The organism is Natrinema pellirubrum DSM 15624, from assembly GCF_000230735.2.
In the GTDB taxonomy this organism is placed as follows: Archaea; Halobacteriota; Halobacteria; order Halobacteriales; family Natrialbaceae; genus Natrinema; species Natrinema pellirubrum.
The window spans coordinates 1,512,910-1,623,285 of record NC_019962.1 but is presented as its reverse complement, the minus strand read 5'-3'; the positions used below and the strand labels follow the sequence as shown (position 1 = coordinate 1,623,285).

At 64.9% G+C, this 110,376-nt stretch carries 111 protein-coding genes and 1 tRNA gene (1 of these 112 only partly in view); 56 read left to right on the top strand and 56 right to left on the bottom strand.

The features are described from left to right. The first annotated feature begins 197 nt into the window (after positions 1–197). Positions 198–1,280 (top strand): hypothetical protein, encoded by a 1,083-nt coding sequence (locus NATPE_RS07905; protein WP_006182121.1) that lies wholly within the window; start codon positions 198–200, stop codon positions 1,278–1,280. Here NATPE_RS07905 and NATPE_RS07900 read toward each other — a convergent pair. From NATPE_RS07900 to NATPE_RS07890, 3 genes are all read right to left on the bottom strand, one after another. Beyond that, entirely contained in the window at positions 1,277–2,200 is a 924-nt protein-coding gene (locus tag NATPE_RS07900; protein WP_006182120.1) for a dihydrodipicolinate synthase family protein, read from the bottom strand. The genes NATPE_RS07905 and NATPE_RS07900 overlap by 4 nt on opposite strands. Positions 2,201–2,295: 95 nt before the next feature. Further along, positions 2,296–2,976, bottom strand: coding sequence for a helix-turn-helix domain-containing protein (locus NATPE_RS07895; RefSeq protein ID WP_006182119.1), 681 nt, complete (start codon positions 2,974–2,976; stop codon positions 2,296–2,298). A gap of 296 nt (positions 2,977–3,272) precedes the next feature. Further along, positions 3,273–4,571, bottom strand: a complete 1,299-nt coding sequence (locus NATPE_RS07890) for an HAD family hydrolase (protein ID WP_006182118.1) — start codon at positions 4,569–4,571, stop codon at positions 3,273–3,275. Between the two features lie 164 nt (positions 4,572–4,735). Here NATPE_RS07890 and NATPE_RS07885 point away from each other — a divergent pair, with 164 nt between their 5' ends. Both NATPE_RS07885 and gfcR read left to right on the top strand, forming a co-directional pair. After that, positions 4,736–5,860, top strand: a complete 1,125-nt coding sequence (locus NATPE_RS07885) for a glucose 1-dehydrogenase (RefSeq protein ID WP_006182117.1) — start codon at positions 4,736–4,738, stop codon at positions 5,858–5,860. Further along, on the top strand, positions 5,857–6,510 hold the full coding sequence (gfcR, locus tag NATPE_RS07880; protein ID WP_006182116.1) for a transcriptional regulator GfcR: 654 nt from the start codon (positions 5,857–5,859) through the stop codon (positions 6,508–6,510). Before NATPE_RS07885 ends, gfcR begins: the two co-directional genes overlap by 4 nt. A gap of 166 nt (positions 6,511–6,676) precedes the next feature. Here gfcR and NATPE_RS07875 read toward each other — a convergent pair whose 3' ends face one another. Then, positions 6,677–7,639 (bottom strand): transcription initiation factor IIB, encoded by a 963-nt coding sequence (locus NATPE_RS07875; RefSeq protein ID WP_006182115.1) that lies wholly within the window; start codon positions 7,637–7,639, stop codon positions 6,677–6,679. A gap of 162 nt (positions 7,640–7,801) precedes the next feature. Here NATPE_RS07875 and rnhA point away from each other — a divergent pair, with 162 nt between their 5' ends. After that, a complete protein-coding gene (rnhA, locus tag NATPE_RS07870) occupies positions 7,802–8,395 on the top strand; it encodes a ribonuclease HI (protein WP_006182114.1) in 594 nt (197 codons plus the stop codon). Between the two features lie 104 nt (positions 8,396–8,499). After that, complete coding sequence (locus NATPE_RS07865) at positions 8,500–9,144, top strand: DUF7108 family protein (protein WP_006182113.1); 645 nt, start codon at positions 8,500–8,502, stop codon at positions 9,142–9,144. Here NATPE_RS07865 and NATPE_RS07860 read toward each other — a convergent pair. Continuing rightward, positions 9,138–9,497, bottom strand: coding sequence for a PadR family transcriptional regulator (locus tag NATPE_RS07860; protein WP_006182112.1), 360 nt, complete (start codon positions 9,495–9,497; stop codon positions 9,138–9,140). The genes NATPE_RS07865 and NATPE_RS07860 overlap by 7 nt on opposite strands. Before the next feature lie 204 nt (positions 9,498–9,701). Between NATPE_RS07860 and NATPE_RS07855 the strand changes: the two genes are divergently transcribed. From NATPE_RS07855 to NATPE_RS07825, 8 genes are all read left to right on the top strand, one after another. Continuing rightward, a complete protein-coding gene (locus NATPE_RS07855; protein ID WP_006182111.1) occupies positions 9,702–10,232 on the top strand; it encodes an inorganic diphosphatase in 531 nt (176 codons plus the stop codon). Between the two features lie 139 nt (positions 10,233–10,371). Continuing rightward, the gene (locus NATPE_RS23220) at positions 10,372–10,506 is read left to right on the top strand and encodes a hypothetical protein (protein ID WP_006182110.1); all 135 of its coding nucleotides are present in this window, start codon (positions 10,372–10,374) and stop codon (positions 10,504–10,506) included. 167 nt (positions 10,507–10,673) lie between these two features. After that, positions 10,674–12,017 (top strand): alkaline phosphatase family protein, encoded by a 1,344-nt coding sequence (locus tag NATPE_RS07850; RefSeq protein ID WP_006182109.1) that lies wholly within the window; start codon positions 10,674–10,676, stop codon positions 12,015–12,017. Positions 12,018–12,080: 63 nt separating this feature from the next. Next, a complete protein-coding gene (locus tag NATPE_RS07845) occupies positions 12,081–12,455 on the top strand; it encodes a hypothetical protein (protein WP_006182108.1) in 375 nt (124 codons plus the stop codon). Between the two features lie 60 nt (positions 12,456–12,515). Continuing rightward, the gene (locus tag NATPE_RS07840; protein WP_006182107.1) at positions 12,516–12,929 is read left to right on the top strand and encodes a DUF371 domain-containing protein; all 414 of its coding nucleotides are present in this window, start codon (positions 12,516–12,518) and stop codon (positions 12,927–12,929) included. 75 nt (positions 12,930–13,004) lie between these two features. After that, complete coding sequence (locus tag NATPE_RS07835; RefSeq protein WP_006182106.1) at positions 13,005–13,823, top strand: endonuclease III domain-containing protein; 819 nt, start codon at positions 13,005–13,007, stop codon at positions 13,821–13,823. A 99-nt stretch (positions 13,824–13,922) separates the two neighbouring features. Continuing rightward, on the top strand, positions 13,923–14,657 hold the full coding sequence (bluB, locus tag NATPE_RS07830) for a 5,6-dimethylbenzimidazole synthase (protein WP_006182105.1): 735 nt from the start codon (positions 13,923–13,925) through the stop codon (positions 14,655–14,657). 306 nt (positions 14,658–14,963) lie between these two features. Further along, positions 14,964–16,661 (top strand): sensor histidine kinase, encoded by a 1,698-nt coding sequence (locus NATPE_RS07825; RefSeq protein WP_006182104.1) that lies wholly within the window; start codon positions 14,964–14,966, stop codon positions 16,659–16,661. Between the two features lie 117 nt (positions 16,662–16,778). On the opposite strand, the gene NATPE_RS07820 is transcribed toward NATPE_RS07825, so the two are convergent. Beyond that, positions 16,779–18,713 carry a beta-CASP ribonuclease aCPSF1 gene (locus tag NATPE_RS07820; protein ID WP_006182103.1) on the bottom strand — a complete coding sequence of 645 codons (1,935 nt, stop codon included), beginning with the start codon at positions 18,711–18,713 and terminating at the stop codon, positions 16,779–16,781. Between the two features lie 298 nt (positions 18,714–19,011). Here NATPE_RS07820 and NATPE_RS07815 point away from each other — a divergent pair, with 298 nt between their 5' ends. Further along, on the top strand, positions 19,012–19,494 hold the full coding sequence (locus tag NATPE_RS07815) for a hypothetical protein (protein ID WP_006182102.1): 483 nt from the start codon (positions 19,012–19,014) through the stop codon (positions 19,492–19,494). Here NATPE_RS07815 and NATPE_RS07810 read toward each other — a convergent pair. After that, the gene (locus NATPE_RS07810) at positions 19,491–20,084 is read right to left on the bottom strand and encodes an OmpH family outer membrane protein (RefSeq protein WP_006182101.1); all 594 of its coding nucleotides are present in this window, start codon (positions 20,082–20,084) and stop codon (positions 19,491–19,493) included. The two genes, NATPE_RS07815 and NATPE_RS07810, sit on opposite strands and share 4 nt — an antisense overlap. 120 nt (positions 20,085–20,204) lie before the next feature. On the opposite strand from NATPE_RS07810, the gene nucS reads away from it, so the two are divergent. Continuing rightward, positions 20,205–20,948 (top strand): endonuclease NucS, encoded by a 744-nt coding sequence (gene nucS, locus NATPE_RS07805; protein ID WP_006182100.1) that lies wholly within the window; start codon positions 20,205–20,207, stop codon positions 20,946–20,948. A gap of 147 nt (positions 20,949–21,095) precedes the next feature. Here the strand turns inward: nucS and NATPE_RS22640 are convergent, their stop codons facing one another. The 3 genes from NATPE_RS22640 to NATPE_RS07795 form a co-directional block, all read right to left on the bottom strand. Further along, entirely contained in the window at positions 21,096–21,239 is a 144-nt protein-coding gene (locus tag NATPE_RS22640; RefSeq protein ID WP_006182099.1) for a hypothetical protein, read from the bottom strand. A gap of 108 nt (positions 21,240–21,347) precedes the next feature. Then, positions 21,348–24,080, bottom strand: a complete 2,733-nt coding sequence (mutS, locus tag NATPE_RS07800; RefSeq protein WP_006182098.1) for a DNA mismatch repair protein MutS — start codon at positions 24,078–24,080, stop codon at positions 21,348–21,350. 79 nt (positions 24,081–24,159) lie between these two features. Further along, a complete protein-coding gene (locus NATPE_RS07795) occupies positions 24,160–24,507 on the bottom strand; it encodes a CHY zinc finger protein (RefSeq protein ID WP_006182097.1) in 348 nt (115 codons plus the stop codon). A gap of 628 nt (positions 24,508–25,135) precedes the next feature. Here NATPE_RS07795 and NATPE_RS22145 point away from each other — a divergent pair. Then, positions 25,136–25,915 carry a hypothetical protein gene (locus tag NATPE_RS22145; RefSeq protein WP_015298890.1) on the top strand — a complete coding sequence of 260 codons (780 nt, stop codon included), beginning with the start codon at positions 25,136–25,138 and terminating at the stop codon, positions 25,913–25,915. A 302-nt stretch (positions 25,916–26,217) separates the two neighbouring features. Here NATPE_RS22145 and gvpO read toward each other — a convergent pair whose 3' ends face one another. Genes gvpO through gvpA form a run of 3 tightly spaced genes read right to left on the bottom strand, consistent with a single transcriptional unit; the run spans position 26,218 to position 28,107 of the window. Next, entirely contained in the window at positions 26,218–26,751 is a 534-nt protein-coding gene (gene gvpO, locus NATPE_RS23215; RefSeq protein WP_006182096.1) for a gas vesicle protein GvpO, halophile-type, read from the bottom strand. Between the two features lie 39 nt (positions 26,752–26,790). After that, positions 26,791–27,816 carry a gas vesicle protein GvpN gene (gvpN, locus tag NATPE_RS07785; protein WP_015298889.1) on the bottom strand — a complete coding sequence of 342 codons (1,026 nt, stop codon included), beginning with the start codon at positions 27,814–27,816 and terminating at the stop codon, positions 26,791–26,793. Positions 27,817–27,822: 6 nt separating this feature from the next. Further along, the gene (gene gvpA / locus NATPE_RS07780; protein ID WP_006182094.1) at positions 27,823–28,107 is read right to left on the bottom strand and encodes a gas vesicle protein GvpA; all 285 of its coding nucleotides are present in this window, start codon (positions 28,105–28,107) and stop codon (positions 27,823–27,825) included. A 229-nt stretch (positions 28,108–28,336) separates the two neighbouring features. Here gvpA and NATPE_RS07775 point away from each other — a divergent pair, with 229 nt between their 5' ends. From NATPE_RS07775 to gvpM, 8 genes are all read left to right on the top strand, one after another. After that, on the top strand, positions 28,337–28,960 hold the full coding sequence (locus NATPE_RS07775; RefSeq protein ID WP_006182093.1) for a GvpL/GvpF family gas vesicle protein: 624 nt from the start codon (positions 28,337–28,339) through the stop codon (positions 28,958–28,960). 2 nt (positions 28,961–28,962) lie between these two features. Next, positions 28,963–29,217, top strand: a complete 255-nt coding sequence (gene gvpF, locus NATPE_RS07770) for a gas vesicle protein GvpF (protein ID WP_006182092.1) — start codon at positions 28,963–28,965, stop codon at positions 29,215–29,217. Further along, positions 29,217–29,816, top strand: a complete 600-nt coding sequence (locus tag NATPE_RS07765; RefSeq protein ID WP_006182091.1) for an Hsp20/alpha crystallin family protein — start codon at positions 29,217–29,219, stop codon at positions 29,814–29,816. Before gvpF ends, NATPE_RS07765 begins: the two co-directional genes overlap by 1 nt. Next, positions 29,813–30,745 (top strand): hypothetical protein, encoded by a 933-nt coding sequence (locus NATPE_RS07760; protein ID WP_006182090.1) that lies wholly within the window; start codon positions 29,813–29,815, stop codon positions 30,743–30,745. Before NATPE_RS07765 ends, NATPE_RS07760 begins: the two co-directional genes overlap by 4 nt. 101 nt (positions 30,746–30,846) lie before the next feature. Beyond that, positions 30,847–31,443: a gas vesicle protein GvpJ gene (gene gvpJ / locus NATPE_RS07755; protein WP_006182089.1), complete on the top strand. Its 597-nt coding sequence runs from the start codon at positions 30,847–30,849 to the stop codon at positions 31,441–31,443. Further along, entirely contained in the window at positions 31,440–31,784 is a 345-nt protein-coding gene (locus NATPE_RS07750; protein ID WP_006182088.1) for a gas vesicle protein K, read from the top strand. Before gvpJ ends, NATPE_RS07750 begins: the two co-directional genes overlap by 4 nt. Then, positions 31,781–32,725 carry a gas vesicle protein GvpL gene (gvpL, locus tag NATPE_RS07745; protein ID WP_006182087.1) on the top strand — a complete coding sequence of 315 codons (945 nt, stop codon included), beginning with the start codon at positions 31,781–31,783 and terminating at the stop codon, positions 32,723–32,725. Before NATPE_RS07750 ends, gvpL begins: the two co-directional genes overlap by 4 nt. Continuing rightward, the gene (gene gvpM / locus NATPE_RS07740) at positions 32,722–33,075 is read left to right on the top strand and encodes a gas vesicle protein GvpM (protein WP_006182086.1); all 354 of its coding nucleotides are present in this window, start codon (positions 32,722–32,724) and stop codon (positions 33,073–33,075) included. Before gvpL ends, gvpM begins: the two co-directional genes overlap by 4 nt. 82 nt (positions 33,076–33,157) lie before the next feature. Here the strand turns inward: gvpM and NATPE_RS07735 are convergent, their stop codons facing one another. The 5 genes from NATPE_RS07735 to NATPE_RS07715 form a co-directional block, all read right to left on the bottom strand. After that, positions 33,158–33,373, bottom strand: coding sequence for a hypothetical protein (locus tag NATPE_RS07735; protein WP_006182085.1), 216 nt, complete (start codon positions 33,371–33,373; stop codon positions 33,158–33,160). 399 nt (positions 33,374–33,772) lie between these two features. Then, entirely contained in the window at positions 33,773–34,816 is a 1,044-nt protein-coding gene (locus NATPE_RS07730; protein ID WP_015298888.1) for a Gfo/Idh/MocA family protein, read from the bottom strand. A gap of 365 nt (positions 34,817–35,181) precedes the next feature. Continuing rightward, the gene (locus tag NATPE_RS07725) at positions 35,182–36,243 is read right to left on the bottom strand and encodes a zinc-dependent alcohol dehydrogenase family protein (RefSeq protein WP_006182082.1); all 1,062 of its coding nucleotides are present in this window, start codon (positions 36,241–36,243) and stop codon (positions 35,182–35,184) included. A 692-nt stretch (positions 36,244–36,935) separates the two neighbouring features. After that, complete coding sequence (locus tag NATPE_RS07720) at positions 36,936–38,243, bottom strand: MFS transporter (RefSeq protein WP_006182081.1); 1,308 nt, start codon at positions 38,241–38,243, stop codon at positions 36,936–36,938. Positions 38,244–38,936: 693 nt separating this feature from the next. Continuing rightward, positions 38,937–41,192 (bottom strand): NADP-dependent malic enzyme, encoded by a 2,256-nt coding sequence (locus NATPE_RS07715; RefSeq protein ID WP_006182080.1) that lies wholly within the window; start codon positions 41,190–41,192, stop codon positions 38,937–38,939. 524 nt (positions 41,193–41,716) lie between these two features. Here NATPE_RS07715 and rdfA point away from each other — a divergent pair. Together rdfA and NATPE_RS07705 are read left to right on the top strand one after the other, a co-directional pair. Beyond that, positions 41,717–42,343 (top strand): rod-determining factor RdfA, encoded by a 627-nt coding sequence (gene rdfA / locus NATPE_RS07710; RefSeq protein WP_015298887.1) that lies wholly within the window; start codon positions 41,717–41,719, stop codon positions 42,341–42,343. Positions 42,344–42,404: 61 nt separating this feature from the next. Next, complete coding sequence (locus NATPE_RS07705; protein WP_015298886.1) at positions 42,405–44,360, top strand: archaea-specific SMC-related protein; 1,956 nt, start codon at positions 42,405–42,407, stop codon at positions 44,358–44,360. Positions 44,361–44,783: 423 nt separating this feature from the next. Here the strand turns inward: NATPE_RS07705 and NATPE_RS07700 are convergent, their stop codons facing one another. Then, on the bottom strand, positions 44,784–46,241 hold the full coding sequence (locus NATPE_RS07700; RefSeq protein WP_006182076.1) for an MATE family efflux transporter: 1,458 nt from the start codon (positions 46,239–46,241) through the stop codon (positions 44,784–44,786). 167 nt (positions 46,242–46,408) lie between these two features. Here NATPE_RS07700 and NATPE_RS07695 point away from each other — a divergent pair, with 167 nt between their 5' ends. Then, on the top strand, positions 46,409–46,822 hold the full coding sequence (locus tag NATPE_RS07695; protein WP_015298884.1) for a hypothetical protein: 414 nt from the start codon (positions 46,409–46,411) through the stop codon (positions 46,820–46,822). A gap of 9 nt (positions 46,823–46,831) precedes the next feature. Here NATPE_RS07695 and NATPE_RS22635 read toward each other — a convergent pair whose 3' ends face one another. Beyond that, positions 46,832–46,972, bottom strand: a complete 141-nt coding sequence (locus tag NATPE_RS22635) for a hypothetical protein (protein WP_006182074.1) — start codon at positions 46,970–46,972, stop codon at positions 46,832–46,834. 192 nt (positions 46,973–47,164) lie between these two features. Between NATPE_RS22635 and NATPE_RS07690 the strand changes: the two genes are divergently transcribed. Further along, a complete protein-coding gene (locus NATPE_RS07690; RefSeq protein ID WP_006182073.1) occupies positions 47,165–47,650 on the top strand; it encodes a metal-dependent transcriptional regulator in 486 nt (161 codons plus the stop codon). 116 nt (positions 47,651–47,766) lie between these two features. Here the strand turns inward: NATPE_RS07690 and NATPE_RS07685 are convergent, their stop codons facing one another. The 3 genes from NATPE_RS07685 to NATPE_RS07675 all read right to left on the bottom strand — a co-directional run bounded on the left by NATPE_RS07685 (position 47,767) and on the right by NATPE_RS07675 (position 49,298). Continuing rightward, on the bottom strand, positions 47,767–47,976 hold the full coding sequence (locus NATPE_RS07685; RefSeq protein WP_006182072.1) for a hypothetical protein: 210 nt from the start codon (positions 47,974–47,976) through the stop codon (positions 47,767–47,769). A gap of 150 nt (positions 47,977–48,126) precedes the next feature. After that, entirely contained in the window at positions 48,127–48,477 is a 351-nt protein-coding gene (locus tag NATPE_RS07680) for a DsrE family protein (protein WP_006182071.1), read from the bottom strand. 158 nt (positions 48,478–48,635) lie between these two features. After that, complete coding sequence (locus NATPE_RS07675) at positions 48,636–49,298, bottom strand: helix-turn-helix domain-containing protein (protein WP_006182070.1); 663 nt, start codon at positions 49,296–49,298, stop codon at positions 48,636–48,638. A 388-nt stretch (positions 49,299–49,686) separates the two neighbouring features. Between NATPE_RS07675 and NATPE_RS07670 the strand changes: the two genes are divergently transcribed. From NATPE_RS07670 to NATPE_RS22135, 4 genes are all read left to right on the top strand, one after another. Further along, on the top strand, positions 49,687–49,974 hold the full coding sequence (locus NATPE_RS07670) for a hypothetical protein (protein ID WP_006182069.1): 288 nt from the start codon (positions 49,687–49,689) through the stop codon (positions 49,972–49,974). A gap of 585 nt (positions 49,975–50,559) precedes the next feature. Further along, positions 50,560–51,534: a hypothetical protein gene (locus tag NATPE_RS22140; protein WP_015298882.1), complete on the top strand. Its 975-nt coding sequence runs from the start codon at positions 50,560–50,562 to the stop codon at positions 51,532–51,534. 34 nt (positions 51,535–51,568) lie between these two features. Next, complete coding sequence (locus NATPE_RS07665) at positions 51,569–52,792, top strand: IS701-like element ISNpe1 family transposase (protein ID WP_015298669.1); 1,224 nt, start codon at positions 51,569–51,571, stop codon at positions 52,790–52,792. 129 nt (positions 52,793–52,921) lie between these two features. Further along, the gene (locus NATPE_RS22135; RefSeq protein WP_157557351.1) at positions 52,922–53,359 is read left to right on the top strand and encodes a hypothetical protein; all 438 of its coding nucleotides are present in this window, start codon (positions 52,922–52,924) and stop codon (positions 53,357–53,359) included. Between the two features lie 365 nt (positions 53,360–53,724). On the opposite strand, the gene NATPE_RS07660 is transcribed toward NATPE_RS22135, so the two are convergent. Next, positions 53,725–53,799: transfer RNA gene (locus NATPE_RS07660), tRNA-Val, on the bottom strand. A 40-nt stretch (positions 53,800–53,839) separates the two neighbouring features. Then, positions 53,840–54,115, bottom strand: coding sequence for a DUF7553 family protein (locus NATPE_RS07655; RefSeq protein WP_015298881.1), 276 nt, complete (start codon positions 54,113–54,115; stop codon positions 53,840–53,842). 135 nt (positions 54,116–54,250) lie between these two features. On the opposite strand from NATPE_RS07655, the gene NATPE_RS07650 reads away from it, so the two are divergent. The 3 genes from NATPE_RS07650 to NATPE_RS07640 all read left to right on the top strand — a co-directional run bounded on the left by NATPE_RS07650 (position 54,251) and on the right by NATPE_RS07640 (position 57,015). Further along, positions 54,251–56,020, top strand: coding sequence for an adenine deaminase C-terminal domain-containing protein (locus NATPE_RS07650; RefSeq protein ID WP_006179298.1), 1,770 nt, complete (start codon positions 54,251–54,253; stop codon positions 56,018–56,020). Positions 56,021–56,255: 235 nt separating this feature from the next. Then, positions 56,256–56,672 (top strand): DoxX family protein, encoded by a 417-nt coding sequence (locus NATPE_RS07645; RefSeq protein WP_006179299.1) that lies wholly within the window; start codon positions 56,256–56,258, stop codon positions 56,670–56,672. Between the two features lie 154 nt (positions 56,673–56,826). Further along, a complete protein-coding gene (locus tag NATPE_RS07640) occupies positions 56,827–57,015 on the top strand; it encodes a hypothetical protein (protein WP_006179300.1) in 189 nt (62 codons plus the stop codon). 106 nt (positions 57,016–57,121) lie between these two features. Here NATPE_RS07640 and NATPE_RS07635 read toward each other — a convergent pair whose 3' ends face one another. Then, positions 57,122–57,655 carry a cob(I)yrinic acid a,c-diamide adenosyltransferase gene (locus tag NATPE_RS07635; protein ID WP_006179301.1) on the bottom strand — a complete coding sequence of 178 codons (534 nt, stop codon included), beginning with the start codon at positions 57,653–57,655 and terminating at the stop codon, positions 57,122–57,124. A gap of 92 nt (positions 57,656–57,747) precedes the next feature. Between NATPE_RS07635 and NATPE_RS22630 the strand changes: the two genes are divergently transcribed. Further along, entirely contained in the window at positions 57,748–57,924 is a 177-nt protein-coding gene (locus tag NATPE_RS22630) for a DUF7838 family putative zinc beta-ribbon protein (RefSeq protein WP_015298880.1), read from the top strand. Between the two features lie 76 nt (positions 57,925–58,000). On the opposite strand, the gene NATPE_RS07630 is transcribed toward NATPE_RS22630, so the two are convergent. From NATPE_RS07630 to gcvPA, 4 genes are all read right to left on the bottom strand, one after another. After that, complete coding sequence (locus tag NATPE_RS07630) at positions 58,001–58,435, bottom strand: hypothetical protein (protein WP_006179303.1); 435 nt, start codon at positions 58,433–58,435, stop codon at positions 58,001–58,003. Positions 58,436–58,437: 2 nt separating this feature from the next. Then, a complete protein-coding gene (locus NATPE_RS07625) occupies positions 58,438–58,905 on the bottom strand; it encodes a hypothetical protein (protein WP_006179304.1) in 468 nt (155 codons plus the stop codon). A gap of 192 nt (positions 58,906–59,097) precedes the next feature. Then, positions 59,098–60,600, bottom strand: a complete 1,503-nt coding sequence (gcvPB, locus tag NATPE_RS07620; RefSeq protein WP_006179305.1) for an aminomethyl-transferring glycine dehydrogenase subunit GcvPB — start codon at positions 60,598–60,600, stop codon at positions 59,098–59,100. After that, positions 60,597–61,934, bottom strand: a complete 1,338-nt coding sequence (gene gcvPA, locus NATPE_RS07615; RefSeq protein WP_006179306.1) for an aminomethyl-transferring glycine dehydrogenase subunit GcvPA — start codon at positions 61,932–61,934, stop codon at positions 60,597–60,599. The genes gcvPB and gcvPA overlap by 4 nt, the downstream gene beginning before the upstream one ends. Before the next feature lie 214 nt (positions 61,935–62,148). Between gcvPA and NATPE_RS07610 the strand changes: the two genes are divergently transcribed. Beyond that, positions 62,149–62,862 (top strand): DUF2270 domain-containing protein, encoded by a 714-nt coding sequence (locus NATPE_RS07610; protein ID WP_006179307.1) that lies wholly within the window; start codon positions 62,149–62,151, stop codon positions 62,860–62,862. Positions 62,863–62,878: 16 nt separating this feature from the next. On the opposite strand, the gene NATPE_RS07605 is transcribed toward NATPE_RS07610, so the two are convergent. The 3 genes from NATPE_RS07605 to NATPE_RS07595 all read right to left on the bottom strand — a co-directional run bounded on the left by NATPE_RS07605 (position 62,879) and on the right by NATPE_RS07595 (position 67,457). Then, positions 62,879–63,994, bottom strand: coding sequence for an AI-2E family transporter (locus tag NATPE_RS07605; protein WP_006179308.1), 1,116 nt, complete (start codon positions 63,992–63,994; stop codon positions 62,879–62,881). 73 nt (positions 63,995–64,067) lie between these two features. Beyond that, on the bottom strand, positions 64,068–65,405 hold the full coding sequence (hmgB, locus tag NATPE_RS07600; RefSeq protein ID WP_006179309.1) for a hydroxymethylglutaryl-CoA synthase: 1,338 nt from the start codon (positions 65,403–65,405) through the stop codon (positions 64,068–64,070). A 147-nt stretch (positions 65,406–65,552) separates the two neighbouring features. Beyond that, entirely contained in the window at positions 65,553–67,457 is a 1,905-nt protein-coding gene (locus NATPE_RS07595) for a hypothetical protein (RefSeq protein WP_006179311.1), read from the bottom strand. Between the two features lie 178 nt (positions 67,458–67,635). Between NATPE_RS07595 and NATPE_RS07590 the strand changes: the two genes are divergently transcribed. Further along, the gene (locus NATPE_RS07590) at positions 67,636–69,114 is read left to right on the top strand and encodes an IS66-like element ISNpe8 family transposase (protein ID WP_015298760.1); all 1,479 of its coding nucleotides are present in this window, start codon (positions 67,636–67,638) and stop codon (positions 69,112–69,114) included. Between the two features lie 168 nt (positions 69,115–69,282). On the opposite strand, the gene NATPE_RS07585 is transcribed toward NATPE_RS07590, so the two are convergent. Together NATPE_RS07585 and NATPE_RS07580 are read right to left on the bottom strand one after the other, a co-directional pair. Next, a complete protein-coding gene (locus NATPE_RS07585) occupies positions 69,283–69,861 on the bottom strand; it encodes a DUF2150 family protein (protein ID WP_006179317.1) in 579 nt (192 codons plus the stop codon). A gap of 178 nt (positions 69,862–70,039) precedes the next feature. Next, positions 70,040–70,882: a TatD family hydrolase gene (locus NATPE_RS07580; RefSeq protein WP_006179319.1), complete on the bottom strand. Its 843-nt coding sequence runs from the start codon at positions 70,880–70,882 to the stop codon at positions 70,040–70,042. 298 nt (positions 70,883–71,180) lie between these two features. On the opposite strand from NATPE_RS07580, the gene NATPE_RS07575 reads away from it, so the two are divergent. Then, positions 71,181–72,734, top strand: coding sequence for a Na+/H+ antiporter NhaC family protein (locus NATPE_RS07575; protein ID WP_006179320.1), 1,554 nt, complete (start codon positions 71,181–71,183; stop codon positions 72,732–72,734). Then, positions 72,731–73,003 carry a DUF7513 family protein gene (locus NATPE_RS07570; protein ID WP_006179322.1) on the top strand — a complete coding sequence of 91 codons (273 nt, stop codon included), beginning with the start codon at positions 72,731–72,733 and terminating at the stop codon, positions 73,001–73,003. The genes NATPE_RS07575 and NATPE_RS07570 overlap by 4 nt, the downstream gene beginning before the upstream one ends. On the opposite strand, the gene NATPE_RS07565 is transcribed toward NATPE_RS07570, so the two are convergent. Continuing rightward, on the bottom strand, positions 73,000–73,464 hold the full coding sequence (locus tag NATPE_RS07565) for an NYN domain-containing protein (protein WP_006179323.1): 465 nt from the start codon (positions 73,462–73,464) through the stop codon (positions 73,000–73,002). The genes NATPE_RS07570 and NATPE_RS07565 overlap by 4 nt on opposite strands. Positions 73,465–73,789: 325 nt before the next feature. Between NATPE_RS07565 and NATPE_RS07560 the strand changes: the two genes are divergently transcribed. Both NATPE_RS07560 and NATPE_RS07555 read left to right on the top strand, forming a co-directional pair. Further along, entirely contained in the window at positions 73,790–75,463 is a 1,674-nt protein-coding gene (locus tag NATPE_RS07560; protein ID WP_006179325.1) for a S8 family serine peptidase, read from the top strand. A gap of 261 nt (positions 75,464–75,724) precedes the next feature. Then, positions 75,725–77,356 (top strand): S8 family serine peptidase, encoded by a 1,632-nt coding sequence (locus NATPE_RS07555; protein ID WP_006179327.1) that lies wholly within the window; start codon positions 75,725–75,727, stop codon positions 77,354–77,356. A gap of 232 nt (positions 77,357–77,588) precedes the next feature. Here the strand turns inward: NATPE_RS07555 and NATPE_RS21060 are convergent, their stop codons facing one another. Together NATPE_RS21060 and NATPE_RS07540 are read right to left on the bottom strand one after the other, a co-directional pair. Then, the gene (locus tag NATPE_RS21060) at positions 77,589–78,224 is read right to left on the bottom strand and encodes an IS6-like element ISNpe4 family transposase (RefSeq protein ID WP_015298873.1); all 636 of its coding nucleotides are present in this window, start codon (positions 78,222–78,224) and stop codon (positions 77,589–77,591) included. Positions 78,225–78,897: 673 nt separating this feature from the next. Next, positions 78,898–80,379: an aldehyde dehydrogenase family protein gene (locus tag NATPE_RS07540; protein WP_006179329.1), complete on the bottom strand. Its 1,482-nt coding sequence runs from the start codon at positions 80,377–80,379 to the stop codon at positions 78,898–78,900. A 209-nt stretch (positions 80,380–80,588) separates the two neighbouring features. Here NATPE_RS07540 and gcvT point away from each other — a divergent pair, with 209 nt between their 5' ends. Both gcvT and gcvH read left to right on the top strand, forming a co-directional pair. Next, positions 80,589–81,686, top strand: coding sequence for a glycine cleavage system aminomethyltransferase GcvT (gene gcvT / locus NATPE_RS07535; RefSeq protein WP_006179330.1), 1,098 nt, complete (start codon positions 80,589–80,591; stop codon positions 81,684–81,686). After that, positions 81,683–82,066, top strand: coding sequence for a glycine cleavage system protein GcvH (gene gcvH, locus NATPE_RS07530; protein WP_006179331.1), 384 nt, complete (start codon positions 81,683–81,685; stop codon positions 82,064–82,066). Before gcvT ends, gcvH begins: the two co-directional genes overlap by 4 nt. Before the next feature lie 30 nt (positions 82,067–82,096). Here the strand turns inward: gcvH and NATPE_RS07525 are convergent, their stop codons facing one another. Both NATPE_RS07525 and NATPE_RS07520 read right to left on the bottom strand, forming a co-directional pair. Next, on the bottom strand, positions 82,097–84,304 hold the full coding sequence (locus NATPE_RS07525; protein WP_006179332.1) for an amino acid permease: 2,208 nt from the start codon (positions 84,302–84,304) through the stop codon (positions 82,097–82,099). A gap of 347 nt (positions 84,305–84,651) precedes the next feature. Next, positions 84,652–85,362, bottom strand: coding sequence for a helix-turn-helix domain-containing protein (locus tag NATPE_RS07520; RefSeq protein ID WP_006179333.1), 711 nt, complete (start codon positions 85,360–85,362; stop codon positions 84,652–84,654). 185 nt (positions 85,363–85,547) lie between these two features. On the opposite strand from NATPE_RS07520, the gene NATPE_RS07515 reads away from it, so the two are divergent. Both NATPE_RS07515 and NATPE_RS07510 read left to right on the top strand, forming a co-directional pair. Next, positions 85,548–87,116, top strand: coding sequence for an ABC1 kinase family protein (locus tag NATPE_RS07515; RefSeq protein ID WP_006179334.1), 1,569 nt, complete (start codon positions 85,548–85,550; stop codon positions 87,114–87,116). 78 nt (positions 87,117–87,194) lie between these two features. Next, complete coding sequence (locus NATPE_RS07510) at positions 87,195–87,836, top strand: metal-dependent hydrolase (RefSeq protein WP_006179335.1); 642 nt, start codon at positions 87,195–87,197, stop codon at positions 87,834–87,836. Positions 87,837–87,893: 57 nt separating this feature from the next. On the opposite strand, the gene NATPE_RS07505 is transcribed toward NATPE_RS07510, so the two are convergent. After that, positions 87,894–88,643, bottom strand: a complete 750-nt coding sequence (locus NATPE_RS07505; RefSeq protein ID WP_006179336.1) for a competence/damage-inducible protein A — start codon at positions 88,641–88,643, stop codon at positions 87,894–87,896. Between the two features lie 211 nt (positions 88,644–88,854). Here NATPE_RS07505 and NATPE_RS07500 point away from each other — a divergent pair, with 211 nt between their 5' ends. The 4 genes from NATPE_RS07500 (at position 88,855) to NATPE_RS07485 (ending at position 92,728) form a co-directional block, all read left to right on the top strand. Further along, the gene (locus NATPE_RS07500; protein WP_006179337.1) at positions 88,855–90,204 is read left to right on the top strand and encodes a hemolysin family protein; all 1,350 of its coding nucleotides are present in this window, start codon (positions 88,855–88,857) and stop codon (positions 90,202–90,204) included. A gap of 137 nt (positions 90,205–90,341) precedes the next feature. Next, the gene (locus NATPE_RS07495) at positions 90,342–90,827 is read left to right on the top strand and encodes a hypothetical protein (RefSeq protein WP_006179338.1); all 486 of its coding nucleotides are present in this window, start codon (positions 90,342–90,344) and stop codon (positions 90,825–90,827) included. A gap of 85 nt (positions 90,828–90,912) precedes the next feature. Further along, complete coding sequence (locus NATPE_RS07490; RefSeq protein ID WP_006179339.1) at positions 90,913–92,409, top strand: replication factor C large subunit; 1,497 nt, start codon at positions 90,913–90,915, stop codon at positions 92,407–92,409. 121 nt (positions 92,410–92,530) lie between these two features. Next, positions 92,531–92,728 (top strand): hypothetical protein, encoded by a 198-nt coding sequence (locus NATPE_RS07485; RefSeq protein WP_006179340.1) that lies wholly within the window; start codon positions 92,531–92,533, stop codon positions 92,726–92,728. Between the two features lie 14 nt (positions 92,729–92,742). Here NATPE_RS07485 and bioD read toward each other — a convergent pair whose 3' ends face one another. From bioD to NATPE_RS07460, 5 genes are all read right to left on the bottom strand, one after another. Next, positions 92,743–93,429 (bottom strand): dethiobiotin synthase, encoded by a 687-nt coding sequence (bioD, locus tag NATPE_RS07480; protein WP_006179341.1) that lies wholly within the window; start codon positions 93,427–93,429, stop codon positions 92,743–92,745. Beyond that, positions 93,426–94,649 carry an aminotransferase class I/II-fold pyridoxal phosphate-dependent enzyme gene (locus tag NATPE_RS07475; protein WP_006179342.1) on the bottom strand — a complete coding sequence of 408 codons (1,224 nt, stop codon included), beginning with the start codon at positions 94,647–94,649 and terminating at the stop codon, positions 93,426–93,428. Before NATPE_RS07475 ends, bioD begins: the two co-directional genes overlap by 4 nt. Positions 94,650–94,801: 152 nt before the next feature. Beyond that, positions 94,802–95,911: a hypothetical protein gene (locus NATPE_RS07470; RefSeq protein WP_006179343.1), complete on the bottom strand. Its 1,110-nt coding sequence runs from the start codon at positions 95,909–95,911 to the stop codon at positions 94,802–94,804. 30 nt (positions 95,912–95,941) lie between these two features. Beyond that, positions 95,942–97,045 carry a biotin synthase BioB gene (bioB, locus tag NATPE_RS07465; RefSeq protein ID WP_006179344.1) on the bottom strand — a complete coding sequence of 368 codons (1,104 nt, stop codon included), beginning with the start codon at positions 97,043–97,045 and terminating at the stop codon, positions 95,942–95,944. Positions 97,046–97,231: 186 nt separating this feature from the next. Further along, complete coding sequence (locus NATPE_RS07460) at positions 97,232–98,206, bottom strand: hypothetical protein (RefSeq protein ID WP_015298877.1); 975 nt, start codon at positions 98,204–98,206, stop codon at positions 97,232–97,234. Positions 98,207–98,420: 214 nt separating this feature from the next. On the opposite strand from NATPE_RS07460, the gene NATPE_RS07455 reads away from it, so the two are divergent. After that, entirely contained in the window at positions 98,421–99,320 is a 900-nt protein-coding gene (locus tag NATPE_RS07455; RefSeq protein ID WP_006179346.1) for a haloalkane dehalogenase, read from the top strand. A gap of 59 nt (positions 99,321–99,379) precedes the next feature. Here NATPE_RS07455 and NATPE_RS07450 read toward each other — a convergent pair whose 3' ends face one another. Then, complete coding sequence (locus NATPE_RS07450) at positions 99,380–99,877, bottom strand: hypothetical protein (RefSeq protein ID WP_015298876.1); 498 nt, start codon at positions 99,875–99,877, stop codon at positions 99,380–99,382. Positions 99,878–99,937: 60 nt separating this feature from the next. Continuing rightward, positions 99,938–100,078, bottom strand: coding sequence for a ribulose bisphosphate carboxylase type III (locus NATPE_RS07445; RefSeq protein ID WP_006179348.1), 141 nt, complete (start codon positions 100,076–100,078; stop codon positions 99,938–99,940). 255 nt (positions 100,079–100,333) lie between these two features. Between NATPE_RS07445 and NATPE_RS07440 the strand changes: the two genes are divergently transcribed. Continuing rightward, the gene (locus NATPE_RS07440) at positions 100,334–101,389 is read left to right on the top strand and encodes a hypothetical protein (RefSeq protein WP_006179349.1); all 1,056 of its coding nucleotides are present in this window, start codon (positions 100,334–100,336) and stop codon (positions 101,387–101,389) included. A gap of 85 nt (positions 101,390–101,474) precedes the next feature. On the opposite strand, the gene NATPE_RS22625 is transcribed toward NATPE_RS07440, so the two are convergent. From NATPE_RS22625 to sucC, 3 genes are all read right to left on the bottom strand, one after another. Then, on the bottom strand, positions 101,475–101,627 hold the full coding sequence (locus tag NATPE_RS22625) for a hypothetical protein (RefSeq protein ID WP_015298875.1): 153 nt from the start codon (positions 101,625–101,627) through the stop codon (positions 101,475–101,477). Between the two features lie 147 nt (positions 101,628–101,774). Beyond that, on the bottom strand, positions 101,775–102,647 hold the full coding sequence (gene sucD, locus NATPE_RS07435; RefSeq protein WP_006179351.1) for a succinate--CoA ligase subunit alpha: 873 nt from the start codon (positions 102,645–102,647) through the stop codon (positions 101,775–101,777). Continuing rightward, a complete protein-coding gene (sucC, locus tag NATPE_RS07430; RefSeq protein WP_006179352.1) occupies positions 102,644–103,795 on the bottom strand; it encodes an ADP-forming succinate--CoA ligase subunit beta in 1,152 nt (383 codons plus the stop codon). Before sucC ends, sucD begins: the two co-directional genes overlap by 4 nt. A gap of 286 nt (positions 103,796–104,081) precedes the next feature. Between sucC and NATPE_RS07425 the strand changes: the two genes are divergently transcribed. Next, positions 104,082–104,954, top strand: a complete 873-nt coding sequence (locus NATPE_RS07425) for a UbiA family prenyltransferase (RefSeq protein ID WP_006179353.1) — start codon at positions 104,082–104,084, stop codon at positions 104,952–104,954. A gap of 70 nt (positions 104,955–105,024) precedes the next feature. Here the strand turns inward: NATPE_RS07425 and NATPE_RS21055 are convergent, their stop codons facing one another. Continuing rightward, entirely contained in the window at positions 105,025–105,660 is a 636-nt protein-coding gene (locus NATPE_RS21055; RefSeq protein WP_015298873.1) for an IS6-like element ISNpe4 family transposase, read from the bottom strand. Positions 105,661–105,762: 102 nt separating this feature from the next. On the opposite strand from NATPE_RS21055, the gene NATPE_RS07415 reads away from it, so the two are divergent. Then, complete coding sequence (locus tag NATPE_RS07415) at positions 105,763–105,999, top strand: hypothetical protein (protein WP_006179355.1); 237 nt, start codon at positions 105,763–105,765, stop codon at positions 105,997–105,999. Between the two features lie 90 nt (positions 106,000–106,089). Here the strand turns inward: NATPE_RS07415 and NATPE_RS07410 are convergent, their stop codons facing one another. Next, on the bottom strand, positions 106,090–106,317 hold the full coding sequence (locus tag NATPE_RS07410; protein WP_006179356.1) for a DUF5795 family protein: 228 nt from the start codon (positions 106,315–106,317) through the stop codon (positions 106,090–106,092). Between the two features lie 313 nt (positions 106,318–106,630). Further along, positions 106,631–107,428 (bottom strand): helix-turn-helix transcriptional regulator, encoded by a 798-nt coding sequence (locus tag NATPE_RS07405; protein WP_006179357.1) that lies wholly within the window; start codon positions 107,426–107,428, stop codon positions 106,631–106,633. Positions 107,429–107,564: 136 nt separating this feature from the next. Here NATPE_RS07405 and NATPE_RS07400 point away from each other — a divergent pair, with 136 nt between their 5' ends. Beyond that, the gene (locus tag NATPE_RS07400; RefSeq protein WP_006179358.1) at positions 107,565–107,894 is read left to right on the top strand and encodes a hypothetical protein; all 330 of its coding nucleotides are present in this window, start codon (positions 107,565–107,567) and stop codon (positions 107,892–107,894) included. Here NATPE_RS07400 and NATPE_RS07395 read toward each other — a convergent pair. Beyond that, positions 107,888–108,661, bottom strand: a complete 774-nt coding sequence (locus NATPE_RS07395) for an MOSC domain-containing protein (protein WP_006179359.1) — start codon at positions 108,659–108,661, stop codon at positions 107,888–107,890. The two genes, NATPE_RS07400 and NATPE_RS07395, sit on opposite strands and share 7 nt — an antisense overlap. A 104-nt stretch (positions 108,662–108,765) precedes the next feature. After that, the gene (locus NATPE_RS07390; RefSeq protein WP_006179360.1) at positions 108,766–109,026 is read right to left on the bottom strand and encodes a HalOD1 output domain-containing protein; all 261 of its coding nucleotides are present in this window, start codon (positions 109,024–109,026) and stop codon (positions 108,766–108,768) included. A gap of 339 nt (positions 109,027–109,365) precedes the next feature. On the opposite strand from NATPE_RS07390, the gene NATPE_RS07385 reads away from it, so the two are divergent. Further along, positions 109,366–110,376, top strand: partial view of an ABC transporter substrate-binding protein gene (locus NATPE_RS07385; protein WP_006179361.1) — the 5' portion only. The gene runs 300 nt beyond the window's last position; only the first 1,011 of its 1,311 coding nucleotides appear in the window; its start codon is at positions 109,366–109,368; its stop codon lies off the right edge, out of view.

Below are 110,376 nucleotides of genomic sequence, written 5' to 3'. Positions count from 1 at the left end.
CGAGCAGTTCCCGCGCGATGACCCTCTTCTGAACCACTCACGGACGGTCTCGCGGACCGCTTTCTGTTCGTCGGTGAGTTCCATGGCGGCCGTTCGACGCCGGCGTAATAATTCCCGGACGGCGCTTCGGACCGTGACCCGCGAGCCACCAGTTAGTATCAGAACACTTTTTGAGCGGCCATCGGCTGGTGGGAACGATGACGAACGGGCAGACGCGGAGAGGGATCCTCCGACGCGGCGGTGCCGGACTGGCGGCGATCGGAACGACTGCACTAGCCGGCTGTGCGAGCGAGTTGCCGCTGATCGGCGACGGCGACGGCGATGAGGACGACTCGGAACCGGCGATCGAGGCGTGGCTCACGGATCCGGAACCGGCCGACTTCCTCCGCGAGAGCTACGAGGTCCGCGATCGGGAGTTCCGGGAGCGGAACTTCCGATATCAGGACCCCTCGGTGGTGTTCGACAACGACGACCGACTCTCCTACGACGACCTCTGGGGCCGGCTGGTACGGGACGCCGTCAACGTTCCGGCGATGGACCTCGACTGGCAGCTCGTCCAGCACGTCGACTGGTGGCTCGACCTCGTCCACACCGACTCGGGGGCCAACGTCACCGAACGGGTCCGCCCCGAGGTCCACGTTCTCGCGGGATCGCTCGACCCCGACGCGATCGCGGCCCACCTCGAGGACGAGTCGACCGGCGACGTGGTCGCGGCCGGGACCGCACATGGGTTCGACCTGTACGAACTCGGGAGCTTCAGGTTCGCCCTGCGGGATGACTTCGCGGTGCGAACGCTGAGCGACGTCTGGATCGATTCCGACGCAGTACTCGAGTACGTCCTCGCGGCCCGCTGGGACGGGGGCGACTCCGACGGCCCTCGCCGGTGGGCCGACGATGACCACGCGGGCCCTCTCCTCGCGGAGCGGGGATCGGGCCAGTTCTCGAACGCGGCCGTCTTCCCGCCGCGGGACCCGACCGAGGAACCGGCCTACGACTGGGAGTGGCAGACCGGCCTGGTCGGGACGGCGCGATCGCTCGCGGTCGACGGCGAGACGACGACTGTGACCGACGCGTTCTGCTACGAGTCGGCCGACGACGCCGCGCTCGATGCGCTCGAGGGGTTCGTCGAGACGAACCGCGATATCGACGACGGCGCCTTCCCGACGCTCGAGGAGTACACCGTCGAGCGGTCGTCCGACGCCGAGTCCGTACTCGTACTGACGGGGACGGCGCGGACGAGCGCCATCGTCGGCTCGAACGGCCCGGAACCGGACGCCTAATGGCTTTCGAGGGGAACGTCGAGGTCGCGAAGCCGGTCGCGCATCTCGGCAGCGGACTCGTCGTCCGCGAGCCGCAGCGGACTCCGGAGCGGTCCGGCGTCGAAGTCCCGCATGCGAAGCGCCGTTTTCACGCCGGACATGTAGGAATCGCCGGTCTTGAGGGCGTCCCGAACGGCGAAGATATCGCTCTGTAGCTCGCGGGCCCGTTCGCGTTCGCCGGCGTCGTAGGCCTCGTAACAGTCGACGACCAGTTCCGGGAAGACGTTGGCGACGGCGCTGACCGCGCCCGAACAGCCGACCGCGAGGCCGGTAAAGACCAGCGAGTCCGACCCCGCGAGGAAGGTCAATTCCGGGTGGGCGTCGGCCGCCTGTGCGAGCCACGGGACGTCCTTGCTCGAGTCCTTGACGCCCGCGAGGTTGTCGATCTCGGCGAGGGCAGCGAGCGTCTCGAGGGAGAGTTCGTTGCCCGTCTTGCTCGGGATATGATAGACGTAGACCGGCAGGTCGACGGCCGCGGCGACCCGGCGGTAGTGTTCGATCGCACCCTCGTGGTCGAGCGGATAGTAGTAGGGCGTGACGACGACGATGCCGTCGGCGCCGACCGATTCGGCGTGTTCGGCGCGGGCGACGGTCCGGTAGGTACTCGGTGCGCCGACGCCGGCGATAACCGGTACCTCGTCGCCGACCTCGTCGACGACCGCCTCGATCACGCGGTCGCGTTCCGCCCCCGATAGGAGGGGGAACTCGCCGTTGGTCCCGAGCGGAAAGACGCCGTGGGCACCGCGATCGACGACGAACCGTGCGTGTGCGGCCGTCCGCTCGTAGTCGACGGACTCGTCGTCTCGGAACGCGGTGACCGTCGGCGGGACGACGCCGCGAAGCGACAGCGGATCCCCAGCGCCGGGGTCGTGCTGAGCCATGGACGACCGTCCGCCCGGCACGGGCAAAAAAGGCGCGCCGTCCGCTGCGCTCGGTGGTCAACAGCGGTGGCGCGTCGCTTGCGGCGCGACGCGATTCAGTCCGGCGTCGCCACCTCGCCGGCGGGCTCGTCGAGCTGTTCCCCCGCGAGGACGCGGTTCGCCCGACGGAGCCGTTCGGACAGCGCCTGATGGGAGATATCGAGTTCGTTCGCCAACTCCTCGAGCGAGATCTCGCGGGGGACGTCGTAGTAGCCCTGCCGGTAGGCCTCGGCGATGGCCTCCTGCTGGGGTTCGGTCAGGGCCGCCGTCGTCTCGAGGTCCTCGTCCGTGCCGGCCTCGACCATGCGCCTGACGTCGATCCGGACGCCCTGTGCCTCGATCCCGGAGACGGCGTCGGACAGTTCCTCGCGGTGGGGAAAGAGCAATCGGAGGGTCCACTGCCCGTCCGCGACGCGGGCGTCAAGGACCGTCCCGCCGTGTTCGTACACACAGCAACAGACCGACCCGACCGCTTCCGTGTACGTGACGCGGTAGAACAGGTCGCCGTCCGCGGTGTTCTCGAGGAGTTGGCGGTACTCGTCGACGGTCGCGTCGGCCTCGAGCGCCGCCTCGAGGCTCTCGCGGTCGACCTCGGAAAACCAGACCAGCGGGACGGTCCGGGTCGGCCCCTCCGCGACGACGCTTTCGACGCGGACCTCGAGGGCCGGTAGTTCCTGAAACGTCTCTGCGAGTGCGAACTCGTCCGTCGAAAGCGAGAGTTCTGCGATCGTCGTCATTGGACGGTCACCTCGGAACGTGCGGTCGAACCCGTTCGGCGACCGCTGTCGCCGTCAGGGGAGCAGTGTGACTCGAGTGGTCTCATTCGTATCCAGCCGATCCGCAGCGGCGTGGGACGCGGCGTCGAACGGCTCCGACAGCCGCTGACGACCACGCTCGACCGGATCGTGCTGGGAGAACGGAGGACTCCAGGACGCTTGATGAGCGGCCCTTCCGATTCCGGCCGTTTAAGTCGGCACGTCACCGGTTGAGACGGTCAAAACCACGTGGCGGAACGGCGATCGCGACTGTTCGCTCAGCCCAGTCGGGCCAGCCGATTGAGCGCGTACACCGTCCGAAGGACGTCGACGCTTTTCCCCCGATCGAAGACGAGTTCGTCCGTCTCGAGGACGTGTTCCAAGGTATCCCGCGAGGCGTGTTCGGGGGCGGCCGCGATGCCGGCGTCGGTGTCGGCGACCCACTGCATTACCCGCAGATCGCTCTTGGAGTCGCCCATCACCAAGGCGAACGGGTCGTCGACGCCCAGCACGTCCAGCGCGCGCTCGACACCGATCACCTTGTTCAACTCGAGGCTGCCGATCTCGGCCGCGTCGGCCTCGTAGTAGGCGACGTCGATGCGCTCCAAGACCGCCGCGAGGGAGTCGGGCACGGCGTCGGCCGCGAGATCGGGATAAGCCCCCTCGCTCTCGAGGACGCTCCTGATCTCGGGGTCCTGGGCCGCGTAGAACGCGCGGGTCCAGGCGGCGACGGTCTGCCCGTCCAGCGTCAGCCCGTCGCTTTCTCCCGCTGCATCGATGCCGGCGTCGGTCGCCGCCCCCTCGAGTGTCCGTCCGACGGCGTCGGCGAGCAGGTCGATGAGATAGACCAGCGCCTCGTCGATGGTGTCGCGGGCGTCCGCCGAGCCGGTCTCGTAGTTGGGCTTCATCGTGACGTTGAACTCGTTGCCCTGCAGGTGACAGCCCCGGCGGAGTTCCTCCGGGGCCTCCGGCAGGACCCGCGACCGCACGTCGTCGAAGACCGAGCGGATGGTCTCGTCTAGGTCCTCGTAGAGCAACTGTTTCGTCGCCGCGCCGTGGCCCGGTGTGAACACGCCGGTCCCGGCCTCGTAGACGATCGAGAGGTTCCCCGAATGGACGATCTCGCTGCCCAACCCTTGAATCGCGAAGCCTTTGACGTTCTCCAAGGTCTGGCCCGTACAGATGACGATCGGGACGCCGGCGTCGTGAAACTCCGTCAGGAGGTGCAGCGTCTCCCGGGGGATCTCGTTGTCCGTGCCGCCGGCCGACCGCAGCGTCTCGTCGACGTCCAACACGAGGACGTTGACCGCCCGGCCGTACTTCGTCTCGAGGTCCAGGGCAGTAAAGGCCTGATCACGGGTCGCCCGCGCGGCGATCTCGGCGAAGGTCTCCCCGGCCGCGAAGTCCGACCGGATCTCGTCTTTCCGGGCCTCGAGTTCCTCGGTCGCCTCCTGCCAGTGTTCCAACGCGACTCGGGAGTCGACGGCGGGGAAGACGTCGACGAACTCCTGGTACTCGCGGAGGGTCTTCGTGTCGTACTCGTCGTAGAGTCGGTAGACGAGATCGTACCGTTCCATGTGGGTTACAGGCATGGGCAGGCGGATAACCGTTTCCGGTGTCGGTCAGTGCGAGACACGGTTCGGACTCGTTCGTGTGAGCGTGAGCGTTCGATCATCCGATAGTACGGTAGTTTACTCGGATAGGAATAAATATTTATCCACACGGCCCCTACCGAGTTCACATGAAAGCCATCGCAGTCCAGCCCGGAGCGGGCGGCCCCGACGTCGTTTCTCGACCCGTTCCCGAACCGGCTCCCGGCGAGGCCCTCGTCCGAATCCATCGTGTGGGCGTCGATGGCACCGACTACGAGGTCATCGAGGGAACGCACGGCGGCGTCCCCGACGGTGACGATCGGCTCGTCCTCGGTCACGAGGCCGTCGGCGTCGTCGAGGACCCGAACGGCACCGGACTCGAGGCGGGCCAGTACGTCGTGCCGACGGTCCGCCGACCCCCGCCGGGCGTCGAGACCAACGACTACTTCGAGCGCGGCGACCCGGACATGGCCCCCGAGGGGGAGTACGTCGAACGCGGCATCGTCGGGGCCCACGGGTTCATGGCCGAGTACGTCACGAGCCCGGCAGCGTATCTCGTCCCGATCCCCGACGAACTCGCGCCGTGGGGCTTTCTCGTCGAGCCGATCAGCATCACCGAGAAGGCGATCGAACACGCCCGCGCGTCCCGGTCGGCGTTCGACTGGCGGCCCGAGTCGGCGCTCGTGTTGGGAACCGGCTCGCTGGGGCTGTTGACCGCCGCGATGTTCACCGAGACGCTCGGCTACGAGCGGGTCTACTGTCTCGGCCGGAAGGACCGCCCGCACCCGACGATCGATATCGTCGAGCGACTCGGCGCGACCTACGTCGACTCCCGCGAGACACCGGTCGACGAGGTCGCCGCCGCCCACGAGCCGATGGACGTCGTCTACGAGGCGACCGGCCACGCCAAACACGCCTTCGAGGCGATCGACGCGCTGGCACCCAACGGCGTCGCCGCCCTGCTCGGCGTTCCCACCGACTGGACGTTCGAGATCGACGGTGGCCGCCTCCATCGCAACCTCGTCCTCTCGAACAAGGCCCTCGTCGGCAGCGTCAACTCCAACCGCGGCCACTTCGAGGCCGCCATCGATACCCTCGCGGCGCTGCCCGACTGGCTCCTCGAGTCGATCGTGACCGGGATCTACGGACTCGACGAGATCGAGCGAGCGTTCCCATCGGCGACGGCCCCCGCCGCGACGACCGACGGCGGTTCGGGTGTGGGCCCCGATGACGATACGACTATAAAAACGGCGGTCGAATTTATGCCCATATGAAAAACGTCGACGACCTGATCGAGAGCGCGGCCGAACTCGCGGCTCGTGGCCTCTCGAAGGGCGAGATCGCCGACGAGTTGAACGTCTCGCGGGAGACCGCGAGCTGGCTCGTCGAGCGCAGCGGGACGACGCCCCAGCCGGCCGACCAGCCGACGGCCCAGCCCGACAACGGGGCAAGCGGGCCACAGGACATCCACGTCGACTGGTCGGCGATCGGCCGGGACAGCAAACGCATGAGCGCCATCGCGGAAGCGATGGCCGACATGCTCGCCAAACACGGCGAGGACGTCGATCTCACGATCGGCATCGAGAAAGCCGGCGGCCCCATCGCGACGCTGGTCGCCCGGGAACTCGAGACCGATCTCGGGACCTACACCCCCGCGAAACACCAGTGGGAGGAAGGCGACATCGACGAACTCGGCGGAACCTTCTCCCGGAACTTCGCCGGAATCCGCGACCGCGAGTGTTACGTCGTCGACGACACCATCACCAGCGGGACCACCATGCGCGAGACCATCGAAGCGATCCGCGCCGAGGGCGGCACACCGCTGGCCTGTATCGTCCTCGCGGACAAACAGGGCCTCGAGGAACTCGCGGGCGTCCCCGTCTACTCGTTGTTGCAGGTCATCAGCGTCGGCAAGGACGACTAGACGACCGCCGGCCGCTGCCGTACGACTCGTTCGGCTTGCCCGATACGTACTCGAGTGACGGCTCGGTCCGGCGGGCCGATGCCCGCTCCGTGCGTCTCGTGACCCCGGGCTGACCGGTCGCTGTCGAGTGAGTGACCCAAAAAAGCGAATCGGAGACGGCGAACCCCTACCCGTGAATGCCCATCGCTTCGATCTGTTCCTGATACCGGTTGCGGATCGTCACTTCGGTCACCTGCGCGACGTCGGCGACCTCGCGCTGGGTCTTTTTCTCGTTACAGAGCAGCGAGGCGGCGTAGATCGCGGCCGCGGCGTACCCCGTGGGCGACTTGCCCGAGAGCAGTCCTTCCTCGGCCGTCTTCTCGATAATCTCGTTGGCCTTGGTCTGGACTTCCTCGGAGAGTTCGAGTTCAGAACAGAAGCGCGGGACGTATTTCTTCGGGTCGACGGGACGCATCTCGAGGCCGAGTTCCTGCGAGATGTATCGATACGTGCGACCGATCTCTTTGCGTTCGACGCGGGAGACTTCCGAAATTTCCTCGAGGCTTCGCGGGATGCCCTCCTTTCGACAGGCGGCATACAGCGCCGAGGTCGCGACGCCCTCGATCGAGCGCCCGCGGATGAGGTCTTCCTTGAGCGCGCGCCGATAGATCACCGACGCGACCTCCCGAACCGACCGCGGGACGCCGAGCGCCGAGGCCATCCGGTCGATCTCGCTGAGCGCGAACTGAAGATTGCGCTCGCCGGCGTCTTTGGTGCGGATGCGTTCCTGCCACTTGCGCAGGCGGTGCATCTGACTGCGTTTCTTCGAGGAGATAGAGCGGCCGTAGGCGTCCTTGTCCTTCCAGTCGATCGTCGTCGTCAGTCCCTTGTCGTGCATCGTCTGGGTCGTCGGCGCACCGACGCGGGACTTCTCCTGTCGTTCCTGGTGATTGAACGCCCGCCACTCCGGGCCAGGATCGATCTGTTCTTCCTCCACGACGAGCCCACAGTCTTCACAGATGAGCTCACCCCGGTCGGAGTCCTTAACGAGATTATCCGATTCACATTCGGGGCAGGCACGTACCCCCTCTTGTTCCTCGGTCTCGTCCGTCTCGCGCGTTCGCTCCCGCTGGCGGGTGGACCGTGTCATCGCACTTTTATAGTAGTATCACGACGGCATATAAACTTTTGGACGGTCGTTTCGGCCGACTACCCAAAACACCCGAAAACAGGCAATACGGGTGTCGAGAGTCGAGGTTTACCATTCGGAATCGGAAACTCTTTATCCGGCTCTGCCCCACCTCGGGGACGAATGCCGGTCATCGAGTGCGACGTCGAGACGGCTCGCGAACGGCTCGAGGAAGCGGGGGTACCCGTCGAGTCGGGCAACACCGACCACGAACGCTGGCGGGCGAGCCGCAGCTCCGCGACCGCCGTCGCATACGACGACAAGGTCGTGATTCAGGGGGCAGAGCCCCGCGAAATCGAGGCACTGCTCCGCGAGGGCGGGGGCCGTGCCCACGTCTACTTCGACGGCGGCTCGCGGGGCAACCCCGGCCCGGCCGCGATCGGCTGGGTGATCGTCACCGGCGACGGCATCGTCGCCGAGGACGGCGAGACCATCGGCACGGCGACCAACAATCAGGCCGAGTACGAGGCGCTGATCGCGGGACTGGAAGCCGCCCGGGACTACGGCTACGACGAAGTCCACGTCCGCGGCGACTCCGAACTCATCGTCAAACAGGTCCGCGGCGAGTACGACACCAACGACCCCGACCTCCGCGAGAACCGCGTTACCGTCCACGAGTTGCTCCGAGCGTTCGACGAATGGACCCTCGAGTACGTCCCCCGCGAGGTCAACGACCGCGCGGACGGGCTGGTCAACGAGGCGCTGGATCGGGCCTGAATCCGTCCGAGATATAGTATCGGCTCGGGCGAGCGATCTAGGATGGCGCGTGCTGTCGAAGCGGATCGGCAAGCGGAAACCCGCCCGCATCCATACACACCCCTATGACCGATCCGAACGCGATCGATGCCGACGGTGCGGCCGACGAGCGGGACGAAGACGCTACCGACAACGAACCCGACGGGGACCTCCCGCGCGGCGTCGTCGACGAAGTCGAGCGACTGACCCGCCTCGAGCGCACCGCGGTCGACGACAACGAGATCGAGGCCTACGAGCGGCGTCGCGAGGAACTGCTCGAGAACCACGACTTCACGTCGCGAATCCGGGACGACGACGGCGACGACGTCCTCGTCTGCCACCCCGCGGAGTGGCACGACGAAGAAGCCGGCGTCATCAGGACCGACCGCATCGAGGATATCGACCGTGCGGTCGAGATCCCGCTCGAGGGGACCGAAGACCCCGACGACTGGGCGGCCGTCGACGAGCGCAACCGGGATCTCGTCGCCGCGGTCAGGGAGGCCCACGGTGACGTTCACGGGGACAACGCGGCGCTGCTTGCGGACTTCGCGGGCAATCACTACGCGAAACCGATCGCGTCACTGACCGCCGACGAACTCGCGGAGTTTCGGGAAGAGTACCTCGTCAGGAACGCCTGGCCGTCCGAAAAACAACGGGAAGTGATCGCGGAGTCGATCGAACTCGTCTTCGAGGCCACCGGTGAATCGGCCCCGAACGGCGGCTCTCAGTAGCTCTCGTCGACGATCTCGCTGATCTCGTCGGCGCGGTCGTCGCCCGTGACGACCTTCGAGAGGGTCCACTGGATGCCGTCGAGGACGGCGTCGTAGCCGTCGTCGGTCAGCGAGTACTGGTTCGTTCGCTTGTCGAGTTCGCTCTTTTCGACCAGCCCCAGATCGACCAGTTCGTCGAGGTTGGGGTAGAGTCGACCGTGGTTGACCTCCGTCCCGTAGTAGTCCTCGAGTTCGCGTTTGATCGCCAGGCCGTACATCGGCTCCTTGGCGAGGATCACGAGGATGTTATTCTGGAAGGCTGTGAGTTCGCGCGCAACACTCTGCTCGTCGGTGATTGATTGTGCCTCTGACATGGCTATGTAAATGTCACCAGACTATTTAAGACTTGTCAACCATTCCGTCGTTTCAGCGGGTTGGATGGGCCGTACGGCCGCGATGCGGCCGGACGCCGGTGAAACGGGCCCGTTCGTCGTCTGTTCCATAGCTGGCAACCGTCAACTGACTAGTGACACTCGATTACGAAAGTACTTTTTGATCGACCGTCGATCCTCCGGTACATGGTCAACCTCTGGGAAGACCTCGAGACCGGACCGAACCCGCCGGAAGAGATCTACGCCGTCGTGGAGTGTCTCAAGGGCGAGCGAAACAAGTACGAGTACGATAAGGACGTCCCGGGCGTCGTGCTGGACCGCGTCCTCCACAGCAACGTCCACTACCCGAGCGACTACGGCTTCATCCCGCAGTCGTACTACGACGACGAGGACCCCTTCGACGTTCTCGTCCTCGTCGAGGACCAGACGTTCCCCGGCTGTGTCATCGAGGCCCGACCGGTCGCGCTGATGAAGATGGACGACGACGGCGAACAGGACGACAAGGTCATCGCCGTCCCCTCCGAGGACCCGCGCTACGATCACATCGAGGATCTCGACGACATCCCACAGCAGCAACTCGACGAGATCGACGAGTTCTTCGCGACCTACAAGAACCTCGAGGAGGGCAAGGAAGTCGAGACGCAGGGCTGGGAGGACAAGCAGGCCGCCTACGACGCGATCGAACACGCCCAGGACCTCTACGACGAGAACTTCTAGACGGGACCCGCCGCACTCGCGGCGTCACCGTTTTCTCTCGCTGCCGCGAACGGATACCCGAGAGTTATCCGCGGCCGACCGGCTGATTCGTTATGAGCATGGGTAATTTTATCCCCGTTCCTGCCGTAGTCGTTCCTGTATGGCAGCATCCGACTCCGCCCCGAGAACGTCATCGTCGGCCGACGGCACAGACGAGTCCGCCGCCGGTATGGCCCATCTCACGGTCGTCCCGGCCAACTTCGACCCCGACGACTCGAGCGCGACCGACGAGTAGGACTGCGGTCCACGACCCGTCTACACCGCGTCTAGCACTCCGGAGACACCGCGTGTATCACCCCACTGTGTCCTCGCCCAGCGGGTACCGCCGGTTCGTGCCTCAGCCGTTCGGAAAACAGTGTCTCGAAACGAACCTTCTTGTATGCGGTCGAACTACGTCCGTCTATGGGTCTGTTCGACCGATTACGGGGCGACGGTGACCCCCGGGTCGCGTTTATCGGGGTCGACGGCGTACCGTATAGTCTCCTCTCGGAGAACGAGGAACTGTTTCCCAACTTTGCTGCGATCGCCGCGGACGGAACCGCCGGCGAAATCTCGAGTATCGTCCCGCCGGAATCCAGCGCTTGCTGGCCGTCGCTGACCACCGGGATGAACCCGGGCGAAACCGGCGTCTACGGCTTCCAGGATCGTGAAAACGGCACCTACGACACCTACGTTCCGATGGGACGTGACGTCCAGGCCGACCGCGTCTGGGACCGCGTCCAGGAGAGCGGCCGCAAGGCCACCGTGATGAACGTCCCCGTTACCTTCCCGCCCCAGCGGGACGTCCAGCGGATGGTCTCGGGCTTTCTCTCGCCCGGCCTCGACAAGGCCGCCTACCCCGACGACGTCCGCGACTACCTCGAGACGCTCGATTACCGGATCGACGTCAACCCGAAACTCGGCCATCAGGACGACAAATCCGAGTTCATCGAGGACGCCCACGCGACCGTCGACGCCCAGTACGAGGCCTTCCAGCACTACATCGAGGAGGACGACTGGGACCTGTTCTTCGGCGTCTTCATGACGACCGACCGGGTCAACCACTTCCTGTTCAAAGACTACGAGCGCGACGGCGAGTACAAAGACGAGTTCATCGAATTCTACAAGAAAGTCGACAACTACATCGGCCGCCTCCGGGAGTCGCTGCCCGACGACGTCACGCTAATCGTCGCCTCCGACCACGGCTTTACCAGCCTCGACTACGAGGTCCACTTCAACGAGTGGCTTCGGGAGGAGGGGTGGCTCTCCTTCGGGACGGACGACCCCGAGGAACTGGGCGACATCTCCGACGATACCAAGGCCTACTCGTTCATTCCGGGCCGGTTCTACATCAACCTCGAGGGACGAGAGCCCCGCGGTGCCGTCCCCGAAGACGAGTACGACGCGGTCCGCGACCAACTCAAGGCTGACCTCGAGGCGCTCGAGGGCCCCGACGGCAACAAGGTCGTCGACCGCGTCGTCGAGAAAGAAGAAGCGTTCCGCGGCGATCACGCCGACATCGCGCCGGACTTGGTCGCGATCCCGAACAACGGCTTTGACCTCAAATCCGGCTTCAAAGGCGAGGGCGAGGTCTTCGACACCGGCCCGCGCAACGGGATGCACAGTTTCGACGACACGTCGCTGTACATCGACTCGCCGGACGCGACGATCGAGGACGCCGACCTCTTCGATATCACGCCGACGATCCTCGACCTGCTGGACCTCGAGTACAGCCGCGGCGAGTTCGACGGCGCGAGCCTCGTCTGACCACGGCTCGTCGCATTGACGACCGACGAAAGAGCTATTTTCGTCGCGGAATGATCAGAACGTATGAAGGACGCACTCCTCGTTGGGGGTTGCTTCGTCTTGACGCTGCTGTGTGCCGCCGTCGCGAGCGCGATCACCGAGAGCCCGGCCCTGCTCGGGATCACGCCGATCGGGATCGCGATTTACTTGATCGTCGGCGTCGGCCTCCCGCAGTCGCTGTTAGCCCGCCGGACCGGGTCCGATCTCCAACTCGGGCTGGCCGCGCTGGCCGTCGCCGGCGGGGTGGTCGCAGTGATCGTCGGGATCGCGACGGGCTCACCGAACGCCGAACTGAGCGGTGGCATCGTCGCAATCTTGCTTTTCGTCGTTCTGGGCAACGCCATCGGGGCAGTCGTTCGACAGTTTCGCGACGGCTATCGGTCGACGGCCGGCGAGTGAGACCACCGCTTCCCCGCCCCGATTCGATCCCGTTTTCCCGGCGGCGACGAACCGCCGTCCATGGAAGAGGTCATTCACGCTCGCGGCCACGAGAACGTCACCGCCGAACACGCCAGCACGTTCGAGGTGACGACCGACGACTACCTCACGCCCGCCGGCGACTGCATCCTCGCGATCGAGGCTGACCGCGCGCCGGCCGACTTCGATCCCGAGTTCGTCGCAGCTTGTCAGGACTCCAACGCGACGATTACCGTCACGCTCGAGGCCGACGGCCACACGGCGTCCGTGACCGGACGGGGCGATCCCGCCCTCGAGTTTACGAACGAACGCAGCGCGGTCGGGCGAACGAGCGACTACGTCGACGACCGGACGATCGTCAACAGTGCCGAGTTCGCAGCCGAGGGGTTCGACCGCGACCTCGTGGCGGCGCTTTCCGACGGTGCCGAGGCGACGGTGACGATCACCGTCGAGTAGGCGGGTCCCGGGCCACAACCGTCGGTCCGCCGACCGTCCGCCGCGGTTTTGGGGTCGAAGTCCGAACGGGGCAGTATGAGCGACGACTCGGAGCCAGCGGTCAACATCAGCGGCGGGACGGCCGGCGGCGGCCGCGCCGCCGAGTTCGATCCGGCGACGGCCGATACCCGTGCCGAGGAGGTCGTCGACCGGCTGGGCGAACTGTTCTGGCAAAAGGAGTACGGCGGTCGGGACGCCTTCACCTGTCTCGTCCGGACGATCCTGAGTCAGAACACGAGCGACAAGGCCAGTCAGCCGGCCCACGACGCGCTGATCGAGCGCTACGATGGCGACGACATCGACCTCGTGGAATCGCTCGCAGCCGCCGAGCAGTCGACGCTCGCCGAGACGATCAGCGGCGCGGGCCTGTACAACCAGAAGTCCGAGACCATCATCGACACCGCCGAGTGGGTCCTCGAGGAGTTCGGCTCCGCCGCGGCGTTCGACGCGTTCGTCAAGGACGAGCCACCGGCCGAGGTCCGCGAGACGCTGCTCGAGGTCCGTGGCGTGGGGCCGAAGACCGCCGATTGCGTCCTGCTTTTCGCCGGCGGTCGCGGCGGCGTCTTCCCCGTCGATACCCATGTCCACCGGATCTATCGGCGCATGGGGATCGCGCCGCCGGATGCCGACCACGAGGCCGTCCGCGAGGTTCTCGAGCGCGACGTGCCCGCAGCCAAGTGTGGCTTCGGACATACGGCGACGATCCAGTTCGGCCGCGAGTACTGCCGGGCGCGCACGCCGGCCTGCCTCGAGGACCCCGACGCCTGTCCCATGGCGGACCGCTGCGATCAGGTCGGCGTCTATCCGGAAACGGGCGAGGTCGTCGACCCGGCCGAGGCCCCCGAGGCGGAGTGACGGACCCGGCCACGACACGGTCCCGACCCGTCTCGCTCGAGTCGATGACGTAACCGGCAGTCAGCGCCTTTATACAATCGAACTTTCATTCGTGAAACAATGGTTGCGTTCAGCGACGCGGAACGGGACGCAGTGTACAAGGCGATCTTCACACGGCGGGATATCCGGCGATTCCGCGACGACCCGATTCCCGACGGCGTCCTCGAGCGACTCCTCGAGGCCGCCCATCACGCCCCGAGCGTCGGTTTCTCCCAGCCGTGGGACCTCGTCGTGGTCCGTGAGACGGAGACGAAAGCCGAGATCGCCGAGATCGCCGATCGCGCTATCGCGGCCGCCCGCGAGGGGTACAAGGAACCGCGGCGAAGCGAGTTCGCCGAGCTGAAACTCGAGGGAATCCGCGAGTCGCCGGTCAACGTCTGCGTGACCTGCGATCCGACCCGGGGCGCACCCCACGTGTTGGGGCGAAGTTCGATGCGGCGGACCGACGTATACTCGACCTGTCTCGCCGTGCAGAACCTCTGGCTGGCCGCCCGTGCGGAGGGGATCGGCGTCGGCTGGGTAAGCGTCCTCTACCCTCACGAGGTCCGGGAGGCTCTCGACATTCCGGCCCACGTCAAGCCGATCGCGTATCTCTGTCTGGGCTATCCCGAGGACGGGTTCCCCGACGAACCCGTCCTCCAGCAGGAAGGCTGGCGCGAGCGACTCGACGTGGAGACGCTCGTCCACGAGGGAGGGTGGAACCCGGATCGGGCGACCAACGCTGCCCGCGAGCATGGCACTGACAGCGATCGCGGCCACGAGCCGCGTTCTCGCTCCGAACCGCAGCCACGGTAGCCGCCGTCCGGCAGTGGATGGCGGCCGAGAGTACTCGCTGGGACGCCGACGTGTGACGACAGTCGAGAACGATCCCCTACGAGCGGCGGTGCGACTCCATCATTGCCACAACGTTAATGCAACTCGACGGTTGATACTCGGTGTCAAACGAAAAACACCGTGTTTTACGTTTCCGCTTTCGGCCGGTCCACCGCGAGGATGTCCGCGTCCGAACCGCCAGTGCTGTCACCCGACCGACGGAAACGCGCGACAGCTGTCGCCCCCTCGAGGAGACGAAACTGACCAATACAGGTCCGCTACCGAAATATGACGTACGAATACACGCCGATAGCGCTCCCGTATATCACCGCGGCGGTCGTCTGTACCGTCCTGTTGAGTACGATCTGGCAACGCCGCGACCGGCGGGGAGCCAAAGGGTTCCTGTTGGACATCGCTGGCGTGATCATCCTCTCCGTGACGGTGTCGTTGCAGTTGTTCGCGACGGCGGAGTCGACGAAGCTCTTCTGGTGGAACTGGCGGTTCGTCGCGGGGTCGTTCATGGGGATCGGCTATCTGCTCATGGCGATCGAGTACACCAACAACGAGGAGTACATAACGTATCGAAACGGGGCCGTACTCGCCGTCGTTCCGGTCTTGATCCAGTTTGCGGCGTGGACGAACTATCGTCACGAGTGGGTGTACACCGCGTCGATCGACCCGGCGACCGGACTCCTCGTGCCCACGTTCGAACCGCTGTACTGGATCTACGCCGTGACGATGTTGGCGTATCTCGGGCTCGCAGTCTACCTGCTGATCCGACTGCTCCGCTCGCTTCCGGGGTTCGAAAAGCAAGCGGGCGTCCTCATTGCGACGATCCTGTTCGTTACGGTCGGGCTGCTCGTCTGGTGGCTCGGGTACGTCCCCGTCGATACGCTTGCCCTGACGAGTACGGTGAAGGTCGTCGGCTTCTACGTCGCAGTGGATCGCTTGCAACTCCTCGATATCGTTCCCGTTGCGCGGACGAAAGTGATCGACAACATGCAGGACGCCGTCCTCGTCGTCAACGCGGCGAATCGGATCGTCGATGCGAACCCCTCGGCCAAACGACTCGCCGACACCGAGATCTCGATCGGTGACTCGCTCGCGGCGGCGTTTCCCTCGGCCCCGTTTGCCGAGTGTACCGACACCGCCGACGCCCGAACGGAATGGGCGTTCGAAACCGACGGTGAGACGCGACACTTCGCCATCCAACTGTCGCCGCTCACGGACTCCCGAGGGAACCAGACCGGCCAGTTGATCGTCCTCCGAGACATCACGCAACTGAAAAACCGGGAACGGGAACTGACCGTCCTCAATCGGATCGTTCGCCACGATATTCGAAACGAAATGAACGTTATCATCGGTCGTGGCGACCTCCTCGCCGATTACGTCGACCCCGACGGCGAGGAACACCTCGAGTTGATGCTCGAGAGTAGCGATCATGTCGTCGACCTCACGCAGGTCATCGGTGATCTCGTTGAAACGCTAACGACTGACGGCGATCTGGACCTCGAACCCGTTCACCTGCTGCCCGTCGTCTCGAATCAACTCGAGAAAGCACGAACCAGCTACCCCGACGCGTCGTTCCGTCTCGATGACGAACCGCCGGCCGACGTGACGGTACGGGCCAACGAGATGTTGTCGTCCGTGTTCACGAACCTCCTCAACAACGCTGTGCTACACAACGACGCGGACGACCCACGCGTGGTGCTTTCGATCACGGACCGGGACGAAACCGTCGCGATCCGCGTCGCGGACAACGGCCCCGGTGTTCCCGAGGAACAACGCGACGAAATCTTCGGGCGCGGTCAGAAAGGCCTCGAGAGCGAGGGCACCGGAATCGGTCTCTATCTGGTCGATACCCTCGTCGAAGGCTACGGCGGCGACGTGTGGGTCGAAACTGCCGAGGAGGGTGGCGCGGCGTTCGTCGTGGAACTCCCGAAAGTCGAGGCTCGACGGGAGCGTCCAGCGCCGCTCGGGGACTGACCGGCGACGGTCGTGTCACGGACTCGAGCGGGTACTGCCCCGGGAAAGGCGGCACAATCACGGAGCGAACACGCGCGGCCCCGAAAATCGCGACGTGATTTCTGTTTTCGAAGCCGATCAGAGGAAGCGGAAGGTCTCCAAGTTCTTCGGCGCGAAGGTCCGCATATCGTACTCGTGGTAGAGTGCCGACGAGAGGTCCTGCGTGGAGCGTTCGTCGCCGTGAACACACAGCACCTTCTCCGGACGGGGGTTCATCGTCTTGACGAAGTTCTCGAGGCCGGCGCGGTCGGCATGGCCGGAGAAGCCGTCGACGGTTTCGACGTTCATGTTCAGCGAGAGGGTGCCGCGGCCGCCGCCGTTGCCCATGGCACCGACCTCGCTGGTGGGGATCTCGTCCCAGCCGTTCTGGATGCGACGACCAAGCGTTCCCTGAGCCTGGTAGCCAACGAAGACGAGCGAGGAGTCCGGATCGGGGCCGATGTGGGAGAGCCAGGACATGATCGGACCGCCGGTGACCATCCCCGAGGTCGAGAGGATGATACAGGGCTCGCCGTCGGCGACGTCCTGCCGTTCTTCCTCGCCGCCGTCGATGTGGTTGAACTCGTCGGCGAGGAACGGGTTCTCGTCTTCGTGGAAGATCCGGTCGCGCAGGTCGTCCCGGAGGTACTCGGGGTAGGTCGTGTGGATCGCAGTCGCCTCCCAGATCATCCCGTCGAGATGGACCGGCATCGACGGAATATCGCCGTTGCGCATCGCCTCCTCTAAGACGAGCATGATCTCCTGTGATCGCCCCACGGCGAAGGCGGGGATGACGACCTTGCCGTCGCGCTCGTAGGTCTCGTTGATGACCTCCTTGAGGTTGCGCTCGGAGTCTTCCTGATCGGTCTGGTAGTCGTTGCGACCGCCGTAAGTCGACTCGAGGACGAGCGTCTCGACGCGGGGGAAGTCGTTGACTGCGCCGTTGAACAGGCGGGTGTCGTCGTAGTGGATGTCGCCGGAGAAGGCGACGTTGTAGAGGCCGTCACCGATGTGGAAGTGCGAGACGGCCGAGCCGAGAATGTGGCCCGCGTTGTGGAACGTGAGCTTGACGTCGGGCGCGATGTCGGTGACGTCGCCGTACTCGAGCGGGATGCAGTGTTTGATCGCCTCGCGGACCTGCTCGCTCTCGTAGGGCGGGCTGCGGCCCTCCTTGGCCGCGACGTCGAGGTAGTCGAGCGTCAGCAGCCCCATCATGTCCCGGGTGGGCTCGGTACAGTAGATCGGGCCGTCGTAGCCGTACTTGAACAGGAGCGGGATCAGTGCGGAGTGGTCGAGGTGAGCGTGGGTCAGCACGACCGCGTCGATGGTCTGTGGGCCCGCGCCGAGCGCCTCGGGCGCGTGGAGGTACGGCACTTCGCCTTCCGCGCCGGGCTTGTCCCCGCAGTCGATGAGGATCCGCGTCTCGGGCGTCGAGAGGATGAAGGAGGCGCGACCGACCTCGCGACAGCAGCCCAGCGTGGTGATGCGGACGTACTCGTCGTCGGACATCTCCTCGCGGTGGATCTGTCGGCCGACCTTCTCCAGAATGTCCCGGCGCTCGTCGCGTTCCTGCTTGAGGAAGCTCCGAACGTTCGAGACGGTCGAGGACTCGATCGGCGGCGTGCGGACAACTTCGGGCGTCCAGCCGACGTTTTTCGTGATTTCCCGGAGCGTCGACCCGTGACGGCCGATGACCATGCCGGGCTTTTCGGCCTCGATGACGACTTCGCCGGTGTCGGCGTGGAAGTCGAGATCCGTGACTCCGGCGTCGTCGGGGATCACGTTCATGATCTCCTCGCGGGCCTGTTCTGGCCGCGAGAGGACGCTCGGATCGGGACGAACGGTGATCCGCTTGCGAAGCTTGCTCGCCAGTTGCCGAATGAGGTCGCCCTGCTGGGCGAACTTCTTCGGATCGCGAGTGTAGACCACCAGTTCTGGGCCTTCGTATTTCACTGAGGAGACCGAGATATCGCTCGGTAACTCGCTCGTGATCTGTGCTTTGAGATCGTCGAGTTGCTGCTCTACAGTACTCATAGGTCGCCGAATGTGGATTGCGTGAACTCGCCGTCCAGAACCGAGTGTGACGTCAGATGGGTGGGGGAGATCGGGATCGGGGTGTCGGAACCGAGCGCCCGCGGCGGACGACGATTCGCGTGCTGTTTCGTCTCCCGAATCATCGTTTCGACACCACGCCTGACGAACACGCTCCCGGATCGGTTATCCTGGTTCGTGCGGGAAATTCCAGGGAGAACCCGCTTACTCGAGGCTATTCTTTGCGGAGTATAAAAGCCTTCGCAAAACCCAGGGCACTCCGGACGGTAGTTGTCGATCCATGCAGATCACACCGACACGGGTCGTCGAGGAGCGAGACTGGGTCCGTGACCGGGCCGAGACAGTCGTTCCGATCATCAACGACGTTCGCGACGATCTCGGCGAAATCTTCGATACCGAGGTCGACTCGATCACGACCGACCAGTACCGCACGGAAGTCGACGTCGTCTTCGCCGACGGCGATCTGGCCGTCAACGTCGCCGCGATGGTCGCGATCCTTCGGGAGTTAGACGTCGAGGGCGATTACCCCGGTTTCGTCGTCGACGAACTGCTCGGCCGGGAGCTGGCCGCGACGATCGCCGGCCGCCAACCCCTTCGGACGCTGGGCGAAGCGACCTTTCACTACGCCGACCTCCACGTCCACGGCGACGCGAGCGAGAACGCGGGCGTCGACGACTGCGAGGCGGCACTGGCCGCCGGCTTTCAGGAGCGACTGCCCGGCTGGAACTGGACCGAGCGGGAGAGCCCGTTCGGCGTCCGCTAGCCGTCCGTCTCGGACTCGTTCGTCGAGCCGTTCCCGTCGGTCGACTCGTTGCCTCCGGTAGACTCGTTCCCGGTTCCGGACTCGTTGCCCGTGCCGTCGCCTTGCTCGTCGATCGCTCCCTGCTGTTGCTCGAGCTGGGCCTGTTGCATGGCGAACTGCTCGTAGCTGTCCCCGGGGTAGATCGCGCTGATGTCGCCGTTCTGCAGGGCGGCGACGATCGTCTCGGCGGGCCCGTCGACGAGGAAGAAGCCGTACGCGGGCGAGGACTTCTCGATCGAGACGTCGCCGTTCGCGTCTGCCAGGTCCTCGACCGCAGTGGCGGCCTCCTCGGTCAGTTCGCGCTGTTTCTCCTGATAGCGCTGGCCGGCTTCCTGTTCGCTGATGTTGCCGTTCTCGATCGACTGACGAAGCTCCTGCTGGAGGCTCCGCAGCTGCTCCTGATCGGGGGTGACCGTCACCGTCAGGGGTCCGTCGGCGCTTCCCGAGTCGTCCTGTGTCAACGACTCGAGGGCGGAACAGCCGGCCAGTCCCGTGGCAGCGCCGGTGCCGGACAGTGCGAGGAACCCGCGGCGGGTCGGTAGGTTCGACATCGTGTCGTCGGCGGGGGGCGATGCGGATATACCTTCTGCGTCGGCCCGACTCGAGCGCGTGGCGTCGGCGGTCGGCCGAGGACGCGTCCCTTTTGGTCGTCGCGGCGCTACCTCGAGCCAGTGACCGACGCAGCGCCCCGCCGACGGACGGAAACGCTCCAGGAGCCGACACCGCCGGTCGCCCGCGACGCCGTCGCCCGCGGGATCGACCGGGAGGCGATCGTGACCGTCTACGGCCGCTGTACCGTCGACTACGACGGCCGAGCGACGAGTTACCTCGAGGCGGGGGATCGTCACCTCATGCTCAAGCCCGATGGGGCGGCGCTGGTCCACACCGACGAGGGCCAACAGCCGGTCAACTGGCAGCCGCCGGGCTGTGACCACGCCGTCAGCTGTGCGGACGGCGAACTCGTCGTCGAGAGCCTGCGGTCGACGCCCGACGAACGGCTCGCCGTCCGGTTCAGCGAGGTCCTGCAGGTCTCGGCCTTTTCTGGGACCGACGAGACGGACCTCGCACTGACCGGGACCGAGGAGGACCTCCGTCAGCGCATCCTCGAGGAGCCCGCCCTGCTCGAGAGTGGGTTCACACCGCTGGCGACCGAACGCGACACGCCGGCGGGAGCCGTCGACATCTACGGCGAGGACGAGGCGGGCCGAACGGTCGTCGTCGAACTGAAGCGCCGTCGGGTCGGGCCTGACGCGGTGAGCCAGCTTCGGCGGTACGTCGATGCCTTAGAGCGCGACCTCCACGCCGACGCGGCCGTCCGGGGCATCCTGGTCGCCCCCTCGGTGACCGACCGCGCCGGCCGGCTGTTGACCGAACACGGCCTCGAGTTCGTCTCGCTCGAGCCGCCGGCCGAGTGATCCGACGGGCCGCGTTCGGACGACTCCACTTCGTTCCCATCTCCCCTCGCGGTCGTCCTCGAGCGGCGGTTTTGCGACCGTCCGCCGGGCCGTCCGGAATTGCGGAGAACGGATCGCGCGTTCGAACTGTTCGATATCGACGGCCGGCTACCGGCGAACGGTGAAGATCACGACTCCGAGGACCAGGAGACCGACACCCCACCACCACGACTTCCCCGGGAGATACGCCAGCAACAGCGTCACGATACCCGAGGTGATGAGCGACCAGCCGATCGTCGTTCGATATGTCATGCTGTCAATCAGTAGGGGGAGCGGGTTGGGCGTTGTGCCGGAGGCTGCAAGATGGGTGTCCCGCCCGGACGGGACGCAAGCAGCGGTCGTATCGTCCCGAGAGGACACTCACTCCTCGAGCAACCGCTTCAGCCGGTCGAGTTCCGTCAGCGCCTCGACGGGGGTCAGGTGGGCCAGATCGAGCGCGCGCAGTTCCGCAGCCACGTCCGTCGGCACGTCTCCTCCATCGGCGGTCGCAGCTGCCGTCTCGGCGGCCGGAGCGTCGCTCGAGGCAGTGGCGGTGTCGGTCGCCTCGTCCCCCGGCTCAGTGTCCGCGTCGGCCGCCGCGACCAGCTCCCGCGCGCGGTCGACGACCGAATCGGGGACGCCGGCCGCGGTGGCGACCTCGACGCCGTAGGATCCCGTCGCCGCGCCGGGTGCGATCTCGTGGTGGAAGACGACCTCGCCGTCGACCTGTTCGACCTCGAAATGCAGCGTGAAGGCGGCCGCGAGGTCGTCGGCGAGTTCGGTCAGCGGGTGGTGGTGGGTCGCGAAAAGCGTCGTCGCGCCGACCCGATCGTGGAGGTGTTCGGTGATCGCCTGTGCGATTGCCATCCCGTCGGCCGTCGAAGTACCCCGACCGACCTCGTCTAGCAGGACCAGCGCGTTCTCGTCGGCCTCCCGCAGGATCGTCGCGAGTTCGTCCATCTCGACCATGAACGTCGAGCGTCCGCCCGCGATGTCGTCGCTGGCCCCGACGCGAGTGAAGATCCGATCGACCGGCGTGAGTCGGGCGGCGCTGGCGGGCACGAAACTGCCGACCTGTGCCAGCAGGACGATCTGGGCGACCTGTCGCATATAGGTCGACTTCCCCGACATGTTCGGCCCTGTGATCACCGCCAGTCGGCGGTCGTCGGTGAAGTCGGCGTCGTTCGGGACGAACGACTCTTGGGTCCGCTCGACGACGGGGTGGCGACCGCCCTCGATCTCGAGGACGCGGCCGTCGCTGTCCGCACCGCCCCCGCGCTCTATGATCTCGGGCCGGCAGTAGTCGTACTGCGCCGCGGCCGTCGCGAGCGAGACCAGCGCGTCCAGCGTGGCGAGGGCCTCGGCTAGCCGCTGGACGCGCTCGACCTCGGCGGCGACCTCGCGACGCACCTCGCAGAAGAGTTCGTACTCGCGTTCGTCGGCCCGCTCCTCCGCGCCGACGATTTCGTCCTCTCGCTCTTTGAGTTCGGGCGTGACGAACCGCTCGGAGTTCTTCAGCGTCTGGCGGCGCTGGTAGTTCTCGGGCACCGACTCGAGGTTGGGGTTCGTCACCTCGATGTAGTAGCCATGCACCGAGTTGTAGCCGACCTTCAGCGAGTCGATCCCGGTCCGCTCGCGTTCGCGCTCCTCCAGGTCGTCGATCCACTGTTTGCCGTCACGGGCGGTTCCCCGGAGGTCGTCTAAGTCCGCGTCGTAGCCCTCGGCGATGACCCCGCCCTCGGTGATCTCGATCGGCGGGTCGGCGACGACGGCGTCGTCGATCAGCTCCCGGACGTCGGCCAGCGGATCGAGGGCGTCGTGCAGCCGCCGGAGCCGGCCGCAGTCGGCGTCGGCGAGTTCCTCGCGCACCTCGGGGACGACGGCCAGCGTGTCCCGCAACGACCGCAGGTCCCGTGCGTTCGCCCGCTCGCGGGAGATACGCCCGATCAGGCGCTCGAGGTCGTAGACGTCCCGCAGCAGCTCGTGCAGTCGTTCCCGAGTCTGTACCGCGCCCATCAGTTCCTCGACGGCGTCGAGACGGGCCTCGATCCGGTCGGGCTCGAGCAGCGGTCGCCGAAGCCAGTCCCGCAGTTTCCGGCCGCCCAGCGCACTCGCGGTCTCGTCCAAGACGCCGACCAGCGTCGCATCGTCGCGGCCGTGAACCGTCCGGGGTTCGAACAGCTCGAGGCTCCGCAGGGCGACGGCGTCGAGCAGGAGGTACTCGCGAGGGTCGTACCGCGTGAGGTGGGTGAGATACTCGAGGTGGTGGTCCTCGTCGTCGGGTGCGTCGCCCTCGGTCTCCGCCTTGTCGGCGGTCTCGCCGCGTTCGCCCTCGTGTGCCCCGCCGCGGACGTACTCCGCGTAGGAGAGGAGCGCGCCGCAGGCCCGAATCTCGGCGTCGCTGGCGAGCAGGGCATCGGGGTTCCGGAAGTACGCCGAGAGCTTCGCTCCCGCTCGGTCGCGGTCGAAGGCGGTCTCGTCGTAGGGCGTGACCATGCAGTTCTCGGGGAGGAGGTCAGTGGGCGCGTCCGGCCCGACGACTGCCTCGGCGGGGTCGAACCGACTCACCTCGTCGGCGATCGCTTCGCAGGAACTCGAGCTGGTCGCGAGGAAATCGCCCGTCGAGACGTCGAGCAGGGCCAGCGCGATCTCGGCGGTATCGCCCTCGGTCCCAGCGCCGCGGGCGATCGCGGCCACGAAGTTGTTGTCGTCGCCCGCCAGCAGTTCGTCCTCGGTGAGCGTCCCGGGCGTGATCACCCGCGTGACCGCCCGCTCGACGACACCCGGCGACTCGCCGGGCTCTTCGATCTGATCGGCCACCGCGACCCGGTAGCCGGCCTCGAGCAACTCCTCGATGTACGACTCGGCGTTGTCGATCGGGATGCCCGACATCGGATACTCGCCGGTCGAGTCCTCGCGGCTGGTCAGTGCGACCTCGAGCAATCGCGCGGTGCGTTCCGCGGCTCCGCAGAAGGTCTCGTAGAAGTCCCCCACCTGAAAGAGAACGATCGCGTCGTCATAGCGCGCACAGAGATCGTGATACTGCCGCATCATCGGCGTCAGCTCGTCGCGTTTCTCGGCCATCGCCTCGGGCGGGCCAAGCGCCGGATCCATACCCGAACCCGGCCGCCCGACGCTGAAATACCTTGCTGGATCGGCCGTCCCGAGTCGGGGTACGGACGCGAGCGGAGCGCTACGAGTCCGTCGACCCCGTCTCGAAGTACAGTTCGGCGTGGTTCGCACAGCCGGGGTTAAAGGCCGCGTCGCAGGCCGGACAGCGGTAGTCCGACTCGAGGTAGTCGGGCACGGTGAGCGCGGTTCCACAGGCCCCACAGAGGACGGATGGCTCGTCGAACCGGGCGCGTGGCCACGGGACGGCCTCGTGATCCGTCACCGCCTCGTGACAGCGAAAACAGGGGACGAAGTCCTCGCAGCAGGCGAACCTGAACGCGACCACGTCGCGGTCGGTATCGTAGTGGGCACACCGCGTTTCCGGACCGACATCGACGCCGCGGACCGTGTGGTCACCGATCGATTGCACGCGTGGCTCGAGGGCCGGCGGCTGCTTCGGTGTTGTGGTGGCGGCCAGATTGGTGGTTGGGTTTGGGGTTTCGTTGGTCTGGGGAGTGACTGGGGCTCGAGTGCCCCTAAGCGGGCAAGGCAATTGCGCGGCGCACGCTCTGCGCGCCACGCTCGCGAAAAATTGATCGGCCGATATCGGACGTAATAGCAGGGATACCCTACTAATAGGGTGTAGAGGTACCCCGATGACCGTGATTGCCGAATATGCCTACGAGAGTTTATCAGTAAAGCCGCGGCCATACGTGAGCGGATGCGACACCCACAAGATGGCCTACAGATCGTCTACGCACTGTCACGACTCGCTCAGGAGCAGAAGGGAACAAAAAAGAAGACTGGGCCCTGAGCCTTGCAGCCGAGATCGTGGATCAGCATGGACTCGCAGTAACCGACGCAATTCGTCAACTCAAGTAGTTGCGGCTAAGAGCAAGGGTACAAACTAACCGCCTCACCTTCATCCCGCCAGAACTGATACGGAAATGATGGGAATCCCATAAATTGTGTTCGATTGACTGATCGGGTTGAGTAGCGTGTTCCGTATCCTAGATATTTTTGATGAAAGGATCTATAGGAGATATTGAGTTACTGAAATGGCAATTAGACCTGTTGAATCTGCTGAGGAAATAGCTGATATCAATATCGACCTACTTGCTGACGAAGTAATTGGAAAGGTAGCTGATAAATATTCAGTATCAACAGATGATGCAGTAAAGTACCCGAATGTTGAGCCAAATTACCAAATACAGCCTATTTTGAAAACACCGAAAATCGATCCAGGTGATGAAATAGTACTTGATATCTACGTAGCCGGATATGGGGTGCCCGATATAAACAGACTTTCAATTCACCATTCTTTAGATAATATTCTTGCAGAAGAACAATTTCCCGCTGAGTTACAATCCGGCTTCATAGGGGAAATGACCGATGATTATGAAATACCACGACTCTTACGAGGAGAGCCCGCTTCCCGGCTTGGATTGTTAAAGAATGTTAGCTTTTTAGGTCCTGAGGTGAGACTCTTTATCCCGAAAGTAGGATTTGCTGATGACCCAGGTATAAAAAATGGAGTCTCATATAGGGACCCAAGTGGGGTAGAGGGTTACCCAATTCCGATTCTTGAATCGTTCGTAGATGATTACCCGCCACTTCAGTTAAGAATTAATACGAAGAGTGCGTCAGTGCTAAGTAGGAATTCATATAGCGGTGACTACCCGATTAATGTGACTTTTCTCTATGGTGATGATGGGTCAGTAGAACTCAGTAATGGATCTGTGAACGTACATGTCCGAAATAGAACGGAACGATACTGGTGGCTACCAGCAGGCATCATCATTATATCTATAATCTCGCTCTTGGTCCAAGTTGTTTAAATAAGAAAACAGTCGGTATTTCCCGTATTCCTTATTCATCTCATTTCCCCCTCTGAGGTTGCACATCGGCAAAATCCGATTCCCCAATATGCACACGAGCTATTGGACAGCGTGTATACATCGATCCTAGAATCTCCTGCTCTCCGGTCGTTGTACTGAGTTTCCTGACGGTGTTTATACCCAATATCGGTCGAGCAATCCGAAAACCCGAAGAATAGCGCGACGTGTGTACGACGACGAGATGATCCAGCGACGGCGTTGTCACTCGAGCCGGCTCGACTCCACCCTCGAACACGATTTAGTCACTCGAACTGGGCGGTGTCGCCGCGCCGGTAGCGGTCGACCCGGCGGTAGCCGTGGACGGTCGCGCCGGGATCGAGTTCGATCTCGTAGCGGCCGATGATGTCCTGGGTGTCGGGGACGGCTCTGCGTTCGACGACCTCGACGACGGCGCGCCAGCCGTCGTCGGTCGGCGAGATCTCGCTGACGCCGTCGAACTCGTGGCCGATGAGTTGGCCGGCGGTCGACTGGACCGTCTCGCGAACCGCGAGGATGCCCGCGATCTCCTCCTGCTCGACGTCGACCTCCTTTTCGACCTCGTCGGGGTCGGTCATCTCGTCGGCGGTCATGTGGGTCGTGCCGCGGGAGCGGGGCTCCTCGATCTCGTCGCTCTCGCCCTGTTCCTCCTCCTGACTCGCTTGGCTATCGCTCACTGTTGGATCACTCTCGTCGTGTTGGTAGCAGAAGCCGTCCTCGCCGGCCGGCCGCGAGCAGCGCTCGCCGTCCTCGGTGCGGGCCTTGCACTGCGCTCGTGATTGCGTGTCGGCTTCGGCCATGGTTTGTCGTCGGTGTTCGTTCGATCGCCGCCCTGCGGCTCAGACCGTCTCGGCGATTTTCGATCGTAGTTCCTCGATGTCGCCGCCGTTCCCGCCGGCGACCTTCGGCGCGAGGACGTCCGTGAAGACGTGGGTCAGCGTCTCGTCGTCGAACTCGCCGTCCCCGTCGTGGCCGTCGAAGACGGTCAGCCCCCGCGCGGCGGTGATCGCCGCTCGAGTGCCGACGACGATCTCGAGTTCGTCCCGGAGCGCCCGCGTCTTCGCGACGATGGCCGCGATATCGTCCGCGGAGAGATCGACGTGTGCGCCGACGATCTCGCGTTCGGTCTCGTCGTCGTAGTAGTCGACATGGACGCCGATGAACCGATCGAGCAGGGCGTCTTGCTGTTCGTGGACGCCCGCGTACTCCACGTCGTTCGAGGTGAGGATCGCCCGGAACTCGGGGTGGACGTCGATCGTCCGGTCCTCGCCGCGCTTGCCCGGCCGCTCGAGAACGCCTTCCTCGAAGACCGAGAGCAAGACGTTGTGGGCGGCGGGGTCGCTGCGGGAGAACTCGTTGTAGACGAGCGTCGCACCCTCCCGGACGGCCACGGAGAGGGGGTTGTCGACCCAGCGCTCGCGGACGATCTGGGTCTTCTTGTCGACGCCGCTGACGTACCGGTCGTGTTCCTCGTAGCGCTCGCCGCCGGCGTGGGAGCCGACCAGCGCGGCGGTGTCGACCGACTCGTCGCCGTTGAGCCAGACGACCGGGCGGCCGCGCTCGGCGGCGGCCGACAGGGCAAGCGCCGTCTTCCCGCAGCCGGTCGGCCCGATCAGGTGGACCGGCTGGTCCGCCTCGAGCCAGCCGTTGATCCGATCGCGCAGCGACCGGACCGCGTCGGTCTCGACGAACGGCTCGGGGACGACGTCTTCGGGGTCGGAAAGGGGACTGTCGCCGTTGCGTTCGCCGACGCTCGATGCCGTTCGCGCGAGCTTTTTCTTCGCTTTACGACCTTCCTTCTGCTCGCGACTGGCACGGATCTTCGTGCCGCGGACCGTTCGCTTGCGCGACGTGTCGTCGGCCATGGGGAGTTACTCCGCCGACTTCGGCGACGACTCTGGGCGGGGCTCGACCTCGAGTTCCTCCAGCTCGTCGAGGTCGCCCTCCGCCGTGGCCTGCTCAATTTTTGCGATCTCCTCCGCGTAGTGCAGGAAGGTGTCGACCGAGGCGACCACGACGCGGGCCTCGATGGTCAGGAGTTCGATCCCGACGACCGAAATCCGCGCCCAGACGTCGATGACGACGCCCTTGTCGAGGACGCGGTCCAGTACCTCCGCGAGGCTCGAGGAGTCGGGTCTGCGTTGTGGTTGTGCCATACACCACCTCTTCAGCGGGAGTTCGTAACACGGCTTGGACTGCGACTGCAAGCCAGGGGGAGCGGATCCCTTGCCGCCGCGACCCGGGTGGACTCACCGGCAGGAGAGCGATGAGGGCTGCGACTGCAAGCACCACGGTAACCCGGGGCGGTGGTGTAGCCCCGACGACGATACTCGCGTACTCCCGCCCAGCGTTCGGACGAGTACCGCTATCGCCCCCACTGAAACGATGAGTAATCGATACGTCTACGGCGTCGTCGAAGCCGACACCGTCGAGTTCGAGACCGAGGCCGTCGCCGGTGCTGAGCGGGTCTACACCGTCTCGCATCGCCGGCTCGGAGCGGTCGTGTCGGACATCGACACCACCGACCCCGAGGAGACCGACGAGGACGCACAGCGCCACGACGAGGTCCTCCGCGAGATCATGGACTACGACGGCGGCACGACCGTCGTCCCGATGCAGTTCGGCATGGCCTTCGAGAGCGACCGGGCACTGAAGAACGTCTTGCGTGGTGCGCGACCCGCGTTCCGGCGCGCGATGGGCGACATCGAGGGCACGGTCGAACTCGGGCTCAAACTCGTCAGCGAGGACGGGGCCGACGTCGATCGCGAGGCGATCGAGGCCGAGGTCGCGGACCGCCTCGATCCGATCGCCGCACAGGCGGTCGAGAACGACCTGTTTAGCGACCGGCTCGTCTTCAACCGCTCGTACCTCGTCGCCGAGGAGGACCGGGCGGCGTTCGACGACGAGATCGCTCGCTTCGAGGACGATCACGACGAACTCATGGTCAGGTACACCGGGCCGTTCGCACCGTACAGCTTCGTCGACGTGAAAATCGGCGCTCAACAGTAACCATGTTCATCCTCGACGACCTCCTGTTCCGACCGTTCGTCGGCATCGTCAACGCCCTCCACTCGATCGCGCTCGACGAGCTGTACGATGTCGAGGCCCTCGAGGCCGACCTCAAGGAAAACCAGCTGCTGTACGAACTCGGCGAGCGCGACGAGGACGAGTACCGGCGTCGCAAGGAGCGACTCGAGGCGGACCTCGATGTCGCCCGCGACGTTCACGAGCGGCTCTCGAGCGGCCGCGTAGAGGTGAAACGATAATGACCGACAGCACCCCCGACGACCGTGACCGGGACGAATCGGCCGACGACAGCGACTACGAGAGCGACACCTGGCTCTCGAGCCTGCTGTCCGCACTGGAGTCTCTGGAGGGCGACGCGGCGTCGACCTCGGGCCGTCGCCGGAGCGACCGGGCGGTCTTCGATTACGACATCTCGATCCGGTCCGGCGACGATCTTACCGACGACCCATCGCCGTCGGAACGGCGTTCGTTCGGCGGGTGGCCGGGCGAGGGGACGGCCGGCCGCGATCGATCGCGAAAACGCCGCGTTCGGTCCACGAGCCCCTCGAGCGATCATCACGTCGCCACCCGGGAACACGAGGACGAACTGCTCGTCACGGCGGACATCGCCGGGGTCGATCCGGCGGACGTCACGGTCGGGTTCGACGACTCGATGCTCGTCGTCGCCGTCGACGGGACCGAACTCGATCGGGTCGAGGTTCCGTGGGAGGAGCGGACCGCCGAGGCCGAGATGAGAAACGGCGTACTGACGGTTCACGTCCGAGCGCAAGCGGACGACGCTGCGACTGACGACGGGACGGCCGCCGACGATGGGACGGACGGCGGAGGCGACACATGAGCGACGCCGAGTCCGAGGAGCGTCTCGAGGCGCTGGTCGACGACGCGATCGAGAGCATCGGCCGACTCGAGGGGACGCTCGCGGACAGCGAGACGATCGACGACCTCGACGACGACACCCTCGAGACGGTCGTTGGCGACCTCGATACCCTCGTTCGGGTCGCCGAGGAGGCCGCCGAACTGCTCGAGGCGATCGACGTCAGTGAACTGCCCGACGCGGTCGACGGGGACGAACTTCTCGACGCGATCGAACTCGGGGAGATCCCCGACGCGGTGATCGACGAGGAGACGGGCGCAACCGACCTCGTCGATTTCACGGCCCTCCTTGACGCGATCGATCTCCTGAACGCCTGGAACGCCGCGGACCTGACCGACGTCTGGGAGAACAAACGCGAACTCGACGACGCGCTCGGGGACCTCGAGAGCGGCGACGACGCGGGGATGCTCGAGGACGCGGTCTCGGACGTCGCGAACGGCGGGGACGACGGTGAGGGCCTGCTCAGTGACGAGGGGGACAGCGTCCTCGACAGCGGCATGGACGCCGGCGCGGCGGCCAAGGAAGCGCTGGGCGACATCGACGTCGCCGAGGACCCGGAGGCCTACCAGGTCGCCATCCAGCAGCAGGCGATGCGAGGTATCGACGCCTTCCGGGCCGCCTTGCTCGAGACCCACGAGAAGTTCGAGCAGTTGTACGAGTTCAACCGCGAGAAGATGCGCCGGCAGGACAGGGGGACGAACTCGCGGAACCCGACGGCGTCCTCGACGATGCCCGTCGACCGGCGCGATCTCGGCGGCGGGGCCCGCTACTCGACGGTGCCCCAGGACGTGAAGCTCTCGACGGCACCCAGTCGCAAGCGGATCTACGGCCGCCGGTTCGAACTCGAGCGCGAACGGCAGCGACAGAACGAACGACAGGAGAGCCAGCGATGAGCCGACAGGAGACCCAACGATGACAGACCCACCACTCCGCCGACCGACCGACAGCGAGGTGAGTGCGACGACCGACTGCGCCGCGGTGACCCGTTCCGGAGGTGATCGCAGTGCCCGATGACTTCCAGCCCAGCCGCCAGAAGGCCGACTTGGCCGAGGTCGTCGAGATGCTGCTCGACAAGGGGATCGTCATCAACGCCGACATCGCCGTCTCGATCGGCGACACCCAGCTACTCGGCGTCCAGGTCCGGGCCGCCATCGCCTCCTTCGAGACCGCGGCGAAGTACGGCCTCGAGTTCCCCGAGGGAACCGACATGCGCCGGGTCGCAGAGGCGGTCGACGACCCCGCGATCGCGGAGCAGGACCGCCCGAACCCGGTGATCGATCCGACCCGCGGCGTCAACGTCACAGCCGAGGACGACGCCGACGGTGAGGCGGCCTCGGCGGACGACGGGCGAGGCGGCGAATCGACCGAGAGCGAGTTGGCCGTCGGCGACGCGGAACAGGTCAGCGAACGGCTCGGTGCCAGACCCGACCCCGAGCGGCCCACCAGCGGCGGGTTCGATCTGCTCAGTGACGACGAGGCGGACTCGAGCGATGCCGATTCAAGCGGCGACACCGACTCGAGCAACGAGGACTCCGAGGGCGATGCGGCCGCACCCGAGACGGAGGAAGAAACGGGAGGTGAGGAACCGTGACGGCGATCGACGTCGGCGACGGCGAGGACGCACGGGACGGGCTGATGACCTTGGTCATCGCGGTCGTCGAGATCCTGATCGACGCCCTCGAGCGCGAGGCGGTCCGGCGCATGGAGTCGGGGAACCTCACCGACGAGGAGATCGAGCGGCTGGGCGGCCAGCTCGCCAAGATCGAGACCGAGATCGAGCGGCTCAAAGACGACGAGGAGATCGAGGACGGCGTCGACGATCTCCGAAGCGATCTTGACGGGCTGGTCAACGACGCGATCGAACAACTCCACGGCGAACCAACGGCGACGACGAAACCCGGCCACTCCGTCTTCGGTGGTGAGTCCGAATGAGCGACCACGACCTCGAGGACCCCGCCGACCGGCTCGAGACGATCGACGGGGCGGGGACCGCGGAGCCCGCCGACGTTCCCTCGATCGACGAGGGGCGGTACCTCTACTGTCTCGTTCGGGCCGACGGGGACGCCACGCTCGAGACGACCGGCGTCGACGGCGAGCCGGTCTCGGTCGTCGTCGAGGACGGCATCGGTGCGGTCGTCCACGCCTGCGACGGCATCTACGACTCGGGGGACCTCGCCCAGATCCGCCGCTGGCTCGTCCGCCATCAGACGGTGGTCGACGAGGCGGGCCAGGCCTTCGGCACGCCGATCCCCTTCCAGTTCGATACGATCCTCCGGGGCGACGACGACGGCCTGCGCGAGTGGCTCCGCGAGGAGCGGGGGGTCTTAGAGCAGGCCCTCTCCGGCCTCGCTGGCCACTGGGAGTACCGCGTCGAGGTCGTCGAGATCGACCCCGTCGACGACGCGGCGCTGATCGAGCGCGACGACCGCCTGCGAGACCTCGACGAGCGGATCGCCGACGCCGAGGAGGGGACCGCGTTCCTGCTCGAGAAGCAGTTCGACCAGCGGTTGACCGAACTCCGGGCGGCTCGACGGGAGTCGGTGACCGCCGACCTGCAGGAGCGACTGGCCGCGGAAGCCAGGGAGGTCCACGCGCTCGAGCGGTCGCCGAGCGCGCAACTGTCGGACGACGTGGCCGGCAGCGGTGCGGAAGCGTCGGCTGGTGAAACGGACGACGGCGAGACCCTCGCACGGCTCACCCTGCTGGCCCACGAGGACGACGAGGGCTCGATCGGCGCGATCCTCGACGACGTGGCCGCGACCGACGGCCTCGAGGTCAGGTTCACGGGGCCGTGGCCGCCGTATACGTTCGCACCCGAGCTTGGGGGCAACGGCGACGGAACCGACGGCGAACACGCGAACCCGAACCCATGAGACCGCGAAAGGACGACGAGAGCCTCGTCGACGTTCTCGACGTGTTGCTGCGGGACGGGGCAATCCTCCGCGCGGACGTGATCGTCTCGATCGCCGAGATCCCGCTGGTCGGCATCAAGCTCACGGCGGCGATCGCCGGCATGGAGACGATGAACGAGTACGGGCTCTTCGAGGACTGGGACGCCCACCGTCGGATGGCGGCCGCCGGTCGCCGCACTCACTACGACGATCCGAACGCGGAACGGGAGGATACCGAACCGGACGCGGCCCTCGAAGGGCTCGAGGAACTCGGGATCGGCAGTTCACACGCCGGCGTCGACGAGACGGAGAACGGCACCGGGAGAGACTGAGCGGGAACCGAACGGGGTCTGCACTCTCGGTCGGCGAGATCGGTCGTTTCGCGGTCGGACGCCCCCAAACGGGGGCGATGGGTCAGGCGTACTTCGGGCGCTCGGTCGTGTGTTCGACCTCGCCGGTGACGGTCTCCTCGTCGCGGTCCTCGTCGTAGACGTACTTCCCGGTCGCGCCACAGAGCGTACACTCGTAGGTCTCGGAGATTTCGTTGATCATCTCGCCGTCCTCGAAGTAGACGCGGCTCTGCGTGATCTGCAGGAACTGGGCGGTCTCGCAGTTAGTGCAGGTGATCATACCCGTTCGATAGCCACGACCGGTTGTAGTTATCCGGCTTGTAACCGAAAGCGACGGGAAGCTATCGCCCTCTTACCCCGGTCTCGGGCGCTCGAGGTCCACCGTGGCGATGCCGCCGATGCTCCGGCTCCCGCACGGCCGGGTAATAACTCCGTAATCACTGGACAGAAGCGGGAACGTCGAACGATGAGTCCGTGGCTGTTCGACGGACGAAAACTCGTCTTTCCTGACGAAATACTGCAATTACTGGGCACCGATTCGGCGGCTTCCATCCGATGTCGATCCGGGCTCGAGGTGTCGGCGCGACCTGGGGAACTCAGACGGTCTGCTGTACGTCATTTCCGGTGCGACCATAGGCTGTGTCGCGATCGTACCGGTCCATCGGTACAGCAAACCGTATCAGTCGCCGACGGGGACTCGCGTCCCTGTCCTCGCTGCCTCGTAGGCTGCTTCGGTCAGCGCCGTCACCCGGAGGGCATCCCGGACCGTCGCCGGCGGCTCGGTCCCCTCACGGACGCTCTCGAGGAAGGCGTCGGCCCGGGACTGCTCGCCTCGGGGATCGACGTAGGGCGCGTACTCGCCGGCGTCGGCGTCGATCTCGCGGACCTCGCGGGGGCCCCACTGGGTCCCTTCGAGGTAGACCGCGCCCGCATCGTCCCAGAGGTGGACGTGTTCCCGGACAGACGGCGCGTCGCCGTGGAAGGAAAACGTCCCGGTCGCGCCGTTCTCGAACACGACGTCGAGATGAGCGCGGCGGTCGACCCGGCCGGCCTCGTCGTGGAAGTCCATGCTAGCGGCGACCGAGGCGGGCTCGAGCCCGGTCGTCCAGAGAACGCCGTCGAGGACGTGACTCCCGGTGTCGTAGAGAAAGCCGCCGCCCGAGAGATCGGGGTCGAGCCGCCAGGTGCCGCGGGCATCGTCGATCCAGTCCTGCGTGATCGAGGCGGTCACCCACTCGGGGTCGCGATCGGGGTCGGCGAACCGCTCTCGGGCCCGTCGAAACGCCGTCTGAAGGTGGCGCTGGTAGCCGACCATCACTGTTCGGTCGCTCCCCTCGACGCGGTCGGCGAGGCCCCGGGCCCGCTCGAGATCGGTCGTGAGCGGCTTGTCACAGTAGACGTGACAGCCCCGCTCGAGGGCGGCGACGACCTGTCCGTAGTGAAGGGTGTGCGGCGTCCCCACGAGGACAGCATCGAGGGCCGCCTCGTCGAGCATCGTCTCGTACTCGACGAACCGGCGGTCCGGGGACACCCCGAACCGGTCGCCGACCGCCTCGCGGACTGAGGGCTCGAGGTCACAGATCGCGCCGACGGTCGCGTCCGCGTGGCGGTGGAACTGTCCGCCGACGGTCCTGCCGATGTAGCCCAGCCCGACGATGCCGATCCGGACCGGTCCGGAGTCGATGGCGTCGCTCATGGGGACCAACACGGCGTCAAGTGCCATCCCTTTGGAACCGTCGCAGGCAAGCCCGGACTCGACCCGGTAGGGGAACCGGGCCGTAGTAGCCGGCTACGCCGACGTTAGACGCCGCCTGCGTCTGCTTCGAGGTGGCTACCGGTAACCAAGTGGCTGCATAACAATGGCCACTGCCTGCATTGTCCGGCCTGCGGGGAGGAAAGGCCCCGCCGGGTACGTGTTCGGTCAACGGCGACGCGCTCATCAGCCGATTGCGTGCGTTCGTGCCCGGATCGCTCGGATGTGGACTCGCCCCGCTTCGAGTACGCTCATGTCTCTCACGCCCAGGGCGGTTCCCGCCCCGCCCGGGGTTTCCGACGCTCGAGCCGCCAGCGGCGGCTACCTATCGCCGGTTAGAACTCCGTGACGACCGGAATGCCGACCGTCTCGTAGTCGTCCATCGAGGCCAGCGTCTCCGGCAACTCGTCGAGCGAGAGTCGCTCGCCGATGATCTTGCTCGGCTCGAGGGTGCCCTGTGCGATCAGCTTGAACAGTTCCTCGTAGCGGACCAGCGGCATCCCGAAGGAGCCGTGGAAGTCGATCTCCTGCATCGTCATGACGTCGACGGGGAGTTCGATCTGGCCTTCCTCCTCGCCGGTCGTCAGCCCGACCTGGACGTGGCTGCCCCGCGTGCCGAGGCTGTTGACCGAGTTCTTGCAGGTGTCGGCGACGCCCAGCGCGTCGATGGAGACGTCGGCACCGCCGTCAGTAATCTCCTGGACTGCCTGGGCCGAGCTGTCGACCTCGGTCACGTTGACCGTCTCGCGGGCGCCGAGTTCCTCGGCGCGCTCGAGTTTGTCGCCGACGAGGTCGATCGCGATCGGGTGGGCTCCCAGCGCGTCCGCGATGTGGATCGCCGAGAGGCCGACGCCGCCACAGCCGTGGACGGCGACCCAGTCGCCCGGCCGGAGGTCGGCGCGGTCGGCCAGCGCGTGGTAGGCCGTCATGAACCGGCAGCCGAGGCCGGCCATCTCGTCGTAATCGACTTCGTCGGGGAGTTTGACGCAGTTGAAGTCGGCTTCCCGGACGGCAAACGCCTCCGCGAACGCGCCCTGGGAGAACTCCGACAGCCCCAGCGGCAACACCGTCTCGCAGTTGTTGGCCCGCCCCTCACGACAGTGCGGACAGGTGCCGTCCCCGAGGTGGAACGGGACCGCGACGCGGTCGCCCGCCTCGAGGGTTTCGACCTCCGAGCCGACCTCGGAGACGACGCCAGCGGGCTCGTGGCCGAGGATCTGGCCCTCCGGGACGCCGGCCCCGATCCAGTTCCAGTCGCCCTGCCAGGCATGCCAGTCACTGCGACAGACCCCACACGCCTCGGTCTCGACGACGACCTGATCCGGTTCCGGTTCGGGATAGTCGACGTCTTTGACCGCGAGCGGTTCCCCATGTTCTTCGAGTACGGCTGCTCGCATGTCCTGACTGTTCGGTCAGCGAGTACAAAAGTGTGTGCGGTACGTGACCGATATGTCACAAACCCGTATTGAGTTTCCTGCCGTTTTTCGTCGAGTCGATCCGCGGAACGGCCGCGCTCGCTTCGACCGCGAACGGGGACGACGGTCGGAGAGTGACAACCGACGCCCGATGTATTCGGCTCGACGAATATGTGTCGTGGTACACTGTATCGTATTGCCCGTCGACGGCCAGTGACCGTCAGGGCGAGCTGCCGACTCGAGCGCCCTCGGTAGAGTCATCGACTGCAGATATACCAATTCAAACTACTACTCGAAAATAGTATATTATTGTCCGATCGTCAACCGTCCAACCGACTCGGAGATCGCGGCCCGGAACGATAGCTCGCCACCGAAACCACGGTACAGCCATTCGTGACGCGATGTGCGATTACGAACTGCGACGAACTCGCGTTCCGATCGGAAACCGAACGCTGCGGAACAAATCCCCCTCCAAAACGCTGAGTAACCGGCTATACTTCGGATCAGTTTTCGAGTGGTACCGACGGACGGTGTATTCGGAGTTTCGGACAAATATAATGGGTTTGTTATATAATGATGGAAATATTGGATATGTGTTATTTTTGACCGGCTGCAGGTGTTCTCGAGACGACCCGGCCGTACCGGGCTGAACACAGCGGCCACACGACGCCGGTTCAGTCCGCCTCGAGGGCCCCCGTCGTCGAAACGTCAGGATTGCGAAGCAGCGGCGCTGAGACGACCAGCAGACAGCTCGTGACGAGGGCCGCACAGAGGACGTACGTCCACTGATACCCGAACCAGTTGTCGACGGCGGGGATCGCCACGAGCGGCCCGAGACTGAGTCCGATGTCGCCCATCACGTTGTAGACGCCGCCCATCCGCCCGAGTTCGTCGCCGGGCGTGAGGTCCCCGAGAATGGCCATCAGCGCGGGTGCGGCGACGCCCATTCCACCGCCGACGAGCGCGATCGCGACCAGCAATGCCTCGATCGTCGGGACGTAGCCGATGAGCAGAAACCCCGCGGCCATCGAGCAAAACGCCGGCACCGTCAACAGCGTCCGGTCGTTCATCCGGTCGGAGATCCAGCTCGTGCCGAGCGTCGTCGCCCCCGAGGTGAGGACGCCGACGGCCATGACCACGCCGCTTACGCCCGCTGCGCCAAGCAGTGCGATCTCGAGGTCGTAGACGTTCGCGTACCGGGCCAGCGTCGAGAGGATGATCCCGCCCCAGAGGAATTGGACGGTGAAGTTGCCGAAGCCGATCAGGAGGACGGTGGGGCGACCGGCAAGCAGCGACGGCAGTTCGCGCAGGCCTGCCGATCGGGTGTCGGTGCCGCTGTGGACGTTGGGGAGGACGAGCGTCGCGATCGTGCCGGCGATCAGCGCGAGGACGCCCGCAGCGAGGAAGGCGGTCTCCATTGTGGCGAGGTCGGTCAGGACCCCGCCGACGATGAGCCCGGTCGGGAAGCCAAGCGACTGGCCGCCGCGCATGTAGCCGATCCAGCGGCCACGGTTGTCCGCGGTCGTCACGTAGGTGATGGTCGCGAAGGCACCGATGAAGACGAAGGCGCTGCCGACACCCCAAAACAGTCTCGAGAGGACGAAGACGAGACCGGGCAGCGACACCTCGCCGAGCCCCGGAACGGAGCCGAGGACCGTCGCCGGCGCGTTCAGGCCGAGGATGTAGCCAAAGGGCGCGAGCGCCTGCGTGAAGAGCCCGAAGATCATCGGTTTCCGCGCGCCGTAGCGGTCGATAATCGTTCCGGCGGGCGTGTTCATCAACAGGCGGGCGATGCGGTTGGCCGACAGGATGAAACTCAGCATGACCGCGGAGATGACGAGTTTCTTGTCGAGTAAGGGCAGCGTCGGGAACGCGACCCCGGTCGCCACCCCACCGAAGAAGATGCCGGCGATGACCGCGAGCGCGATCGTCCGGATCTCGCCGGCTGTGTACGCGGTCTCCTCCGTCGACGCCTCACTCATCGTCGCCGCCGATCACCCAGTTCGTCCATACGCCCTCCCGTTTCGAACACGCGGTCTTCAACCTACCTAGGTCGGACTCGCCCGCCGACTCTGACAGCTGGTCTCTCGAGCGTCTCGAAAGGTAACTAAATCCGAGAGAACTCTTGAAATGGCAATAAAAATATGTACTGGCGGACGAGGTTAGGCGAGTAGATGCTCGAGTATCGATCTAGCGCGTTCAGTATCGGAAGAATGCCGAAGTCGCGGTCGGTACGGCCCGGAAGTCGCCTTTCGTCGACCGGTGGCTGGATAGAAACTGAGTGGGACGCTGGTGGGCAGGTACGGGGAGACCACTGTATCAACCACCGTACCGATCGGTTATGGGATACCTTTCAAAATACGCATATCTGTACTGCTACACGGAATTGAACCCGTTCCGCAGCTGTGAATCAACATGTGCCATATCACACACCATTTGGGTATCCGTATGTGTTGGTTACCGAGGGTTTCTCCGAAAGCCGAGCTTGAATACCTCGTTACACGCTTATGTCTGTAATCAGGATCGAGAGGCTCACGCTGTCTCGAGCGTTCGTCGTCCGACCCGGGCCGGCAGACGTACAACGTTTCGAGGTGCTGCACGTATCGACGGCCCGAGACGGGGCGATCGAACTGAACGCGACGCGTGCCGGCCCAACGGACGGCCGGGGGAGCCGATCAGGACTCGTCGCCTTGCGCGTCGACCGTCGCGACGGCCGCGAGGTTCACGATGTCTTTGACCTCGTCGCCGCGCTGGAGGACGTGGACCGGTTCGTCCATGCCGACCAGCATCGGGCCGATCGCCTCGGCCCCGCCCAGCCGCTGGAGCAGCTTGTAGCCGATGTTACCCGCCTCGAGGTTCGGGAAGACCAAGACGTTCGCGGGCTTCTCGAGGTCGGTGAACTCGTAGGTCCCGGTCAGCATCTCCTCGACGACGGCGGTGTCGGCCTGCATCTCGCCGTCGACGGGGAACGCAACGGCGGGGTCGTCGCGGAGCCGCTGGGCCGCCTCGCGGGGCTTTCGGGTGCCCTCGTTGTCGACGCTGCCGAAGTCCGAATAGGATAGCAGGGCGGCACGGGGGTCGACGTCGAACCGGCGGGCCAGATCTGCAGTGTGGCGCGTGACTTCCTCGAGGACGTCGGCGTCGGGGGCCTGATTGACCGTCGCGTCGGCGACGAAGACCACGCGGTTCTTGAACGTCAGCATGTAGACGCCGGCCGCGTAGTCGGCGTCGTCGGCTGTCCCGATCACCTGCAACGGCGGCCGCAGTGCCGAGGGGTAGTGGTTCGTCAGCCCGGTGAGCATCGCGTCGGCGTCGCCGCGATCGACCATCACGCTGCCGAAGTAGTTCGTGTCGTCGCGGATCATCGTCTCGGCCTCGCGGCGGGTCACGCCGTTGCGCCGACGGCGCTCGTAGAGGTGGTCGACGTACTCGCCGTAGTCGCCGCTCCCGGGATCGACCACGTCCGGGTCGAACTCGAGGGCGAGGTCTGCGACCGTCCGCTCGATCTCGGCCGCATCGCCGATCAGGACCGGCTCCGCGACGCCCCGGTCGGCCATCTGGGCCGCCGCGCGGACGATCGTCTCGTCGGTCCCCTCCGCCAGCGCGATCCGCTTGGGGTCGGACTTGGCCTTGTTCAGCACCACGCGCATCATCTCGCGGGACTTGCCCAGTCGGGCCTCGAGGCGTTCGACGTACGCGTCGACGTCGAACTCGACACGGGCTGCGCCCGAGTCGATAGCCGCCCGCGCGACTGCGGGCGCGACCTCGAACAGCACCCGCGTATCGAGCGGTTTCGGGATGATGTAGTCCGGGCCGAACTGCAGCGGCTGGTCGCCGTAGGCCTTGACGACCGCATCGGGGACGTCCTGTTTGGCCAGCTCGGCTAGGGCGTGGGCCGCCGCGACCTTCATCGCCTCGTTGATCTCGGTCGCGCGCACGTCGAGCGCGCCGCGGAACAGGAACGGGAACCCGAGGACGTTGTTGACCTGGTTCGGGTAGTCCGAGCGGCCGGTGGCCATGATGACGGTGTCGTCGCGGGCCGCCTTGGCGGACTCGTAGTCGATCTCGGGCTCGGGGTTCGCCATCGCGAAGATAATCGGGTCCTCGGCCATCGAGCGGACCATCTCCTGGGAGACGATGCCGCCGGTCGAGAGCCCGACGAACGCGTCCGCGCCAACCATGGCGTCCGCGAGTTCGCCCTCGGGCACGTCGCTTGCGAATTGGCGGTTGTACTCGTTGAGATCGCCGGCCTCGGCCCGCTCGGTCGTCAGGATGCCGTCGATGTCGACCATGGTGATGTTCTCCCGGCGGACGCCCAGCGAGACGTAAAAGCGCGCCGTCGCGACCGCGGCCGCGCCCGCACCGGCGACGGTGACCTCGAGGTCGGCGAGGTCCTTGCCCGAGATCTCGACGGCGTTGAGCAGCGCCGCGCCGGTGATGATGGCGGTGCCGTGCTGGTCGTCGTGAAAGACCGGAATCGAGAGTCGCTCGCGGAGTCGCTCCTCGATCTCGAAACACTCCGGCGCGGCGATGTCCTCGAGATTGATCCCGCCGAAGGTCGGCTCCATGGCCGCGACCGCCTCGACGAACGCGTCCGTATCGTCCAGCTCGAGTTCGATGTCGAAGACGTCGATGTCGGCAAAGCGCTTGAACAGCACGCCCTTACCCTCCATGACGGGTTTGGAAGCCTGTGCGCCGATGTCACCCAATCCGAGGACCGCCGAGCCGTTCGAGACGACGCCGACGAGGTTGCCCTTGGTCGTGTACTGGTAGGCGTCGGTCTCGTCCTCGTCGATCTCGAGACACGGCGCGGCAACGCCCGGCGAGTACGCCAGCGAGAGGTCACGCTGGGTGTTCGTCGGCTTGGTCGTCGAAATCTCGATCTTGCCCGGTGGATCCGTCCGGTGATACTCGAGCGCGTCTTCGTCCATTGTTGTGATCGAGTGTCTTTGCCGGACCGACAAAAGTGTACGGCTGTGGCACTCGCCGCCTCGAGATTCGATCAGTGTATCAATCGTTTCAGCGGCTACGAGAGAGACACACGGCCGTTGCCCACTGGAAAACGAGACCCCGGCCGATCGATCGACAGTCCTTACAGGCATATTCGTGTAATAGGAAGCGCTACGATCGGGCTCGGTCGCCCACTCGTCGGACCGCTCACCGATACCCTCCCTGAATTGATCGATAAACAAAAAACTGCGTTACTGTTATCAGACATTTCGGTCGGTTTCAGTTCGGTTCACTCCTACCGAACTGGTCTCCATCCGTGGGATTTCGGCTCCGACGGTGTCGACGTCCTCGAGGTGGCAGCCGATCGTTACGTCTCGTGAACGAATGGGGATAGTTCCGGCCGCGACCGGCCGGTCAGCGGCGGTGGTTCGTTCGGTGGCCGCCGCCCCCAGCCAAACCGGTGACGACCACAACATTTGTAGGAGAGGCCGCGGTGCCATCCGGTATGGCAGACGACTCGCGTGGTGGGCGGCGAACGAAAGTCGAGCGAGTGATGGACCAGTACGGCCTCGAGGAGTGGGGGGAGCGCCTGGAGGCGGAGTGGATCGGCGACGGCACGGACCGAACGAGCCTTCGGGACCTCGCGACCGAGTTCAACGAGGCCGTCCTCCGTGCCGCTGTGCGCGAGGCAGGTGGTTCGGCCCTCGATACGGACGTCGGGTCGCTCTATCGAACGCTGACCGACGACGATGCATCGCGATCCGTCGCGGTTCGGCGACGGCGCGAACTCGAGCGGGCGGGCGTCGACGTCGACGCGGTCGAGTCGGACTTCGTTACCCACCAGACGATTTACTCCTATCTCACGAACGTCCGCGACGCCTCCCTCCCCGAGGAGGACACCGAGGATCGCATCGAGCGGAAGAAAGAAACCGTCCAACGGCTCGCCGGGCGGACGCAGGTCATCACGGAGTCGACGCTCGAGGAACTGGGGAACGCCGACGAAATAACCGACCGGGAGTACGAGGTGTTCGTCGATGTCCGGACGATCTGTGGGAACTGCGGTGCCGACTACGGAATCGCGGAGTTGCTCGAGCGGGGCGGCTGTGACTGCGACGCGCCCGACGCCGCGTGACGCCGATGCGAAACCGGCCGTAACCACATAGCATTTACTTTAGCGGCGTGAAAGGGCGCTCGTGTCATCTCAAGAGTCAGTCACCTCGTCGATTACCGTCGCGGCGGAGAATATCGGCGGAATCGATAGCACCGAGGTCACGCTCGCGCCCGGCGTGAACGTCCTGACCGGACGAAACGCGACGAACCGCACGTCGTTCCTGCAGACGATCATGGCGGCGCTCGGCAGCCGTCGGTCGTCCCTGAAAGGAGATGCGGACGACGGCCGCGTCGAACTGACCTTCGACGACGAGCGATACATGCGCTCGCTGACGCGGCGCAACGGCGAGGTCGTCTTCGACGGTGACCCATATCTCGACGAGCCGGAACTGGCGGATCTGTTCGCCTTCCTGCTCGAGTCCAACGAGGCCCGCCGTGCGGTCAGGAGCGGTGACGATCTCCGTGAGATCATCATGCGGCCGATCGACACCGACGAGATCGAGGCGGAGATCGACCGCCTCGAGGCCGAAAAGCGCGACCTCGACGGCCGGCTCGAGGAACTCGCCCAACTCGACAACGAACTGCCCGACCTCGAGTCCGACCGCGTCGCGCTCGCGAACGAGATCGAGGCGACCGAAGAGCGGATCGCCGATCTCGAGGCCGAACTCGAGGCGTTCGACCTCGACGTCGAGGCGAGCCGCGAACGAAAGGACGCGATCGAGTCGGCCTTCACGGACCTCCAGGAGGCCCGGACCGAACTCGAGTCGATCGAGTACGATCTCGAGACCGAACGCGAGAGCCGCGCCGAACTCGAGGCCGAACGCGACGACCTCACGGCGGAACTCGAGGCGTTCGACGACGACCCCGAGTCGCCGGATCGCCTCGAAGGCCGTGTCCAGGAGCTGCGGGACCGAAAGCGGTCGCTCGATACGACCGTCAGCGAACTCCAGAGCGTGATCCGGTTCAACGAGGAACGGCTCGCGGAGGACGGCTTCGACGTCGATCTCGAGGTCGACGACGGAGCGGCCGCGGACGACGACGGCGACGTGACCGACCAGCTGCTGGCGGACTCGGACGACGTCGTCTGTTGGACGTGTGGCTCCCGGGTCGACCGCGACCGGATCGAGGCGACGCTCGACCGACTGCGCTCGCTCCGCCAGCGGAAACTCGACGAGCGCAGCGATCTCCAAGAGCAGATCGACGACCTCTCCGACCGGCGAAAGGAACTGCGCGAGCAACGCCAAAAGCGCGGGGAGATCGAAACGCGACTCGAGGCCGTCGAGGACGAACTCGAGCGCCGCACGGACCGTATCGAGGCCCTCGAGGCCGACCTCGAAGAGCAGCGGGCACGCGTCGAAGACCTCGAATCGGACGCCGAAACCTACGAGAACGCCGAGTACGGCGAGGTTATCGATACCCACCGCGACCTGAACCGGCTCGAACTCGAACTGGAGGACCTCGAGGCCGAACGCGACGAGGTCGAAGCGCGAATCGCGGAGATCGAGGAGAAGATCGAGGAGCGAAGTGACCTCGAGGAGCGTCGCGAGACGGTCGAGGACGAACTGACGGACCTTCGAACACGGGTCGACCGGATCGAGGAGAACGCCGTCGACGCCTTTAACGACCACATGGACTCGATCCTCTCGATCCTCGAGTACCGCAACATCGACCGGATTTGGATCGAACGCCGCGAGCGGACGGTCCGGGAGGGCCGACGGAAGGTCTCGCGGACGGCCTTCGACCTCCACATCGTCCGGACGACCGAGGACGGCCGCACCTACGAGGACACCGTCGACCACCTCTCGGAGAGCGAACGCGAGGTCACCGGGCTCGTCTTCGCGCTGGCTGGCTACCTGGTCCACGACGTCTACGAGATCGTCCCGTTCATGCTGCTGGACTCGCTCGAGGCGATCGACTCGAACCGGATCGCCGACCTCGTGGCCTACTTCGAGGAGTACGTCGACTGTCTCGTCGTTGCCCTGCTCCGAGAGGACGCCGAGGCACTGTCGGAGTCGTACACGTACGTCGAGGAGATCTAGCGCTCGGCGATCGCCGACGTCCTCGTTCCGTCGCCACCTTCCGACCGATATCGATCGACCGGCCTTTATCCATCAGACCTCGAAACTTTTCGATGTCCTTTCGGTATTCATACACGAATTTCGATCGACCGGTTCCCCGGCCGGTTCGTCGGCGCCGGCCATCAGTCCGAGACGGAAAATCGACGGAACCGACGGACAGGGACCGTCCCTCTGGGGTATGATTCAGCTCGACCGGGACTATACACACGATGAAGTCAGCCAGTTCCTAATGCAGCCGTGGCCGGCGATATCGGCTCTAAGCCCGTCTGAGTGATCGTCGGCGATTCGCTCGAGCGATACTGACGGCATCAAGTGAACCCTTGCCTGCTAGTTCGACCGAAATCGTACCAGAATCGAACGATAGTAATAAGACTGGTATTTCGGTCAGTCGCCGGGCGAGGAGTCGGGTCGGTAGCCGCGGCTGATGGCCTTCCAGTGGCCGGCGGCGAACCGGTAGTAGGTGACGGCGGCCGGGACGAGCGTCTCGAGGATCAACGCGGCGTACAGCGCCCCGATTCCCAGCGGCGTCACGGCCTCGAGACCCGGCAGGGGGACGGCAACGGCACCGAGGGCAGCGACGGGAAGCGCGAACGCGTATAGCCCGAGTACCTGCCCGTAGAACGGCCAGCGGGTGTCGCCGCTGGCACGCAGCGGGCCGGTCGCGCCGCCGCTGATTCCGCGGAAGACGACGCTCACGCAGGCGACGACGATGAACGTCGTCACGAGTGGGAGGATATCGGGATCGTCGACGAAGAGCTGGCCGACCCGCTCGGCGGAGACGAGAACCAGTGCCGCGCTACAGCAGTAGACGGCGGTGCCGAACCACAGCACCTCCCAGCCGTAGGTGTCGGCGTCGCCCTCGTCGCCGGTGCCGAGTTCCTGCCCGACGAGGCTGCTCGAGGCCAGCGAGAACCCCCAGCCGGGCGTGTCCATCAGATCCCGAACGCGGCGCGCGACGACGTAGGCGGCCACCACGTTCGGCCCGAACAGGGCGACGATCGCGAGCATGGGAAACTGCGCGCCCCGGCGGGCGACGTTGGTGAAGACGAGCGGCGTTCCGATCTCGATCACGTTTCGAACGTCCTCGAGGGTCGTGTACGGCCGCGAGACGTCGATCCTGACCGGGAACTCGCCGATCACCGGGAGCCGGCCGAACGCGAACCCCCCGACGAACGCCGCCAGCACGAGGACGTTGGCCAGTACCGTGCCGATTGCCGCCCCGACGACACCCAACTCGAGGACGAACAGCAAGACGGCGTTGACCGCGACGTTGACGACGGCACCGCCGGCGCGCAACGCCATCGGCGTCCAGGCGTCGTCGGCCCCGACGAGGGTACGGCTGCCGATCAGGTTCAGGGCGGCGACGGGAACCCCGAGGGAAACGACCCGGAGGTAGTCGGCACCGTAGGAAACCGACGCGGCGTCGTCGCCGACGAGTCCGATCAGTTCCGCGGGAACGAGCCAGAACAGGGCCGCGAGCGGCACGGTGATCGCGACGACAACGAGCGCGCTGGTCGTCACCGCCAGCGAGAGGTCCTCCGTTGCGCCCGCGCTGAACCGCTGGGAGACCAGCCCGATCGTCGCGCCGGCGACTCCGCCGCCGATCCCGAACGCGAGCGCCCAGAACGGCGTCGCGAAGCCGACGCCGGCGATCGCCGCCGGTCCCAGGGCGATCCCGACCATCGCCACGTCGGCCGCCGACTTCGACATCCGGGCGATCCCCGTGACGATCCGCGGCCACGCGAGGTCCGTCGTCCGCACGACGCGCTCCCGGTCGACGACGCCGGCCCGCGCGAGCAGGAACCCGATCGATAGCAGGAGCCACCGGAGCGGATTCGGCACTCGAGAAACCACGCCTCGCGGTTCGTGATTCGACGCTAAAACGCTTTATACTGCCTTCGTTTCTCATGGACGATCGTTCGAATCGACCCCGCAGTGACGGTGTTCCCAGCCGACCGGTGGTCGGATTTATCCGACTCGAGCGCGTCGGATCGAGTCGACCTGAACCGATGACCAGCGACGATCGATACAAACTGTTCGGCGTCTACGTCTCGCCGCCGGTCTTCGACGCGCTCGAGACGATTCTCTACGAGGAGGCGGGCGTCGTCGACTACGCGAACTACTTCGAGCCGACCGGCTCGACGGTGCCGGTCGGCGATCCGGGTGCGGACGCGACCGCCCAGCTGGTCGCCGACCTCGTCGCGGACTTCGCCGACCTGTACGATGCGGCGGACTTCGGGGCTGCTCGCGCCGTCGACCCCGAGGCGTTCGAACTCGCGCAACTCGCCGCCGAGCCGGAGACGGTGGCCCGCGCCCGCGAGCGGTTCCAGGCGGCGGCCACGATTCAGGAGACCGACAGCCGAACGGTCCACACCGCGATCCTGGCAGCGGCGCTCGAGGGGGTCGACGGCCCCGAAGAGTGAGCCGTCCGCTCAGGCTTCCTGCAGGTCGACGATACGCACCCAGTGATCGCCGTGTTCCGCCTCGTGATCCCTGGCATCCCTGTTTGCGTCCGCCCAGTCCGCGTGTTCCCGCTCGAAGTCACAGCCGTCACACCGCAACTGGTACACCATGCGATGAGCTACCACTCGAGGTGAGTTAAGTTTCGTCGCTACTATCTCCGGTCGGAGTTCTCGACGGTTCGATACCGTTCGATTCGCCGATACACGTCCGAACCCTCGGAACACACGTTCGTCTGTAATTGAATTGAGGAACATATTCGGGGGTCATGACTCGTGGGTTCCCGTGGTACGGTGTATCGAACGATGACCTCCGCAGACGCGGCGATGGATGCCGCCGAGACGGCCGGACCGTGTACGTTACGCAGCCCGACCGCAGGGTGGTACCTCCTCACCGTCTCCCGGCTCGCCGCTCGGGGAACGGGACGGGTCGGAACCGGTGACCTCGCCGAGCGACTGGACACCAGCCCCGCAAGCGTCACCGAGATGGTCGGACGACTCGCCGAGGACGCCGTCCTCGAGTACGAGAAGTACGCCGGCGTCGAGCTGACGCCCCGCGGAGCGGCGATCGCCGAGTCGCTCGCGTGGCGACAGTGCGTGGTCACGTCCTTTTTCGATCGCGTCCTAGCGTACGATATCGACGACTACACCGCCTATCGGATCGGATATACGATTCCCGAAGCCGGCGTCCACCGACTGCAAGAGCGGATCGACGATCCCCGTGTCGATGCCTGCCGACGCATCGGCGAGGGGTCCGACGGCTGTCTCGTTGAGGCTCACGCCGAGGGCTAGCGGGACCTCCTTTCAGTCCCGATCACCGATGGCGGGCGCTTGGCCCGGCCGGCGAATCGACAGCGACGACCGGGACCGGACGGTCGTCAGCCGAGTTCGTGCCCTTCGAAACGTCGTTAGTCGGATCGGTGTGATTCCATCGCCGCACCGTCCTCCTGTGGCCACATCGCCCAGGCCAGGAGGGCGATGACGACCGCTAGCCCGACGATACCCGTCTCGAGGACGGACAGCGTGATACCGAACCACGAGAGGGCCGTCCGGAACTCGACGACGAACGGGATGAGGACGGCGATGACGACGAGAAGCGCACCCTTGGAAAGTCGCATAGTTTGGTTCCCGTCATATGTTGGGCCCGAAACCGCCAAAGGTTGGTGGTGAACATGTTCGTCACCAGTTGTCCGTCGTCGAGCGACCGCTCGAGATCAGCGATGCTCGGCCGGGTCGATCCAATCGCCTCGTCTCCGAGTCGCGGTCGGTCAGACCGTGTGGATCTCGTAGCCCTCGTCCGCGAGGGCCGCGACGTCCGGTGCGTGTTCGGTCCCGTCGATCTCGAACCCCTCGGCCTCGACGGCCGCCGCGACGCCTTTGAACGTCGCACAGTGGTCACAGACTCCGGCAACGAGGTCCTCGTCTTTCGCCCGTTCGTAGGCCGCTCGTGCCGGCGCGGGCCGGTCCTCGATATCTTCGAACCAGTACGTCGCGGCCCCATCGAAGTAGACCCGCGCCTCGTGGCCCGCCGCGTCCAACTGCGCGGCGTAGGTCAAGGAGTTCGCGAACTTGCCCGGTCGCTCCGGATGCGAGAGGAGGATGAACGCGTGTTTCGTCATAGCCGGTTCGGGAGACGGCCGCGACCCGGATAGTAACCGTCTCGAATACCTTCCCCGGCTCGACTTAGGGGGTCCGACACGCGGTCTCGAGGCGGCAGGGCCGTCGGCTGCGGGCATCGGGTTCCGAGGCTGTTTCCGGTCGCGAGACGCGGGACCGTTCAATCGGCGCGAATGGAGATATCGGGCTGGTGTTCGCAGTCCCCGGTCACGAACTGTTTCAGGACACGCTCCTCCAACCGGTGGAGCGTCTCGCTACACGTCGACTTGGCGATGTCGAGTTCGTCCGCGAGTTCGACCAGCGTGATCCGGCGCGGCGTGTCGTAGTAGCCGCGGTCGATCGCTTCGTAGAGGAGCCACTGCTGTCGGTCGGTGAGCAGCGACTCGGAGTCGGCCTCCGGTTGCACCCGCTCGAGCGAATACGTGATGCCGGAGTCGGTCAGGCTCTCGCCGAGCCGCGAGAGTTGCTCCTGGGGAATCGTCGTCTCCAGGGCCATCCGGCCGTCGCTGATCTCGAAGGGGGTCCGAAGCGGCACGCCCGACGACTGGATCGCGGTCAACACCACCGGCGTCGTCGTCTCGAGTTGGAGACGCCGCCGGTGACAGGCCGTCTCGAGGACCGTCACGTCAGTCACCGAGTCGTCGGCCCGGAAAGCTTCGCAGATCCGGTCGGCCGACGACCCGAGGACCTCGAGCCGGGCGGCTCCCGTCCCGTCGGTGGCCGTCGCCGCGAGGACCCGAAACCGGGCGTCGGGGTAGTCGCGTGATATTCGGCCGATCCATGCGTCCGTTGGAATCGTGACGGTGAGTTCGACGTAGGGCATGATGTGGGGCGGTCGCGATCGGCGTCGGTGCGACACCGGTCGGACTCGAGCTACCCCACTGTTTTAGGCACACCTAAGAATAGGTTGGCGCGGATATGTTCGTCGCTCACGTAAATACCCCAGTCGTATGGCGGGGTCGTCGGCTCGGTCGGACCCACCATATCGGCGATGTTCGCGGTAGTACCGAACGGCCGTGTTCGAACGAGCGGGCGACTCGAGTCCCGCGAAATCGACGCCCGACTCGAGGAGCGACAGCCCGTCGATAGCCGTGGCCGGCCCTCGAGTGTGGGACGACCCGTTCGACCGCGAGCGGCGAGCGCGTATTTAAACGACGATCCGGATCGATTCGTCAGAGTCCCTATCCGCGGTCCGCGTGTGAGAACGACCGATGACTGATCACGAATCCGGCGTCGCCGTCACGTTCCACCCCCAGACGTGGACCGATTCGGCGGGCGCGGCACACGATTGGGACCGGAAACAGTTGCTCCCCGCCGAAGGGCGGGACCCGGTCACCTACGTCGTCCCGCTCGAGGACGGCACCGACGAGGACGGCACCGTCTACCCGGACGAGTCCTACGAGGCGAATCAGTTGCAGGCCCACCCCGCGGCCCCGGACTGGGTGCGCGAGTGGGACGGGCCGTACTACGTTACGACGGAGTCGGTCTCCGAGGGGTGAGCGATTCCCGGTCGGCGGCCGTCGCAGCCCATCTATTCACGCAGCCTCTAATAATTATAAGTTTGTCACGACAATATCAGAGAACGGAAGCGCTCTCCTAGGGACTGCACGAAAGTCCCGGGTGTACCAGCACCCGAGACGCGCTTCCAAACCCCAGCGGTTTGCAAGCATGATTCCGTACCTACTCACGAGGCATAAAAGTCTCGCACGATCCGTAGCGCGTCGGTATTCGGTTGGGTTTGGCTCGAGCGGGCTCGAGCGATGCGGCCAGCGCCGCCCGAAATCGCCGTCCAAGAACTGCGGCACTCGAGGTGGCGGGAGATGAGTTCCGACGGCACGCTCGGGACGTGTTCACGCTGTGGCCGCGACGTACTGATCACCCACTGTCTCGGCCCCGGGGAATGCTATGCGTGGCCCTGTGGGTGTCGTCAGCCGTCTGCAGTGGTAGCGAATAAGGTTGATTCATAGCATCAACCAATCTAGCTAGCTTATCAGATGAATAGTCATCATGTAATACACTCAACTAATTTATATCTACTGGAACGAAAAGGATTAGTGATAAACAGGCTAGTTGATTTTTGATAGATGAGGTTAACGTATAACGTCGGTAGAACCGGTCAAATCAACTTCTCTACTATCACCGATATATCTCTCGCTTCTAGGAGTGAAATAGCAGATTCACCCATTATATTCTCTACCATTCTACTATTGCTAATCTTATATTTTATATTTGGTGGTGGAGGAAAGATCAAAGATCTAAAAGAGATAATCAAGAAAAATATAATCGCAGCAATAGTGTCTGGATTGATACTATGTTTGATATATGGTGTTATCAGCCTCCTTTTCAACTTTTATATATCGAACTCATTATCGATAATAATATTCTTGCTGTATATAAGCAAACAAAGAATGGAGGGAAGAATCCACCCGAAAAGCTACCAAATATCAATGATTTCATCCCTCAGTCTTGGATTTATATATGTATGGAACACACAGTTTGATGTCTTTATTTCTACTCTTGTAGTTATAGCCGGATGGTCATTAGATAATGAAATAACAATTCTCAGCATAATACTGACGGTAGGAACAGTAGTATTTTCATACTTAGGCTGGAGGGAAGCCGCAATACCAAGCAAGTGGGATATTGAAGAAGGATTGAATAATCGTTTTAAGAACGACAATATTTCGCTAAATACTGACGGTAATGAATTTGAATATGAATTCTCATACATACTTGTCGAGGGGAAGAAGAAATACTTACCACAGGGGCATTTTTCAGGGAAAGCAACTCTCACTTTTTCTCTTCCTGAGGATCTGTACTTTGATGATGGACAATTCCAAAAGGAACTGTGGCCATATGATTGGGCGTTAGAAGCATTAATTGAAAATAACACGGCCATAGTTGTTGTTGATTCTATCAATTCTGGACATATAGGTTTCTATACAACCAAAGTATCTAAGGCACTGCTAAGTTCTACTAAACAACAAAAAACAATAGCCGGTGGTGAGAGAATAATATGTAGGTTGAAATATAGTCGTAATCTCAGCTTTGCACGTTGAAGTAGGAGCGTGACGTAGGCGGTGGCAAAGACGGATGATGCCGATTACGGACTTCTTGTCGTGTACGCGTGCGTTCGACGAGTTCGAGTCGCTGTCTCCAGCACAACGTCATCACGCCAAAACCTACGCCACAGGTCTTGTTGCGGCCAGCAACAAGACCGTGGCGGGCATCGCACGCGAAGTCCTTCCAGCCAACAGCAAACGCGCTCTCAACAAGTTCCTCACCGAGTACGACTGGGACGAACAGCAGTTCAACCACGAACGCCTTGAAGAACTCCAGAAACACGGTGAAACACGCTGGTCAACGGATGGCTACATTATCCTCGACGACACGATCACCGAGAAAGCCGGGGACGAAGTCCCCGGCGTCGGCCACTTCTACGATCACGCCGAAGGTGACACTGTCTGGGGGCAAGACCTCATCTACGCCTTCTACGCTGACGACAAAACCGCTTACCCGCTCACCTTCCGCCTCTACGAAAAGCAAGACGAGGATGACCAAGACCACGACACCAAGTACGACCTCGCCCGCGAGATCATCACCGAACTCGAAGAAGAGGTAGGTGTGCCTGCGAACACCTACCTCTTCGACTCGTGGTTCGCTCACGATTCTGGCCTTCCTGAACACATCGAATCCTACGGCAAGGACTGGATCGGCCCGCTCCGGAGCAATCGACAGGTGACTTACGCCGGCAAAGAGCTCCGCGTCGATGCGCTGGAAGAGCGCATCGACACGGTTGAGCGCGATATTGACGACGAAACCTATCACATCTGGACGAAGAAGCTTCCCGTCTCCCAGTTGGGAGACGTGAAGCTGGTCATCGCAGAGAAAGAGACCGACGGAGACGAAGATAACCCGATCAAGTACCTCGCTACGAACAAGACCGACGCACCAACCGCCCACATCATTCGCTCCTACGGGATGCGCTGGCGCATCGAGACGTTCTTCGAGGACTCGAAGCAGGATCTCGGCTTGGGAGACTGCGAGCTGCAGACTGACGGAGGTGCCAGTCGCCACTGGCACCTCCTGATGGCTGCCTACAGTCTCGTTCGTCTTGATCCCGATTCGAGCGCCTTGGGAACGGTTCGCTCGAAGGCGTCATCGCTTCGAGCGAACCTCGAACACTCCCTGAAGGAAGCCGTCTACAACCTTCTCTCGTGGGTTCGAGACAATGATGACCGCGGTGTTGATGACCTTATGACCGAGATCGATCATCTCTTCGTTCACTCAACAACCGAGGCTAGCGTGCAAAGCTGAGGTCGTAATCAAAGTTCTTTATACCAGAGATTGAGATACTGGAGAGAGGAACGGATACTAGAGTTCCTATCTCAACTCCCATATGTGGTATATTGGGAACGTGATCTTGATCAGAATCCAACCTTAGAGATGAATACTGAAAAAAGAGAAGTCACATTTTCAACTACTCAACGCGGCGCCCCAATATTAGAAAGTCTCAAAAAGATACTTTTTGCATACCATGGATCTGGATTGAAAGAGAAAAAGGAACAAAAATATGATAATGGCGACCAATATGATGCAGTAAAAGTTGATGTCTCTAGTCCTTGGAAAGGTTCTGGAGATAATATTTCTAGGACAATACCGGTTGAAAACTTTGTTCTATCCAAAGTGGAAGATATGATATTTTGTGAGGATTTCAAATGTTCTAATGCAGAATTAGATGGCTCGAGCCTACATTATGAAACCCCAACAGAATCTGGAACTTTCGTTGCAACAAAAGGTCTAAAAGCAAGCTATATTGCAATAGACGAATTCACAGTATCAGTGTTCTATCCATTTTCATCTGATGAAAAGGAATTCGACTAGAGATCGAGAAAGAGGGAACAGTAACATTGAACGTAATCACTAAGAATGAAATAAATTCAGACAAATATTTAGTCTGGTACAGAAATCCACATTATGAATGATTTTTAAATACAATCTGAGATGATAAAATATCCATTCAATGAATGGATTTGAATCGTGAGAACTCGCTTCGCTTGTCCTCTGGGCTCAAATCCATTCGTGCCAATTTTTCCGACGCAACGACGAGGAGCATAGCGACGAGTCCGCGTCGGAAAATGGGTTGGGGCGGATTTGAACCACGGTCGTTCCGCTTCGCTCCACTCCCTGATTCAAATCCGCCAAACGTCACGACTTTGCGCCTCACGAGTTGTTCGGCGCAAAAGTAGTGGGTTGGGGCGGATTTGAACCGCCGGCTTCCTCCGTGTGAAGGAGGTATCATAACCGGACTAGATCACCAACCCGCACGAGGCCCTTCCCGTGCGTCTGACTTAAGACTTCCTTTCAGCGGTCGTCGGCGTCGCTCGAGCGACCCCCACCAACGCGCCCACGCACGTCACCAGCGACCCCACGAACCCGATGGGCCGCACGCCGCTCGAGGCCGAGCGCATCCGCCTGCACCGCCTCGAGCCGGCTCGGCTCGGGCTCGTCTTCGACCGCGAGCCCGAGTCGTGATCGGACGCGATCGACGTGGGGGCCGAGCGTTTCCGCAACGCCCAGACGGGCGTGTTCGGCGGCGCGAGCGAGGTAATACCGGCTGTCGTGGAAGTGGTTGTTCATTGGTTCTCTTTTGTAGAAAGGTTAGCTGAGTATATAGTCCTATCGTAGAGGACGAATTTCAACGCCGCTCCCGCGGGCGATTGCGACCTAACACGCGATCGATTGACATACGTCACTCCGTGAGAATTCCCGGCTATGAACGAGTTCCAGTCGGTCGCGCTCGAGCGCGAGGGGGCGACCGCCGACCTGATCGTCGAGGGCGGGCAGGTGTACTGCTCGAACCGCCGCGAATTTCTCGACCGCGATGTCGCGATCGTCGGCGACAGGATCGCCGCCCTGCTCGCGGACGCCGAGTCGGTCACCGGCCCGGAGACGACGGTCGTCTCGGCGGCCGACAGCGTCGTCCTCCCGGGGCTGATCGACGCCCACACCCACGCCGACATCCAGTTGCTGTTCGACCGCGAAGTGCCCTACCTGCTCGCGTCGGGAACCACCTCGATCGTCACCGAGAGTTCCGGCCTCGGGCTGCTCTTTGGCAGCCGCGGCGTCGAAACCTTCCTCGAGCGGACTGCCGATGCCCCGGTCTCGGCCTACGTCTCCCTGCCGCCACAGGACTTCGTCGACACCTTCGAACCCGCGACGGGGACGCCGGCCGAACTCGAGGCACTCTCGGATCTGCTGGATCACGAGCGGGTCGTCGGCGTCGGCGAGATCGACTGGATCCACGTCGTCGGCCGCGACGCGCCGCTCGAGGACCTCTACGAGCGCACCCGCGAGCGCGATCTCCCGATCGTCGGCCACGGCGCGGGCTGTCGGGGCGCGTCGCTGCGGGCGTTCGCGACCGTCGTCGACAACGACCACGAGGCGATTTCGGCCGACGGGATCCGCGAGCGCGCCGCCAACGGGATCCACGTCGTCGGCCGCTCCGGCTCGATCCGGGACGACCTGCCGGCGCTGATCGAGGCCGTCCCGGACCTCGACTCGCGGAGCGTCTCGCTGTCGACCGACGGCGTCTGGCCCGGCGACCTGCTCGAGGGCTTTGGCATGGCCGAAATCGTCCGCCGGCTGATCGACGCCGGGATCGAACCCGCCGACGCGATCGACGCCGCGAGCCGGAACACCGCGGCCCACTTCGGACTCGCGGACCGGGGCGTCGTCGAACCGGGTGCCGTCGCCGACCTCCTCGTCGTCGACGACCTCGAGTCGATGGCCGTCGAGACGGTCCTCTCCGAGGGCGAGGTCGTCGTCGCCGATGGTGACCCGCTCGTCGAGGCCAGGACCGATCCCTATCCCGACTACGTCTACGACACGATCTCGGTCGATGTCTCGGCCGAGCGCTTCACCGCGCCGCTCGAGGCCGCGCCCGAGGGCCGTGTCCGCGCGATGGCGGTCGACCGCGGGCTCGTGACGACCGAAACGACCGCCGATGCCGCCGTCGTCGACGGACCGGACGGCTCGAGCCGCCGGCTCGGTCCCGACCCCGCCACCGACGTCCTCACCGCGACGATCATCGATCGCGACCCGGCGACCGAGGAGCGGGACTTTACCGGCTTCCTCACGGGCTTCGGCCTCGAGTCGGGCGCGCTCGCTACCTCGGCCGTCTGGGAGGCGACCGGGCTAGTGACCGTCGCCGCGGATACCGATGACGCCGTCGTCGCCGCCGACCGCGTCGCCTCGATGGGCGGCGGGATCGCAATCGCCCGCGACGGCGAGGTGGTCGCCGACCTCGCCATGCCGGTCGCCGGGGCCGCCGCCGACCTCCCGCCCGAGCAGTTCGCCGCGGAGTTCGAGGCACTCGAGGACGCCCTCCGCGGGGCCGGCGTCGACATCGACCGGCCGCTGTTGACCGCGCAAACGCTGACGTTCCCCGGCGTTCCGACGCTGAAGCTCACGGCGTCGGGCTACGCCGACGTGTTGGGTCAGTCCGTCGTCGGCCTCGAGCCGGCGACGAACACCGACGACTGAGCCGCGCGATCGCGCTTCGGTCCCCACCGGCCGAACCGACCCCGTTCTCGGACCACATCTAACATCATAACTCCGCCAATAACCGGCGTTTCACCCGGTAACACTCCCGTTAGCGAGAATATAACCGGTTCTGGAACGAACCGAGTATCGTCATGCAACGACGAACGCGGAACGCGGATCGAACTGACTCACGACCGATCGGACCGGCTGGCGCGGCCCCGGAGGTGAGCCGCTGATGGCCTTCGAGAGCGGCCTCGCTGCCGTCGTGTTGCTCGTCGGCCGACTGCTGTTCGGCGGGCTGGTCATCTACCAGGGGATCAACCACTTCCTCGCACCGGACGCGATGGCCGGCTACGCCGAGGCGAAGGGCGTGCCCGCCCCCAAGTTAGGCGTCATCGCCTCGGGCGTCGTCCTCGTTCTCGGTGGTCTCGGTCTCGTCCTCGGCGTCTACCCCGTCGTCGCGGCGGGGGCGCTGGCTGTCTTCTTCCTCGTCGCGACGCCGCTCATGCACGACTTCTGGGCGGTTCCCGACGACCAGAGACAGAACGAGATGAACCACTTCACCAAGAACGTCGAACTGTTCGCCGCGTCGCTGCTCGTGCTGGTGCTGGCGAGCCAGCCGTGGGGCTACGCGCTGAACGTCGGTCTCTGAGTCGGCTTCTCCTCAAACGACATTCGCGGCCGTACGCGCCGCTTACTGCCCGCGATCTCGTCGCTGAGTCGTCGGCTCGAGCGATGGGGTCCGACCCGGACCACCAACGTGGTTCGGCGAACGGTTCAAGCGGCTCGTCGCCGACCGGTCTCGTATGGCAACGAACGAAACGACCGCGGGGGCCGCCGAGACGAAGCAGTTCCTCGTGACCTGTGACAGCTGTGCCTACGAGCGGTCGGCGACGGGCCGTGCCGAAGCGACCCGACTCGGCACCGATCATCACCGGGAAACCGGTCACGACCCCGTCGCCCTCGAGGTCCCGGCATCGGCCGCCGGCCCGTAATCCGGACCCCGCCGGTAATACGGATCGCACCCGCGCCGTCGCTCGAGTACTGCGTGTGGCGGTCGCTCTCGTCGTGTCCTCGAGCGACGGAAAACACCGATTCGGGTCAGTACTCCGGCGATTCTTCGGGTTCGCCGTCGCGGGCGTTGACGACGCGCGCGATCGTGAACAGGCCGTCCGAGAGCCGGTTGAGATACTGCACCGCGTCCTCGTTGATCTGTTCCTCGCCAGCGAGCGCGACCGCGCGGCGCTCGGCGCGCCGACAGACCGTGCGGGCGTGATGGAGCGCGGCCCCATCGTCGCTGCCGGTCGGCAGGACGAAGGAAGTCAGCGGCTCGAGTTCCTCGTCGTAGGCATCGATCCAATCCTCGACGGTCTCGACGTGGTCGGGCCGGATCGCGGGGTCGTCTTCGTCGGGGTCGGGATTGGCGAAGTCCGCCTGCACGATGTGGAGGTGGTTCTGGATCGCCGACAGGTGGTCGTTGACGTCGTCGTAGTCGGTCGGACGGATCGTCCCGAGCAAGGCGTTGAGTTCGTCGACGGTCCCGTAGGCCTCGATTCGGGCGCTCGCCTTCGAGACGCGGCTCATGTCGCGGAGGTCTGTCTCCCCGTCGTCACCGCGGCCGGTGTAGATCGACATGACTGGACCGACGGACGGCCACCACTTAATTTCCGCGTCGAACGCACGCCGGAACCAGTACGTTAAACTCGCTCGATCCGCTATCGCCGCGTATGGCTATGGAACTCGACCACGAGTGCCCCGACTGCGGGGGCGAGAAGACCTTCTACCGCGCCGCCAGCACGTCGCTGCACCTCGGCGAAAAGGTCAAGTGGCACTGCCCGGACTGTGACTACGGCTTCGTCCGGATCGGCGACAACGGCACCGCCGTCGACTCGAGTACGGCGTAGACGCAGCCTGCTTCTCCGAGCGTCGTTCGCGGCCGGAGGCCCCGTCCGAACGGGTCCGACGCCCGCACTCTCCGAGTCAATCGTCCTCGTGCGCCTCTCTCACCTGCTGTGCGAACCCCTTGTCCGCAGTGCTGTCAGTCGGACGATCAGAGGCCTCTGACGGTCGTTCGGCGTCGGATCGCGGCCCGGTCGCTCCGTTCGTCACGGCGTCGTCCCCCGTCCAGTCCGAATCGGCCGTCGATGGTTCCGGCCCTCGATCGGCGGTCGAACCGCTCCGTCTCAGTAACCAGCCGCCGGCGACCGTGCCGATCAGCCCGAAGAGGATGGTCGGGCCCTTGCTCGAGTTCGGGGTTTCGTACGTCGACTCGACGCAGTCCTGCCCGTACCCCATGGGATCGTCGTAACAACTGGTACTCGTCGTCGTCGTCGTACTCGGCATAGCGAGGCCCCCGAGAAGGAAGAGAAGTCCGACGACGAGGACGACACCGCCGAGGAGTTTGGTACCGTTCATCGTTACGGAAGGAGGAGGAACGGCATGATCATCACGAAGAACATGAACACGGCCAGTACCGTCAGAACCACCTTGAGCGTGTCGTGACCGCTCGTCAGGTCGTCGAGGCGCTGTACCTCCTTGCTTCGGTACTCCTCGTCGAAGGTCTTGAGAACGTGGTCGACGGGATCGCCGCGGATCCGTTCGAGTTCGGTGAGGAACCGCGACTTGTACTGTTCGGGGTCGGCGGTCACGTTCATCTCAACCTCCTTTTCCGCCCGGACGGTGATCATCGTCTCGGCGGCCGACGGTTGGTTCTCGGGAATCTCGATGATGACCGTTTCGCCGTAGCTCGTGACGCGTGACCCGGTTTTACCGATGATCCGGTGACCGTCGTCGAAGTAGCTCTCGATCCCCCGCGTGCGTTCGAAGGCGGCTTTGATCAACGTCTTCGCATCGTCTCTCGTGTAGTCCAGTGAGAGGGAGGTCATGCCGTAGTGGATTCGTGACTCTATGTATACCTTTTTCGATACAGTAAGAAATCTGCTATTCGAAAAACGCTTAGAGAATAGATAAACTTCCGATATGTGTGAATATCGCGTCATACTGTCGTGTGGCGGATACCAGTCCGTGGTCGAGCGGCATCCGATATCGAAAACCGGCCACCGAACGGACCGTTCGTCTCAGGACTCGTCCTCGAGGTGGTGCCACGACAGCCGCGGGCTCCGCGCGGCACTCGTTTGATCGATCCGGCGTGCTGTCGTGCGTTCCGGCGCGGCCTCGAGCGTCGCGTCGTCCTCGCCGGCGACGGCGTTGAACGCGGCGGCGAGCCGGTCCAGAGTGTCCTTGCTCTCGACCTCCGTGGGTTCGGTCATCAGGGCCTCAGGGACGATCTCGGGCCACTTGGTCGTCGGCGGGTGGACGCCGTAGTCGAGCATCCGCTTTGCGACGTCGGCGGCGTCCTGCTCGCCGGCGCTGGCGACGAACTCGTGGTGGAAGGGGCCGTAGGGAACGTCGTACTCGATGCGCTCCGCGAGGTAGTTCGCGTTCAGTACGGCCGAGGCGCTGGCGTCGGCCAGCCCCTCGTCGCCCAGCCGCGCGATGTAGGCGAAGGCCTTGAGCAACACCAGCCAGTTGCCGTGGAAGCCGTGGACCTTCCCGATGGTGTGTTCGGGCTCGAACAGTTCATAGCGGGGCTCGCTGCCCGTCGACTCGGCCTCGCACTGTCGGACGCGGGGCGCGGGCAGGAACGGCGCGAGGTCGTCGACGACGCCGACCGGCCCCGCACCCGGCCCGCCGCCGCCGTGGGGCGTCGCGAACGTCTTGTGGACATTGTAGTGCATCACGTCAAAGCCCATGTCGCCCGGCCGCGCACGGCCGAGCAGGGCGTTCAGGTTCGCCCCGTCGTAGTAGAGCAGTCCGCCCGCGTCGTGGACCAGCTCGGCGATCTCGGTGATGTCGCGCTCGAACAGCCCGAGCGTGTTGGGGTTCGTGAGCATGAGCGCCGCCGTGTTCTCCGAGAGGGCGGCCTCGAGCGCCTCGAGGTCGACCCGCCCTTCGTCGTCGCTGGGCAGGGAAACGACGTCGTAGCCGCCTAGGGCGGCGGTCGCGAAGTTGGTGCCGTGGGCGCTCTCGGGGACGATGACCTCGTCGCGGTGGCCCTCGCCGTTGTGTTCGTGGTAGGCCGCCGCGACGCGAATGCCGACGAACTCGCCGGCGGCCCCGGCGGGCGGCTGCAGCGTCACCGCGTCCATGCCGCCGATCCGGCCGAGGTAGTCCTGCAGGCGATAGAGCAGTTCCAGATTGCCCTGTACCGACCCCTCGGAGCGGTCGGGATGAACCGCGGCCGACGGCAGCGCGGCCACGTCCTCGGTGAATTTCGGGTTGTACTTCATCGTACACGAGCCAAGCGGGTAGGGACCGCTGTCGATCCCGTAGATCATCTGGGAGAGCCGCGTGTAGTGACGCGCCAGTTCGGGTTCGGAGAGTTCCGGTAGCTCGAGGGAGTTACGGGTGAGGTCGTCGGGCAGCGGCGAGCCGTCCCCGGTGCCGCTGTCGCCATCACCGCCGCCGATCTCGACCCGCGTCAGGTCCTTTGCCGAGAGCAGCGGCTCGTACTCGCCGTTCTCGACGTAGCGGGCCTGATCGTACCGGACCTGTTCGTCGGCCGGTCGCTCGTCGCTCATCGAACCACCCCCTCGAGCGCCGCGACGAAGCGATCCAGTCGCTCGTCGGGGACGCCGGCGACACAGACCTGGATCTCGTGGTCGCCGACGACGTGGACCGCAAAGCCCCGTTTCTCGAGGTCCGATGCGACGGCGCGGGCGGGCTGGTCGACACGGGCGACGAACTCCCGGAGGTGGTGGCGGTCGTGGACCGGCGCTTTGACGCCGACGATCTCGTCGAGTCGGGCCGCGAGATCACGCGCGCGTCGGACGTCGCGCTCCGCGAGGTCGACCATGCCGCTCGGGCCGAGGACGGCAGCGTGCATCGCGGTCCGGAGCGCGACCCAGGCCTGATTCGTACAGATGTTGCTCGTGGCTCGCTCCCGACGGATGTGCTGTTCGCGGGTCTGGAGCGTCAGCGTGTACGCCCGACGGTCGGTCGCGTCCTCGCTGGCCCCGACCAGCCGACCGGGAACTTGCCGGAGGTAGTCCTCCCGCGTTGCGAACAGGCCCAGTCCCATCCCGTAGCTCGTCGGGAGCCCCAGGACGCTGGCGTCGCCGATGACGACGTCCGCGCCGACGTCGGCGGGGCGCTCGAGCAGGGAGAGCGCGATCGGGTCCGAGCCCAGGACGAAGAGGGCGTCGGTGGACTCGGCGAGGTCGCCGACGGCCTCGAGCCGTTCCTCGATCGTTCCCCGTACCGTGGGGTTCTCGGCGTAGATCATGACGACCTCCTCGTCGGCGGCGGCCTCGAGCCCAGCGAGGTCGACGGTCCCGTCCTCGACGGGGTAGGACTCGACCACGAGATCGGTACCGGCGACGTAGTTCTCGAGGGTGCTTCGGCGCTCCTCGCGGAGCAGTTCGGGGACGAGGACACGGTGGCCCGTGGTGTCGCGGATGCGGTCGGCCAGCGTCGCGGCCTCGCCCAGCGCCGTCGCGGCGTCGTACATCGAACAGTTCGCGATCGGGAGCCCGGTCAGCTCGACCAACAGCGACTGGTACTCGAACAGGGCCTGCAGAAACCCCTGAGAGACCTCCGGCTGGTACTGCGTGTAGGAGGTCAGAAACTCCGAGCGGTCCGCGAGGTGATCGACCAGCGACGGCACGTAGTAGCCGTAGTGGCCCCGTCCGAGCAGTTCGGTCACCTCGTCGTTGCGGGCCAGCAGCGAGCGTACCAGCCGCCGCGTTTCCCGTTCCGATCGCGCGTCGATGTCGAAGCGCCCGTCAAACGCGACCTCGTCCGGAACGTCGAAGAGGTCCTCGACGGAGTCCGCGCCGACCGCCTCGAGCATCGCCGTGCGGTCCTCCTCCGTGTGGGGAGCGTAGGGGCTCCCCGTAGCGTGTGATCCGTGCATAGCTAGCCGTGGTCCCGGTCGATCGACCCGATCGGTCGCTCCCTGCAGCGCCGGCGGCGTTCGATCCGAGACACGATACTGGTCTCTAGCGGAGGGGGCATAATGAACGCACCCGTTTCGGTGCGATCGACGGTGATCGCGGCCGCGCTCGCCGTCCCGGCCCCTGCAGTCGCCACACGGGCGACTATACGCGGCGGTGCTGTCGAGAGGTGCCATGACCGACAGCGACGATGCCGACGGAGGCGGCCCGCTCGACCGCGACGACCAGGAGATCGGCGCGGCGGTCGCGAACGAATCCGAGTTCCTGCTCGACGTCCTGCCGCACTTCTACCGCGGCGAAGTCAGTCAGGCCAACAGCGCGCAGGACCGGATCGACCGGACGACAGACTGGGCGATCACGCTGCTCGCCGCCGTCCTTTCGATCGTCTTCTCGAGCCGGAATATGCCCGCGTTCCTGCTCCTGATCGGGATCTTCGTCCTGTCGATCTTCCTGTTCTTCGAGGTGCGCCGGTACCGGTTCTACGACCACTGGCGCGCCCGCGTTCGGTTCGTTCAGGAGAACGTATTCGCGAACGCCCTAGAGCCGACCGGGGTCGAACACCCGGCCTGGCGTGAGGAACTGAGCGACGACCTCCGAAACCCGACGTTCAAGGTCTCGGTTCGAGAGACCCTGTCCCGTCGCATTCGGCGCGTATACGGGCTCCTGTTTACCGTCGCCGGGATCGGATGGGTCTTCAAAATCACGCTGTTCACCCCGGAACAGCAGTGGACGGAAGCCGCCGAACTGCCGGGGGTCCACGGCGCGCTCGTCGCGGCCGCCCTCGTCCTGTTTTTCGCGGCCGTGTTCGCGATCGCCCTGTGGCCCAACGACCGGGAGGCGAAAGGCGAGATCCACGGCGTCGAACCGGGCGACTGGAAGAACGACTGAATCGGCCGCCGACCGATCAGGAATCATCGTCCGTGCCGCTCGAGTCGGCTTCCCCCTCGGAGTCGGTGACTAGCCCGCCGGCGTCGGGTGCGGCCCCGTCGATGGGGTCGTCCGTTCGGGCTCGCGCGAAACAGTCGAGGGTGAGTTTCGCCCCGCCGAGGACGACGGGTCCGATGAAAAGGCCCACGGCACCGAAGACGATGAGGCCGCCGAAGATGCCGACGACCACGATCGCGGAGTTGAAGGCACTTGACCGGCCGATCAGCGCGGGCCGGAGGTACGAATCCGAGAACGTGACGACCAGCCCGTAGACGAACATCGCGACGCCGGCGCTCAGTCGCCCCGTCGCGACCAGGTAGATGGTCGCCGGGATCCAGATCCCGAAGGCTCCGACCAACGGAAGCAGCGTCAGGATGAACGTCGCGACGGTCAGGAAGATAACGGCCGGAACGCCGGCGATCAGCAGTCCGACGCCGAGCATCACCGCCTGAACGGCTGCGACGGCGACGTTTCCGACGACCGACGCCCACATCAGCCGGTCCAGCCCGGTCTCGAGTTCGTCGAGGACGTCGTCCTCGATCGGCAACACCCACCGGAGCCACGAGACAAGCCGATCCCCGTCACGCAACAGGGCAAAGAGAACGAACAGCGTGACAGTCAGTCCGATGAACATACTCGGCAGACTGCCCAAGAGTGCGATCGCCCCGTTCGTGACCTCCTGAACGGCCGTCGCGATTCGGTCTTGGTTCGACTCGTACAGCGCGACGAGATCGACGGCATACCCATTGCTCTCGAGCATGGACTCGATCATCTCGACGTCGATCTCTCCTTGCCTGATCGACCGGACGAGTCGGAGCGACTGGCCGACAGCGAGCGAGAGGACGTAGATCAGGGGCAACAACACGACGAGCAGGGTCGCCGCCACGACCGCAAGCGCCGCGATCGTCGGCCTGACGTAGGCCTCGAGGCGTCGCTGAACCGGCAACAGGATGTACGCGAGGACGACGCCGAAGAGGACGTACTGGAGATACGGCAGCAGAACGAACAGTGCGAGGAGGACACTCGCCAGTGCGAGCGCGGTCAATCCCGGCCGCTCGACGAGCCATCCTGGGGGGTCGGGACTGTCGGGCATATACGCGTGTGCGACAGCCCGTCAAATTAGTCTGCTGATACGACATCCGAGCGACAGGCCGAAACCGGCGTCGCTACTCGACGTACCGGTACTTCCGCTCGCCCATGCGACCCCAGCCGTCGAAGACGAACTCCTCGTCGGGGGTGGTGAACTCCTCGACGTCGACGTCCATTTCGTGGTTGTGGGCGTCGTGGATCTCCTCGTAGTCGTCCCACGACATCTCGTAGCGGTCGGAGAGCTGTTCGTCGATGTTGAGGGCCTCGATCTCTTCGACCCAGCCGTCACGGACCGTCTCGGAGTGGATCTCCGCCTGCGCACCGCTGCCGTAGGACCCGATGAGCAACTTCTCGCCGACCATCTCGCGGTCGTTCTCGAGCGCATGTTTGAGCGCGCTCGCGCGGGCGACGTGGACCGAGCCGGTGTACCAGTTGCCGACCTCGCGGGAGATCGTCAGCGTCGGATCGATCGTGGCGTCGTACCACGTCGCGTAGCGGTCGGTGTCTTTCAGGGCGTCCATGTACTCCCGGAGCGCGTCACGGTACTCGTCGTCGGAGTCGAACGCCTCGGGACGGGGCTGGCGACCGATCTCCTCGGCCAGTTCGTCCTCGACCGCCGTGTTCCGCGTGACGTGACGGAACGCGAGCAGGGCGGCCTTCCGGACCATGCCCGGGAAGGGGGTGTGGAACGGCGCGTAGGCGAAGTCCTCCTCGTGGACCTCGCCGGCGACGCTCTCGAAGTCCTCGAGGGCCTCGCGCATCCGCGCGAGATAGACCTGCACGGAGCGTTTGCCGTCGACGCTCGGGAACTGCTGGTTGGGCTTTAAGAAGTCGGTCTCGTCGGCCGAGCCGTAGCCCTGCTCGGCGGAGAGTTCGACGAGGTTCGGATCCTCGCTGATGAGCATCGCGACGGCACCGGCACCCTGGGTCGCCTCGCCGTCGTCGCCGCGGGCGTACAGCGCGGTGTCGGTCGCGATGACAAGCGCCGAACGGCCGCGGTTGCGGCCCGCTCGGATCCAGTTGTACGCGTCGTCCAGGCTCTGGGTCCCCGCGATACAGGCGAACTTCCGCTCGCCCTTGTTCGCGTGGTGGAAGTCGCCTTCGTAGACCTGCTCGAGGCAGCCAGCGACGTACGTCGAAACCGGCTTCGAGTTATCGAACGCGCTCTCGGTCGCGACGTCGATGCGGCCGATATCGTCGGGCTCGAGGCCTTTGCGCTCCATTAGCCGGTGAGCGGCGTTGGCCCCCATCGTGACGATGTCCTCGTAACTGTCGGGGAAGGAACTGGCGTTCAGTCCGAGTCCTTTCGTGTACTTTTCCGGATCTTCGCCCTTCTCAGGGGCGAACGTGCCCGGAAGGTCGAGTTTGAGGTTACCCGTCCAGATCTCGACGGCGTCGATGCCGACTGCAGTCATACTTTCTCAATGTAGGTGACGGTACAAGATATTGTCGTTCGTCGTTTCGACGATTGTCGAACCAACTGCTATGTTCCGTGGTATCTTTCCACATAATAACCGTCTCGGAACCGCGAGACGTCAGGGCTGGCATTTCGATGTCATCGATCACCAGGTCCATCCAACCGCAGGCGTCCCACGCACGTCGACACCGTTTGGCGAGAAGTCGAACGCTCCCGGATCGTCACCGCGCCGGAACTCCGCCCCGTCGACGAAGAGCGTGTTCGAGCCGCCATTGAGTTCTCCCGACATTGTGCTGAATCGATCGACATCGATCGAAATCCGTTCAATCGTCATATCACCGTTCGACTCGAGGGCGACCCCCTGGCCGATTCTAGTCGATTCGAGATCGGCAGCCGTCGCGTCGAGCGTTGCGCCTGCCGTGATCGATACCGTACCCTCTGTCTGCACGATCGCACGGCGAAGCGCGACACTGCCATCGCCGGAGACAGTGATCGATCCGTAGCTCGCGTCGGTCGCATCGAGCGTTGCGTCGTCGGCGGTGATCGAACCGGAAGCATCCACGTCGATCCCGCCGCTGGAACGAACCGTTCCGCTCGAGAGATCCGTCTCGCCGGTCGCATCCAGCGTGACGCTCTGTCCGGTTCCTGCGGTCGTATCGAGCGTGCCCGCAACCGCTAACTCGCCGCTGTTCGTCGTCATTCGAATCCCGCCGTTCCGCGTCTCCAACGTCGCATCCTCCTCGACGGTGAGCTGTTCTGCGGTGAGATCCATCCCGTTCGCCGAGAACGCGTCGCCAACGACGATCAACGATCCGGGCACGTCGACGCTTTCGAGGTCGGATTCCGTGTACGTCGGTTCGCCATCGTTGTAGACGCCGTCGTCGTTCCGGTCGTGGTAGGCGACGCTCCCTTCGGGGAGGGAAGCCTCCGCCGACTCGACCGCGACGGTCACGTCGAGCGCGTCACCCGCACCGCCGCTCGAGGCGAACAGCGTTGTGGTCCCGTTCGACCGCGCTTCGAGGGCAGTCTCGTGGACGCCATCCTGAATCGTCCCACGTCCCGGAACGAGTCCGGCGATCTCGTTGTTCCCGACGGCGTACTCCACGTCTGCATCGTCGACGGCCGGTGCGGTCTCGACAGACGCTTGTATCGTGTCTCCCGCAGTGGCCGCAGTGAACGTACAGCTCTCGTCCGTGCAAGAAGCGTGTTCCTCGTCGTTGATTCGATCCGTGTCCCACCGAACGTCGTACGCACCGCTCGAATTGGTGTCCTCAGCAGTCACTCGGCTGATATCGAACTCATCGGGCCCGTCGTCGCGTCCGTCGCCGACTCCGACGCGAGCCATCCGGAGTTCGTACTCCATGTCACCCTCGAGTTCGACTCTTAGCTGACCGTCTGCGTAGCCGGTGACCCTCGCGTGTTCCGCCCCGGAGCCTGCCCCGAACTCAGTCCCGATCGATTCGTTCCACGCGTTCGGCGACGATGTCGGAACCGTGATCGTAATATTGTCGCCGTCGTCTTCGAGAGAGATCGGATCAGTAGGTCCACTCAGGATCCTGGTATCGACGGCTGTCGAGCCTCTCGAGGACGTCGACAGGTTGCCCTCGACGAGGACGATCGTGAGCCGGTTGCCGTCGACCAGGGGCTGTTCGGTGAGCGCGACCGACGTGCCGGTGAATTCGTTGAACGCGAATCCGTGTTCGATCCGGGTCGTCGGTGCGTCACGGTACTCGTTGTACGACGGCTCGTAGCTGAGCGTCCGCGTCTCGAAGTCCTCCTCCAGAAACTCGTCTGCAGTCGTTGTGTATCTGCCGTTGAATTCGGCGTTGTCGATACCGACGGCTCCGGTCTCACTCGTTCGAAGCGTCCCCGTCGGGTCCGGTGGATTCGTCAGAAAGGTTCGGGTCGGATACTGGGTCCCGAGGGTTACCGAAATCGAGGTTGTACCACCCGTAGTCCCGGCGTTTTTGATCGCGTTTCGGAGTTCTTGCATCTCGCCGTGGACCTGCCGGTTGTGGTCTATTTCGACCGCCTGGTTCTCCGCCGGCACGGCGTTGACCTGATAGTACGTGTTTAGCCCCGTCTGATTTCGTCACTGTCTCGTAGGTGGTGGCCTGTGACAGATACATGGTCTGTCAGCAGGGAGTCAGTCTACATTCTCAGGGATGGTCTCCGCTGCCCGGAGACCATCCCGTCGGCCCTGCTGTCGTCGTTTCGAGGTGGAATCGATGAGCTGGGACGATCTCTCCAAGGACGAACTCCTCTCGCGGTTTCTCCAGATGGAGGAGCGAATCGACGAGCTGGAAGAGAAGATTGCCCAGAAGGACAAGCGGATCGAGGAACAGAACGAACGGATCGAAGAGCAGCAAGAGCGGATCGAAGAGCAGCAAGAGCGGATCGAAGAACTCGAAACACGTCTCCGGAAGTACGAGAATCCACACACTCCACCCAGTAAGCGACGGTCGGGGACCGACGAGTCCCCGACCTCGCAGGACGACGAAGACGACGATGTCCGAACTGATGGTGGTACTCCCGGTCGAAAGGACGGTCACAACCCGGAGTGGCGCTCTCCGCCCGATCCTGATGAAGAAATCGAGGTCACCTCTGACTGTTGTCCCGAGTGTGGCGACCACTTCGACGAGTCGGTGGGCGTCAGCCCCCGACTCGTCGAGGAAGTCCCGGATCCACAGCCACCAGAAGTCACCCAGTACAACCGACACCGCTACCAATGCGACTCCTGTGGAACTGAGACGGTTGCGACTCACCCCGACTGCCCCGATGAGGGGCAGTTCGGGGTGAACGTCATCGCGCAATCTGCCCTGTCACGGTACGATCACCGCCTTCCCTACCGGAAAATCACGGACCGCTTCGAGCAACTTCACGGACTCGAACTCTCAGGTGCATCCGCGTGGCACGCGACCGAGCGCGCTGCGCGCGCCGGTCGCTGTGAGTACGAGCAGATCCGTCGAGAGATTCAGGAGGCTGAAATCGTCCACGTTGACGAAACCGGCATCAAGCGTGACGGTGACCAAGCGTGGATCTGGACGTTTCGGACGGACGAGCATACGCTGTACGCGGTCAGAGAGAGTCGTGGGAGTGATGTTCCCGCGGAAGTCCTTGGCGAGGACTTCGCGGGAACGGTCATCTGTGATGGGTGGACGGCGTATCCAGCGTTCAGCAGTACGCTTCAGCGGTGCTGGGCACATCTTCTCCGGGAGGCTGAAGACGTTGCTAGTGACCACGAGGAGGCAGAACCGGTGTACCGGTATCTCAAGCAGATGTTCGTCGGTCTCCAGTCGTGGCTGGAGACCGACCCAGATCCTCGTGCGAGAGCACAGATGCATCGAGCGTGTCAGGACGGCCTCAGATCGCTCGTTGAGCGGTCAGTGACCGACGAACCAGTGGCAACACTCCTCGGGAAGATCGAAGGTGGACTCGACCACTGGCTCACCTTCGTCGGTGAGCCAGCGGTCTCCCCGACGAACAATGCCGCAGAAAACGCCCTTCGTGAACCTGTTGTTCTCCGGAAAATCATCGGAACACTCCGGAACGACCGTGGCATGTTCGTTCACGAGACGATCTTGTCCCTGCTGGCGACGTGGCGCCAGCAGGGACGCAACCCATACGAGGAACTTACGCGGGTTGTCCACGACAACGAAATGATCTCACGAGAGCAGACTGTGCCGGTTGTTGAGACCTCGGGGTAAACACGTACACCTGATAGAGCGCGAGCGCAGTGAAAACGATCGCGAGCAAGAGTATGGCTCCGATCTGCACCGTCACCGCGCGCTCGCCGTACCGCCGTCTCATAACGATGGATAGTCACCGTCGGTTAAACGTCTGGTGGCCCGACGCGGCGAAAACGAGACCCCGTCCTACTCGTCTTCCTCGACGACTTCCGGATCGCTCATCGCGCTCTGGAGGCTGTCGAGGCCGTTGATCCACTCCGTGACGAGGCCGTACTCGAGGTCTTCCGCGACCCCCATGTCGAGTTCCTCGCCGTCGATGATGAGCGTCCCTGCCTGGGCGGCGTAGCCAAGCGCCGCGTCCAGGTCCTCCTCGGCCTCGGCGTCGGCCGCCGCACCCAGATAGTCCCCGACGCTGCTGTCCTCGGCCGGCCCGTTGGCGACGTACTCCTCGGCCGCGAAGAAGACACAGACCAGGCTCGTCTGGACGCCGTCGACCAGGATCAGTTTCTCCTCGTCCTCGATGTCGACCTCGCCGAGGACGATCTCGCGGACGTCCTCGATCTCCGCGAGGGCCTCTTCCCCCTCGAGTTCGCCGTCGTCGTAGGCGGCGACGATCTTCGCGATCGCGATCGCGGTGTCGTCCTGCAGGTTGAGCAGGAGTCGAGCCGAGTCTTCGTCTTCCGGATCGATGTCTTCGTCTTTGATGCGACCGATCCAGTTCTGCCAGCGTTCCTCCGAGTAGAACTCGGTCGGGGGATTGCTCATACAGACACCTACACCGGCCGCTTGAAATGCCTTTCTCTACACTAGCCGTCGAAAGTGAATGTTTGGACCGGCTTGATGATCGGCTAAAACGCTTTTACAGCCGCTCATGAGAAGGCAGGTGCCGTTTCAGCTCGTCGGATAGAGCGGGCGTTCGACGGTAAGAAGGAATTACCCGTTCTCACTCGAGCGTCGCTTCGGTATCGATCCCGTAGACAGCCTTCGGCGTCTCGACGTGTGCGATCTCGACCGCCTCGTCGTACCCGTTCTCGAGCAGCCAGCGGACCCGCCGGGGGACCGTCTTGGGACCCAACACTGCGCCCGGCCGGTCGGGGTCGTCGATGTAATCGGTCTCCATCAGGAACGGCTCGCCTCGCTCGGCGGCGGTCTCGAGCCGCTCCTTGTCGCTCATTACGCTCGGCGTCGGTCCCTCGAGGCGGCCGCTCGCGTAGTGTTTGACGACACGGTGGGGCTCCATCCCGGCCGCCTCGGCCCAGTTGGCCACCTCGGTCATGTCCTCGCTAGCCTCGGCGTGGAGCTGGACCGCACACTCGAGGTCGGCACCGTGGTCGAACGCCCGGCGCATGACGGCGTTCGAGGCCGCCCAGACGTCGTCGTCGACCTCGTAGTGGGGGCGACCGGACTTCAGCGCCAGCGCGTCGCCCGCCTCGACGTACTCCGCTGCGACGTCGATGCCGGCCTGCATGAGATCGCGGGCCTCGTCGGGCGAGAAGTCCCGTTCGTCGACCAGCCGGGTGATCAGGCCCGGGTGGACCCCGAGGACGGGCCAGGCCCGCCCCTCGAGTTCGCTCGAGGCCGCCTCGACGATGTCGATGGTGCGTTCGAAGACCTCGCGGAAGTCCGCACCAGTCTCGGCCTCGACGCCGAGATGCCAGGAGGGTTTGTTCACCACGAGCAGGTGGGTGCCGCCGACGCGGGCGAAGTCGCGGACGGCGTCGATGCCCCGATTGTTGTCCGGGTCGAGGTGGAGGTGGTCGTCCAGCACCGGCCGGTCGTCGATCATACGCGTGGCTGGGCGGGCCGCGCCCGAAAAGTCACCGGGTTCGGACCGCCCGAACGTGGACTGTCATTATCAACCCGTATCGACCGTCATCGGCCGCTCTGGGCCTATGACCGGGAGTTTGCCGGCCAGCTCCATCCCCGACGCCGTCGTCGGGAACCGATAGCTAAATGATAGACCTCGCGCGTACTGCCAGAAGGATCGATAGCGACCGACGAGAACCACGAATCCAATACTGTCAGAAATAGTTATTATGACTGATGTCAATACTACGACCGCGTGGCAATATGAGTGATCACATATGAGTGAGGCTGGCGACGAACCGACCGACCAGTTCACACAGCCCGACAGCGGCGGCCCCACAGTCGAGTTCTACGGCGGCCGCGGGATGAGTGCGTTCCCGATCGCCTTCTTCATCGTCTGGGCCATCGTCCAGACTGCCCTCTGGCGGATCGGCGATACCGGCGGACTCATCGTGGGCATCCTGGTCGGGCTCATCGTCGGGATGTTCTTCGCCCGAGGCGACTGGAAGCACTACGCCAACACGATCTTCGAGGGGATGACCCAGCCCGTCGCGGTGACGGCGATCGTCGCGTGGATCTGGGCCGGTATGTTCGCCCAGCTCCTGCAGGACGGCGGCTTCGTCGGCGGACTCGTCTGGTTAGCCGACACTGCCGGCGTCGGCGCGGCGCTGTTCCCCGCGATCACGTTCGTCCTCGCGGCCGTCTTCACGACGGGGATCGGGACCGGCTACGGTGCAAGCATCGCGTTCGTCGGTCTCTTTTTCCCGGCCGGCGTGTTGCTCGGTGCGAACCCCGTCCTCCTGTTCGGTGCGATCCTCTCGGGGGCGATCTTCGGTGACAACTTAGCGCCCGTCAGTGACACCACGATCGTTAGCGCTGTCACCCAGGACGCCGACATCGGGGGCGTCGTCGCCTCCCGGTTCAAATACGTCATCATCGCTGCCGTCCTCGCCTTCCTCGGCTACGTCGTCGCCGGCGGTGCGATGGACGGCATCGAGGTCGGCGCACAGGCCCAGGAGATCTTCCTCGAGGAGAGCGACGCGATCGGGCTGGTTCACGTCATCTCGATGGCCGCCGTGATCGGGACGGCTATCGCCGGCCGACACATCGTCGAGGCGATCTCGTGGGGGATCGTCGTCGCCGTCGCCTTCAACCTCGTCTTCGGCCTCGCGAGCCCCGGTGACATCGTCATGTTCAACGCCCCACAGGATGCGCCGCTGGCCGGTCCGCTCGAGTCCCTGCCGATCCTGACGATCGTCGAGAACCCCGATGCGGTCGGCGTCGGCGGCAGCCTGATGAACGGCGTCGCCGGCTTCCTCGAACTCTCGATCCTCGTCTTGCTGATCATCGGCGCGGCCCAGATCATGATCCGTGGCGGGGCCTTCGACGTGTTGCTCGAGTGGTCGATCGAGAACCTCGCGACGAACGTCCGCAACGCCGAGTTGACGATGGTCGGGACCGCGGCGTTGATCAACGCGATCATCACGATCAACACCGCGGCCGAGGTCGCGATCGGCCCTTACATCTCGAAGATCGGCGAGCGGTTCAACCTGAACGGCTACCGCCGGGCGAACATCTTAGACGGCCAGACCGCGGCCATGGGCTACATCTTCCCGTGGTCGGGCGGGGTGCTGGCCGGCTACTCGGCGATGCAGCAACTGCCCGGCGATTACGACTGGTTCGAGCAGTCGATGGTCGTCACGCCGATCGACGTCGTTCCCTACGTCTTCCAGGGCTGGCTGCTGGTGGCGGTGTTCATCGTCGCAGCGCTGACCGGCTTCGGCCGCGAATACCTGATCGACCGCGAGAGCGAGGAGGTGGCACGCGTATGAGCATCTTCGACAAATACCTCACAGGCTGGACGTTCCGGGCGAACCGACCCTCCCTCGAGGTAGGGAGCGAAATAGACGTCTTCATCTCCGAGACCAACGGCTCGGCGGGACGGGCCTACATCGGCGACACCGAACTGCTCGTCGAGGGAGCCGGACCCGAGACCGTCGAGAAGCAAGTCCGTGTTCGCGTGACCGACTTCGACGAGACCACGGCAACAGGCGAGGGCGACCTCGTCGAGGTCGTCGGCGAAAGCTCGTACAGCGGCTAACCGTCCGGCTCGAGCGTGACGGCCTCGTCGGCCGCGTTTCGCAGTGCATCCGAGCGGCCGTACGATCCCGGCGCGATCGCGTACGTTTTCACGCCGAGAGTGCCCGCGTGCTCGAGGACGGGTTTAAAGTCGGTATCGCGTGAGGCGATCGCGAGCCGGTCGATCGTAGCATCGCCGGCCAGCGCGGTCGCGTCGACCGCGAGTTTGACGTCGACGTCGCCGCTGGTGACGATCACTTCGAAGCCGCGGGCTTCCGCGGCCTGAATGAGGCCGGGCGTCGCGTGTTCGTCGAGGTAGAGACGGATGACGCCGACGCGGCCGAGTTCGCCGGCGGCGTCCCGGAGATCGTCGAGATCGACGTCGAACTCATCGCGGAAGACGTTCGGCCCGTCGACGAACAGCCCGACTGTCGGCTCGGTTTCGGTATCGGGCGCGAGACGGGTACGAACGCGGTCGAACATAGTCAGTTGCCCGCTCTTTCCCGTGCCCGGAGATAGGTGTGGCGAAACGCCAACGTCGCTGCTATTCTCATCGGCTCGACCGGAGTCCCCATCGAGACTCGCCCAACATGACGCCGGTGTGAAAAATACGCACCACCTAATTAATTAATAAACTCTATTTGGGATTTGTATCTATTGTGGATACGAGACGAAGATCGCACAATAGTGGTTTCTACCAGTAATAACTCCCCATCGAGTTCTATTCTTAGCATACCTATATGTTATATTAAATCCTAATAGATTTAAAAATGATTTAGTACAAGACTGCGATTCGTTTAGTTGCGTCATGGCAGAAGATAACCATTCGAACGTGAATCGACGTTCAGTCCTCGAAGCAGCCGGTGCGTTCGGTGCGATTCTCGGTCTCAGCGGCATTACGTCCGCAACGCCGGGTCGTGAACCGGGGCCGAAAAAAGACGAACTGATCGTCGGTGTCGATGCCGACGTATCGGACATCGAAGCGGCAGTCGAACCGAAGCTCCCGAGCAACGCGAACATCGTCCACACGAACGAAACGCTCGGCTACGCGTCGGTAGAGATCGCCGACGAAGCCTCCATCCAGGCCAAGGAAAACGTCCAGCGGAACCTCATGGACGTCAACGAGGTCCAGTACACGGAGGACAACGTCACGTATCACGCACTCGAGGCCGAGCCGCTCGGGTCGGAAGCCGACGATGAGACGGCGGACGCACAAGGGAGTGCATCGCCACTGTACACGCCGAACGATCCGAGCTTCGGGAGTCAGTACGCGCCACAGCAGGTCAACTGTGAGGAAGCCTGGGAGGAGACCCTCGGCGATCCGGACGTGACGATCGCGATCGTCGACCAGGGGGTCCAGTACGATCACCCGGACCTCGCGGAAAACATGGACGACAGCGTCTCCAACAACGGTGAGGATTTCGTCGACTCAGACGGCGATCCGTATCCGGTAGACGCGAGCGAGAACCACGGGACGCACGTCGGCGGAATCGCCGGCGGCGGCACCGACAACGGAACGGGTCATGCCGGCATTTCGAACTGTTCGCTCCTCTCGGCCCGTGCGCTCGGGTCCGGTGGCGGCGGGTCACTCTCTGACATCGCCGACGCGGTCCAGTGGTCGGCCGATCAGGGTGCCGATATCATCAACATGTCCCTCGGTGGCGGCGATGCGACGAATCTCATGCGACAGGCCTGTGAGTACGCACAATCGCAGGGCTCGTTGCTCGTTGCGGCTGCCGGCAACGATTACGGCAGCCCCGTCTCGTATCCGGCCGCCTACGACACCGTGCTGGCCGTCTCCTCGCTCGACGAGGGCGAAACGCTATCGGACTTCTCGAACGTCGGCCCGGAGATCGAACTGGCCGCACCCGGTGGCAACGTCCTCTCGTCGATCCCCTTCGACGACTACGACACCTTCAGCGGCACCTCGATGGCGACCCCGGTCGTCGCCGGCGTCGCCGGACTGACGCTGTCGGCCTGGCCGTCCCTCTCGAACGACGAGTTGCGGACACACCTCCACGAGACGGCCGTCGACATCGGTCTGGACGCTACCGAACAAGGAAACGGTCGCGTCGACGCCGCGAACGCCGTCACCACCGAACCCGGGACGACTCCCGAACCGGATCCGGACCCCGAGCCCGGCGAGTGTGGCGACGAAGTGAACACGGCCAGTAAGGACGGCCAACTCAGCGGTGGCTGGTGGGGCAATCCGAGCGACACCTATACCTACACACTCAAGACGGCGAACCCCTGCAGCGCTACCGTCACCCTCGAGGGGCCGTCGAGTGCGGACTTCGATCTCTACCTGACTCTCGACGGACGGACGCCAACGCGGCAGGACTACGATAAACGGTCGGCCAGCAACGACTCGAGCGAATCGATCGACGTGGACCTCAGCGGCGACGAGGAGTTCGGTATCCTCGTCAGGCGATACAGCGGCAGCGGTTCCTACACGGTTGGCGTCGAAGAACTGGGCAAATAGATCCGCTCAGGTCGGAACCGAGATCAGAACGCCGTTCGACGTCACCGATCGAGACCGGCCGCTGACCGGTCGGGGTCCGTCGAAACCGCGACGGCGTTTCTCGCGTGCCGGTCGGTTCCCGTAACCGACCGACTTCATATATTCGCTCACTATTAGCAGATGTTATTTCATCCAATCATTATAGCCACGGTTATTTCGAGAATAAATCAGACGAAGTTCGATAAGAGTTTACTAATTTCAGGGAGTGATGACTGTCGTCCCATGACACCGAACGGTCCCCCGGACGACACCGCAGAGCCGACCTACGACCGCCGGTCGATCCTGTCCGGCACCGGCGCGATCGGGCTCGCCGGCCTGCTTGGCTCGAGTACCGTCACGAGCGCGACGCCGGGTCGCGATCCCGGACCGCGGACGGACGAGATCGTCCTCGGCATCTCGGCGGGTGCCGACGACGTCGCCGCCGAGGCACGAAGCGCCATCCCCGGCGACGCCGAGGTGGTCCATACCAACGAGACGATCCGCTACGCCGTCGTCGAGTTCCCGTCTACGGCCCCCGACCGTGCCCGCGAGCAGTTCATCGACGCGGTCACTGCCTCGCCGGCGGTCGAGTACGCCGAACCCAACGTGACGCTTCAGTCGCTGCTCGAGCCCAACGACCCTTACTACGGCTACCAGTATGCCCCCGAACTGATCGGCTGCGAGCGGGCCTGGGAGACGACTCGCGGAAGCGAAGACGTCGTCATCGCGGTCGTCGATCAGGGGATCCAGTACGACCACCCGGCGCTCGAGGGCACCATGGACGAGCGGATCGGCCGGGACTTCCTGAACGGCGACGGCGATCCCTACCCCAGCAGCGGCGGGGACCACGGTACCCACGTCGGTGGCATCGCCGCCGGCGGGACCGACGACGGCACCGGCCACGCGGGGATCAGCGACTGCTCTCTCCTGTCGCTCCGGGCACTCGACGCGGACGGCGTCGGCTCGCTGTCGGATATCGCGGACGCGATCCAGTGGGCCGCCGACGCCGACGCGGACGTCGTCACCCTCTCGCTGGGCGTCGACGGCTCCTACCGAACCCTGACTGCGGCCTGTGAGTACGCGGCCGACCGGGGCGTCCTGCTCGTCGCTGCCGCCGGCAACGACGGCAGCGACCGGGTCTACTCGCCGGCCGCCGAGGACAGCGTCGTCGCCGTCTCGGCCGTCGACAGCGACGACTCGATCGCCTCTTTCTCCAACACCGGCCCCGAAATCGAACTGGCCGCCCCGGGCAGCCGCATCGTCTCGAGTACGACCGGTGGCGACTACGGCCGGATGTCCGGCACGTCGATGGCGACCCCAGTCGTCGCCGGCGTCGCCGGCCTCGCGCTGTCGGCCCATCCCGACCTCTCGCGATCACAACTCCGCGATCATCTCCGCGAGACGGCCGTCGATGTCGGCCTCGCGGACGACCAGCAGGGGTACGGTCGGGTCGACGCGGCCGCCGCCGTCGAAACGGACCCCTTCGGGGACGACGGCGACGGTGGCAACGAGGACGAGTCCGAATCCGACACCGGCGACTGCGGCGACGAGACGGTTACCGCGAGCGCGAGCGGCTCCCTCGACGGCAGCGGCTGGTGGGGGGAGAGCAAACGGTACGGCTACTCGCTTCGCACCGACGACCCCTGCTCGATCACGATCGCGCTCGAGGGCCCCTCGAGGGGCGATTTCGACCTCTACGTGACTACCGACGGCAGTAGCCCCACCAGATGGAGCCACGACGAAGCGGCCGCGGGCTCGGGCACGAGCCCGTCGCTCACGCTCGATCTCGAGGGCGACGAGTCGTTCGGGCTGCAGGTCCACGCAAATAGCGGCAGCGGGGCGTACACGCTGCAGGTGGAAGAACGGGGTCGATAGCAATAGCCGACTCGAAGCAGTAGCACAACCGGTTGAACCCACTTCTTTGATACTAAAAGAGAATTTATTAACAGTTGGTATCTACAGTGATGAAAGGGAATGGCGGGCGATGAACGCGGAGATGCAATTGACCGATACGAACGAACGATCGATCACCAAATTAACCTTCTCGACCAAATCGATTCGAAGGCCCAGAAGATAGTCCAGTATACGACCGTCCTCATGGTCGTGTTTAGTTTGTAGCATTGTGCCAAACGGCGAAGGCTTGGAGCCACGATTCTGCGGTTGACGGTTTTGCGTGACTAAAACAATTTGAGAACGAAGAGGTACGGCGTTTTATATCACGAAAGACACGTTCAGCAGCGTTCCGATTTCCATGTTTTTCGTATCGAAATCGAAGCCCAGATCGGCGGAGTGCAGTCTGGAGATGTTTTGCTCCATCGACGAGAAACACGGCATCGTCGAGGTCATGTTTCTCAGTGAGTTCGTGCAGGAACCGTTCTGTCAATGCGGTCGTAGTCGTCGAATACAGCCGAATATGGAGTATCTTGTTTGTTTCTGGATCGACCGCAGTGTACAGCCAATATCGATGTTCATCAAGTTGAATCACCGTCTCGTCGAGCGCGACGTGATTCGGCTTTGCGTTATCTACCGGCTGTAGATCGCACTTGTGAACCCAATCGTGGACTGCCTTCCGACTGCGTTCGACACCAAATTTCTCTAACTCTCGAACGGTATTCGAAAGCGAGAGACCAGCAAGATGAAGTCGAATACCGAGTTCCATCAGCTGTTGTGGTGTCCGCTCTCGCTCCACAAAACTCAAATCGATCCAGTCGCTACACCCGCTGAGGCGGTCGATTTTTGGCATGGACACCACAAAATCATGCCGCCTCACTTTTCACGCTTAACGAAACAGCGCCGTCCTCATCGGCCTCGTTTTTACCGCCGTCTCGTTGATTCCACGTTCGGACGAATTAGCATTTACCGACGTCCCATTGTCCGCAGAAATTGCCTTCGTAATCGGAGTTACTTCGCTACTGTTCTGTATCTGTTTGGGAATAATCACGTACCTTTCAAGCGAAATCGAGTATGGGCTTGCGAAGGAGTTCGGATACGATGTAGCAGACGGGACGATCCAATCTCCAAACTACGAGGAATACGCACTCAACGCTTATTCATCGATGGTTGAGAACAATCGAGACGTTATACGAGCGAACTCGAGACGGTTCCGATACACGCTCGAGTGTCTCTTTCTCGGAATCGGGTATCTATCGCTCTCTGGGTATTATTTTCTCGGTCAACTACCGGGTTCAATAGAACTTTTAGTCGGAATTGTTTTCACAGCGTGTGTCGGCATCGTCGTGTTCTATATCCACGGCGAACATTACTTGGTACTCGAGCGTGACTAGCTATTCATGAGCGATTCCGACTCGGACCGTTCTGGGGAGGAAAAACCGGACGGCGTCGAGGAAAATGACGACGGACGAGTGTCAGCAAAGATCGTCGCCAATTCGAAAGGCGGCTCGACCTCGGACGAGTAACTACTCGAAGACGAAGTAATCGCGCTCCTCGCCCTGTACCGAGATCCACTTGGGTTCGGTGAGTTCCTGCGTGATCCACTCGCCGTGGTAGCGCCCGAGGCCGGATTGCTTGACGCCGCCGAAGGGCGCGTTGTGGTCCTCGTTGATCGGCTGGTCGTTGATGTGGACCATGCCCGCTTCGACGCGGTCGGCGAGGTCGCGAGCCCGCTCGGCGTCCTCGCAGAAGACCGACGCCGAGAGGCCGTACTCGGTGTCGTTCGCCAGTTCGATGGCCTCGTCGTCGTCCGAGAACGGGATGACCGGCGCGACCGGCCCGAAGTGTTCGTTACAGGCCGTCGGCATGTCGTTGGTGCAGTCCGACAGCACCGTCGGCTCGACGAACAGCCCGTCTGCCTCGCCGCCGGTCTCGAGGGTCGCGCCATCCTCGAGCGAGCCCTCGATGAACTCGACTAAGTCGTCGCGCTGGGTCTCGTTTTGCACCGGGCCGAAGGTGACGTCCTCGTTCTCGGAAGGGTCGCCGATGACGAGCGACTCGGCGTGGTCGACCAGCAGGTCGACGTACTCGTCGTAGACCGACTCGTGGACCAGATGGCGGTTGATCGAGATACAGACCTGCCCCTGATGGAAGAAGGATCCGAAGGCACCGGCGCGGGCGGCCCGCTCGAGGTCGACGTCGTCGGTGACGATGAAGGGGGCGTTCCCGCCGAGTTCGAGCGCCGGCAGCGCGAGGTTCTTGCCGGCCTGCTCGGCGACGCCCTTACCGACGGACGTCGAGCCGGTAAAGGAGACGACTCGCGGCGTCGGGTGGTTGGCGATTCGGTCGCCGATCTCCGAGCCGCGGCCGGTGACGACGTTGACGACGCCGTCGGGGACGCCCGCGGCCTCGCAGAGTTTCGCGATGAGCAGCCCGCCGGTGATCGGCGTGTCCGTTGCCGGCTTCAGGACGACGGTGTTGCCCAGCGCGATCGCGGGCGCAACAGCCCGCAGGGAGAGATGCAGCGGGAAGTTCCACGGCGAGATGACGCCGACGACGCCGACCGGCTCGTAGACGATGTGGTTGTCCTTGTCGTCGACCGACGGGGAGGGGCGGACCTCCTCCTCCGGCGGCTCTAACTCCAGGGCCATCTCGACGTCGCCGGTCGCAGTGGCGAACTCGCCCATAGCGCGATAGCCCGGGGTGCCGGCTTCGGTCGCGAGCAGGCCAGCGACCTCCTCGAAGCGCGCGTTGAGTTCGTCCAGCAGGTTCTGGACGATCTCGTTGCGCTCCGCTCGAGGGGTCGCCGCCCAGTCGGACTGGGCCGCCTCGGCCGCCTCGTAGGCGGCGTCGACGTCCGCTTCGGTCCCCGCCGGTACCTCCGTAAACACTTCCTGTTTCGCCGGGTTCTCCACGGGGATCGTCTCGCCGCCGGTGGCGTCGCGCCACTCGCCGTCGATATACAGCTGGTTCCAATCGGCCTGCGGCTCGAGTGTCGGCGCACTCATACTGTACCTCGGATACGTTATTTCCGAACATATGTTTTCGGCAACCGGAGACAGTAGCTCGTATCGTTGTAACCTGAATCGGTTACCCGTCCGGACCGGGGTCGGTTTCGACGCCGGGCCGGCGTCATGCGTCTCCTCGCGCCGCGGGCGATCGCCCCCGTGTTCGGTCGACGAAAAGACATTACTACTCCGCGGATGACGGTGTGAATATGCCGCTTCAGACGCCGCCGTTACGTGGGTTACACGACGAGTACGGGGCGAAGTTCACGGAGTTTGGCGGCTGGGACATGCCGGTCGAGTTCGAGTCGATCCGGACCGAACACGCGGCCGTCCGGGAGGGCGTCGGGATCTTCGACGTCTCACACATGGGCCAACTGCACGTCACCGGCCCGGACGCGACCGAGCTGATGCAACGGCTGACGTCGAACGACGTCTCGCGGCTCGCGGTCGGCGACTCCCAGTACGCGACGATCACCGACGAGGACGGGATCATCATCGACGACACCGTCGTCTACCGGCTACCGGACGAAGCCGAGGAGCCGACCTATCTGTTCGTCCCCAACGCCGGTACCGACGAGGCCACCCACCAGCGCTGGATCGACTACCGTAACGAGTGGGACCTCGAGGCGACCGTCGACAACCGGACCGACGAGTACGCGATGTTCGCGGTTCAGGGACCCGAGGCTGTCGAGTTAGTCGACGGCGTGACCGAGGAGTCGGTCGCCGATCTCGCGCGCTTCGAGGCCCGATACGCGACGATCGAGGGCGTCGACTGCTGGACGGCCCGGACGGGCTACACCGGCGAGGACGGCGTCGAACTGATCGTCCCCTGGGCGGCCGCCGAGGAGATCTGGACCGCCTTCGACTGCCAGCCCTGCGGACTGGGCGCTCGCGACACGCTCCGCATCGAGGCTGGTCTGCTGTTGGCCGGACAGGACTTCCATCACGACGACGACCCCCGGACCCCCTACGAGGCCGGCATCGGCTTCACCGTCGCGCTCGAGACCGAGTTCGTCGGTCGGGACGCCTTAGCTGAGATCCACGAGCGGGGCGTCGAAGAGCGACTGGTCGGCTTCCAGTTGATCGATCGCGGCGTCCCCCGGCACGGCTACGACATCACGAACTCCGAGGGGCGGGTCATCGGCACCGTCACCAGCGGCACGATGAGCCCAACGGTGGAGCAGCCGATCGGACTGGGGTACGTCCCGGTCGAGTACGCCGAGCCGGGGACGACGCTACAGGTGGTCGTCCGTGGCCAGTCGAAAAAAGCAAGAGTTGAAACCACACCCTTCATCGATACAGTATGAGCTTCGACGTTCCCGACGACAGACGGTATCTGGAATCACACGAGTGGGCGCTCGAGACCGACGGCGTCGTCCGCGTGGGCATCTCGGACTTCGCACAGGACGAACTCGGCGACGTGGTCTTCGTCGAACTCCCCGACGAGGGCGACGACCTCGACCAGAAGGCGGAGTTCGGCGTCGTCGAATCGATCAAGGCCGTCTCCGATCTCTACGCGCCGGTCGGCGGCGAGGTCGTCGCGATCAACGACGACCTCTTCGACGCCCCCGAACTCGTCAACGAGGACCCGTTCGGCGAGGGCTGGATGCTCGAGATCGAACCCGACGATCCCGACGACCTCGAGGCGCTGCTGACCGCCGACGAGTACGAAGAACAGATCGCCTGAGCCGGCCAACGCCGCGGAAAACGGTACGTCTTAGAAGACGAACCGCTCGACGATCCGGCCGACCAATCCGGGCCGGCGGGACTCGTGTGCGTGGACGCCGAGGGCGGGCGAGTCGGTCGCATCGATGAGCCGATCCGCGAGGTCGTTCCCGACGATCGGCCGTAGTCGGCCGCTCGACCGGCCGACGACGAGGAACTCGGCGCCGCGCGCGACGTCGATCAGTTCCGAGACGGAGCCGTCGGTCTCGACGAGTTCGGTCGCCACCGGTGCGGAACACAGATCGCTCAGTTCGGTCTGATACTCCTCGACGGTCCGCTTGAGATCCGACGAGGCCGACGACTCGACCGCGTAGACGAGCCGTACCGTCGCGTCGAACTCACCTGCGAGCGCGTCGGCGATCCTGACCTTCGAGGCGTCGAACGGGCTCCGGTCGGTCAGGACCGTTACCTCGGAGACGGCGTCGAAATCCCGGTCCTCGACGAGGACGACGTCACACGGCGCGTGTTCGAGGATCCACTCGACCGGGCTCCCGAGCAGTTGGTGCCGGAGCCCGCCGGGCTGGCGCTCCATGAGGAGGACGTCGGCCTCCTCGTGGGCCGCGAAATTAACGATCGCGTGTTTCGTGTCGTGGCTGACGATCTCGCCACAGGTGATCGGCACGTCGAACTCCGCCGAGAGCTGGTCCGTCTGTTCCTCGAACTGCAGGTCGGCCGGCGACTGCGTCGCCGAGGCATAGCCCAGCGAGATCTGGTCGGGTACCTCGTCGAACTGCACGACCGTGACGCCGCCGCCCCGCTCGCGAGCGACGTCGGCGGCGATGCGGATCAGCTGTCGTTCGCGGTCCTGCCCAGTCCCCTCGGTGAGCGCCACGAGGACATCGTCCGACCCCGACTCGAGGACGTCCTCGGTCCGGTCGACGGCCGAGCGGCCAGTACTCTGTCGGACGGTATCGACGGCGATGCCGGACCGATCGATCCGTGGGCGGGCATAGAACCAGTACCAGCCGACGCTGCCGGCGGTGATGACGGCCGCGCCCACGAGGGCGACGGTTCCCATCTGCGTCAGCAAGACGAGGCCGCTTACGACCCCGAACAGCTGGATGGTCGGATACAGCGGCGACTCGAACGTCGGCTCGTACTCGTCGGGATCGGCGTACCGGAAGGCGATCACGGCGACGTTGATCAGGACGAACACGAGGATCTGGAACGCGCTCGCGAGCTTGGCGATCTCGAGGATGGGGACGAACGCGATCAGGGCGAGCATGACGCCGCCGGTCAGCGTGATCGCGGTGATCGGTGTCCCGAACCGATCGCTGACGGTCGCGAATCGCGGCGGCGCGAGGTCGTCGCGACTCATCGCGAAGGGGTACCGCGACGAGGAGAGGATGCCGGCGTTGGCGGTGCTGATCAGCGCGAGGATCGCCGCGAGGACGACGGCGACGACGCCCGGACCCGCGAGCGATTCTCCCGCGGCGACCGCCATCGGGGTCGCCGAGTCCGCCAGGTCCTCGAGCGGGGAGACGCCGACCATCACCGCGACGATGAGGACGTAGAGGACCGTCGTGAACGTCAGGGAGCCGAGGATGCCCAGCGGGATGTTCCGTCCGGGATCCTCGATCTCCTCGGCGACGCTCGCGACCTTGGTGACGCCGGCGTAGGAGACGAAGACCAGGCCGGTCGCGGCCAGTAGACCGCTGATGCCATCGCTGAGCGAGTCGTCGAACTGGCCGGGATCGACCGTCGTCACGCCCCCGCCGACGAACCAGGCCAGGGCGGCGAGCATGACGACGACGATCACGACCTGCAGTTGTCCGGTCTGTTTCGCCCCGAAGACGTTGACCGCGATGAGAACGACCGCCAGCGTCAACGCGACGGGTTTGACCGGCAAATCGAGGAGTAAGACGAGATAGGGGACGCCACCGACCAGCGCCAGCGCGCCCTTGAACGCCAGCGAGAACCACGTGCCGACGCCGGCAACGGTCCCGAGAAGCGGTCCCATCCCCCGTTCGATGTAGATGTAGGTGCCGCCGGCCTCGGGCATCGCCGTCGCCATCTCGGACTTGCTCAGGGCAGCGGGAACGACCAACAGCCCAGCGAGCAGGTACGCGATCACGACGCCGGGTCCGGCGATTTTGATCGCTAACGCGGGCAGGATGAAGATGCCGCTGCCGATCATCGCTCCGATACTGATGGCCATTACCGAGGCCAGTCCGAGGTCTCGCTCGAGGTCTTTCGTCATTGGATAGTGGGGTAGCGGCGACGAGTCCGTTCGGTCTCTCGAACCGGTCCGACGGTGAGTCCGTCTCCATCGTTTCAGGACACTCGTCCGGGCAACGGTACCGAGAGACGCGTAGAGGGTATCCAGAAACCGGATACCCGCTTATGAGAGACGTGGGCCGGAGACAGTATAAACGTCACGGAAGGCGAACGTATGTGGGACGTGTTCCCGCCTACATCGGTACGAATGTACTGATCGTACGAAAACCTTCGCCAAAACGAAACAAATCTGCGGAGATCTGGGATGGGGCCGCGGGGCACTCGAGGGAACCAGTGGCCGTCGAACGCCACGAGACGGACCGAACGCCGCTATTCGATCGAAACCAGACTGTCGAGGACGCCGTCCAGTTCCGCGTTCGTCACGGCCAGCGAGTAGCCGTCGATGCGGGCGAGTTCCTTCGCGTGATCCCAGAGATCGTCCTCCTCGAGGCCATGGAGGATGACGGCGTTCGGCGTCGGGTTGACCACTCGCAGGGCGATCCCGACGCCCTCGCCCTGCGTGACGTTCGTAAAGACGAGAACGCGGTTCGTACTCTGGCCGTAGAGCCGAAAGAACTCCTCGCTCGAGAGCCGGGTGATCGCCTCGATGCTGTCGATGACGGTGTGGCCGCTGACCCGGTCGGTGCCGCTCGAGGCGACCTCCGTCGCCTCGAGGTCGTCGTGCAGCCGCTCGAGGGGGATCGAGGTGGCGTACTCCCGGAGATCGTAGACGACGTCGCTCTCGAATCCTGCCGAGAGGACTCGACCGTACTGTCGGATACGCTCGCCGCCGCGGCGCTCGTCGATCGCGAGCAGTCCCTCGACGAGTCGGCCGACGACGCCGATGCCGGGGCTCTCCCGGCGGCCGCTCTCGTAGTCGGAGATGACCGAGGAGGAGACCTCGAGTTCGGTCGCCAGATCGGTCTGGGAGACGTCGAAATCGGTGCGCCACTTGCGCAGGGTCGCGCCGGGGTCGTCGCTCAGCGTGATCTCGCCGGCGATCTTCTCCGCGAGTTCCCGTTTGGGTCCGCGTCCGCTCATACCCGACGGTCGCCCGGTCGGTCCAAGTAGCTACCGGAGACGACCGCGGGCCGGCCGCTCGTTCCCTCGAACCGGAGTCGATCGGCCGACTACGCGATACCGAGAGCGACCACGGACGTATTTGTGGCCGGTGTTCGAAGACGGGGTATGAGCTGTCGACCGATCGACGCCCCGCCGACGAGCGAATGAAGGGGTACTATCTCCGATACCTGCAGGTCCTCGTTCGGTTCCTCCCGATCGCGGTCGCCTTTCTCCGGGACCGCCGGCGGTTCCTCGTGTTCGGACCGCCCAGACGGGTCGCCGAGGCCACCCACCGGGAGCGTGCCCGGCAGTTGACCGAGACGATGGTCGATCTCGGACCGGCGTTTATCAAGATCGGCCAGGTGCTGTCGACCCGTCCCGATCTCGTGCCGCCGATCTATGTCGAGGAGTTCGCGTCGCTGCAAGACGAGATCCCCGAAGACGCCGGCGGCGATCCGCTGACCGTCGTCGAATCGGAACTCGGCGACGACCTCGATCTCGAGACGCTCGAGCCGGTCGCCGGAGGGTCGCTGGCGTTCGTCTACACCGTCGACTACGATGGCGACCGGATCGCGCTGAAGGTCCGCCGGCCCGGCCTCGAGCCGATGATCGAGCGGGACCTGCGCGTCGTTAGGGGGCTCGTCCCGCTGCTTCGGGCCGTCGCCGACGAGGACCAGCGCTACTCGATCGAGAACGTCGCCGACGACTTCGAGGCGATCGTCCTCGAGGAACTGGATTTCGAACGCGAGGCCGAGATCATGCGGACGATCGCGGACAATTTCGCCGACGACGACCGGGTCCGCATTCCGGCGACCTACGACGCCCTCTGCTCGGACCGGATCGTCGCGATGGAGTACATCGAGGGGACGAAGATCACCGACGAGGACGCGCTCGCGGAAGCCGGACGCGACCGGACCGAGATGGCCACGCTGCTGGCCCGCACGTATCTGAAGATGGGGCTGATCGACGGCGTGTTCCACGCCGATCCACATCCCGGCAACCTCGCGGTGACGGCGGACGGCCGGCTCGTCATCTACGATTATGGCATGAGTCGGCGACTCACCGAGGCCGAACAGGAAGACATCACGAGCCTCTACCGGCACCTGGTCCGCCGCGACATCGACGGCCTGCTGAACACACTGATCGCACTCGAGGTGTTAGATCAGTCGGTCGACCGGGCCGCGGTCAGGCAGGTCCTCGAACTGGTGATCGAGAACCTCGAGGGCCGGTCGGAGATAACCTGGCGGCAGATCATTACCGAACTGTTCTCGACGCTTCAGGAGTTCCCGTTCCGGATCCCGCCGAACGTCATGTTGCTCGTCCGGGTCGGCACGGTCGGCGAGGGCGTCTGCCGGAGCCTCGATCCGGAGTTCGACTTCATCGCGGCCACGCGCTCGTTCCTCGTCGACCACGGGTTCATCGAGAGCGAGGTCGACGCGCTGCTTGCGGACGTCCGGACCGACCTCCGCGAGTCGGCCCCCGTCCTGACGCGGGCCCCGGCGCGGTTCGATGCCGTCTTCGGCCAACTCGAGCGCGGCGAACTGGTCGTCAAGACCGAGCCGGTCGAGCCCAGCGACGGCGGTGATCCGGCCGTCGGGTACGCCGTCATCGCCGGGTCCCTGTTGCTCGCGAGCGCCGTCTTGACGTTCCATCCGGAGCCGCTCGAGGTCGGAAGCGCCGTTCTCGCGCTCGTCTTTCTCCGGCAGTACGTTCGCCACCGCCGAACGGGGTAGGGGACGCGTTCGCCGTGGCGGGGCGAGTCCGCGACGCCGACCAAACAATCAAGCCCCCGCGGTTCGAGTCGCCGAGATGTGCCATCGACGGTCGTCCACGTCGCGTTCGCGGGACTGATCGGGATCGCCCTGATTGGCGACGAGTTCGACACGCGGGCGATCCTGCTCGTAATGGGTGCGACGGCCCTGCTCGACCTCGATACGCTGATCGGCATCGTCGTCCCGGGGACTCACCGCGCGGCGTTGCACAACCTCTGGATCGTCCTTCTCCCCGCCGCTGCCCTGCTATGGGACGGCCGTCGTGGGAAGTCGATCGTCCGGAATCGGTGGGGCGCGTACGGCCACCGCCTCGCGTGGGCGACTCTCGCCGCGTTGCTGTTCGCACACGTCCTGCTGGACGCCTTCTTCAACGGCGTCAACCTCTTCTGGCCGGTCCACAACCGGTTCTACGATCTCTCGGGCGAACTGCTCGTCACGGATCAACGCGGCCTCGTCCAGACGTTCGTCGAACTCGAGGGCAGCGGCGTCGCCGAGGAGACGGCGCGGGGCACGACCGAGAACACCCACTACCGGACTGGCGTCGACCCAACCCGGGACGAGCCCGCGACGGGGGTCGAGCGGATCTTCCCCCTCGCGGCGACGAGCGAACGGTTCGTCCTCACCGTCGCGGGGCTCACCGCGGTGGGCGTGCGGATCCTCGAGGACCAGCGGGCGGACTGACCGGGCGGCGGCCCGACGGGACCCGACGCCGCCGAGGGCTCGATGCGATGTCGCCAGTCACTCGTGTTCGGACGGCGGCTCCGTCGTCTCGACGCGCTCGCACAGCCACTCGATGGCCGCGTCGACCGTCTCGGAATCGGTACTCGAGACGCGGATCCGTCCCGGTCGATGATCGCTGCGCGGGTAGCTGCCGACCGCCACGTCGAACCGCTCGGTCACGCCCTCGAGGGCCTCGTGGAGCGAGCCCTCGGGGGCCGGCGTGTAGATCGTCCGGGCGACGGCGTCGCCCTGAAACTCGTCGGCGACGGCCTCGAACATGGCCTGCATCTCGTCGGGGATGCCCGCGAAGACGTAGACGTTCTCGACGATACAGCCGGGGGCCCATCCCTCGTCGATGACGATCGGCGTCGCGCCCTCGGGGATCGAGGCCGCCGCGTCGATATCGAGTTGCAGGTCGTACTCCTCGACCAGGTCGGGGTTCTCGTCGCGGAACGCGGCGGCTTTCTCGACCAGCCGCTCGCGGATCTCGCCGTGGACGACGAACTCCCGCTCCAGGCCGTCGGCGACGGCTTCGACGGTCACGTCGTCGGGCGTGCCGCCGATACCGCCGGTGACGATCACGGCGTCGAACGCGTCGCTCCAGCGGGCGACGGTGTCTGCGATCAGGTCGCGGTCGTCGGGGATCGTCAGGACCCGCTCGACGCTGCTGCCCCGTTCGGTGATCCGCGCTGCCAGCCACGACGCGTTGGTGTTGGTCGTCGACCCCGCGAGGATCTCGTCGCCGACGGTAACGATCGCGACGTTCATGGGCGGCGTTGGGACCCCGTACAGTTAGCCGCTCCGGGATGTGACCGCCGGTCGATCCGGCTATCATAATCGAGCGCCCTCGAGCGGCGGAGTCGCCGCTCCTGCAGCGCCACGGTTTTGTCAGCCCTGTCCCAACTGTCCGTATGATCGTATGTAGCTGCGGTCGGACGCCGACGGCACTGTGTCGCTCGGGATCGCCCGGGTGGGACCGATGGTAGACCTCGTCTTCTCGGTCGGACGGCTCCTCTTTGCGTTCTTTCTGGTCTTTCTGAACGGCTTTTTCGTCGCGGCCGAGTTCGCCTACGTCCGGATTCGCCCGACCCAGATCGACGCCCTCGTCGATGAGGGACGCCGGTCGGCGAAACTCCTGCAGGAGGCCGAGGAGAACCTCGACGACTACCTCGCGACGACCCAGCTTGGCATCACGATCGCCTCGCTGGGGCTCGGGTGGGTCGGCGAACCTGCGATCGCCTCGCTGCTCGAGCCCGTGCTGGGGCCGGTCCTGCCGGCCGGAACGTTGCATCTCGTCTCGATCGCGATCGGCTTCAGCGTCATTACCTTCCTGCACGTCGTCTTCGGGGAACTCGCGCCGAAGACGCTGGCCATCGCCGACGCAGAACGCATCGCCTTGCTGGTCGCCGCGCCGATGAAGGTCTTTTACTACATCTTCATCCCGGGAATCATCGTGTTCAACGGGACGGCGAACTTCTTCACGCGCCTGCTCGGCGTTCCGCCGGCCTCGGAGCGCGAGGAAAGCCACAGCGAGGAGGAGATCCTACAGATCGTCGCCAAGTCCGGCGAGCAGGGCGTCGTCGACACGGACGAGGTCGAGATGATCGAATCGGTGTTCGACCTCGGCGACACCGTCGCCCGCGAGGTGATGATTCCCCGACCGGACGTCGTCACCGTCCGCGCCGACATGCCCCTCTCGGAACTCCGCGGGGTCGCCGCCGGCGGGAACTACACTCGCTACCCAGTCGTCGACGAGGACGCCGACGACCCGGTCGTCGGATTCGTCCACGCCAAAGACATCCTCCAGGCCATCGAATCCGTCGACGAGGAGGACGCGACGGCGGACGAACCGACCGCGCGCGACCTCGTGCGGGACGCCCTCATCGTCCCCGAAACGCGCCGGATCGACGGGATCCTCGCGGAGTTTCGCCGGCAGGACGCCCAGTTGGCCGTCGTCATCGACGAGTGGGGTGCCTTCGAGGGGATCCTGACGGTCGAGGACGTAATCGAGGAGGTCGTCGGCGATATCCGCGACGAGTTCGACGCCCCCGACGCGGAAGCGTCGATCGACGAACTCCCCGACGGCCGTTATGCCGTCGATGGCGGCGTCACGCTCGAGACGGCCAACGAAACGCTGGGGACCGACCTCGAGGGCGAGGCGTTCGACACCGTCGGCGGCCTGGTCCTGAGCCGCCTCGGCCGCGCGCCCGAGGTTGGCGATTCGATCGCAGTCGACGGCTACGAGGTGACCGTCGAGGAAACCGAGGGGACGCGGATCTCGCGGGTGATCGTCGAGGCGACCGCACCGGCCGAAGAGTCGGCGGGCTGATCGGCCGCCGGCCGATTCGATCCGTCCGATCCGGGGACCGTCACCGAATCCGACCGACGCCACTCCTTTTGCTTCCGACGTGGTGGCCTCCGTATGAGCTACCCGACGCGCGCCGTCGTCAGTCGAGGTGTCCCGCGATGAGCCACGAGACGAACGACGGACCCGACTCCGTCGACGACTCGAGCCCCGAAACCCGATCACCGACGGTCGACGGGCGGGACAACGACGACGAACCAACGACGATCGAACGGGCCGACCGAACGATTACGTTTCACTCCTGTTCTCGAGCGACGGTGACCGGCGACTTCGAGGACGGCGATATCGCCTACGCGAACACCGGCTTCTACGACGACGGCCTGTTCGGCGACACGATCCTCGAGGACGGCGTCGCCGTCGGCGACGACGTCGACACGCCGTTTTCCGGGACGATCGTCTTCGGGATCGGCGAAAGATCGGGCGTGAGCGTCGAATCGGACCGCGTCGTCGTCGGGGTCCCGGACTACGGGAGCGACGGGACCGCCATCACGTCGCTGACGACCCAGCGGGAGGATTACCGGATGGGCGCGCCGACTCACGAGCATCCCCGGGCAAGCGAGTGCCTCGAGGCCATCGGGCCCGAGTAGACGAGTGCGGCCCGATCCCGGAAACCGATCGGTGACGAACACCGCTCCGCAACCACTAAACGCGACTCACCCCAACCACGGGGCAATGACCGACTGGACGGAGAAGTACCGCCCGACGACGCTGTCGGAGGTACGCGGCAACAACAAGGCCCGCGACCAGTTAGAGGAGTGGGCCGAGACGTGGGACGACCACCGCGAGTCGGTGATCGTCCACGGCAGTCCCGGCGTGGGGAAGACCTCCGCCGCCCACGCGCTGGCCAACGACATGGGGTGGCCGGTGATGGAACTCAACGCCAGCGACAGCCGGGGGGCCGACGTCATCGAGAAGATCGCGGGCGAGGCGTCCAAGAGCGGCACCCTCACTGCCGGCGAGTCGGGACGACGGCTGGTCATCTTAGACGAGGCGGACAACTTCCACGGCAACGCCGACTACGGCGGCTCGCGGGAGGTCACCCGCGTCGTCAAGGACGCCAATCAGCCGATCGTCCTCGTGGCCAACGAGTTCTACGAGATGAGCCAGTCGCTTCGCAACGCCTGCGAGACCATCGAGTTCCGCGACGTCTCGAAACGGTCGATCGTCCCCGTCCTGCGGGACGTCTGCCGGCGGGAGGGCATCGAGTTCGAGGAGGAGGCCTTGGAGAAGATCGCGGAGTCGACCAGCGGTGACCTGCGCTCGGCGGTCAACGACCTCCAGGCGGTCGCCGAGGAGGCAGAGCGCCTGACCGTCGACGACGTGGTGACCAGCGAACGCGACACGACCGAGGGGATCTTCGACTTCCTCGACGAACTCATCAAGGAGAAAGACGCCGAGGGCGCGCTGCGAGCCTCTTACGACGTCGACGAGACGCCAGACGACCTGCTTAACTGGATCGAGGACAACGTCCCGAAGGACTACGCAGGCGCGGAACTGGCCGACGCCTACGAGTTCCTCTCGAACGCCGACCGCTGGCTCGGACGGGTACGCGCGACCCAGGACTACTCCTACTGGCGCTACGCGACGGACAACATGACCGCCGGCGTCGCCGCCTCCCGCCGAGGCGAAAAGGGTGGCTGGACCCGCTACGGGCCGCCCAGCTACTGGTCGAAGCTCGGCCGGACGAAGGGGACCCGGAACACCCGCGATTCGATCGCCGAGCGCATCGCCGAGCGGGAGGGAGCAAGCGTCGCCACCGTCCGTCGGGAGATCCTCCCGTTCCTCTCGGCGATGACCCACCACTGCAAGAACCGCGACCTGACCGTCCGGATGGCCGCTGCCTACGACCTCGAGGAGTCGGAGGTCTCCTTTATCACCGGCAGCGGGAAAGACACCAACAAGGTCCAGTCGATCGTCGAGGACGCAGAGGAACGCAGGGCCGAACTGGCCGTCGAACACTCCGGCGACGCCTTCTTCGAGGCCGAGCGCTCGAGCGGGGACGCGACGGCGGAGGCCGACGCCGACGCCGACGACGGCGAGAACCAGCGGACCCTCGCGGCGTCGGACGCCGAGGACGGGAGCGAGCAGGCCGGCTCCGAGGGCGGCGACGACACGGCGACGGTCGACGAACCCGACGACGATCAGTCGGGACTGAGCGACTTCATGTGACCGCTCGCGGCCGGCTGCGGATACCGACGACGAGCCGTATTCGCCCCGACACCTCAATCCGCCGACTGATCGATACTATTAGGTCGATAAACGGTGAGACCCTCTCTTGGTGATCGGTCGAATGACAGACCCCAACAGCTGCCCGCTCTGTGCCGAATCCTACGACGACCGCAACGGGCTCCGGGTCCACCTCGAGGTGGAACACCGGAAATCCGAGGTCGTCAGCTACCTCGTCGGTCTCGACGCTGCAGTAGCCGACGGTTCTTCCGACGAGAAACCGAGTGCGGCCGACGACGAACCGCCGGCGCCGACGGCCTGAGACCGTCGTCCCGATCAGTCGTCGACGGGGAGCCGGTCGCGAAACGCCGGTGACAGCGCATCGCAGACGCCGGCTGCGAGTTCCTGCGGGGTCGCGGTTTCGTCCTCGAGCGGCGGCACCGTCTCGACCGCGTGGCCCGTCATCCGCTCTAATTCGTCGGGGTTCGTCCGCTCGGCGAGCGTCTCGCCCGCGTACTCGTTGACGACGACGCCGCGGACGTCGATCCCGCGGTCCTCGAGGGCGTCGATCGAGAGCGCGGTGTGGTTGAGCGTGCCCAGTCCCGAGCGCGTGACGACGATCGCCGCCGCGTCGAGGTCGTCGACGAGGTCGATCACTTCCGTGTCGCCGGCCAGCGGCACCCGGAGCCCGCCGATCCCCTCGACGATCGGGACCGGCGTCACGTCGATCTCGCGCTCGCAGGCCTCGCGGATCGGCTCGTATGCGAGGTCCTCGTCGGCGACTTCGGCCGCGACTCGCGGGGCCAGCGCCGGCTCGAGAAAGCGCGGACAGGTGGCGGCGTCGGGGTCGTCACAGGCCGCGGCGACGAACCCGGCGTCGTCGTCGGGCGGGTGGCCAGTCTGGGCGGGCTTGATCGCCCTCGCCTCGTGTCCGTCCTCCCGGAGCAGCCGGGTGAGGCCGGCCGTGACGACCGTCTTTCCGACGCCGGTGCCGGTGCCGACGACGGCGAGTGGCCGGGTCATAGCAGCCCCACCTCTTCGCCCGCGGCCTGAAAGGCCTCGAGGCAGGCGATGATGTCGTCTCGATCGTGTGTAGCCATCGGAACGACGCGGATCCGGCTCGTTCCCTCAGGGACCGTCGGCGGTCGGATCGCCGGTGCGACGACGTCGCGTTCACGGACCCCGTCGGCGAGGGCGATCGCGTCCCGCCGGTCGCCGACGACGACGGGGAGGATCTGGGAGTCGCCCCAGACCTCGAACCCCATCGACTCGAGGCCGTCCCGGAGGTGGGCGACGTTCTCCCAGAGGCGCTCGCGCGCGTCGCCGTGACGGGCGACGTGTAACGCCTCACTGGCCGCCGCGGCAGCCGGCGGCGCGAGGCCGGTCGAGAAGACGAACGACCGCGCGTCGTTGCACAGACACTCGATCAGGTCCGAGCTGCCGGCGACGTAGCCGCCCTGGCTCGCCAGCGCCTTCGAGAGCGTCCCCAGTTGGATCTGGACGCGGTCCTCGAGCCCTTCGGCCTGGACGACGCCGCCGCCGTCGGCGTAGAGGCCGGTCGCGTGGGCCTCGTCGACCATCACCCATGCGCCGTACTCCTCGGCGGCGTCACAGATCGCCTCGAGCGGCGCGACGGTGCCGTCCATGCTGAACACCGAATCGGTGACGATCAGCCACGACTCGTCGGCCGGCTCCCGGCCCTCGCGAGCCGCACGCTCGACTCGTTCCTCGAGTCTCGCTCGCAGGTCCGCGGCGTCGCAGTGGTCGTAGACGACCGTCTCGGTGTCGGCGAGCCGGCAGCCGTCGATGATACTAGCGTGGTTCAGCTCGTCGGAGAAGACGACGTCCGGCTCGAGGGCGGCGATCGTGCCGACGTTGGCGGCATACCCCGAGGAAAAGGCCAGCGCGCGCTCGGTCCCTTTGGTCTCTGCGAGCTGGCGTTCCAGGTCCCGGTGAACCAGCGTGTCGCCGGTAACGAGCCGGCTCGCACCGGCACCGGTGCCGACGGTCGCGGCCGCCTGCCGGGCCGCGTCCTGAACCCGCTGGTCGTCGGTCAGGCCCAGGTAGTTGTTCGAGGCGAAGACCAGCGCCTCCGCACTGTCGAGGACCGGGAGGTCGCCGCCCGAGGGCTCGGCGAAGTAGCCGCGCTCGGCGACCCGGTCGACGGGCGAGAGGGCGCGCTTCAGATCGTGTTCCTCGAGGGCATCGAGTCGCCCCTCGAGGTCAAACCCGCGGTCGGCCATTCGGGTAGATGGACTCAGTGCCACGATTTGACTCTCACGGTTCGGAACGGACGCCTGGTTCGGCTCGGAGACGGCTCGAGCCGGTTGATACACGGCAGTCTCGGGAATCGTCTCGTTTCAGTCATAAAAACGGTCGGAGCGAAAGCCGGCGTTCAGAAGCCGGGCAGTAGATCTGCAGGGCCGAAGACGCCGTACTCGCCGGCGCGATTACGCCGGACGCCCGCTTTCAGATACCCCAGCGCGGGCCCGTTGACGTTTGCCTCCATACTCGTCTCGTCGCCCAACTGGAAGGTGTTGGTCGCCGTCTCGCCGTCGAAGGTGCGACCGGTCACGCGGACCGTCGTCGTCGTCGGCTTCTCGTCGTTGCGCACGTCGAGGATCCCGCCGACGGTGACGTCTTCGGCGTCACAGACGCCCGCACGCTCGAGCAGGACGTCGTCGGCGTGTTCCATGTCCTCGAACTCGATGACGCCGTCGTGGTCGTCGATGATGGCCTCGATCTCCGCGTCGGAGAGATCGCGGGCGGTCTCGATGTCGTACTCGGGGAGGTGTGCGATGTCCTCGCGGACGGTGCCGCGGTTGTCCTCGTACCCCGATTTGAGGCCGACACCCCAGTGGATGTCGACGTCGGTGACCTCGACGAACGACTGGGCGGCCAGCGCGGCCGCGCCGGTCAGCAGGCCGGGAGTCGCGCCCGCCCCGCAGATGAACGTGATACCGCTCTCCTCGAACTCGTCGCTGCGGTCGTCGAGCATGTCGATCACGCGCGAACGCTTGAGGACGTCGATCATGACGCCGGCGTAGCCGCCCTCGGCGAACCGGTCGGCGGTCCGCGGGATGAAGTCGTGTTCGTAGTTCGGCAGAGCCAGCAGGACCGCGTCGATCCGGTCGCCGTGGTCGATGATCTCCTGAATAGGGCCCTCGCTGGGTCGTGCCTGGCTCGAGGCGACGACACCTTTCTGCTCGCCGTGTTGTTTGACGCCGCTTTCGGCTGCGGTCGTACCCGTGCCGCCGTCGGTCGCGACCTCGTTGTCTCGCGGCTCATCGCCGCTCGACTCTTCCGAGCCGCTTCGCGGCTCGCTGTCTATATTCCCTTCCGTCGCGGCCAGCAACTCGTCCACGTCGAGGCCGTCGAAGTCGACGGCGACGCCGTGGCGGTCACACGCCGCGACGGGGGTCAGCGCGTCCTTGTGCTGGCTCACTTCGAGCGCTCGTCGGCCGATGCCTCCGGTTCCGAGTACCGCAAACGTGATTTCGTCCATAGGTGTCGATGTGCTGAATTCGTCGTGTCGTTAGTCGTCGCTCGGTTCCGCGCCCGTACTCGCCGTTTCACTCGAGGAGTCGGCGGCCCCGCTGTGGCGGGCCTTGACTTCGTCGGGGTCGAACTCGTTGGTTCCCCGGTTGGGCTCGAGTCCCGCACGCTCGATGATCTCGATGTCGTCGCCGGGGGATTGCCCCTCCGTCGTGAGGTAGTCGCCAGTCAGGATGCCGTCCGCGCCGGCCTCGAGCGGCAGGTGCTGCTCGTCGGGCTCGAGGTTGACCTCGCGGCCGCCGGTCAGGCGGACCCGCGAGTCGGGATGCAGCAGTTTGTAGACCGCGACCGTCTTGACGATCTCTTCGGTCGTGATGTCGACCCCCTGCTCGGCCAGCGGCGTCCCCGCGACCGGGTTGAGGACGTTGACTGGCAGCGAGGAGATCCCGATGTCCTGCAGGGCGATCGCGGCCTCGACGCGGTCTGTCGGCGTCTCGCCCATCCCGAGTATCACGCCCGCACAGAGGTCCATCCCGGCCTCCTTGGCGACCTCGAGGGTCTGTACCCGATCCTCGAAGCTGTGGGAATCGACGATCTCGGGGAAGTAGTTCGGGGAGGTCTCGATGTTGTGATTGTAGTGGTTGATCCCCTCCTCGGCGAGGATCGCGGCCTCCTCCTCGGTGAGTATCCCGAGGGAAGCGTCGACCTCGAGGTCGCACTCGTCGCGGACGAGGCGGATCGACTCGAGGACCTCTTCCCACTCGTCGGGGCGGTGTTCCTTCGAGACCCCCTTCTCGGCGACGACGATGCCGAAGCGCTGGGCACCGTCGCGTTCGGCCCGCTTTGCGGCCTCGAGGACCTTCTCGGGCCCGAGGAAGCCGTAGGTGTCGATACCGGTGTCGAAGTGGACCGACTGCGCGCAGAAGCCACAGTCCTCCGCGCAGTTGCCCGCCTTCGCGTTGACGATCGAGCAGGCGTCGACCGTGCCGTCGCCGAAGTGATCCCGCACGGCGGCACCGGCCTCGGCGAGCGCGTCGGTCGGCTGGGCCATCAGCGCGAGCCCGTCGGTCCGATCGAGGCGTTCGCCGGCCATGACCCGCTCGAGTGCGTCGTCGACCGTCTCGTTTCCAGTCTCGTAAACCACGATTCGAATAGTGGTTGACGAGACTATAATGATTGTGGATTCTCACCGTGGGTGAAACGTACGCCCTCCCCTCGGAGCGACGCGACCGATCGGTGGGCCGCTCGTCCGGATTGCTGGAACGATTTTCCGGGGCGCAACCGCCGCCAAGGTCGCGGTTGCGCCGGAAACGACCCACAGTAACCCGTCTCAGTCGTCGTCAATGACTCGCGCCGAGATCGCGTACGTCTCGCCGTCGTAGTGGTAGTAGCGGATGTCGTCGACTCCGAATATCGGCATCACAGCGTTGTACTCCTCGAGTCGAACCCGGTCGGCGTCGTACTCGCGGGCCAACACGATGGCGTCCCGTAACTGATCGTTCCGCAGGAGCGTTTCCGTGATCAGTTCGGTTCCCTCCACGTCGTCGTTCGTCCGGACGAGTTCGTACGCACCCAGTCGTGCGTCATCGTCCTCGGGAGCCACACGACCCGAACTCGCAACGAGGACGTCGCCCTCCCACTCGACGCTCGTGATCGCGTCCGTCGTCGTCAGCGACAGGGAGTCGGTCTCGAGGTCGAATCGGGCACAGAACCCGACCGAGCCGTCGGCGGGACCGTCGTCGAAGTCCACGTCGGTGCCGAAGACGTACTCGCCGCCACCGAGACCGGCGATCGGATCGGGTCCGGCGACGCCGTGGCCGCGGATCGATCGCCCGTCCTCGATCCCATCGTTATCGACGGTGAGGTCCCAGGCGAAGTTGTCGCCCGGTTCGAGGGTGTGTGCCGGCTCGTTTACCCCCCGTGGCGCGACGTAGTGCCAGCGGCCGTCGACGCGTTTGTGGAGTTGCCACGCGTACGGGTTGTACGAGAATCCGCTGCTTGACTCGTTGAACAGCGTGAACGTCAGTCGCTCGGACTCGGTGATCGACGCGGCCGACGGCTCGAGGTAGATCGCGGTCTCCCCGGGGTCGATCTCGTCGAACGCGACGAGCCGATCGACGTCGTAGTCGGGATAGCCGTTGGGGTCGGTTCCCGACGGTGGGAGCGTCCGGTCATCGTCCGGAAGCGGCGTGAGGTCGTCGTCCGGACTCGAGTCGTTCGCGGGCGACTCGTCGTCACCGGCGAGACAGCCGGCGAGTGCCATGCTACCGATCGCAGCGAGGAGGGAGCGGCGCGGGCGGCGCATGACCGTTCCTGCAGACGGAACTGGTAAGTGTTTTGTCGTTATTCGGCAGTGGTTTCGGGACGTCGTCGCGGGCAGAAGTCGGTCAACGACCGATCGGTCCCACTCCGACGGGACGGCCCGCGTCGGATCGATGACGCTGTCCGAGCGCAACAGCGACCGCAGCGTTCACGTCGATTTCCCAACTTTTGTATAGTGTTGCATGGTGTCATGCAGTATGGTTGTTAGTATCTCTGAGGAACACTTCGAGGACGTACCGGACTTCGACTACGAACCCCAGTACGTCGACGTCGGCGAGTTGGACATGGCGTACGTGGAAACGGGCGGCAGCGAGGGCAGCGGCGATGCCGAGGAGACCTTTCTCTGTCTGCACGGCGAGCCCACGTGGTCGTTTCTCTACCGCAAGATGATACCGACGCTGGCCGAGCGCGGCCGCGTCGTCGTTCCCGACCTGATCGGCTGTGGCCGCTCGGACCGGTACGAGGACCGCGACGACTACACCGTCGAGATGCACTACGACGCGCTCCGGACGTTCGTCGAGGAACTCGAGTTAACGAATATCATGTTGGTCTGTCAGGACTGGGGCGGCCTGCTCGGTCTCGCGCTCGCGGCCAACCAGTCCGAACGGTTCGCCCGCCTCGTGCCGATGAACACCGGCCTCCCCGACGGGACCCAGGAGATGACCGACACCTGGCACGCGTTCGCCGAGATGGTCGCCACCGCCGAGGACCTCGATATCGGCGAACTGGTCGCGAACGGCTGCTATCGAGACCTCTCCGAGGACGTGATCGACGCCTACCGCGCGCCGTTTCCCGACGAGCGATACATGGCCGGCGCGCGGACGTTCCCCGGCCTCGTCCCGCAGTCGCCCGACGATCCCGGCGCCGATCTGTTCGCCGACGCGCGGGACCGACTCGCGGCGTGGGAGAAACCCGCGTTCGTCCTGTTCGCGACGGAAGACCCGATCACCGCCGACAACCGCGATCCGCTACGCGGACTGCTCCCGACCGCGAGCGACCAGCCCGACGTCTGGATCGACGAGGCGGCGCACTTCCTGCAGGAAGACGCCGGCGAGGAGATCGCCGACCGCATCGTCGACTTCGTCGACCGGACCTGATCCGGCCACCGAACCGGAGGGCGATCACGCGAAATCTGGTCCGACCCGACGGTCGACGACTACTGGCGGTCTTCGAAGAACTCCCGGAGCAGCGGATACCACGCACCACAGACCGCTCCGAACACGAGCAGCGCATAGAACGCGCCCCAGTGTCGGTGCGGCACCGGAGACGCGGTCGCGGTGACGAGTCCGAACACGAACGGCGCTCCGTAGGCGATGATGGCGACCCACAGTACGACGCCGTACGCAGTCCCCAGGCAGGCACAGAGGAACGGGTTCCGATAGCTCTCCGCGAGCGGACGCGGAACGCGCCGTCCCATCCGCAGGCGGTTCACGAGCGCGACGAACGGCCCAGCGGCGAGGACGCTGTGCCCGAACACGAGCGTCCACTCGTTGACGACCCCCTCGAGTCCGTAGACGGCGGCGACCGTTCGAAGGTTCCCAGTCGCGTGTAACACGCCACCGAGAGCCACGCCGGCGATCAGCGCGGCCGTCACCGTCGTGAGAACGGTGACCGGTGAGAGAACCCCACCGCGCCGTGATCGTCTATAAGCCATGAAAACCAATCGAAACTACATCTATAATAATTTTCCTAAATTCTAGACAAATGTCTGGTTTTATGACGGAACATAGCCGACCATCGACAGGCCCACAGCGGGCTCGAGGCGGAACCGACAGACCAGGTCCGTCGCCGACGGTTCGTACGCGCGGTCGAGGAAGTCGTCGTCCTCGATCTCAGTCGTGGTACCGACCAGCATACATCGGCTCGAGTAATAGGTATTGTACCGATTCGCCGACGGCGAAGGGACGGCCGACTCTACGCCGATCACTCCGAACCCCTGATTCTTCGAACCGGAATCCGAATCGGCGTTTTACTGAACAATTGTCAACTCCGTATCCGTCAGACGCTCCCGACGGCCAGTAGAGTAATCCGACAGCAATATCGTCCGCCGTGACTGAAAAAATTCCAAAAATTAAAGTCGCGTGATAATCCATTGATAGAGAGCGAGCGTATGTACGATAGTACGACGGACATCACTCCGGGCGAGGGCGCGTTCGAGACGGGCTCGAACGCCGACGACCACCTCGGAGACCTCGAGGCGGCAGCCGAGTCAGGCGACGAACACGCGTCCGGAATCGACGCCGCCGAGGACCGGACGGCGGCGGATGTCTTCGATCAACTCCGAGACGACGCCGACGTGGGTGGGAGCGACGACATCCTCGCCGACGAGAGTCCGGACGATATCATCGCGAGCGCGAACGACCCCGAGCCGGAGACGGAAACGATCGACGACGCGCTGCTGGCCGACGACGACGAACTCACGGACCTCCTGCTGACCGGCCGCTCGACCGACGGCGAGGGCGAGTTCCACTGGGTCGATCCCGATGGCTCGGGGGAGTCGACGGCGACTGCTGGTTCCCAGTCGGCGTCGGATACGGAGTCGACACCGGCCTGGGAAGCCGGCGGGACGGACCTCGACGACGTCTTCGGCGATGCGGTCGACGATAAGGGAGCCGCGTCTGAACCCGACGGCGCAGCCGAACCGGGAGCTGCCGACGGCACGGCGGACGAGTCCGAGACCGGGGCAGACACGGCCCTCGAGTTCGACGATGCGTCGACCGATCCGGAGACGGACACGTGCATCGAGGACGAGCCCGACGCCACGGTGCCCATCGAATCCGAACCGTCGTCCGAGGGCGACTCGGCTCCCGGGACAGACGACACGAGTTCGGACGCCGACGGCGCGGTATCGCCGGCGGACACCGAGACCGAGGCCCCCCTCGAGGACGCTGGCGCCAATACCGCCACGAGCGAGAGCGACGCCGAGAACGGTGCCGACCCCGACCTCGCTGACGGCCTCGAGGGGACCGCGACCCACGCCGACGATGTGCCCGACGCGATCCCCTCTCTCGGGACCGACGACCGGGATACCGCCGCGAACGAGGGCGACGGTCCGACGGACGACGCCGACGAATCCACGGCCGAGGACGACGGATCGACGACGGAGTCCGACAGCTCGAGCGGACCGCTCTCCCGGCTCCGGTCGGCGCTGAACGGGTTGTTCTGATCGCTCGCTGCCGTCGCTTCGCCTGCACGGTCCGGCGGATCGTCCCCTTTTTCGGATCGGAAGCCGGCCTCGAGCGAACCGACCGTTACGGATCGGGATGCCAGTCGAGTTCCGCCCGTCGAACCGAAAACGTCCGCTCGCCACACGACGGGCAGCGCGTCCCGCCGCCGGGTACGACGTCTCGCTCGGGGATCGTCCCTTCGAGGCCGCAGTCGTCGCATTCGATCCAGACCGGCATAGCCGTGACTGCGGGGCCCATCAGTCTGAAGCTACTGCAGGAATTCGACTGCAGTCGACACTCGAGCTGGTCGATCGCGACACGAAGAGAAGAACGCAAAGAGAGAGTCACCACGCCGGTCACGGACCGACGCGGGGGCCGACGGCGTTAGTCGAGGAAGCCTTCGATGTGGTCGGCGACTTCCTCGGGGGTGTCACCGACGGGGACGCCGGCGTCGTTGAGCGCCGAGATCTTGCTCTCGGCGGTCCCGGTGCCGGAGCCGGAGACGATCGCGCCGGCGTGGCCCATCCGCTTGCCCGGGGGCGCGGTGCGGCCGGCGATGAAGCCAGCGACCGGCGTGTCGACGTTCTCGCCGATGAACGCGGCCGCTTCCTCCTCGTCTTCGCCACCGATCTCACCGCACATGACGATGGCGTCGGTGTCGGGGTCGTTCTCGAACAGTTCGAGGGCGTCGACGAAGTCGGTGCCGATGATCGGGTCGCCGCCGATGCCGATGGCGGTGGTCTGACCGATGCCGCGGTTGGTCAGGCTGTCGACGACCTGGTAGGTCAGGGTCCCCGAGCGGGAGACCAGACCGACGTTCCCCTCGGAGAAGATGTTCCCCGGCAGGATGCCGAGTTTGGCCTCGCCGGGCGTGATGAGGCCGGGACAGTTCGGCCCGATGAGACGGGTGTCGGTCTCGGAGAGGCGCTTGTTGACTCGCGCCATGTCCTGGGTCGGGATGCCCTCCGTGATCGCGACCGCGAGGTCGAGATCGGCGTCGAGCGATTCGAAGACGGCGTCGCCGGCGAACGCCGGCGGGACGAAGATGACCGAGGTGTCGGCGTTCTCCTCCTCGACCGCTTCGTGGACCGTGTCGTAGACGGGGACGCCGGCGGCCTCCTGGCCGCCCTTGCCGGGGACCGCGCCGGCGACGACGTTGGTGCCGTACTCCATCATCTGTTCGGCGTGGAACTTGCCTTCCCCGCCGGTGATGCCCTGTACCACGACGCGCGTGTCGTCGTCGACTAGTACGCTCATTGTTCGTTCACCTCGTCAGCGTATTCGACAGCACGCTGGACCGCACCCTCGAGGGTCTGATCGACCGTCACGAGGTCCTCGTTCAGAATCTCCATGCCTTCCTCCCAGTTGGTGCCGGCCAGTCGGACGACGACCGGCTTGGGGATCTCGTCGAACTGCTCTAGGGCCTCGTTGATCCCGCGGGCGACCTCGTCGCCGCGCGTGATGCCGCCGAAGATATTGAAGACGACCGAGTCGACGTTGTCGTCGGAGAAGACCATATCGAGCGCGTTCGCGATGCGGGCGGCCTTCGCGCCGCCGCCCACGTCGAGGAAGTTGGCGGGTTCGCCGCCGTAGTAGTCGACCAGATCCAGCGTCGTCATCACGAGCCCGGCACCGTTGCCGATGATGCCGACGTTGCCGTCGAGTCGGACGTAGTCGAAGCCGTACTCGTCGGCCTTCTGCTCGAGTTCGTCGCCGCCGGCCGCTTCCTCTTCCATCTCGGCGAGTTCGGGCTGGCGGAACAGCGCATCCTCGTCGATGTTCATCACGGCGTCGGCCGCGATGACCTCGTTATCGCTGGTGACCATCAGCGGGTTGATCTCGGCGTCGGCGCCGTCTTTCTCGTCCCAGAGTTCGTACAGCGTCGTCAGGACGCTCGAGACGTCACGCGCGATCGACTGGTCGACGCCGGCGTCGTAGACGGCCTTGCGGGCCTGGTAGGGATGCATCCCGAACGCGGGGTCGATGTGTTCGCGGGCGATCGCCTCGGGGTCCTCCTCGGCGACCTCTTCGATGTTGACCCCGCCCTTGGTCGAGACCATCGCGACTGGTTTGCCCTCGCCGCGGTCCATCGTGATCCCGACGTAGAGTTCGTTCACGAAGTCGACCGCTTCCTCGACGAGAACGCGGTCCACGTGGTAGCCCTTCAGGTCCATCCCGAGGATAGACTCGGCAGCCTCGCGGGCCTCGTCCTCGTCCTCGGCGAGTTTGATTCCGCCGGCCTTCCCCCGGCCGCCGACCTGTACTTGCGCCTTGACCGCGACTGGATAGCCGATCTCCTCGGCCGCGGCGACGACGCCGTCGACGTCGGACGCGAGCTGCGAGTCCGGCGTCGGTACCCCGGCATCGGCGAAGACCTGCTTCGCCTGGTACTCGTGTAATTTCATACCATTCGAACGGCCGTTCCGGCCTTGCTTAAATCCTGCCAGTTTCCACTCGCCACGGGTGATCCATCGACGTGCATTAACGACACTGCCGCCGGATTCCCCCGACCGTCGTTTCAGTCCCCTTCTTTGTGTGGGTTCTCAACTGAACTGACCGTCTACGGGGGGACACGTTCGAACTCCGACCCGAAGCCTCGGCACGACTGGTCGATTTTCAACCCGCCGGCCGGCACGCCCTTGGCACAGCATTCAACCCTCGGCTCTCCTAACGGTCGAGACGAACACCGCTGTGACGAATCCCACCGCGACCCGGCGTCCCTCGAGTTGGGCGTCGTCGCTCGCCGCCGTGGCCCGATTCCTGGTCCACAGTAACCTCTTTATCTCGCTGGCGACGGTCAGCGTCGTCGTGACGACGACACGGCTCGCGGACCTGCCCCTCGAGGCGCTGCCGGTCTTCATCGTCTTCGCGGCGACGATGTTCGTCTACACGGTCAACCGGTTTACCGACCTCGCGGAGGACGAGCAAAACGTCCCGCGGCGTGCGGCGTTTACGAAGCGGTACGGCCGGTACTGGCTTCCGATCGGGGTCGGCCTCTACGTCGTCGCGGTCGCGGTTGCCATCGCGCTCGGGCTCTCGGGCGCACACTATCTGGTTCTTCCGCTCGCGGTCGTCCTGTTGTACTCCGTCGGCGGGATCAAGCAGGTCTTCCTGGTGAAGAACCTCGTCGTCGGGTTCGCCTGGGGTGCGATCCCGCTGGGCGTCGGCTACTACTACGGACGGGTGTTTGCCCCCGAGATCCTGTTTCTGGCCACCTACGTGACCGTCATGATCACCATCGCCGCGGTGGTCTTCGATGTGAAAGACATCGAGGGCGACCGCGCCGAAGGGATCCCGACGGTACCGAACCTGTTCGGACCGGCTCGGACGCGCCAGCTGTCGCTGCTGGCGACCGCAGCCGTCGCGGCGGCGGTCGTCGGCGGCGTCGTCAGCGGCGTCGTCTCCGGCGAGTTCCTCGCGGTCCTCGCGATGAACGCCTACGTCTGTACCTACATCCCCTTCGCGACGCCCGATCGGGGTCCCCTCTACTACGGCTTCGTCGTCGACGGCGAACACGTCTTCCTCGCGGCCGTCGTCCTCGCCCTCGAGTGGCTGGTTTGGTGACCGGTTCGCCGGTCGAGGGGACACCATGCCTGTCCCGGGCGGATCGACAGCCCCTCGAGCTAGGTCGTGTTTAGTTTGTAGCATTGTGCCAAACGGCGAAGGCTTGGAGCCACGATTCTGCGGTTGACGGTTTTGCGTGACTAAAACAATTTGAGAACGAAGAGGTACGGCGTTTTATATCACGAAAGACACGTTCAGCAGCGTTCCGATTTCCATGTTTTTCGTATCGAAATCGAAGCCCAGATCGGCGGAGTGCAGTCTGGAGATGTTTTGCTCCATCGACGAGAAACACGGCATCGTCGAGGTCATGTTTCTCAGTGAGTTCGTGCAGGAACCGTTCTGTCAATGCGGTCGTAGTCGTCGAATACAGCCGAATATGGAGTATCTTGTTTGTTTCTGGATCGACCGCAGTGTACAGCCAATATCGATGTTCATCAAGTTGAATCACCGTCTCGTCGAGCGCGACGTGATTCGGCTTTGCGTTATCTACCGGCTGTAGATCGCACTTGTGAACCCAATCGTGGACTGCCTTCCGACTGCGTTCGACACCAAATTTCTCTAACTCTCGAACGGTATTCGAAAGCGAGAGACCAGCAAGATGAAGTCGAATACCGAGTTCCATCAGCTGTTGTGGTGTCCGCTCTCGCTCCACAAAACTCAAATCGATCCAGTCGCTACACCCGCTGAGGCGGTCGATTTTTGGCATGGACACCACAAAATCATGCCGCCTCACTTTTCACGCTTAACGAAACAGCGCCTCGAGCTACGTCCCAACGTTTATTCGGCTGCCGTGGCTTGCAGGAAAAACATGGGTGTACTCGATTCGTTCGGCATCTTAGCCGCAAGTATCATCACGGCGTTGGTCATGCTCCTCTTCGCCGTCCTCAGTTTCTTCGTCACCGTGTTCATCGTCCAGGCGGGCGCCGGACTGGCCGGCTACTCGCCGGGCGCGGACTTCGTCGTCCTCTCGGCCGCAATCCTCTCGACCGGGGCGATCGTCGCGGGCGCGTCCCCGGTCTCGGGACTCGCAAACAGCGACCAGTAACGCGTTCGACCCCTGATTTTCGAGCCGGGATACGGCTCACGGAGCCATCGTCGATAGCTGCAGTGTCCCGTCGACCGGTCGGTCCCGGGCCTAGTCCCGGTCCGTCTCGCTCCAGTCGCAGTCCTGGCACTTCCAGCCGGTAACGAGTTCGGTCACGGAGGGCATGTACACCACCTTCAACGCGTTGCCCCCGCAGTCCGGACACGGCTCGTCGGCCTCCTCGATCGAGTCGACCTCCATCACCGACTCGCCTTCGATCAGTTCCGCGAGTTTTCCTGCCGTCACCATTCGCCCCTGAACGACGCGGTTCTCGCTCACAGTCGGACTACCGTTCGCGACCGACTAAGCGTTTCCTGAACCGATCGCGCCAGCCGTCGCTCGAGACCATCGAGTCAGTATCGAAAGTGCGTGGCCGATCGGCGGTCGCTCACGAGCAGGCGTCGCCGATCGGTGGGTTGCCAGTCGGTCGGTACGGCCCGTCTACAGCGTACTCCCCCATCCGTGGGCCGTCAGCGCGGTCGTCAATCCACCTACCGCGGTCGAACGAATGGGTGCCGTGGATATCAGTGTACTCCGTACACCGTGTGCATGCCATGCACAGCTCGCGCCGGCCGTCGTCGCCCGAGTCCGCCTACGGGTCCGGGTCGAACGGCCGCGCCCCCTGCTTGAGGGCATCGAACCGCGCTATCGCCCACTCCCTGAGGCGGTCGTCCGTCGACTCGAGCAGCGCCGTTGGCAGGCCGGTGTCGTCGTGGACGCCGATCTGGACGGCCCGGTCGACGACGCCCAGATAGACGGGAACGTCCCGATCGACGACGGACACGGAGACGGACGGCTGGTCGACGATCGACTCGAACGCGGCGGCGAGTGTCGGGTCCGTCCGGACGCTCTCCACGACCGGTTCCGCAAGTAGCATCTCGAACTTCGCGCCGTTCTCGATCGCCTCCGTCGAGGCCTCGAGCGGGTCGGCGCCGGCCGCCGGCAACACCGCCCGCACGCGATCGGCCTCGGCCAGCGTCGTCGCGTGGTGGGTAACCGGCGCGTACGGGTTCGCCATCGTGGCCTCGACCACCGTCGCGTCCGTCAGCCTGTCGGGATCGACACCGAGCCACTCCTCGTCGAGTCGCTCGAGGACCGGCCGCAGGCGGATCGCCGCGTCGGTCCGTTCCAGCGCCGCGGTCACCCCGTCGGCGACCAGCGCTCCGGCCGCCGTGATCTCGTAGCGTTGCCCCCGTTCGCGGATCAACCCCCGGTCGACCAGCGCGGACAGGCTCCGACTCAGCGTCGTCCGCACGACGTCGACCTCGGCCGACAGCGCGTCCCGCGAGACCGACCCCTCGGCGTCGAGTCGCTCGAGGATTCGGACTCTGCTCGGCGACCGGGTCACGAACTCGAGGGTATCGATCGCCGCCTCCGTCCGCTCGGACATCACATCGACCCTCTCGTCGCCCCTACTTTATCGCACTGGCCGTCCGGGGAATCGATCCGGCTCCCGGACCCGAATTCGGCCCGAGCATGGTTCTGCGCGCACAATCGTATAGCAAGTCCGCTCCGAACGGTCCCACATGGAGACGCGCTGGGCGACCGTCGACGGCGTCACCCTCGAGCTACCGGACGACAGTACCGTGAGCGAGCTTCGGGACGCCCTCTACAAACCCGACGACGCAGTCCTGATCGCAGTGACCGGCGACCTCGTCTCGGTAGTCCACGACGAGGACCGGCCGCTCTCGGAGCTGGTCGCCGGCTGTGCGGACACCTACTACTTCTATCGCCCCGGCGAGCCCGACCGCAACGAACTGCTGGCCGCGACTGAACTTGAGGCGGCCCTCGAGTCGGGAACCGGCGGTCGATCGGACGCCGAGACGACGTTCCAGCGGCCCGGCATCGATCACTGACGGCGGGTTTCGACCGGATCACCGACCGCCAGAGCGCGGCCGCGGTCGCGCTCGGGAACGCGCGTGATGATCATCAGCGTGTAGTAGTGATCGAACGCGTCCCGGTCGGCCCAGTCGGGGAACGTTTCCTCGCGCCGTTGGACGAACCGCCGTCGGAACTCGTCGGTCGGCTCGCCGGTGTCGGGATCACGCTGGGGGACGACACAGCGGCCACAGGGCGTGACTCCCTCGAAGCGGACGTCGCCGATCTCGAACGCCGGGGCGTCCTCGCCGACGAAGCGATCCTCCCAGAAGGGGCCGACGCCGCCGATCTCGACGTTGGCCCTGAGCCGCCACCGTGCGCCGTCGACGGTCATCCCGTCGAACCACGAGGCGACGGTCTCGAGCGTCGCCGTGCTGATGACCGATGGCCCCATCTCGCGGCGGTCGACGAACCCCAGCGATTCGTCGCGCTCGAGCGACAGCTCCGCGTCGAAGAAGTCACCGAACCAGTCCGCGGCGGCCTCGCGGTCCGTCTCGAGGTCGAACTGCCGGCGCTCGCCGTCCGGTGCCGTGACCGAAAGCATCGCCGTCGCCGGCTCGAAATCGGTCTCGAGGTCGTGGACCCGGTCGGTCCGCTTGCCGTTTATGACCTCACCGTCGGCGTCGAACAGGGCGAACTCCCTGTCGTGAGCGAGCGTGCCACCAGTGAGGACATCGGTCGCCTCGAGGTCGATGCCGTCCAGTCCCTTCACCGGATACACGGTGAGCCGGTCGAGTCGTGTCATTGCGGGGAGCTATCCGCCGACGATCCATTAGTCTTCGTTCGAACGGAACCGCGTCGCAATAGAGCGGCGATCCGATCGGGCGGTCGTCACGTCGAGAGCCGTGGTCAATCGATCGTCACGACGGGGTCACCGCGTTCGTCGAACTCGACACGGACCTCGTGGCCCGCGTACGTGAAGCCGACGTGACCGGCCCGGCGATTGCCCGATTCGGTGGTCGCGAAAAGCGCCGCGAGCGCGTCGGGGTCGACTGCGTCGAAAAGCGGCGGTAACGCCGTCGGGTCGGCTCCCTCGAGCGCCGCGATACCGGCGACGATCCGTTCGTGTACCGCATCAGCATCTGCCGCTATATGGTGGGTCTGATCCATTGCCGACTACGGCCACACCGCCACATTAATAGGTTTTGGAATACCGACGTGTTCTGGGCGGGGTCAGAATACCTGTTCAGCAGTAGTAGGCCGTTACGTCTCTGTACCCGATGGATCAGGTCCGGTACACTCGAGTATCGATATCGGTCGCTGTCTCTGCGCGCAGGGATCCGTCCGCTCGGCCGACACACTAACGCGTGAACCGATCGGTCGTCTCTCGGATGCCGACTCCAGCACCGGCTTTTTCGGTCGTCATCATCGAATTAACGCCGTTTCTCGAGGTCGTGACGACACCGCACTGACACCCGATTTAAGCCGGTCGGCGTGGAAGCCCGCCCGATGGACGTCCGGACGTTCCCGGTCCTGACCGACGAGGACGAGCCGGTAGTCGACCGGCTGTCCCTCGGGACGGGCGAACGGCAGGCACGGGTGCTGGCGTACCTGTTGTGTCGGCGGGCGGATCCGGACCTGTCGGACGCGGCGAGCCGGACGGCTACCCACATCGGGGCCGGACTGAGCAAGCACGCGACCACGGACGCGCTGACCGAACTGGCTGCCGCGGGGCTGATCGCCGAGACGACGGCGACGACCGGGTCCCCCGGCCGACCGCCGAAAGCGTGGCACGCGGTCGCCCCCAAGGCCGAGACGGTCCGGCGGGTCGACGCCCGCCACGCCGACCGCCTGCTCGAGCAGGGCGAGCGATACGCCGGCCTCGAACCAGCGGGGGCCGAATCCGCCGACGACGAACGGAACGGGGGCGATACCGACGGGCCGGCGTCCGAATCGGCCGAGCGATCGGACGCGGAGCGGGTCACCGTCGCGCTCAACTGGCGGCCGAACGGCCTGCACCTGCCGCTGCTGGCCGCGCGAGACACCGACGGCGGCGTGTCGCTCGCGTTCGAGTCCGCCGACGGCTCGCGGGCGGCCGCGCTGGCCGTCGCGTCCGGAGAGTGTGCCGTCGGCGTCGCCGGCGCGGCGACGGTTCTCCGGGCGCGCTCGCTCGGCCACCCCGTCGTTCCGATCGCGGTCTGTTTCCAGCGGTCACCGGTCGTCCTCTACACCACGCGGTCCGCGTTCGGCGAGCCCCTCGAGGCCGTCGGACAGCTCCGCGGGCGTCGGGTTGGGATGCCGAACGGGACCGAAACCGGCCTGTTAGGGCGGCTCCTCCTCGAGCAGGCCGGCATCCGGGACGCGGTCGAACTCGTCGCCGTCGACGGCGAGGAGGGGGCGGCGCTGCAGTCGGGCGCTGTCGACGCCGTGACTGGAATGGCACCCGATCCGGTCCGGCTCGAGGCGGCGGGCAGAACCGTCGACTCCCTCGCCGTGTCGGCGGCCTACCCGGCGTACGGA

Excerpts from the sequence above, each read along its gene's own strand:
- NATPE_RS07905 (WP_006182121.1), top strand. The coding sequence starts at position 198 with ATGACGAACGGGCAGACGCGGAGAGGGATCCTCCGACGCGGCGGTGCC.
- NATPE_RS07900 (WP_006182120.1), bottom strand. The coding sequence starts at position 2,200 with ATGGCTCAGCACGACCCCGGCGCTGGGGATCCGCTGTCGCTTCGCGGC.
- NATPE_RS07895 (WP_006182119.1), bottom strand. The coding sequence starts at position 2,976 with ATGACGACGATCGCAGAACTCTCGCTTTCGACGGACGAGTTCGCACTC.
- NATPE_RS07890 (WP_006182118.1), bottom strand. The coding sequence starts at position 4,571 with ATGGAACGGTACGATCTCGTCTACCGACTCTACGACGAGTACGACACG.
- NATPE_RS07885 (WP_006182117.1), top strand. The coding sequence starts at position 4,736 with ATGAAAGCCATCGCAGTCCAGCCCGGAGCGGGCGGCCCCGACGTCGTT.
- gfcR (WP_006182116.1), top strand. The coding sequence starts at position 5,857 with ATGAAAAACGTCGACGACCTGATCGAGAGCGCGGCCGAACTCGCGGCT.
- NATPE_RS07875 (WP_006182115.1), bottom strand. The coding sequence starts at position 7,639 with ATGACACGGTCCACCCGCCAGCGGGAGCGAACGCGCGAGACGGACGAG.
- rnhA (WP_006182114.1), top strand. The coding sequence starts at position 7,802 with ATGCCGGTCATCGAGTGCGACGTCGAGACGGCTCGCGAACGGCTCGAG.
- NATPE_RS07865 (WP_006182113.1), top strand. The coding sequence starts at position 8,500 with ATGACCGATCCGAACGCGATCGATGCCGACGGTGCGGCCGACGAGCGG.
- NATPE_RS07860 (WP_006182112.1), bottom strand. The coding sequence starts at position 9,497 with ATGTCAGAGGCACAATCAATCACCGACGAGCAGAGTGTTGCGCGCGAA.
- NATPE_RS07855 (WP_006182111.1), top strand. The coding sequence starts at position 9,702 with ATGGTCAACCTCTGGGAAGACCTCGAGACCGGACCGAACCCGCCGGAA.
- NATPE_RS23220 (WP_006182110.1), top strand. The coding sequence starts at position 10,372 with ATGGCAGCATCCGACTCCGCCCCGAGAACGTCATCGTCGGCCGACGGC.
- NATPE_RS07850 (WP_006182109.1), top strand. The coding sequence starts at position 10,674 with ATGGGTCTGTTCGACCGATTACGGGGCGACGGTGACCCCCGGGTCGCG.
- NATPE_RS07845 (WP_006182108.1), top strand. The coding sequence starts at position 12,081 with ATGAAGGACGCACTCCTCGTTGGGGGTTGCTTCGTCTTGACGCTGCTG.
- NATPE_RS07840 (WP_006182107.1), top strand. The coding sequence starts at position 12,516 with ATGGAAGAGGTCATTCACGCTCGCGGCCACGAGAACGTCACCGCCGAA.
- NATPE_RS07835 (WP_006182106.1), top strand. The coding sequence starts at position 13,005 with ATGAGCGACGACTCGGAGCCAGCGGTCAACATCAGCGGCGGGACGGCC.
- bluB (WP_006182105.1), top strand. The coding sequence starts at position 13,923 with ATGGTTGCGTTCAGCGACGCGGAACGGGACGCAGTGTACAAGGCGATC.
- NATPE_RS07825 (WP_006182104.1), top strand. The coding sequence starts at position 14,964 with ATGACGTACGAATACACGCCGATAGCGCTCCCGTATATCACCGCGGCG.
- NATPE_RS07820 (WP_006182103.1), bottom strand. The coding sequence starts at position 18,713 with ATGAGTACTGTAGAGCAGCAACTCGACGATCTCAAAGCACAGATCACG.
- NATPE_RS07815 (WP_006182102.1), top strand. The coding sequence starts at position 19,012 with ATGCAGATCACACCGACACGGGTCGTCGAGGAGCGAGACTGGGTCCGT.
- NATPE_RS07810 (WP_006182101.1), bottom strand. The coding sequence starts at position 20,084 with ATGTCGAACCTACCGACCCGCCGCGGGTTCCTCGCACTGTCCGGCACC.
- NATPE_RS22640 (WP_006182099.1), bottom strand. The coding sequence starts at position 21,239 with ATGACATATCGAACGACGATCGGCTGGTCGCTCATCACCTCGGGTATC.
- mutS (WP_006182098.1), bottom strand. The coding sequence starts at position 24,080 with ATGGATCCGGCGCTTGGCCCGCCCGAGGCGATGGCCGAGAAACGCGAC.
- NATPE_RS22145 (WP_015298890.1), top strand. The coding sequence starts at position 25,136 with ATGGCAATTAGACCTGTTGAATCTGCTGAGGAAATAGCTGATATCAAT.
- gvpO (WP_006182096.1), bottom strand. The coding sequence starts at position 26,751 with ATGGCCGAAGCCGACACGCAATCACGAGCGCAGTGCAAGGCCCGCACC.
- gvpN (WP_015298889.1), bottom strand. The coding sequence starts at position 27,816 with ATGGCCGACGACACGTCGCGCAAGCGAACGGTCCGCGGCACGAAGATC.
- gvpA (WP_006182094.1), bottom strand. The coding sequence starts at position 28,107 with ATGGCACAACCACAACGCAGACCCGACTCCTCGAGCCTCGCGGAGGTA.
- NATPE_RS07775 (WP_006182093.1), top strand. The coding sequence starts at position 28,337 with ATGAGTAATCGATACGTCTACGGCGTCGTCGAAGCCGACACCGTCGAG.
- gvpF (WP_006182092.1), top strand. The coding sequence starts at position 28,963 with ATGTTCATCCTCGACGACCTCCTGTTCCGACCGTTCGTCGGCATCGTC.
- NATPE_RS07765 (WP_006182091.1), top strand. The coding sequence starts at position 29,217 with ATGACCGACAGCACCCCCGACGACCGTGACCGGGACGAATCGGCCGAC.
- NATPE_RS07760 (WP_006182090.1), top strand. The coding sequence starts at position 29,813 with ATGAGCGACGCCGAGTCCGAGGAGCGTCTCGAGGCGCTGGTCGACGAC.
- gvpL (WP_006182087.1), top strand. The coding sequence starts at position 31,781 with ATGAGCGACCACGACCTCGAGGACCCCGCCGACCGGCTCGAGACGATC.
- gvpM (WP_006182086.1), top strand. The coding sequence starts at position 32,722 with ATGAGACCGCGAAAGGACGACGAGAGCCTCGTCGACGTTCTCGACGTG.
- NATPE_RS07735 (WP_006182085.1), bottom strand. The coding sequence starts at position 33,373 with ATGATCACCTGCACTAACTGCGAGACCGCCCAGTTCCTGCAGATCACG.
- NATPE_RS07730 (WP_015298888.1), bottom strand. The coding sequence starts at position 34,816 with ATGGCACTTGACGCCGTGTTGGTCCCCATGAGCGACGCCATCGACTCC.
- NATPE_RS07725 (WP_006182082.1), bottom strand. The coding sequence starts at position 36,243 with ATGCGAGCAGCCGTACTCGAAGAACATGGGGAACCGCTCGCGGTCAAA.
- NATPE_RS07720 (WP_006182081.1), bottom strand. The coding sequence starts at position 38,243 with ATGAGTGAGGCGTCGACGGAGGAGACCGCGTACACAGCCGGCGAGATC.
- NATPE_RS07715 (WP_006182080.1), bottom strand. The coding sequence starts at position 41,192 with ATGGACGAAGACGCGCTCGAGTATCACCGGACGGATCCACCGGGCAAG.
- rdfA (WP_015298887.1), top strand. The coding sequence starts at position 41,717 with ATGGCAGACGACTCGCGTGGTGGGCGGCGAACGAAAGTCGAGCGAGTG.
- NATPE_RS07695 (WP_015298884.1), top strand. The coding sequence starts at position 46,409 with ATGACCAGCGACGATCGATACAAACTGTTCGGCGTCTACGTCTCGCCG.
- NATPE_RS22635 (WP_006182074.1), bottom strand. The coding sequence starts at position 46,972 with ATGGTGTACCAGTTGCGGTGTGACGGCTGTGACTTCGAGCGGGAACAC.
- NATPE_RS07690 (WP_006182073.1), top strand. The coding sequence starts at position 47,165 with ATGACCTCCGCAGACGCGGCGATGGATGCCGCCGAGACGGCCGGACCG.
- NATPE_RS07685 (WP_006182072.1), bottom strand. The coding sequence starts at position 47,976 with ATGCGACTTTCCAAGGGTGCGCTTCTCGTCGTCATCGCCGTCCTCATC.
- NATPE_RS07680 (WP_006182071.1), bottom strand. The coding sequence starts at position 48,477 with ATGACGAAACACGCGTTCATCCTCCTCTCGCATCCGGAGCGACCGGGC.
- NATPE_RS07675 (WP_006182070.1), bottom strand. The coding sequence starts at position 49,298 with ATGCCCTACGTCGAACTCACCGTCACGATTCCAACGGACGCATGGATC.
- NATPE_RS07670 (WP_006182069.1), top strand. The coding sequence starts at position 49,687 with ATGACTGATCACGAATCCGGCGTCGCCGTCACGTTCCACCCCCAGACG.
- NATPE_RS22140 (WP_015298882.1), top strand. The coding sequence starts at position 50,560 with ATGAGGTTAACGTATAACGTCGGTAGAACCGGTCAAATCAACTTCTCT.
- NATPE_RS07665 (WP_015298669.1), top strand. The coding sequence starts at position 51,569 with ATGATGCCGATTACGGACTTCTTGTCGTGTACGCGTGCGTTCGACGAG.
- NATPE_RS22135 (WP_157557351.1), top strand. The coding sequence starts at position 52,922 with ATGAATACTGAAAAAAGAGAAGTCACATTTTCAACTACTCAACGCGGC.
- NATPE_RS07655 (WP_015298881.1), bottom strand. The coding sequence starts at position 54,115 with ATGAACAACCACTTCCACGACAGCCGGTATTACCTCGCTCGCGCCGCC.
- NATPE_RS07650 (WP_006179298.1), top strand. The coding sequence starts at position 54,251 with ATGAACGAGTTCCAGTCGGTCGCGCTCGAGCGCGAGGGGGCGACCGCC.
- NATPE_RS07645 (WP_006179299.1), top strand. The coding sequence starts at position 56,256 with ATGGCCTTCGAGAGCGGCCTCGCTGCCGTCGTGTTGCTCGTCGGCCGA.
- NATPE_RS07640 (WP_006179300.1), top strand. The coding sequence starts at position 56,827 with ATGGCAACGAACGAAACGACCGCGGGGGCCGCCGAGACGAAGCAGTTC.
- NATPE_RS07635 (WP_006179301.1), bottom strand. The coding sequence starts at position 57,655 with ATGTCGATCTACACCGGCCGCGGTGACGACGGGGAGACAGACCTCCGC.
- NATPE_RS22630 (WP_015298880.1), top strand. The coding sequence starts at position 57,748 with ATGGCTATGGAACTCGACCACGAGTGCCCCGACTGCGGGGGCGAGAAG.
- NATPE_RS07630 (WP_006179303.1), bottom strand. The coding sequence starts at position 58,435 with ATGAACGGTACCAAACTCCTCGGCGGTGTCGTCCTCGTCGTCGGACTT.
- NATPE_RS07625 (WP_006179304.1), bottom strand. The coding sequence starts at position 58,905 with ATGACCTCCCTCTCACTGGACTACACGAGAGACGATGCGAAGACGTTG.
- gcvPB (WP_006179305.1), bottom strand. The coding sequence starts at position 60,600 with ATGAGCGACGAGCGACCGGCCGACGAACAGGTCCGGTACGATCAGGCC.
- gcvPA (WP_006179306.1), bottom strand. The coding sequence starts at position 61,934 with ATGCACGGATCACACGCTACGGGGAGCCCCTACGCTCCCCACACGGAG.
- NATPE_RS07610 (WP_006179307.1), top strand. The coding sequence starts at position 62,149 with ATGACCGACAGCGACGATGCCGACGGAGGCGGCCCGCTCGACCGCGAC.
- NATPE_RS07605 (WP_006179308.1), bottom strand. The coding sequence starts at position 63,994 with ATGCCCGACAGTCCCGACCCCCCAGGATGGCTCGTCGAGCGGCCGGGA.
- hmgB (WP_006179309.1), bottom strand. The coding sequence starts at position 65,405 with ATGACTGCAGTCGGCATCGACGCCGTCGAGATCTGGACGGGTAACCTC.
- NATPE_RS07590 (WP_015298760.1), top strand. The coding sequence starts at position 67,636 with ATGAGCTGGGACGATCTCTCCAAGGACGAACTCCTCTCGCGGTTTCTC.
- NATPE_RS07585 (WP_006179317.1), bottom strand. The coding sequence starts at position 69,861 with ATGAGCAATCCCCCGACCGAGTTCTACTCGGAGGAACGCTGGCAGAAC.
- NATPE_RS07580 (WP_006179319.1), bottom strand. The coding sequence starts at position 70,882 with ATGATCGACGACCGGCCGGTGCTGGACGACCACCTCCACCTCGACCCG.
- NATPE_RS07575 (WP_006179320.1), top strand. The coding sequence starts at position 71,181 with ATGAGTGAGGCTGGCGACGAACCGACCGACCAGTTCACACAGCCCGAC.
- NATPE_RS07570 (WP_006179322.1), top strand. The coding sequence starts at position 72,731 with ATGAGCATCTTCGACAAATACCTCACAGGCTGGACGTTCCGGGCGAAC.
- NATPE_RS07565 (WP_006179323.1), bottom strand. The coding sequence starts at position 73,464 with ATGTTCGACCGCGTTCGTACCCGTCTCGCGCCCGATACCGAAACCGAG.
- NATPE_RS07560 (WP_006179325.1), top strand. The coding sequence starts at position 73,790 with ATGGCAGAAGATAACCATTCGAACGTGAATCGACGTTCAGTCCTCGAA.
- NATPE_RS07555 (WP_006179327.1), top strand. The coding sequence starts at position 75,725 with ATGACACCGAACGGTCCCCCGGACGACACCGCAGAGCCGACCTACGAC.
- NATPE_RS21060 (WP_015298873.1), bottom strand. The coding sequence starts at position 78,224 with ATGCCAAAAATCGACCGCCTCAGCGGGTGTAGCGACTGGATCGATTTG.
- NATPE_RS07540 (WP_006179329.1), bottom strand. The coding sequence starts at position 80,379 with ATGAGTGCGCCGACACTCGAGCCGCAGGCCGATTGGAACCAGCTGTAT.
- gcvT (WP_006179330.1), top strand. The coding sequence starts at position 80,589 with ATGCCGCTTCAGACGCCGCCGTTACGTGGGTTACACGACGAGTACGGG.
- gcvH (WP_006179331.1), top strand. The coding sequence starts at position 81,683 with ATGAGCTTCGACGTTCCCGACGACAGACGGTATCTGGAATCACACGAG.
- NATPE_RS07525 (WP_006179332.1), bottom strand. The coding sequence starts at position 84,304 with ATGACGAAAGACCTCGAGCGAGACCTCGGACTGGCCTCGGTAATGGCC.
- NATPE_RS07520 (WP_006179333.1), bottom strand. The coding sequence starts at position 85,362 with ATGAGCGGACGCGGACCCAAACGGGAACTCGCGGAGAAGATCGCCGGC.
- NATPE_RS07515 (WP_006179334.1), top strand. The coding sequence starts at position 85,548 with ATGAAGGGGTACTATCTCCGATACCTGCAGGTCCTCGTTCGGTTCCTC.
- NATPE_RS07505 (WP_006179336.1), bottom strand. The coding sequence starts at position 88,643 with ATGAACGTCGCGATCGTTACCGTCGGCGACGAGATCCTCGCGGGGTCG.
- NATPE_RS07500 (WP_006179337.1), top strand. The coding sequence starts at position 88,855 with ATGGTAGACCTCGTCTTCTCGGTCGGACGGCTCCTCTTTGCGTTCTTT.
- NATPE_RS07495 (WP_006179338.1), top strand. The coding sequence starts at position 90,342 with ATGAGCCACGAGACGAACGACGGACCCGACTCCGTCGACGACTCGAGC.
- NATPE_RS07490 (WP_006179339.1), top strand. The coding sequence starts at position 90,913 with ATGACCGACTGGACGGAGAAGTACCGCCCGACGACGCTGTCGGAGGTA.
- NATPE_RS07485 (WP_006179340.1), top strand. The coding sequence starts at position 92,531 with ATGACAGACCCCAACAGCTGCCCGCTCTGTGCCGAATCCTACGACGAC.
- bioD (WP_006179341.1), bottom strand. The coding sequence starts at position 93,429 with ATGACCCGGCCACTCGCCGTCGTCGGCACCGGCACCGGCGTCGGAAAG.
- NATPE_RS07475 (WP_006179342.1), bottom strand. The coding sequence starts at position 94,649 with ATGGCCGACCGCGGGTTTGACCTCGAGGGGCGACTCGATGCCCTCGAG.
- NATPE_RS07470 (WP_006179343.1), bottom strand. The coding sequence starts at position 95,911 with ATGGACGAAATCACGTTTGCGGTACTCGGAACCGGAGGCATCGGCCGA.
- NATPE_RS07460 (WP_015298877.1), bottom strand. The coding sequence starts at position 98,206 with ATGCGCCGCCCGCGCCGCTCCCTCCTCGCTGCGATCGGTAGCATGGCA.
- NATPE_RS07455 (WP_006179346.1), top strand. The coding sequence starts at position 98,421 with ATGGTTGTTAGTATCTCTGAGGAACACTTCGAGGACGTACCGGACTTC.
- NATPE_RS07450 (WP_015298876.1), bottom strand. The coding sequence starts at position 99,877 with ATGGCTTATAGACGATCACGGCGCGGTGGGGTTCTCTCACCGGTCACC.
- NATPE_RS07445 (WP_006179348.1), bottom strand. The coding sequence starts at position 100,078 with ATGCTGGTCGGTACCACGACTGAGATCGAGGACGACGACTTCCTCGAC.
- NATPE_RS07440 (WP_006179349.1), top strand. The coding sequence starts at position 100,334 with ATGTACGATAGTACGACGGACATCACTCCGGGCGAGGGCGCGTTCGAG.
- NATPE_RS22625 (WP_015298875.1), bottom strand. The coding sequence starts at position 101,627 with ATGCCGGTCTGGATCGAATGCGACGACTGCGGCCTCGAAGGGACGATC.
- sucD (WP_006179351.1), bottom strand. The coding sequence starts at position 102,647 with ATGAGCGTACTAGTCGACGACGACACGCGCGTCGTGGTACAGGGCATC.
- sucC (WP_006179352.1), bottom strand. The coding sequence starts at position 103,795 with ATGAAATTACACGAGTACCAGGCGAAGCAGGTCTTCGCCGATGCCGGG.
- NATPE_RS21055 (WP_015298873.1), bottom strand. The coding sequence starts at position 105,660 with ATGCCAAAAATCGACCGCCTCAGCGGGTGTAGCGACTGGATCGATTTG.
- NATPE_RS07415 (WP_006179355.1), top strand. The coding sequence starts at position 105,763 with ATGGGTGTACTCGATTCGTTCGGCATCTTAGCCGCAAGTATCATCACG.
- NATPE_RS07405 (WP_006179357.1), bottom strand. The coding sequence starts at position 107,428 with ATGTCCGAGCGGACGGAGGCGGCGATCGATACCCTCGAGTTCGTGACC.
- NATPE_RS07400 (WP_006179358.1), top strand. The coding sequence starts at position 107,565 with ATGGAGACGCGCTGGGCGACCGTCGACGGCGTCACCCTCGAGCTACCG.
- NATPE_RS07395 (WP_006179359.1), bottom strand. The coding sequence starts at position 108,661 with ATGACACGACTCGACCGGCTCACCGTGTATCCGGTGAAGGGACTGGAC.
- NATPE_RS07390 (WP_006179360.1), bottom strand. The coding sequence starts at position 109,026 with ATGGATCAGACCCACCATATAGCGGCAGATGCTGATGCGGTACACGAA.